This window comes from Pedobacter chinensis (genome assembly GCF_003339865.1).
GTDB classification, from domain to species: Bacteria; Bacteroidota; Bacteroidia; order Sphingobacteriales; family Sphingobacteriaceae; genus Pedobacter; species Pedobacter chinensis.
Window position 1 is genome coordinate 57,672 of the sequence record NZ_QPKV01000003.1, and the last position, 115,343, is coordinate 173,014.

Consider the following 115,343-nt stretch of genomic DNA (forward strand, 5'->3'; position numbering starts at 1 on the left):
CTCAAATTTTTCGAATTGACCGGTATAACCCCCTGCATATTCGTTTTGATAATCCGGAAGTAAAGAGGTTTTTTCAATTGACACCCCTGAATTGATCTCAATTGAAGTACCCGCTTTTCTTGTTCCTTTTTTGCTAGTGATAATTACCACACCGTTATAAGCACGTTGACCATACAATGCTGTCGCAGCTGCCCCCTTCAGAACAGTAATGCTCTCTATGTTATCCATGTTAACATTAGCCTGATCTGCAGGCGTACCATCCACAACAAACAAAGGTTGGCCAACTGTAAAACCATTAATTCCACGAACGATTATCGAAGCATTGTCGAATGTAGAACTTGGTGAACCATTTAACTGAACACCAGCAACTTTGCCTGCTAAGGCTGTGCTAATATCAGTATTTTTTGCTATTGTTAATTTTTCACCCTTAATTTCAGTCGCAGCATATCCTAAGGCTCTTGCCTCTCTTCTCTCACCTAAAGCAGTAACTACAACTTCAGATAATAATGTGGCATCAGCAGCTAAAACAACATTGATCGTTGTTGCTGAACCAATTGTTCTGGTTTGCGTAGCAAAACCAATGGAACTAAATACTAGAGAAGTGGCTGCAGCTGGAACTCTTAGAGAATATTTGCCATCTGCACCTGTTACAGCGCCTCCAGAGGCGCCTGAAATTTTTACACTTACCCCGGGAATCGGTAGTTTGTCATCCGAAGAGGTAACTGTACCAGTAATTGTTCGATCTTGTGCGAAGGCAGTTGTTGCCAAACACAATAAGATGAACAAACTTTGTAGAAGTTTTTTCATGATAGAAGAATAGGTTAGTTAATGATTAGTAATAATTTACTAAATTATAGTTACTTAATTGTAACGCCAAAATTATTTTAACAATTTTTAACAACCTATTCAAAATATGACAGAACGGATGGTAAAATATTAACAATAACGGGCATTTCCACTAAAAATTGATTCAAATAATTGGATTTTTGTGGCTTTTTAACCTTAATGCTAATAACTACAAAAAATAATATTCCCAAAAAGGGTTTTTCCGCTTTCCCAAAAATTTCTGAACAATGGATCGTTAGCCAGGTAAACCACCTGACCGCGGCCAAAATCCTGAACACCGATTAATAAACCTGATTTTAACTCTTCACGAACTTTTTTCCCAACAACTCCTGCCATCAGGCTCTTATCATTGATTTGACCAACATTCCAGCCTTTGGTAAATGGTTCATAAATCTTACGGTCGGTTTTTAAGGTATAGTAAATTTTACCAAGTCCATAAGAGAAAGGATGGGATGCATCCAGATTAACCTTATAAATGGCCCCGGGAATAGCGAATTCGTAGTCATCTTTATCTTTGTCTTTAAACAGCAATTTGCTCGGTTCAGGTTTTTCATCCTTTTTAGCCAATATTTCTTTCTTTTTAATATCGAAACCCTTTTTATCTAAAATGCTCTCAATAGCATCTTCCATCAGAATTAGTTTCCCGCCCTTGTTCAGCCATGCGGTTAAACCATCGCCTATATAAGAACTGTAAGTCCCGTCTGGAAGAATCAGGGTGTTTATTTTATTAAGGTCGAGGTTATTAATATCTTTAACATTGATAATACTTGGCGAAAGATTTAAATCGTGTTCCAAATAAAACCAGGCCTCTCCAAAAGCTAAAGATGAAACTTCGTTACCGGATACAATTGCAATTTTAGGTTGCTTAAGAATGGGGTAAACATTCGATCCAAAATCTTTTCCCTTCTCAACAAAGCCACTTGTAATGGCCTGAATAGGTTTATCCAATCTGGTCGCAATCTCAACAACTTTATTTCTAACATCCTTAATTGACTTTTCATTTTCTACCCTCAACACGATTAATGTTCCGGCAGGATAATCTTTTCCGGCAACGGTAAATGCCTGATCGGCTTGACGAACTTTGATATTTTGTTTTTGCAGGGCAATTAAAACCTGTGCATCTTCAGCAGATCCCCAGGCAAAAAGCCAGGCCAGTGGTTTATCAATATTGTTTGAGATTAATTTGTTCTCTTCTAAACCAGCATATTTACCTTTAAAACTCTCTTTGCTTGCATAAGCTTTTAAACCATACACATAAGGCAGTGCCCAGGCTGTGATATCATAAGTATTAGAATCGGTTACAAAAGTTTGCGGTTCTAAAAGAACATTAGCCAAAACAGCTCTTGGCTGTTGAATGTTCACGATCAAATCATTCCGCCCAACGGTAAAACTCTCTTCCTTTTGTGTATTGTAATCATAACCGCGGCCGGTTTTATCAGCACCATAAGCAAATTCTATTTTATTTCTGGTTAACAGTTCTGCCAATTTCTTTTGCCTTGACAAGTTACTGGCCTTAATTATGTATGTTTTATATATACCAAGAGCAGTATTTAACTCTTGCTGAAAGTATTTTTTGTACTCCTCCAACAATTTATTATGATTCAATGAGCAAACTTCAATGGTAGACATGCCCGTGGTAAAGTGATGTGCAATCCGGTCTTTTAAAGTTAAGGTATCGCCATCATTGGTAATCACTGATAAGCCTGCTCTTATCCCGCCCTGTTCATAAGTCATCCCAATTGAACCGTTATATAAAGGATAGGTATCGCCATAAGATGGGTAAAGCAAGTCGAAACGTTCTTTCGTAAAATAGGCCCAACCTTCCGCATCAAAGTATTTTGCATTGTTTTTTCCAACCACCACCTGGAAACTTTTTTGCCAGGGAGTAATGTCCTGATGAACAGGCTCTGCTGCCGGAGCGAAGTAATAAGGTTCGTTATAGCTTTGTTCATGGAAGTCAACGTGAACCTGAGGCATCCAATTGTTATATAAAGCCAACCTCTGCTTGCTTTCAATTTGTGTTTGCCAGGCCCAATCGCGATTTAAATCGAAATAATAATGATTTGATCTGCCGCCCGGCCATGGTTCTACATGCTCTCTGGAAAATGGATCTGAATTAGGCGTTTTCCCCACAACACTGTTAAAATAATTTACGTAACGATCTCTTCCATCGGGATTTAAACAAGGGTCGATAATGACAATTGTATTTTTCAGCCATTCATTTGCCTGAACATTTTCTCCTGAAGAAAGTGTATAAAGCATTTTCATGGAGGTTTCTGTAGAGTTCGCCTCATTACCATGTACATTATAGCTTAACCAAACAATACCGGGTTGGGATTTTAAATCAATACCATTGCCAGCTCCTGTTGAAAGCTTTAAGTTATTATTTCGTATCAGCTCTAATTTTTCAATATTTTCTGTCGATGAAACAACGGCGACAATTAATGGCCTGCCCTCATTGGTTTTTCCATATTCAATTAATTTTATGTTTTTTGGCAGGGCCGAGGCTGTTTGTCTGAAATAATCAACCACCTTATGATGAGCGGTAAAATGCGATCCAAGTTCGTAACCTAAAAATTCGTCAGGGGATTTTATTTGTGCATTTACAACAAAGGTGGTAACTAAAACCAAACAGAGCATTAAGCTTTTCTTCATAAAACAATTAAATTTTATCTAATGTAGTAATTTTGCTTTTTGTTGATGCTAAAGCTTAATTTTACAGCATATTTTTTACGATAAACATGATCACAACTGAGGAATTATACGAACACTTTCTTAAAAATCCCATCATATCTACTGATACCAGAAATATTTTACCGGGTTGTATATTTTTCGCGCTAAAAGGTGATCATTTCAATGCAAATGAATTCGCTGCCCAGGCAATAGAAAAAGGCGCATCTTTTGCTGTGATTGATGAGGAAACTCACGCTGTTAATGACCGCTGTTTATTGGTTAATGATGTGTTAATAACGCTGCAGGATTTAGCCCGCCATCATCGCAAACAATTAAATATTCCTGTTATAGGCTTAACGGGAAGCAACGGAAAAACAACCAGTAAAGAATTGGTTAATGCCGTTTTAAAAGAGCGATATAAAACCTTTGCTACTTTCGGCAATCTTAATAATCATATAGGGGTGCCTCTTTCCATTTTATCCATAACCAGCGATGTACAAATTGCGGTAATTGAAATGGGGGCAAATCATCAAAAGGAAATTGAATTATTGTGTACAATAGCCCAGCCTACTCACGGGATCATCACAAATGTCGGCATGGCTCATCTTGACGGATTTGGCGGGTTTGATGGTGTAAAAAAAGGTAAGGCAGAGCTTTATACTTACTTAAAAGAGACCCGTGGTTATACTTTTATCAATAGAAACAACCCATACTTATTAGAAATGAGTGCTGCAGCTGGTTTAAACAAATTGATTTATTACGGCACAGAAAATGGCAACTCTATAAAAGGAACTTTAAAAAGCAGTGACCCTTTTATTGAGGTAGAATGGACCAATCATGATATTTCATCTTTTGTGAAAACCAATTTAACCGGAAGTTATAACTTTGAAAACATTCTCGCTGCAATTTGTATCGGCGATTTTTTTGATATTGCACCGGAAGAAATCAATAATGGATTGTCAAATTATCAGCCTAAAAACAACCGCTCTCAGTTAACAAAAACTGAAAACAACACTGTTATTTGCGATTTTTACAATGCAAATCCAAGTAGCATGGCCGCCGCTTTAAATAATATTTCAACGCTAACTGCTGATCAAAAAACTGCCATTTTAGGAGATATGTTTGAGCTTGGCCCGGAATCACCGTTGCAACATAAATTAATTGTTAAACAAGCAACCGAGAGCAGTTTGAATCAAATTATTTTTATTGGAAAATATTTTTATGCCTTTAAAGACGAATTTAACGGTATATTTTTTGAAGCTCCGGCAGAAGCGGCCGCTTATCTTCAAAAAAAGCAGATCAAAAATAACCTGATTTTATTAAAAGGATCAAGAGGAATGAAACTGGAGGGCTTATTGCAGTATTTGTAATTGAATATGAATGACAGGAATTACAATGAACCATTGAAGATCAACACAGAATATCCTTTAAAATAACTAAATCATACAAAAATTGAGCGATCAAAGTGGAGGAAAAATCGTTCACTGTGACCTTTGATTTATAGCTCTGTTAGAACAATTTTAACTGTTTTTGCAGTAGCCTGACAGGTAAGATGACCCGGTCCTGCGATAAGCCTGCTTTGATTACCGATTTATGTTACAGGTTTACTATTAAGAACATGAAGCAAAACGCCTTAATGGTCCTAATGGTCATTTAGTAAAATAGCCTAATTTTGAGTCAATTCCCCAGACACGGCTTCCTGCCCTCATGTCAATTAAGAAGGCGTTGCACATTTCTGTACAACGCCCATGGTTTGTTTGGTTGTTATTAGTTAAAAAGTACAGGCAATTTTTCCGTATATGAAACGTCCGTTAAAGCCGAACTGACTTACTGCCCTTGGGTATAAAAATCTTCCGTTTGAAGTATTGTCCAAGCCTCCGGAGTAATTGCTTGTGGAAGCACTATTAAAATTTCTTTCATTGTTGCGTGGGTCGATGTATAATTTATCTGGATAAACATCGAAAATATTATTTGCTCCAACCGTAACAGACCATGCCTTGCCAGCGGCATAACTTACAGAGAAATCAGAAACCCATTTAGGAGAAAAAGTTTGATCCAATTGTGTTGGCAAGCCATTAGCAGGAATGTTTGGGTCAACCGCATTTAGAAAAGTAACCTCGCCAAATCTAACTGTTCTTGCTACAAATGATAATTTATCCACAGTATAAGTAGCAGTGATATTCAATTTGTTTTTCGGAACTGAACTTTCAAAGCGTGAACGCTCCAATCTATCGAAAAGTTTAGCCTTTAATGTTGGGTCACTTTCAATTTTATCAGATCCCTGAATACTTCTAACCACTGTTTTGTTCACGTTTCCAGCAACACTTAAAATTAAGCTGCTTTTAGTGCCTAACGCAAATTTATTAGTTAAAACGACATCGATACCTGCTGTATTTGTTTTAATTGCATTGGTAAAAAATTGTACGCTATTAATTTGTGCTGCAGGATCTACCGTATTCAAAATTTGATTAACCACGCCTGTTGGCACCAAAACACCTCCGGAGCGTTCGCGGGCATACTGGCTGGAGAAAACGATCCGGTCACTAATGTCGATATTATAGGCATCAACAGTAAATGAAAATGTTTTCGCAATTCTACCTGCCAAACCTAAGCTTCCTGATTTAGAAATCTCTGGTTTTAGTGCTCCAACGCCAAATTGAGCCACAATTGGATTAGCATTATTCACTGTTAAAACCTGGGTTGCGGCAGTTCCAACGAATTGTGTACTCTCATTGTTAAAATATTGCTGATGTAAAGATGGCGCTCTGAATCCTGTTGCGTAGGCGCCACGTAATGAAACATCGCCAAAAAGTTTAACCTTACCTGTTAATTTATAAGAGAAGTTTGATCCGAAATCGCTATAGTTCTCATAACGTCCTGCTGCGCCCAAAGTTACTCTTTGACCAAACTCAGCTTCGAAATCGGCATAAGCACCAATATTGTTTCTCGATTTGTCTAATACATTACTCGGTTTGAATCCTGGGAAAACCTGCGAGCCAGATGCTGTTGGAGAAGTACCAATCAATCTTCCTCCATTAGAATAAGATAATAATTCACCTTCTTTAATCTGGTAGTTATCCACTCTATATTCAGCTCCAAATGCGGTATTTAATGAGCTTAAGAAACCACCCTCAAAAATATGTTTTTTGCTTAAATCAAAGTTACTGGTGTTTTGTCTGAAAAGAAGTTCTCCTGCGTAAAACGAAGTTGGGCTGGTTCCTGTAGGCAATGATGCATTAACGGTATTGTCGATATCAAATTTAATGGTGTTTTCGCCGCTTGTGTTGCTTAAGTCATAATCCCAGGTGCCAATTTTACCTCTTAAGCCAACTGATAAGGAGTAATCGTTGATGGATGTATTAATAAAAGGCAAAAATCCATTTGGGTAGATTGATAAATCGATTTGTGTAGTTTGCGTTGGCAAGCGATAAAAACCTGCTGCACGACCTGTTTTGTGCGTAAAACCGGCTGCGTAGTAAAGTTGGGTAGCTTTGCCGAAGTTAAATTGTCCGTTTAAGAAACCGCCGCCGTTTTTAGAGTCTGAATTACCAACACGCATATTGTTTCTATCCAAGCCATTTGCTGCTGCTCTTGCATCATCAGCCGCTTTTAAACTCGCGAAACGAGATTGAAAATCAGCTTCTGTTTCTGTTGCGCCTCTGGTTGGATTTGCAGAATATAAAAGAGGGCGTGTATCCAATCCACCACGGTTGGTATATCCTCGCTGTAAATATTGAGCAGCAAAATTGATAAAACCTTTATCATTTTTAAATGCCCATCCTTTGCTAAAATCTATTTGGAATGTTCTTCCATCGCTAAATTCACGACCCAATGCCTTCGAATCTGATTGACCAAAAGAGGTGGAAAAACTGTATGGCGTTACTTTTTTTAGCACAATGTTGATTACACCCGCAATTGCATCCGAACCATATTGTGCTGCGGCACCATCACGTAAAACTTCAATTCGCTCTATCGCTGAAACGGGAATGGAGTTTAAATCGGTGCCGACCGAACCACGACCAAAAGTTCCATTGATATTCACTAAAGCGGTGGTATGACGGCGCTTACCGTTTACCAAAACCAACACCTGATCGGGGCCTAAGCCTCGTAATGATGCGGGATCGATGTGATCTGTACCATCAGAAACGGTTTGTCTGTTTGAACTGAATGATGGGGCGACAAAATTTAATATCTGTGTTAAATCCGTTTGAGCGAACACTTTAACGTCTTTTGCTGAAATTAAATCAACCGGAACCACACTTTCAATATTTGTTCTTGGCGTGGACCTCGAACCAATTACCACAACATCTCCTAAGTTTGATTTTGTTTCCAACAAGGTAAAATCTAATGTTTTAACAGATTTACCAATATTCACGTCCTGCTCTGCATTAACATAACCAGTAAAGGTAACCCGAACTTTATATGTTCCTGCGTCTGGAAATTTCAATGCATAAAGGCCATTTGCATCTGTTGAAGTTCCAATCTTCTGACCAACAACCTGAACACTGGCTCCTGGAATGGCAACTCCGGCTGAATCGACAACCTTGCCTTGCAAGCTTTGTGCAAATAATTGGCTTGAAATGATTAGAAAAAAAAGTGGGAGGGAGATTTTGAGTAAGTTTTTTATCATATGCTAACAGTTTGTTTACACAATGATAACAATTTTATTACAATAACAAATATTTTACAAAGTTTTTTGCAGTAAAATTCATAAAAAACGTTTTAGAAGAGTTTTTAAAAACAAAACACTTCAGTTTTTTAGTTAAAATTCTTTTTTATAGGAAAAAATGTGGTTTTTAAACTATTTATTCAGCTTCTTTTACCAAAAGACCCACATCACTTATCTCCACTAACGGATTATCCCGCATGTTTTGTTCTATTTCAACAGTAAACTTCCCGTTTTTTGAAAAATGATGGTTTGTAAGTAATGGCAAAGTATAACTAAACACATTTCCAGAGCCACTACCTAACCATTCGCCATCATTTTTTGCTAATTTATATTGATAGCGCTTGGTTACAATGCTTTTGCCGTCTTTAAAATGTGCCAGGATAAAAATATTTGCATATTTATAATCAGCTGTATGCCTTAATTTAAAATAGATATGATAAGTCTTGGTACTGTCTTTAATTTCAAATGGGGTAATAATATGATTGCGATAAGTCCATTTGCGTTCCGGGATTTCAACATTGCTGTCAATAACACTTGGAGTACATCCCCAGAAAAGAGATGTAGCCAGCAAAAAGCTCAATAGAAAAGCTATTCTTTTATTCAGCAGCAGGTTTATTCTCTGAGCCATTGTTGTTATTTCGGCGATTATTGTTTTTCCTACGGTTATTTCTGTTTTTATTTTTGCTTTGCTCTGGTTTGATCCCTTCAGCATTTAAAGCGCCTTCTGGCCTCACAACTGGCTTCTGCTTCGGATTATTTCCCTGGGGTTTCGGTCCGTTGACATGTTGCGGCCTCGGTACAGCTTGTTGCTGAGGTTTTGGTCCGGCATTTTGTGATTTTGGACCATTTTGTTGTGGTTTTCCGCCTTGCTGCGATTTTTGACCACCTTGCTGAGGCTTGCTGTTTGGCCCTGCGTTTTTCTCTCCCGCAGAAACTCTATCTCTCCGATTATCGTTTTTATTCCGATTTTTTTGATTTCTATTCTGATTGTTTTTACCTCTTGAACGTTCATCCAAACGGGTCAAACTATCCTGACCAACCACATTTTCGTAATCAAAAGATTTCTCAACGATAACCGGTGCGGCAATTTGAACAGCCTCTTCTTTTAAATTAGGTGCTTTTTTGCCGGCCTTGTTCATTGCCATGATTTCCTTAACACGAGTTGCTTTTACCGGAATCCAGTTTTCATCGCCCTGATAACTAAACCACATGATTTTTTTGAAAATATCAGTTTTCTGATGACGGGCATAACCAGCCTCAGTATCTAAATTCTCAATCCGATCAGGAATATCTTTCAAAGCATCCAGATAAGTATCTAATTCATAGTTTAAACAGCATTTTAATTTACCGCATTGTCCGGCAAGTTTTAAGGTATTTAAAGAAAGGTTTTGATAACGTGCCGCAGCAGTAGAAACTGTTTTGAAGTTGGTTAGCCACGTAGAGCAGCACAATTCGCGGCCGCATGAGCCAATCCCTCCTAAACGACCAGCCTCCTGTCGCATTCCAATTTGACGCATCTCGATGCGAATCCGGAAACTTTCGGCCATTTTTTTAATTAATTCCCGAAAATCTACCCGACCATCTGCAGTATAAAAGAATGTGGCTTTTGTTTTATCAGCCTGATAATCAACATCACTGATTTTCATTGATAAACGAAGATCCAATGCCAATTTACGGGCTTTATGCATGGTTTCCCATTCCATTCCCTTGGCGGCATTCCATTTTTCAACATCAGCCTCGGTAGCCTTACGATAAATCTTTTTAGTTACCTGATCTAAAGAAGTTTTACGGCGTTTCATTTGAATGCGCACCAGCTCACCTGTAAGCGAAACATGGCCAACATCAAATCCTCCGGTTGGCCCCTCAACAGCAACCAAATCACCAATTTCGAGATAAATATTATCGGTATTGAGGAAAAATTCCTTTCGTGAGCCTTTAAATTTTATTTCTGTAACCTGAAAAGGTTTATAATTTGAGGGCATATCCAGGTTGGATAGCCAATCGTGAACTTCCATTGTTTGGCACCCACCGGTGCCGCATGAGCCATTACTTTTGCATCCATTAGGGGTGCAACCACCACCTGTTGAACAACTTCCACATCCCATAACTAATTGTATATATATTGAGTCCCCTGAGGGAGCGTTTTAAACTTTATAATTTTTATCAACTGTAAAGATACATCTAAAAACAGAATTTTAGGGTTTGCATTCCTTTCGATGTGGTAATGAGCCTTCTCCAATTCGCCAATAATTGCTTCGGCCATTGGCAAGGTAAGCACATGTGTACTGAGCTTTTTTGCGGTATCTAATGTTAGTGGGGGCAGTTTTACCAGTTCTTCTGCTCCACTTAAAATCAAACAGCACTCGCGTAAATAATTTACGCCATATTTTAAAAAATTCTTTTGATTTTCTCTTCCCCACTTCGCCGCCTCATCTGTAAAATCAATTAAATCGGGCACTTTGTTTCCAAATCCCATTCGTAACCAGGCTGTAAAAGTTCCTGAACTATCGCTTTGCGTATCGGCAGCCAAAGCTTTTGCCTCAATCAAATTTCCATCTGCTAAAAATGAATAATCGATGGCCTGGTGTTCAGTTAAACCACTTGTACGAAGCAGGTAATCCGAAACTTCTTCTGCCGTTAATTTTGGGATTTTAACAATTTGAGTTCGGGATAAAATAGTAGTCAATATCTGATCCTGACTTTGAGCAATCAGAATAAACAAGGTATTTGCAGGTGGTTCTTCAATCAATTTCAACAAAGCATTTCCAGCTTTATCCAAATATTCAGGCAACCACATAATCAATACCTTAGTATCAGCTTCAAAAGCTTTATAGCTCAGTTTTTTAATAATATCGTGGCATTCGGCGATAGGAATATTGGCTTGTTTATTTGCTGCATCGAGCTTCGATCGCCAAATGTCCATATCAAAATAGGGATCTTGCAACAACATACTGCGCCATTCCTCCAATACATCAACAGCTGTTTTTGTGCTCGCTGAGGCAAAAAACGGATACGAAAAATGTAAGTCGGGATGGATTAGCCTTTCATATTTTCTACAGCTCGAACATTCGCCGCAACTGTCATCTTCTCTTTTATCTAAACAGTTAATATACTGCGCATAAGCTATTGCCAAGGGCACAGCTCCTGAACCAACAGGTGACAAGAAAAGCTGTGCATGGCTGATGCGGTTTTCTTTTACCGTTTGCACCAATTGTTGCTTAACCCTGTCTTGTCCGATGATTTCTTTAAATTGCATTTGGTGCAAAATAAGAAATAGATATGAGATTCAACGCCTCCTCATTCTGAACTTGTTTCAGAATCGCTCTTTTTGAGATTTTACAGACAGTTTAAAGGGTTTAGAAAAACGGGGAGCAACCTTTTTGTGTTAAATAGATTAATAGATTGCTCCGTTGTTCCGCCTCGTATGACGTTACTACTGTACAAGGCAGCACGTTCCTTTAAGGGAAGTGCAGGGAGGGGCCTAGCCTTTTAGTTATGCCTTATTTTAGTGGTTTAGTTGGCTACCTTTTTTTAAGAACAGGGAGGTGCCCTTCGGGCGGCGATGAAGCTCCAAAATCATTGCAAATAAGATTGCCCCGAAGCGGAGAAAAACCATTTCTTGTATGACATAGCGGCCATAGGCCAGTAACTTTAATCGTTATTCTAATGTAACAATATAACCCCAATCATTGGAAAAAATGATTTTCACACATTTTTAAAGAAGCCATAGAATCTATTTTCGTCCAAAATGCTTACTCAACAAAGTTTGCTTTGTTAAACAGTATCTATATATTTACAAACCATCGGGTAAAAAACTAAATGAACTTCTCAAAATTTATTCTTGTACAGCTGGTGCTGAGCAGCTTCTTTTTTTCAGGATTTAGTCAGGACAAAACGATCAAAATATTAGTGATTGATGCACAAAAGAAGGCAATAGAAAATGTAACTGTACAATTGCTTTTGGCTAACAAACTAACGCTTATTAAAGCTGGAATAACAGATAAAAACGGAATAGCAGCTTTCACGGAACCCAAAGCTAACAATTACATTTTTAAGATAAGTGCCATAGGCTTCGTAACGCAGCAAACTGCAGTTGTTAAATCGCCATTTAACACTAATTCCATGACAATTAATTTGGTAGCAGCCGATAAAAATCTTGAAGATGTAAGTGTTATTGGAAAAAAACAATTTATTCAGCGGGCTCAGGGAAAAACCATTGTTAACGTTGATGCCGCTGTAACCAATACCGGCACAACGGTTTTAGAAGTTTTGGAAAAATCGCCGGGTGTAACGGTGGATCGAAATGGAGGGATTAGTTTGCAAGGCAAATCAAATGTGCTGGTTATGATTGATGACAAGCAAACCTATTTATCAGGAACCGAGTTAAATAATTTGCTTAGCAATATGAGTTCTTCACAAGTCAATCAAATTGAACTCATAACCAACCCCTCTGCCAAGTATGATGCCAGCGGAAATGCAGGGATTATCAACATTAAAACCAGGAAAAATAAACAAGAGGGTTTTAATGGTTCGATAATTACTTCTTTTGGTCACGGAAAATACCATAAAAACAATAATAGTTTAATGTTAAACTATAGAAAAGGCAGATTCAACTCTTTTGCTAATTATAGCGTCAACCTAAACAAGAGTTTTACCAATATTGATGCCTACCGCCGATATTTTGACAATAATGAAAATATCAGTGCTGTTTTAGATCAGTCATCCAGATTTTTCGGTAAAAACCACGGTCATTTATTAAAAACCGGACTGGATTTTTATGCTTCGGAAAAAACAACCGTTGGCTTAACATTAACGGGTAATTTATCCAACCGTGATGGAGGAAGCGAAGCCATAGCCAACTGGAAAAATAGCTCAGGACAAATAGATTCGGCAATTGCGACTTATAGCACAACCGACTTTAAGCTTAAAAACGGTGCAATTAACTTAAACTTAAAACATACGATCAACAAAAACCAGGAGCTTTCTGCCGACTTGGATATTCTTAAATATATCATTGATAATAATCAGACATTTACCAATAAATTACTTGCTGCTGGTGGATATATAAGGGGTTCTCAGGCGACAATTCCGTCTGATTTAAGAATTTTTTCTGCAAAAGTTGATCATAATATTCATTTCGGAAAAAATCAAAAATTAGAATCGGGATTTAAGTCTTCTTCGATAAGTACAGATAACATTGCAGCATATCAAAGTTATGATGGCACAACCTTCTCTGAAGACTTAAATAAAAGTAATCACTTTTTATATCAGGAAAATATCAATGCATTATACAGCAGTTTTGAAACTAAGTTTGATAAATTTAATGCACAAGCAGGTCTTCGCTACGAGAATACAAATTATAAAGGTAATCAACTTGGCAATCGCATTCGGCCAGATTCTACATTCTCCAAAAACTACGGCAATCTGTTTCCTTCTGGTTATATAAGCTATGCGCTCGATTCCCTAAACACATTTAGCCTGACCGCCAGCCGGAGAATAGATCGCCCGGCCTATCAAAGGCTTAACCCTTTTGTTTTCATCATTAATAAATATACTTATCAAAGGGGTAATCCATTCTTTTTACCACAATATAGCTGGAATCTGGAATTAACACATCAGTTTAAGCAAGTGCTAACCACTACAGTATCTTATAGTGTTATTAAAGATTATTTCTCTCAACTATTTTTATCAGAAGGAACGGATATTCTGGTTTATACAGAAGGGAATGTTGGCCGGATGCATAACCTTGGCTTATCAATTGCATTACAGGTTGCTCCATTTAAATGGTGGTCTGTAAATGCCCAAAGCACCTTTAATTATAAGAAACTAAATGGTTATCAAAATATAAACTATTCATCATCTGTTAACCAGTTATTATCCAGTTTGAATAATCAATTTACCATAAATAAAGGATTAAGTGCCGAAATTTCTGGCTTTTATATCACCACAGCCAGAAACGACTTGCAGGAATTGCTTTATCCTACAGGACAGTTATCTGCTGGTTTATCGCAAAGCATATTAAAGGGGAAAGGGAGTTTAAAACTGAGTGCCAGAGATATTTTTTATACACAAGCGATGGAGGGCTTAACTGATTTTCCCGGTGCCAATGAATATTTTACATTAACAAGAGATAGTCGCGTGGTTAACCTGGCCTTTACTTACAGATTCGGAAAGCCTCTAAAGGCCGTTAAACGATCAACAGGTGGTGCAGCCGATGAGATCAATAGGGCAGGAAGGTAGACCTAAAAAACCCATTTCCTAAAAAACCTTACCTTTGGAGCTTTTAAAGTTTAATGTGATGATTAAAAATTCATCAATAACTAATGAATATGGCTCGGATACTAGCTTTTGATTATGGAACTAAACGCATCGGCATTGCCGTAACCGATCCTTTACAGATCATAGCAACAGGTTTGGACACTGTTCATCCAAAAGATGCCATTGAGTATATTAAAAAATATTTGTTGGCAGAGGAGGTTGAGGCCTTTGTTTTGGGCGACCCTAAGCAGATGGACGGATCAGATTCTGATTCCAAACAACATGTTAAAGGTTTTTCAACTTCATTAAAAAAAGCTTTTCCTAATATTCCACAACATTGGGTTGATGAACGCTTTACTTCGAAAATGGCGCAACAAGCCATCATGCAAAGCGGGCTGAAAAAAATGGACAGACAGAACAAAGATCGTGTTGATACCATCGCCGCTACCATCATTTTACAATATTTTATGGAAACAAACCGTTTATAATCGAATACATGAGCTTAATAAACGACGATTTACAACAATTACTAATCAATTATTGCGAACCTGAAAGCGAGCTGCTTCAACACATAGATCGCGAAACAAACCTGAAGGTTTTAATGCCAAGAATGCTTTCCGGGCATTATCAGGGCAGGGTTTTGAGCATGTTAAGCAAAATGGTTTCTCCAAAAAGAATTCTGGAAATTGGAACCTTTACCGGTTATGCTACACTTTGTTTGGCTGAAGGTTTATCGGCCGATGGCATCATTTACACGTTGGATATTAATGCTGAACTGGAAGATATGGTGCGAAAAAACTTTGCAAAATCTCCATACAACGATAAAATCAGCTATATACTAGGCGATGCCACAGAAACAGTAAATCAACTGGATGAAATTTTTGATATCGTTTTTATCGATGCTGATAAAAAAAACAATGGTACTTATTATGATTTGATTTTTGAGCGTGTCCGCCCCGGAGGAATTATTATTGTGGATAATGTGCTATGGAGTGGAAAAGTACTTCAGGATAAACAAGACAAAGACACCAGGAATATCACTAGCTTTAATGATAGAATAGCTACAGATGAGCGGGTTGAAAAATTAATTCTCCCGGTTAGAGACGGATTATTCGTGATTAGGAAGAAATAGCGATTGGTAATTTGGTTAATCGGTTAGTTGTTTAAATCGGTTAATCGCACAGTTAACCAATTAAACAATTTAAACATTTAACCGATATGAAAATATTTACTTTTTGCCTTTTATTTTAGGTGTTCTCCGGATAGACTATGCCTGATTAGGAAGAAATAGCGATTGGTAATCTGGTTAATCGGTTAGTTGTTTAAATCGGTTAATCGCACAGTTAACCAATTAAACAATTTAAACATTTAACCGATATGAAAATATTTACTTTTTGCCTTTTATTTTTAAGTGGAATTATTGCAAAAGCTCAAGACACTGAAGATTATATTTCTGAACATGTAGAGGTTGCCCAGGAATTGATGCGTGATCATAAAATTCCGGCAAGTATTATTCTGGCCGTTGCCATCCATGAATCAGCAGCGGGAAACAGCAGGATTGCACAACATTTAAACAATCATTTTGGTGTTAAAGGACCAAACAATAATACCGAAATTCGTTCCTCTTACCGCGATTATGAGAGTGATGAAGAATCATACAATCATTTTGTAGAAATTATGGAAACCCGTACCCCATTCAACAGTTTATTTGAAAAGTATGATCAGTATGACTATAAAGGTTGGGCACAAGGCATTCAGCGGGCAGGATATGCAAGCAGCCGTACCTGGGCCAGTCAGGTTATTGCAATGGTTAAAAAGTACGAACTTTACCAGTACGATGAACGTCCGGAAGGTTATGAAGAACCTGTTTACAAATCAACAGTTTATCATCGTAAAAAAAGAACGGCTTCCAGAACATATACTGTAAAAACAGGTGATAATTTAGGTGCAATTGCCAAAAAGAAAGGCACAACCGTTAAAGCATTGATGAAAAAGAATGGCCTGAAAAAAGCAAACTTAAAATCAGGACAGAAATTGAAGTTTTGAGCCTTCAGCCCTAAGTCGATAAATCTACAATTGACCAATTTCAACGATTAACCGATTAAACACTACACAATTAACCGATTTAAACAATTAACCTTACACAGCACCGATGCGTTCATCATACCATTTCATTCTAATCGCGGCAATCCTTGTATTTTTTAGCTCATGCGGCTCCAGAAAATTCTCGAAAAACAATAAGCAAATTGAGAAAGCAGCAAACAAAGCCAACAACAACAATTACAAAAGCTATAATACACTGAGCTATATTGATGAATTTAAAGCAGTGGCCATTGAAGAAATGAATGCTTATGGGATTCCGGCCAGTATTACTTTGGCCCAGGGAATTTTAGAATCGGGAAGTGGCAATAGCGATTTAGCTAAATATGCTAACAATCATTTTGGAATTAAATGCACATCAGAATGGAAAGGCAAAAATTATTTCCGTGATGATGATCAAAAGAATGATTGCTTCAGGGTTTATAAAGACGCCCGAGAATCTTTTAAAGATCATTCGGAATTTTTAAAACGCAAACGCTATAGTTTCCTATTTCAGTTGGATAAAAACGATTACAGAAGTTGGGCACAAGGGTTAAAAACGGCGGGTTATGCCACTAATCCAAAATATCCTGATTTGTTAATCAACATGATCGAGAAATATCAGCTTTATCAATACGATCAACCGGAAAGTGAGAAGCAAAAAATTGCCCGTGAAGATCGTGTGTTTACAGAAATCAATCAAAACATTCCGCAAGAGGCAAAGAAATTTACACCCGTAGATACTCCACCCCCGGGAGCAAAACCAATTTTAGCCGATGGTACTTATACTGTTGTTAAAGGCGACACGCTTTATAATATTTCCAGGCGTTTTAATTTGACAGTTGATGAACTAAAAATGCTAAATGAAATGACTTCAGACGACATCAAACTCGGACAGGTGCTTAAGGTTAAATAATGTTAATCACAAACATTGGCCACCGGATATTTGTAGTTTTGTAAGCTAATGAAACTTTTTGCTATTCTTATTTTATATTTTGGCTTCTCTACGATGCTGTTTGCACAAACAAAACCCGTGCAGGGAATTGTTATTGATAAAGAAACCAAACAACGCTTGGCAAAAGTTTACATTTACAATATTCGTACGGGAGATGGGCTTTACAATAATACCAAGGGCGAATTCAGCACTTATGCTATTCCAGGCGATACTCTTGTTGCAGCATTATCCGGATATGGGGTAGATACCATCGTTTTCAAAGGACAAACCGCTGCCTATTTTCAATTAAGATCATTAGGAATCAGGTTGAGAGATGTGGTTATTCAGCAAAAAAGATTAACCCCGCAGCAACAATATGAAAAATCGGTAAAAGAATATCGTTACCAAACGATGAAGGGCAGTAGTAAAGATTTGTTAAATCTTGGCAATGGCGGAGTTGGGCTAGGGATTGATGCAATTTACAATCTGCTGAGCAGGCAGGGAAGAAATGCCCGGCATTTACAAAAAATATTAGAGAAAGACTATCGGGAAGATTTGATTGATTATCGTTTCAATGCGTCCATTGTTCAGCAGGTTTTAGGAATAAAAGATACAGAGTTGGTCGATTTTATGCAGCAATATCGCCCTACATACCAATTTGTACTCGATGCCGACGATTATGCTTTTAACGTATTTATTAAAAATGCTTATAAAAGTTACCGGTTAAACCCAAAAGCACTACAATTGCCGTCTTTACCCAAATTAACAATTGAAAAATTGTGAAAGTTCCGATTTTAATCTTCAAAAAGTTACCAGCAGCCGGAATGGCAATATTTCCGTTTATTTTGCTTAAATCTGAAAAGCTTAAAGCCGATCAGGAAATAATCAACCATGAAAAAATTCATTTAAGGCAGCAACTGGAATTATTAATTCTGCCTTTCTACATTTTTTATCTGATTAACTATTTAATCAACCTATTAAGATATAAAAGCCACCATCTGGCTTACCGTAAAATTATTTTCGAACAAGAAGCCTATCAGCATGAAGCAAACATGAATTATTTAAAAAACAACAATTGGTATGGCTGGATAAAATTAATATAGCAATGTATTTGTTTTACTTAGTAATTGTCAATCAGACATTCATTTTATCAAAACCTTTTTATCTATAGATTTTTTCTTTTTCTTTGTAACCAATGAAGAATTGTTTAGCCGCCTTAATCCTTATTCTAAGTATTTGCTCTACAAAATTATATGCGCAGGTAATTGACACCATTCCTATTAATACAAAAGACCTGAACATTAAGCTTAAGCGTAGCCCTTTACCAAGCAGGCAAGGGCCATTAAATTTTGAGCCGGTAAAAATTCCGCCGTTTATTGTAAATGCCAAGGTTAACTACTGGAAAACAAAAACCGCAATAGGCATTAATGTTAACCAGGCACAGTTTAGCAATAACTGGAAAGGTGGAGGAGTAAACTCTGTTGCCGTTGGTGGTTTATTAAACTGGAAAGCAGAGTATAACAAAAACAACTATAGCTATGTAAGTGAGGTTATTTTGCAGTATGGTAAAATCAAAAATAAGGATCAGCTGCAAAAGAAAACCAACGACCGTATTTTCTGGGATAACAAGGCTTCCTTTCAACTTTCAAAAAACTGGTTTTTCTTCGGTTCTGTAAACTTTGAATCGCAATTTGATAGTGGTTACAGGTATTTCAGGGATAATAACGGAGAGGAGCAACAGGTGCTGATTTCCAGGTTCATGTCTCCCGGATATTTAACAGAATCAATCGGTTTTGAATACAAACCCAATAAATATTTCTCTACAAGGATTGGTACTGGTACAGCAAGGCAAACCTTTGTATTGGACACTGCCGTTTACGATAACAAGCAAAATGTTTTTGGGGTTGATAAAGGAAAACATTTCAGAAATGAGCTGGCTTTTCAGGTGGTTAGCGCTTTTGATAAGGATATTTTCACAAACACCAATCTTAAGGCACGCTACGCCATGTTCATTCCTTATGAGGATATTGCTGTTAAGCGAGTTGACCACAGGCTGGATGTTGCCTTAACCGCTAAAATTAATCGCTTTATGAACACGAGTTTAACGGGCGTAATTTTATACGATATGGATACAGACAAGAAAGTTCAGGCGAGCCAAACATTAGCTTTGGGTTTTGCCTTTGTTTTCCCGAGGTAATTAACCGCCAACCCTACCCACTTCCCAATAAGGCATAGTGATAATTTGATTAAAACCTACTCCTTTTTGTTTGAGGTATTTTTTAAACTTTTGTACAGATTTAGCTCTTCCGGTAAGATAAAATGTTGCATATTTCCACATTTCCCAACATTTAGGATGCATATTTTCCATCCAACGAATGGCATTTTCTGCAGGAGAATCTTTATCCGCTTCAACAGCATCTATCAATAGTTTAATATGATCTAATGCATCAAAGTTTTCTCCATTAAGCTCCAGAATGCCAAAATATTCTTCATCCATTTCTAATGCCTTTTTCCCCAGCGACTCATATAAACCAATGCTGGTTTCATCGCCAAAGAAAAAATGCTGACTCGAACTGTCATTGTACTTTACGCGGGTCTTGTCAACGATTAGTTTTAATAAATCTCCTTTTTGAATATTAATCGCAAAATTATTCCCCGGCCCCTGCCTGTTTAAATAGAAAATCACTTCGCAGGTTTCATGATTCTCATCAAACTGCGATAATGTATAGTGCCTGTATTCATTTGCATTTACTCTAAAAAGCACATCGTTTCCGGGAATGAGATTAGCCTCAGTTAAATCGCCTTTAAAAGTAACACACTTTATGTTAGCGCTTAACATTTTGGTTTCTAAAACTTCTACCTGATATATTTTATTGCTGATTAATTTTTCTACTGTATTAGCCAGCCATGTTGGTAACTTAGGCATTGTATTAAATATTTAGTAACATTGAGCAAAAGTAATGGTCTAAAAAACAGTTCCTTTTACATCAAAAGGATTAAAGTTTATACCAAAAGGATTTTATGGCCTTAAACATTTACGATAGCGCAGACCGGCATTACGTTGTCGGCAATCATTTTAATGATTTCGAATTAAATCAACCTTTAGTAAGGGAACTGAGAGAGAAATACAGTTTTCCTTTTGGCGATGCTGAAATGGTACAGATTACTTTCTCTGGCATTTCGATTGTTTATGGCGATATCCTGATGAAGGAAAATCATTTAAGGATTAAATCTTTCGAAGAGCCTGCTGTGGTAGAATTACATTTTTCACTTGCTGGTGGAGGGATCATGAACAATTACCTAACGGACAGAAAGCTTAATATTAAAGCCAATCAGCATAACATTATTTATACTCCGGATTTTGATGGAACTGCAGACTTTAATCCAAACAGCCGGCATAAATTCTTTGAAGTTCATTTTCAACGTGAACGATTTGTTGATTTAACCAACGATAGCAGCACATTGTTAAAAAATTTCGCTGAAAACATCATGAATGATTGTCCGGTTGAGATTTCAGAAGAGCATTTACCCATCAGTTTAGCCATGCATAGCTGTATTAATGATATCATGAACTGCCAATTTACCGGTGGATTGAAATTATTGTTTCTTCAATCGAAATGTGTTGAGCTATTGGCCATGCAGGCACAAGCCTTCGAAATTGCAGCTAAAGCAGTGAAGAAACCAATGGTAAAATCGGCTTATGACCAGGAACGGATTCATTATGCCAAAGCGTATTTATTGGAAAATGCTTCTCAGCCGCCGTCACTTACCGAGCTTGCCAAAATTGCAGGCATTAATGAATTTAAACTTAAACAAGGTTTTAAAGAAATTTTTGATAACACTGTTTTTGGATACCTGAGTGATTATAAGTTAACGAAAGCAAAGGAACTTTTAACGGACACCCGAATGGACATTAAAAATATTTCTGATGACTTAGGCTATTCTTCTGTTCAGCATTTTAATAAAGCATTTAGCAAGAAGTTTGGAGTAAGTCCGGGAAAAGTGAGATAATTAAGCTTGAGTTCATCTTATTATTCATTACAGGCTTCTGTTCAATAAGCCTGATTAATGAAATAGTTTTTGTTTGCAGCAACTTTGAATATCCCGTCATGCTGAGGATTAATTTATTTTGCTTCGCAGCCACTTCGCGGTCATAAAAATCAATATAAATGACGTTGAGATTCTTCAGGTGTTTCTTTAAAACTTAGGTAAGTTTTGGGCCTTAATCCCTCATTACGAGGCACGAAGCAATGACGACCGTTTATATGAAACAGGTGCTTCGTGCCTCAGCATGGCAGGAGTTATCAAAAAGTATGAAATACTGATTTAAATTTTTTTATGTTTCATCTTTAAATCCAGATAATCAATGTAGTATAACACCTTAACGGATAAACTATTGTTTTGAGGTGCATTTAAGATTCCGCCTAAATTTTTATTGTAGCGTTGGGTAAAATAAGAATCGTAAGTTTCTGCGGCATCCTTGTATGAAACCGATAATGTGCTGCCCGGAGCAAACTGCCAGGTATAAATCAAATCGATGTTAAAAACATTATAGTTTCTGTCCATTCCAGTTAGTGCAGGCCCCTGGTAATCGGCCAGGTCACCATCTGGTTTGAGCAGGTAAAATGCTTTATTTCTTCTATCACTCCAATAGTGACGCAACACAACAGTTACGCCCATTAAATTGGTAAAAGTATATTTTGCATCGAATGAGTTTTCGACTGTTCGCCTGTCATATTTAGAAAAAATGGCCTGATTACCTTGTGAAGTAACCCAATTTACATAATCATAATTCGGATTAAAATTTAAATCCAGCCCAAAGGCTACTTTATCATTTAACCTAAAGTTTTGGAACAGGTAAAAATTGTATTCTTTACCGCCAAAAAGTTGTTGCTCAAAATAACGAATATTTCCACCAAAATTATAAGCTTTGGCCCGATTGGGATTTATGTACAAAGCCACTCCAAAATTTTCAGGAGCCCGATATATTTGCCCGTTCCGGGCTTCATAAAAGTCGTTTCGCTTAGCATCATAACTCAAATCAAATTCAGCCGACCATTGATTTTTAAATTGAACCCAATAACCCGTATTAATACCAAAACTTTGATAATCGCCTGGCATCGCTCTCCTTGAATAGTTAAAATTTAACCAGCTTTGATATTGATTATACCATTTTCCTGGTTTATAAATACTGTACCCAAATCCCAGTCTCTGATCTAAAAAATTGTTGTTGGTAAAAAAGCCCATGTCTGAAGGATCGAATTTATCATCAGCATATACCTGATTGTAACTCCAGGTAAAATTGCCGCTTTGCTTTCCAAACCTAAATGAATAGCTATATCCGGTATTGCTTTCCTCACCCCGCAAATAACTCATTTTTGCTTCGCCATTTACAAAGTATTTATTCCCTTTATTGTTTAAGTTAAAGAGAATAGCCATCACATTGGCATCGTAAGCAGAACCCTGCCTTAAAACGTTTGTATTGATAAAAGTGGCCGAACTATTATTTTTTAGCGATTGATCGAAAACTAAAATGTTATAATTGGTTAACGGTTGCGTTTCAACCTCCCGAAGATTACCATTTGCGTCTTCCACTTCAGTTTGCATTCCGCTGGTTATTGCATTGAAAATACCAACCCCTAAACCTTTTGCTGTACGGCCAGATATTTTAGTTGCGTTTAAAACTTTGGCTTCTTTCTGATCTTTAATGATTTTATCACCATTATTTAAACCACCGTAATTATAATACGCTGGAATTGAACCGATGCGTTTAGAATAGAACAAATCTCCTTTGTTAAAAAGTTCTGTTCCTTCGGTAAAAAACTGGCGGTTTTCATTAAACTTAACTTCAAAAGGAGTTAGGTTGAGTATCCTGTTATCAGATTGTACCTGACCAAAATCAGGCACCAATGTCATATCTAAAGTAAAACTGTTGTTAATTCCGTATTTTACGTCCATGCCGCCATTAAAGCGGGAAGTGGTGTTTTTTACCCCTGGAATATTTACCGGATAGTGATTAACATAGGCAGAGATGTATGGAGAAAAAGAAAGGCGAAGCGGGGGTTTGATATCTCTTATCCCCATCCAGAGGCCTTCCTGATTAATAAAGCCATTAACCTTCGGGTCTACAAAATTCCAAAAGGTTTGAATATTGGTTCGTTGAATCCTCCTGCTAAAATTTAAGCCCCAATTTTGAACATCTTTGCCAGAAAAACGTAATGCAGAATAAGGGATTTTCATTTCACAGGTCCAGCCTGAATCATCGAGCTTTACAGCACTTTCCCAAACGGCGTTCCAATTTGGGTCTTCGTCCCCAACCTGCGAATATTTGGCATCAAACTGTACGCCTGCAGCAGTTACAAAAAAGCCATTTCCATTCATTTTATCATAAAACGGATCTACAATAATGGAAATAAAATCGGCATTGCCAATATTATCACGGGAAACCAATTCATGTGAAACGCTATCTTTATCATCATACATTCTGGCATAAACATAAATGGCCACATCATCATAAAGAACCTTCATTTCGGTACGCCGGTCTTTTTTTTCCACTCTTCCCGGAACCGGCCTGATTTCAAAAAAATCAGTTGCTATAGGCACATTAATCCAACATGCATCATCCAAAACACCATCAATTTTTGGCGTTTCTGTAGTTCTTACAGCCTGAAGTTGTTTCTGTTTAGCCGGATCCTGGGCATTACAGTATGTATAAACGAATATAAAAAGTAAGAATGTCCAGTGTTTCATTTGTTCAGGTTAACAAGCATAAGACTAATGTTCAGCATAAATGTTGCATGTAAAAGAAAAATATAATCGTGTTTTTAGCTAAAGTTTTGACTTTGAGTTGCAAAGATTTACAATCAAAATTTGATACATTTGCCTTTTATTAAAAACAAGTGGCTTTTCGTTAACCGCGATTAGCTTTTAGCTTATATAACGATGTTTGATAATTTACAGGACAAGCTAGACAGAGCATTTAAAGTATTAAAAGGACAAGGCAGCATTACGGAAATCAACGTGGCAGAAACCATGAAAGAGATTCGTAAAGCATTATTAGATGCCGACGTTAACTATAAAACCGCCAAGGCATTTACAGATGATGTAAGGCAAAAAGCATTAGGACAGAATGTATTAACTGCCGTTTCCCCTGGTCAGTTGCTTACCAAAATCATGAACGATGAGCTTGCGGCCTTAATGGGTGGCGAGGTTACTGAACTGGAAACAAAAGCAAATCCTACCATTATTTTAATTGCAGGTTTAAACGGTGCGGGTAAAACCACTTTCGCTGGTAAATTGGCCTTGCACTTAAAAGGTAAGGGCAAAAAACCTTTATTGGTTGCGGGAGATATGTATCGCCCTGCAGCGGTAGATCAGTTAGAGGTTTTAGGAACTTCTGTAGGTGTATCGGTTTATGCAAACCGTGAATCAAACGATCCGGTTGGTATTGCTTTAGAGGGAATTGCGCATGGTAAGCAAAATGGAAACAACGTCATCATTATCGATACAGCTGGTCGTTTAGCGATCGATGAATCGTTGATGAACGAGATTTCGGAAGTTAAAGCAAAAACACAACCGCACGAAATTTTATTCGTAGTGGATTCCATGACGGGTCAGGATGCGGTAAATACAGCCAAAGTATTTAACGATCGACTTGATTTTACAGGCGTTGTTTTAACCAAATTAGATGGTGATACACGTGGTGGAGCGGCACTTTCAATTAAATCGGTAGTGAACAAACCGATTAAATTCATTGGTACCGGCGAGAAAATGGAAGCACTTGATGTTTTCTATCCAGACCGTATGGCATCGCGTATTCTGGGCATGGGTGATGTGGTTTCTCTTGTTGAACGTGCCCAAATGCAATTCGATGAGAAGGAAGCAGCAGAATTACAAAAGAAAATCCGCAAGAATAAATTTGACTTCAACGATTTCTATAACCAGATTCAACAGATCAAGAAGATGGGTAATATGAAAGATTTGATGGGGATGATTCCTGGTGTGGGCAAGATGATGAAAAATGTGGATATTCAGGATGATGCATTCAAATCAATCGAGGCTATTATCAATTCAATGACTCCTTTTGAGAAAGAAAATCCTGATGCTATTCAACAAAGCAGACGTTTACGTATTGCCAAAGGATCTGGAAGCAAAGTAGAAGAAGTTACCAAGCTGATTAAACAATTTGAAGACATGCGTAAAATGATGAAACAGTTTTCAAATCCGGCAGCCGCAGCAGCAATGATGAAGGGGATGCCGAAAATGCCTTTTGGAAAAAGATAGGTTTTCTGTTAGAAACAAAAAGACTTGGCTAAATATATCCCGACCAGCAATGGTTGGGATTTTTTTAAACAGCTTGACAGGCTTAAATTTCTTAAGATTTTTTTAAAAAATCACATTCCATAGTTATACCTCCGGTCTTTTCTGGCAAAATTTAGTTTTATCTTCTTTATACCGCCATTTTCCCACAATAGGAATGACTTATACTATTCTGGTAAAAAATTAACCATAGATATAAACTCAAGTCGGATTTAGAACCGGGTCTGGTCGGGTAGAATTGTCATAAGTCCGAACCAACTCCGAACCAAATGCGTCTTAAATCCATATTAAAGGTTAGTATGTCTTATCTTATCCTGGTCCTCAACTTATCGACGGCTAAACCTACTGGTTAAAAATATTTGTGATCTATTCAAAACTATTTTTATATTAGTCCAGTCAATTTCATTATTCGTCCCAGAATAAATTTACATCCCGTTTAATTTTCAGAAGAGAGTTCATGCTTGTAAAAACATACGGGAGTGCCGTTTATGGAGTAAACGCTTTAACCATAACCATTGAAGTTAGCATTAGTAAAGGCAATAGATATTTTATGGTTGGCTTGCCCGACAATGCGGTAAAGGAAAGTTTACAACGTGTTGAAAGTGCAATTCATGTTGCAGGTTTTCGCATGCCTCGACAAAAAATTGTAGTCAATCTTGCTCCTGCAGACATCAGGAAAGAGGGCTCTGCCTATGATTTACCAATCGCCATCGGGATTTTAGCTGCATCCGGGCAAATTCCATCGACGGAACTGGAGAATTATTTTATTATGGGCGAGCTATCTTTAGATGGTGCTATTCAACCCATAAAAGGGGCTTTGCCCATTGCTATCCAGGCACAACAAGATGGATTTAAGGGTTTTATTTTGCCCAAACAAAATGTGCGTGAAGCAGCAATTGTTGATGAATTAATCGCCTACGGTGTAGAAACCTTAGCACAAGTTATTTCTTTTTTTAATAATAGTGGAACGCTTGAGCAGGTTAAAATAAATACAAAAGAAGAATTTCTGAAAAATATTGGCAACTACGAGCACGATTTTGCAGATGTTAAAGGGCAGGAGAACATCAAACGGGCACTGGAAATTGCTGCTGCAGGTGGCCACAATGTGATATTGATTGGACCACCGGGAGCCGGCAAAACAATGCTCGCCAAACGTTTGCCAACCATTTTGCCTCCTCTAAATTTATATGAGGCCTTGGAAACAACCAAAATTCACTCTGTAGCGGGTAAACTTTCGGCCGCCGATGCACTAATGACCATTAGACCCTACCGCTCTCCGCATCACACAATTTCTGATGTAGCGTTGGTTGGCGGTGGCATGAATCCTGCACCCGGAGAAATATCATTAGCCCATAACGGAGTTCTGTTTCTGGATGAATTACCTGAATTCAAACGAACGGTTTTAGAGGTTATGCGCCAACCTTTGGAGGATCGAAAAGTAGCTATCTCTCGCGCAAGATTTTCCGTGGAGTATCCTGCAAGTTTCATGTTGGTTGCTTCTATGAATCCCTGCCCTTGTGGGTTTTATAACCATCCGGAAAAAGAATGTGTTTGTGCACCCGGTATTGTGCAAAAATATCTGAGCAAAATTTCAGGACCACTTTTAGATCGGATTGATTTACATGTTGAAGTAACACCAGTTAATTTTTCTGAGTTAGCTTCATCCCGCGAAGCGGAGAAAAGCGAAATGATCAGGGCTCGTGTAATCAAAGCAAGAGAAATTCAAGACCATCGCTTTGCTGATAAGGACGATTTACATTACAACGCACAAATGAGCCCAAAAATGGTAAGAAAGGTTTGTCAGATTAGTGAAGCAGGAACAACCTTGTTAAAATCTGCAATGGAGAGATTAGGTTTATCGGCCCGTGCTTACGACAGGATTTTGAAAGTGGCCAGGACAATTGCCGATTTGGACGGAAGTGAAAATGTAGAATTAGAGCATTTAGCAGAATCTATTAATTATCGAAGTCTGGATAGAGATGGCTGGGCAGGATAAATGGATTGCCAAACTCAGCATGATGTAGTGGTTAGCGTAACGCTTAAAAACCTTACATGAACGGCCGTCTTCCTGAACTTGTTTCAGAACCTTAACAACACGAACGCATAGCAGAAAAGATGCTGACAAATTCAGCATGACGAGGTGATTAAGCAGTTTAACTTATTTCAAACTTTTCGCTAAACCTAACTTCAACTCTTTAATACCTTTAGCCACTAAACCTGCAACTTGTTTAGCCCCATCAACATTTAAATGGGTATCATCTTTTTTCCCGTTTGGATAATTAACATGCCCTGAATCAACATGAAGAAATAATTTTATCGAACCTGCATCGCCTAAACGATCTAAAAGATGCGTTGTTTTAGCCAGCATATCAATCAAAGGAACTTTTAATGAATCAGATACTTTTCTGGTCACTAGCGGATAGCCGCCATGAGAATCAATCAAGACTCCACTTTTAAAACTTCTCCTTGAAATTGGAGTGAGCAGCACCGGAATTGCTTTTTTATTTCTGGTTTCGTTAACATAATTGATCAGATTTGTTTTGAATTCTGCCAGTGTAACCCCCACATCTGGTTTATCAATCTTCTCATCATTATGACCAAATTCAATAAAAACATAATCGCCAGTTTGGAGTTGATCCAATATAGGCTGCCAATGCTTTTCGTTCCGGAAAGATTTTGTACTTCGGCCATTTAATGCCCGGTTATCCACTTTAACATCATTTTTAAAAAAAGATTGAAGTTTCATTCCCCAACCTGTTTCCGGGTATTTTGTTGATTCCTTATTGGCGGCAGTAGAATCCCCGATAATATAAAGCATAGTTGGTTTTTTGAAAGTGAAAGCACTTAAAACCACTAATACTGCGAATCCTGATGTTTTTAAAAAGGTTAATCTCATATCTAATCTGTCAGTGGATTCCAGCCATCTGTTCCACCTAATATATTTTTTAAAGTGTAAATTTTCACTTGCTGATCCGTTAATTGTTTTATCCAGGGCAATCTTGTGCCTGGGGAAGCACCCAAACCAACACTTTTATACTCGGCATAAAAAGCCGTTTTTTCTTTATCAGGAAACATTAAATCACCTTTCCATGGATTCCATCCAACAGGAAGTATATGTTTACCTAAATCGCAATTTATAAAAACAGTTTTCGCATACGGACGCCAGGGCCTCCCTAAATACGCTTTGGTGACCAGGCTATCAGAAATGATTTTGCAGTTCAGAAACACGAAGCCAAACTTTTGATTTTTAGATGTTGATGCGGCTGTAACATAAGAGTCGCTTAGATTTTTAATGGTACAACTTTGAAAAACCGCAGTTGATTTCCCAAAGATAAAATCTGTTGTTCCTGCTATGAAACAATTTTGATAAAACTGGCGGCTATTTTCCGTTGCAGCATACAAAGTATCCTGATTACCCAGAATATTGCAATCTCTGGCTACAAACCGGTCTCCTTCAACATGTAGTGCAACAGCTTGACCAACTCTTCCAGACGAGTTAATGATGCTTAAATTCTCTATGGTGATATCATTTGCTTGTACTAAAACGGTATATGAAGTATAGGTTGTCATTTTGCTTAAGCCAAAAGCATCTTTGCTGTTTGAATTCATTTTGCTTGAATAATCGTTACCAGTGATAATAGTATGATTTTTATTTTCGCCAATTAATTTAATATTGGTTTTCCAGGATGGAATAACGATTTTTTCCTGATAAGTACCATTTTTAATATAAATTTTAACCTGTTTTTCGCCTAAATCTCTTACAGAATTTATAGCTTCCTGAATGGTTTTATAGTTTCCGGTTCCATCTTTCGATACGGTGATTTCTGTCGGATATTTTGGATCCTGAGCAGCGACACTGTAAAAAAGGAATGTAAATAAAAAGCTTGCTAAGCACTTAAATAAGATTGGATGACTCATTATGTGAATATAAAATATACCATCTGAATTTCAATGAAAAAGGGCAGGTAAAAAACCTGCCCTCAGAAAAAATAACGGGATTTAATTTATCCACCGGGGATCACCTATTCCATTTGTTTTTAAATCTGGTTGACTTATCGTAAAGTTACCAGTAGCTGGGTCTGTAAAACCCGGGTTCAAGGCTGTACCTCCAGCATCAATCTTAGCTCCTGACACAGAAGATGAAATGAGATTGGATGTGCCAAAATAATTATTGCCGGATAACGTCGTTAAATTTGTAGCAGACTGATTAGCTAACAATACGGTAGTATTCGCTACAATATTCTTGGTGAAAGAAATTTCATGATTTGCCGCAGGTATGCGTACATAAAACAATCTCCTTACACTGGAAGCATAATTACCTACGCCATAAAATGTGTTATTGCTTACATTAATAATTATTTTAGCTGCCGGATAGGTTGCACCAGCGGCATTATCCATACGGATAAACTCTCTTTCACTTTGGCCGTAAAGCGTATTATTAGTGAAGGTAAATTTGTTTGCAAAGCCTGTACGGAAATCGATGAATTCGCCATCAGTACCGAAAGTATTAAAAATGTTGTTGTTGATCAAAATCGATGAAACAGTAGATAAGGCAGCAGTTATTCCAATAATACCTGCTTTATAATTCTTAACCACAGAACCATCGATTTCTAAATCTCCAAAATTTCCTATAGCATAAGATACCGCATAGTTTGGCACATTTCCTCCATCAATAATCAAATTTTTAAGTTTTAACGATGCTCCGCTTTGTACATTGAAATTAACATTGTTGAGCAAAGGTCTTTCAGTAGCCCTAACTGCAACAATTGAAATGGATTTTGTAACCGCAATGGTTGTTCCGGTAAAATCATAAGTTCCGCTGGCGAAGGCATAAGATTCTCCTCCAACAGCTGTTGACAACGCTGCTGTAAACTCAGCGACAGAGTTAATCAATTTTGCGTTACCAATATCAACTGCTGTTTTAAAAGTAATTGTACCCCTAACCTTAGCGCCATTGGTTAATCTTGCGGCATATGATGTTTCCGGGATTAAACCAGTTATAACCGCTTCACCGGCAGCAACTTCAGCAGCAGTAACCGTATGTGTAATATTACCAGGGGTTAGCGTAATTGTTGTAGCAGCCTCGCCAGCTGGCCAGTTTAAAGTAACTGAATTTGCAGTCAGCTTGGCAGCATCAACGGCTTGAAGGATCTGTTCGGCATCAGTTTTTGCTGTTGCGGTAATCCATTTGGAATCAGTTACGCCTTCTCCAACAGCTTTAACTCTAATTCCATATTGGGTATCGCCTGCAAGGCCGGTAACTGTATAAGGAACTTGCAAGAAAGTGATATTATTCACTGTTTTTACCGGCGATCCTGAAAAATCTGTGTTTTCAAAGATCTCAATAGTATAAGTTTTAGCATTATTTACTGCTTTCCAGGCCAATCTAACGCCTGTTTTATCAACAACTGTTGCGGTTAATCCTGTTGGTGAAAAAGCCCTGTCTACTTCCAGTTTAGTAATTTCTTCCGCTACATTATCTTTACAACCTGATAAACTTAGCGAAGAGATCAGAAAGAAAGCAGCTACATATATATTATTTCTATTCATAACCCAATTCATTATAAGTTCAAGTTCTTATTATTTAACAATCCGTTTGATGAGTCTAAGAAAACTTGCCATATTGGCCAAACTTGCTGTGCGTTAGGATCTTTTACAGCGAGTGCATCCCAGTAAGTTACCGCATCACCCGATGATACCAATGTCCATGTTTTATTTGAGGTATAACCTAAAGCTAATCCTTGTGCATCTGTATCTCCATAGTTCAAGCCATATATTTCAACAGTTTCTCCATTGGCAGCTGTTCTATAATAAATTTTTGCAGGAAGCGTAGCATATTTGCCTTGTCTGTTCTCCAATTGCTGTAATTTAGTTTTAGCTTCTGCCAGTTTTGTGTTTAATAAATTCCAGCGGATCAGATCCCCTTTTCTTAACATTTCTCCTGTAAATTCTAAAGCTCTTTCATTTACGATAGCATCAAAAAATGCTTGTTTAGACGCAGAGGCTGTTGCCATGAACGCAGTAACTTTAGCTGGGTCATTTGGAAAAGCACGATCACGAATCATTTTTAAATAGGGTGCGGCGGCGGCCGGGCCATCCAGCTCATTGATTGCTTCAGCTGCCATTAAAACGACATCAGCATACCTCATGTACATCCAGTTTAAACCGTCATCGTTGGTAGAAGTGACTCTTCTTTTCATCCATTCGTAACGGTATTTACCAAAGTACAAACGACCTAAACTTGAAGGAACCTGATAACCACCTGTATCTCCAGTGCCTCCATCCCATTCGTATGGTACTACAGTAACATCTCTTCTCACATCGCCTGCTTCATATTCATACAGCATAATCGGGTTTGGTCCGTTTGTTCCACCTTTATTTTGCCCGGTGTATTTATCAGTTTTAAGATGTTTAACCCCTAAATCAAAAATTACCCTGCCTCTTCCTTCGCTAAATGGAATTTCCCAAATAGATTCTAAGCCTGCTGCGCCCGCTTCTTCATTTAATTTTCTAAAAATCTCTTCAAAACCAAGTAGCCTTAGCTTGTTACTATTAATAATATCAAGGCATTCCTTTTTGGCTATTGCGTACATTTTTTCTTTGGATAATTCAGGATCTGAACTTAAACGAACCGTTCCATCCAGGCGCTGTGCATAGCCACCTGCTGCCAAAGCTAACCGGGCCCTTAATCCTTTCGCAAAAGCTTTGCTTACTCGTTCAACTTTAGCCGTTGTGGCATTGTCGTTTGGCCAGGGCAGGTAACCCGCGGCCTCATCTAAATCTGCCAATAACTGTTTGTAAATAACATCTCTGTCACTTCTGGCTAAATAAGTAGTCGCTGTGGTAATAGGCTCGAAACGAGCTGGTACATCTCCCCATCCCCTGATTAAATCGTTATATAAAACGGCTCTCAAGGTTAAAATTTCGCCCAATATTTGCGCCATTTGAGCATTACTTTCAATTTTGCCATAAGTCCTGATTCCTCTGATGGCTAAGTTAGCCCGCTCTATTCCTTCATAAAATTTTGCCCAGGCATTGTTATCCGTGTTCATTTGCCCGTTATTTACATTGGCATTGTAGTTTGACAGCCTTGATTTATCGTCGGTTGTGGCTTTTAATGTATTATTAACCTCGGTATCGTTATTAATACCATAAAAAACCAAAAAACGTCCGCGATAAGAATTGGTTTCTCCAAATGATTGGATCATTCCGGCTATCGCTCCTTCTGCCAGACCCGGGGTTGAAAAAATAACAGATTCATCTAATGAGGATTTTGTTGGTGCCTCTAATGCTTTTTTACAGCTGCTTATAAAAGTAATGGCTGTAATGATGAACAGTGTATATATAATCTTTTTCATTTTCTTAAAATTAAATTCCAACTAAAAATTAACATTCAAACCAAATACAAAAGATCTGCTTCTTGGATAGGCAGAATAATCTACTCCCGGAGTGAGATTTGTTCTGCGCCTTGTAGAAACCTCAGGATCGAATCCGGTGTAATTGGTTAACAACCATAAATTATAAGCGGAAGCATAAACTCTCAATTTTTTCATTTTTAATTTACCGGCAATGTCTTGTGGTAAGGTATAACCCAATGTTAGTGTTGATAACCTCAAAAATGATCCGTCTTCAACAGCCCAGTCACTCAATACAAAAGTTCTCATATAAGGTGACCATAATGTGGTATTCGCATTCATAGCGGTAAGCTCTGCCGGATCATTACTGATCGTACCATCAGCACGAAGGTTTGTCCAACGGTTGCCGCTTGCCATTGCAGAAATCATATTTCTTGAACTGTACTTACTGGTAGAGGTATATTCAATTTTATTGGCATTGTAAATATCATTTCCATAACTCCAATTAAAATATGCACCGATATCAAAACTGTATATTCTGGAATTAACAGAAAAACCACCAGTATTTAACGGGTTTGCATTACCAATAACTGTTCTGTCTGATAAGTCGATTTTACCGTCGCCGGAAATATCTTCTATTTTCATTGAACCCGGACGAAGCGCTCCAATAAAAGCAGTCGCATCTACCACACCTGGTTTTAATGTCCAGTTGCCTGTTGTTGCATTATAGCCTGAAAAATCAGAAACTTCATATCTGCCAGCGCTGCGATAACCATATATTCTACCTACTGATGCACCTTCTTCTACCAAATAATCTACCCCAATTTCTGTTGATGCCCAGCCAGATGATCCGTTAATGTTTTTGATCGCACCTAATGAAATTACTTTATTTCTGTTGAAATTTATGTTGGCGCTGAAACTCAAATCAAAATTGGTTTTTCTTACCGCATTCCAGTTCAATGAAAATTCAAGCCCTTTGTTTTGCGTTTCGCCTATATTACGATATTGGAAATCGTAACCTGTACCTGCAACCGGGAATTGCAATAATAAATCTTTTGTTCTGTTTAAATAAGCATCAACGGTACCGGTAATTTGTGAGTTCAACAATGAAAAATCCAATCCTATGTTTTTGGTCACCGTGGTTTCCCATTTCAGGTCAGGGTTTGCCATTGTTTTAGATGCTGCCCAATAGTTATTGAAACCATTTACCCATGTAGTAACTGAATTTTGAAATGTTTGGCTCATTTGCCCCGGAGGGATATTATTGTTGCCCGCAGTACCATAACTTGCCCTTAATTTCAAATCCGTTAACCATGACTTGGTTCCTTTCATAAAATCTTCCTGAGAAATTCTCCAAGCCGCAGAAACTGAAGGGAAATATCCCCATTGATTTTCCGGAGAGAATTTAGATGAACCATCTGCCCTAAAGGTGGCACTCAGTAAATATTTACCTAAATAGTCATAATTCGCTCTTCCGAAAAATGACAATAATTTATCATCGGGAGAAAAATTGTTATCAATAGAATTTGCTTGTCCCTGAGTTGACAAAACCCGTGCGTCCTGAAAAGCAAATGATTTAGGAAAGCCGTGAACAACATTGGTTAATATCCCCAGCTCTGTTTTAATGAATTCCTGTCCTAGCAGAACATTCAAATTATGGTTTTTACTTAAAACCTTACTGAAATTATAATTTAAAGTATTTGTGTTTCTAATACTGTTTCGGTTGGTATTAGTGAAAATAATGGCAGGAAGATTTTGATTTTCTGCTGAAGGAACATTCCTTACGTAGTAAGTTGTTGTGCCATAGAAACGATCCTGATCGTTCCTGAAACCATCGTATCCCACTTCAGATCGCAATCTTAAATTATCAATAATATCATAACTAATTGCACCATTGATGTTATAAGTTTTACGCTGAACATATTGATCGTTATCAGATATCGAAATCAGGGGATTATAAAGATTAAACTCATCATCCGTTTCTGTTGTGGTTGTTAAACCAGGTACAGGGAAAGATGGATAAAGCATGGCATTTTTTAAACGCGAATCAGCCGATGACACTTCATTTTGCTCGTTGGCACCACCTCCTTTTGTTTTGGTGTTTGCATATCTTAGTCCAAAATCAAGTGTGAGATTTTTATATAATTTATGATTTAACTTAAAATTGATATTTTGTCTTTCAAAATCAGAAAGCTGCATGATGGCTTTATCCTTAACAAAACTATGGCTAAGGCTATATTTGGTTTTATCACTACCTCCGCTAATATTAATGTTTTGGTTAAAAGTAGTTCCGGTACGTCCGAAAATAATATCTTGCCAATCGTTTGCCGGCACATTTCCATATAAATCGATATCCTGATAATTGCCAAAATATTGCGTATAATCATTAGGAGATCTATCTAAAAGTGATCGTTCGTATTGCCAGGTCACATAATCTAAAGGCGATAACACATCCAATTTATTAGCAAGTGTTCTTGTACCGGTAAATACATTGTAGCTTATGGAGGTTTTACCGTCCTTGCTGTTTTTAGTGGTCACTAATATTACTCCATTTGCACCCCTGGAGCCATAAATAGCGGTTGATGAAGCGTCTTTCAACACATCGATCGTTTCTATATCTTGTGGTGCTATATCAGCAATAGAGGTTACCGGGAAACCATCAACAATGTAAAGAGGAGAATTATCACCGGTAATAGATCCGCCGCCTCTAACTCTTACCACTAAATCAGCATCAGGAGAACCTTCAGTTGATGCGATACTTATACCGGCAACACGACCTTGAATTGCTTCCAGTGCCGACGAAACCGGAGCTGCTGCGATGACATCGGCGCCAACAGATGATACAGCGCCAGTCAAATCTTTTTTACGCACTGTACCATAACCGATGTTAACCGTAACTTCCTGCAGTGTATTGGCATCTTCTTCCAAAGAAACATCAAGTTTTGATTGATCGCTAACGGTAATACTTCTGGTTTTGTAACCAATGTAAGTAAAAGTTAAAATCGCTCCTTTTGTTGGGATGGAAATTTTGTAACCTCCGTTAGCATCGGTGCTCGCTCCCGATTTAGAATCTTTAACGGTTATACTTACCCCAACCAACGGCTGACCATCAGACTTATCTTTAACAATACCCGTGAGCTGTCTGTTTTGTGCCCGGGCAACAGATAATCCAAAAAAAGAGAAAAATGCTAAAAAGAGTAAAACTCTGTTCATAATTATTATTGATTTGAAAGTTATTTGGTTTTTCTATATGATTCTGCAATTGCTTGCCTGTAGAATATAATTCTATTTCGGAATGTTATTGTTTATTAATATTTGGTTACGTTGATGTAACAATTTTACAAACTTAAAATCGATTGAAATCAGATTTAACTAAAAAAGTGTGCAAACGTTCCCAAAAACGTCATTTTAACGCTTATTAAAATCGCCCTCTAAGACTGTAAGAAAGATATTTTTCGTAACTTGTACGCATTACCACAAAATGAGATTTGAAACTTCCACCATAAAAGACATTGCTAAGGCGCTCGGACTATCAACTTCTACAGTTTCCAGGGCTTTACGAGACCGTTATGAGATTAGTGAAGAAACCAAAAAACTGGTTTTAGCTTATGCAGAAAAGGTTAATTACAGGGCAAATCCTATAGCAAGAAGTTTAAAAGAAAGAAGAAGTTACTCTATCGGAATTATTGTTAGCGAAATTGCCAATAACTTCTTTTCGCAAGTGATCAACGGAATTGAATCGATTGCATATGACCGGGATTATCATGTGATTATTTCACAAAGCCATGAATCTTACAAACAAGAAAAACTCAATGTGGAGCATCTGGCTTCCAGGTCAATTGATGGCTTATTGATTGCACTTTCTTCTGAAACTCAGGATATCAGTTATCTACGTGATTTATATGCTAAAGGTTTGCCCATTGTTTTTTTTGACCGGGTTCCCGAAGATTTTGAAACGCATAAAGTGATTGCAAACAACTTTAAAGGTGCCTTTGATGCAACGGAGCATCTTATCCTGTCAGGGAAAAGGGTAATTGCTCATTTAACAAATTCTGAAAATCTATCCATCACTAAAGAACGTTTAAAAGGTTATCAGGCTGCACTTGCAAAATATCACATTGAATTTAAACCGGAACTTGTAAAATATTGTCAGCACGGCGGCATGCACAGTGCCGAACTGGAACAAGCAGTGAAAGAACTTTTGCCATTAAAACCTGATGGAATCTTTATTTCAAGTGATCGTTTAACCACAGGCTGTATCGTGGCGCTGAAGAAAACAAATCCTGAAGTGGCACACAAAATCGCTATTGCAGGTTTTACCAATTCTAATTTAGTGGAGTTGTTTTCGCCATCTTTAACATCAGTAAAACAACCTGCATTTGAAATGGGACAGGTTGCTACAGAATTACTTATTTCCATGATTGAAGCTAAAAGACCAGTAACGGAATTCGAAATCAAGATTTTAGATACGGAATTGGTTAAGATGCAAAAAAACATCGGAAATAGATTTTTATAATACAATCTCTGTTTTTTCAACCCCAAACTACAACTCCGAACTAATTATTACCTTTGCAATATGGTAGAAATCATATTAAAGAAAGGGAAAGAGAAAGCTGCATTACAAAGACATCCATGGATATTTTCTGGTGCATTAGAAAAAATTAAAGGAAAACCTGCTAATGGAGCGGTTGTTAAAGTTTTTGCTTTCGATAATGAGTTTCTGGCCTATGGTTATTACAATAGCAATTCAAGAGTTGCTGTTCGTCTTTTAGAGTGGGATGAAAGTCAGGTAATTGATAAAAACTGGTATCAAAACCGCTTAAAGCAAGCCATTGCCTCCCGTCAGTTTATTCTTAATGGAGAAACCAATACCTGTCGTTTAGTTTTCAGTGAAGCTGATTTCTTGCCTGGACTGATCGTTGATCAATATGCTGATTTTCTTTCATTACAAATTCTGAGCTCGGGAATTGAAAATGCGAAAGCAGATATCGTTGAAATTTTAAAAACAGAACTTCAGCCAAAGGGAATTTTTGATAAAAGTGATGCCACTGCCCGAACACATGAGGGTTTACCTGTTGAAAACGGACTGCTTTGGGGAGAAAATCCTCCTGAGTTTTTGCAAGTGAAAGAAAACGGAATAACTTACAATATCAATATTGCTGAAGGACAAAAATCTGGCTTCTATTGCGATCAGCGTGATAACAGAAAGATTTTGGCAAGCTATACAAAAGGCAAAAAGGTTTTGGATTGCTTTAGTTATAGTGGTGGTTTTAGTTTAAATAGCTTAGCTAATCATGCAGCAAGTATTACCAGCGTTGATAGTTCGGCGCTGGCTGTAGAAACCCTAAAACAAAATGTAGAACTGAACAATTTTGATACGGGTAAGGTTACCGCTATTCAATCGGATGTAAACAAGCAATTAAGAGCATTTAAAGAGACAGGAGAGTTATTTGATGTCATTGTACTCGATCCTCCTAAATATGCTCCTTCACGCTCCGCTTTAGATAGAGCGGCAAGGGCTTACAAAGACCTCAACAGACTTGGGATGCTGTTACTTGAGAAAGGAGGTTTATTAGCAACTTTCTCCTGTTCTGGTGCCGTTGATATTGAAACTTTTAAACAAATCATTGCGTGGGCTGCACTTGATGCAGGTAAAGAGGTTCAAATCATTAAACAATTCTGTCAACCAGAAGATCATCCTGTACGAATTTCTTTTTCAGAGGGAGAGTATTTAAAAGGTTTGTTGCTGAGGGTTTTGTAAAATTTTATTGCCTGCGGTCGTTTCCCAATCCATAATCGGCACTTGAGATATAAAATGACTGGGTGTTTCGGTTGGTGGAGATACCAACCAATAGAATAACCATAAATAAGCCACAGATTCGCAGATTTTTCATCTTGAGCGTAGTCGAAGAAAATCTGCGAATCTGTGGCGCGCTCATTTTAAGGAAATATAAAACTAAAACCGATATTCCATCACATAATCATCCATAAAGTAGCCTCGGCCAATATCGATCTTTACAGCTTCTTTAATTGTAAAACCACCTTTTAAATAAAAATCCTTCGCCTTATTCTGTTTATTTACATTTAATTGCAAAGCGGATCCGCCTGCATCTTTTACCTGATTGAAAACTTCATTGATTAGAATTTTTCCTACTCCTTTTCCATGTGCAGACGGCAAAACATAAAGCTTATGAAGTTTATAAATTCTTTCTTCATGATCTACAATCGAATAACCAGCAAATCCAAATTGATTTTCATCATCTTCGGCAATTAAAAAAATATGCCCTTCCATAAATTGCTTAAGCAACTCACCTTTATTATACATTTTATCAAGCATGTAATCAATTTGCTGCTGCCCGATAATTTCGAGATAAGTTGATGGCCATGTAGCTGAGGCAATATCTCTGATAATTTCTATATCTTGTTCTTTTGCTTTTCTAATTGTAATCATATGGGCTCGGCAATAAAAATGGGTTGTCCGGAAAAGGTAAATTCCACAAAACCATCATTCACAACTCTAAAAATTCCATCGTCTTCCTGCATCAAATTGGTAACCTCAAGATAAGAGTTCCCCATAATATTGAATTCACTGCCTGCGGGTTTCCAAACCGAGAAGCCCGATTTAATGGTATAATATTTTGCTTTCGAAGTAAACACCACCAGATTTATCTTGTCATTAAAGCCTGCAAATTTTTCTAAATCGAATTTCTCGGTAATTACATTTACTGCAGGATATTTCTCTTCGTACAAATAATTTATCGCTACCATCAATGCATCAACAGGGCCTTGAATTATTTTAGTGTCTTCCTGCGTTTCCTGATTGGCTCCGTTAACGACAACATCGACCTTTAAACCCAAAGAAGAAATTTTATCGTAATTCTCTCCATTTACCAATAGCGTTGGGCTCCACTCCAAAAGCTGGCCCAGAAGTTCTTCGTTAAAATTTCCCAGCTCATCAATATATAAAGCGGGCTCCTGTTTTTCTTTTACGATATGGTGTGATGACATAGTTGCGAAGATAAAAAAATAGAACCAAGTAGTGAGAATCAAGTAGCAAGATTAAAGTTTCACGGCATCATAAAAATCTTGATAAGCCTCGATAAAATCATCAGCAAAATTGATTGCACCAGAAACTGCAATGCCATAAATACCGGTTTGCATTAAAGCCTCTATATCATAAATTTTAACACCACCCACGGCTAAAACAGGCAGATTTATATCAAGGGATTTTAACTTTTGAATGGCTTCCTGATATTTCCCAATACCCAAAACCGGATAATTATCAAGCCTGGCTTTAGTAATGGAGAAAGGGCCAAAGCTGGCGTAATCAACACCTTCCTTTGCCAAACGAATTAAATTATCTATTGTATTTGATGATCCTCCTAAAGTAACATCATGCCCAACCATTTGACGTAAAGTGATGAAATCTGCGTTCATATCTTCAATGTGAAACCCCTGAATATCGGCTTGACCATTTAAATGAATATGATCAGTTACGATCAGTGTGGTGCCCCAATCATCACAAATTTCAGCAACCGCATTAATGTCGATCAGAAGTTCGTCATCTGTTTTACTCAGGCAACGATATTGAATCCATTTTGCACCAGCCTCACAAGCGAGTTGCACTTGTTCAATATGTGTTAAGTGCGGGGTATCCGATGTGATGTATTGAAGTTTTTCTATGTATTTCATTCCGGGATTTTTATGATGGTTGATTGGAGGATCAGATAACCGATACACAATGACAATAGATATTTTTCATCATCAAAGCCCTAAAATTTCGTTAGCCGATTTTATTTTAGCTCCCGGTCTTTATCAACATGATCGGCTAATTTATAGCTTGATGCATTTGGATTCTTATCTTCCAAGAAGATTAGAATGATCAAAGAAATAATCGGGATTAGAAAAGAGATCAGAAACCAGAACCAGAAATTTCGCCCCGTCCGTTTGGCCAGGAAACCCGCAAGCAATTGTGGCGATAATAGTAAGCCAAGAACAATAGTGCCGAGAATGATTTCAGGCATGGGTAATATTATTGTTTCTGTAATTCAAGTGGAGGTGCAGAAAGTAAGCCTTTGATATCGCTTTCCACTTCTTCTTCCTCACCTTTTTTCTTTTTCTTGTTTTTACCCTTAGCCGATTTGCCACTTAATCGCTCCTCGATAACTTTGTCGTACTCTGTTTGTTGCTCACCCTTCAACACGTTTCGAATGTTTTTCGAAGTTTCATTTTGCAACTTATAGAATTTATCTACATCCTCTTCCCGGGAGTTTCCAGCTTGCTGTCTTTTTATTAATTCTGCTTGTTCTTTAGCCTGATTGAATGTAAAACGATAGATCACACTTTTTTGGGTGTCGTTCAGTTTTAGCCTTTTATCCAAATCTTCCACATTTTTTTTCGCAATCTCATCTGGTGTTGGCATTTTATTTTGCTGTGCTTTTGCCAACCCATTAACCCCAATTGCAATTAAGAATAAAAATATAATCCTCTTCATTTTGAACAATTTATTATTTGCGAAGTTACTTATTTATCTTAAAACAAGAAAGTCCCGGTTTGCATCGGGACTTTCAAAAAAAATATTTAAAATGGGTGGTTTACAACGCTTTTTTATAAAGTTCTGCAACCGCATCCCAATTAACTGCATTCCAGATTGCCGCTAAATAATCAGGGCGTTTATTTTGATATTTTAAGTAATAAGCGTGTTCCCAAACATCGATACCAAAAATTGGTGTTCCCTTTACTTCTGCAAGATCCATTAAAGGGTTATCCTGATTTGGAGTAGAGGAAACCTGAAGTTTTTTATCTGCACCAACTGATAACCACGCCCAGCCCGAACCAAAACGAGTGGCACCGGCATCTTGTAATTTAGTTTTTAATTCAGCAAATGAACCAAAAGCATCGTCAATGGCCTTAGCTAAATCGCCAGTAGGTTCGCCACCTTTATTCGGGCCTAAAACTTTCCAGAATAAGGAGTGATTATAGTGTCCACCGCCATTGTTTCTTACAGCTGCAGGAAATTTTGATACATTCTTGATAATCTCTTCGATACTGGAAGTTGCTTCAGGCTTACCTTCCAGTGCCTTATTTAAATTGGTCACGTAAGCCTGGTGATGTTTATCATGGTGGATTTCCATGGTGGTTTTATCAATATGCGGTTCTAATGCATCGGTTGCGTACGGTAACGCAGGTAATTCAAAAGCCATAGTTTTATGTTTTTAGATTTAAAAAAGTTTCTAGTAGCAAATATAACATTCATAGGTTAAGATTTGTTCATGTAATTATCATCAAATCTTTTTTCCGGGAAAGACTGGAAAGTTGAAAAGTTTAAAGAGTGAAACATTTAGCGCATTTGGCCATAAAACACGAGCCAATTAAATTATATGCTGGTTACCTTTTTTTTGCAAAGAAATCTTTCATCAAGGCCGCACATTCGTTAACTAAAACACCACCCTTAAGAATTGTTTTTGGATGCAACAAATTCACGTTTTTTGAAATAAAGCCTCGTTTTTCCTCTCTGGCACCGTAAACAATTCTACTGATTTGTGTCCAATAACTTGCACCTGCGCACATTACGCAAGGCTCAATGGTTACGTATAAAGTACAGTCTCTTAAGTATTTTCCACCAATGGTTTGAGATGCAGAGGTAAAAGCCTGCATTTCGGCGTGAGCAGTTACATCATTAAACTTTTCTGTTAAATTATAACCTCTTCCAATTATTCTGTTTTTACTTACAATGACAGCACCAATCGGAATTTCATCTTCAGCCAAAGCTTTCTTCGCTTCTTCCAAAGCCAATTTCATGTAATGAATATCTTCTTCCTCAGGATTCGTATTGTCGAAATTATAAAAACTCATGGCGTAAATATAGCTTAATCTTTACACATCGGTTCTAATCAGGGGTAAGGTTCTGCCATAGAGAGAATGAGATATCCCGTAAAAAATCTAAAGAAAATAATTCAAAATGACCTAAACCAACTTACTTCCGTTAGGTACTTTTCTTTCAACAGCAGTTAAAACAATATCGCCATTTTCATCGGCAAAGCCGGTTACTAAAAACTCAGACATAAATTTACCAATCTGCTTTTTAGGAAAATTAACCACTCCTACAATTTGTTTGCCGGGTAATTCCTCTAAAGTATAATGTTTAGTGATCTGAGCACTACTTGTTTTAATTCCCAATTCGCCAAAATCAACCTTTAACTTATATGCAGGTCTTCTTGCCTCTGGAAATTCGAAGGCTTCCAGAATGGTGCCAACCCTAAGCTCTACTTTTTCAAAATCGTTCCAGTTAATTTGTTGCATAAATTTTATCTCTTTATCAAATAAAGTAAAATTATAAATTAATATATTAAATAGACCCCCTGTAAATCTTACATTACAAATCAATTAATTCAAACGGTTGCATATTCGTTTCAAAGCCAATTAATCGATTTAATAATCCCTACAGAAAATATTTTTAAACAGATTCTTACAAAAAATTTGCGAATTATAATTTAACAACTATCTTTATGCAACCGTTTGCATAACCAAATATTAAATTTAACCAAAACAGATGTATTTATTAGGTATTGATATAGGCACTTCGTCTATAAAAGTTGCAGTTGTAAATGTGAACACTCAGAAAAGTGTAGTAGCTGCGCAATATCCTGAACAAGAAACAGAAATTAAATCTGTTCATCCTGGCTGGGCAGAGCAATCGCCTTTAGATTGGTGGCACCATACCCAGCAGGCCATTCTTAAACTTAATGCAACAAACTTATTTGATCCAAAAAAAATTGCAGCAATTGGAATTGCCTATCAAATGCACGGATTAGTTGTGGTTGACAGAGATCAGCATGTGTTACGCGATAGCATCATTTGGTGCGACAGCAGAGCTGTAGAAATTGGAGAAAGAGCCTTTGAACAAATCGGACACGAAAATGCCCTGCACAGCCTGCTCAATTCTCCAGGAAATTTTACGGCTTCAAAGCTGGCCTGGATAAAGGAAAACGAACCTGAGATTTATCAGAAAATTGATAAAATCATGCTGCCCGGAGATTTCATTGCCATGAAACTGACCGGAGAAATAACAACAAGTATATCTGCATTATCAGAAGGGATTTTTTGGGATTTCCAGAAAGATGAAATTTCAAAAGATATAATGGAATGTTATGGTCTTAACCACAACTTCATTCCGGAGGTAAGGCAATTATTCTCCGCTCATGGAAGTTTAAAAGAAGGTATCGCAAGATTACTTGGCCTAACAGCTGGAATTCCTGTAGCTTATAAATCAGGAGATCAACCCAACAATGCATTATCATTGAACGTATTAAAGCCTGGTGAAGTGGCTGCCACAGCTGGTACATCAGGCGTGATATATGGTGTTAGTGATAGCTTAACGTATGATCATCAATCGCGTGTGAATACTTTTGCCCATGTAACTTATTCACCCGAGCGAAAAAACACGGGAGTACTGCTTTGCATCAATGGCACTGGAAGCATGTACCGCTGGGCAAAACATAATTTTGCACCTAAATCTTCATACGCAGAACTAAATGATCTTGCGGCCCAATCACCAATTGGCAGTAAAGGATTAAAAGTTTTGCCTTTTGGAAACGGAGCGGAGCGTATGCTTAACAACCAATATACCGGTGCTCAACTTTTAGGAATAGATTTAAACATTCACAATCAATCAGATATTTTCAGAGCGGTACAGGAAGGAATTGCATTTTCTTTTAGATATGGATTGGACATTATGAGGGAAAATGGAATGGAGCCAAAAGTGATCAGGGCAGGAAGGGCAAATCTTTTTCTGAGTGATGTTTTTGCGCAAACATTTGTTGATGTGACTGGTGTTCCGGTTGAGTTATACGAAAATGATGGCAGCGTTGGTGCCGCCTTAGGAGCCGGAATTGGGGCAGGAATTTTTAAAACAGCAGATGAAGCGTTTACACAACACGAAGTCATCAAGACACTCATTCCTCAAAATTCCGGTAAATATGAGCCAATATACCAGGAATGGAAAGACACTTTAATTAAAGCATTAAAATAGAACCACAAAATATATCACAATGACAAAAGTAGTAACAGGAGCAAAAGAATTTTTCAAAGGCATAGATCAGATTAAATTCGAAGGATTAGAAAGCGATAATCCATTAGCCTTTAGGTGGTACGATGCCAACCGGGTAGTAGCAGGCAAAACCATGAACGAGCATTTTAAATTTGCATGTGCTTATTGGCACTCGTTTAATGGAAATGGAGCTGATCCTTTTGGCGGTGCCACACATATTTTTCCATGGGATGAGAAAAAAGATGCAGTTGAAAGAGCAAAAGATAAAATGGACGCTGCTTTTGAGTTCATTACCAAAATGCAATTGCCATACTATTGTTTCCACGATGTGGATGTGGTGGATTATGGAGATGACGTTGCTGAAAACGAGCGCAGATTACAAACTTTGGTAGAATATGCCAAGCAGAAACAAGCTGAAAGTGGTGTTAAATTACTATGGGGAACAGCAAATCTTTTTAGTCATAAGCGCTACATGAACGGCGCTTCCACAAATCCTGATTTTCATGTTTTGGCTCATGGAGCAGCACAAGTTAAGGCTGCTTTGGATGCAACTATTGCATTGGGTGGCGAAAACTATGTTTTTTGGGGAGGTAGAGAAGGTTATATGAGCCTGCTGAACACCAACATGAAACGTGAACAGGAACACTTGGCTAAATTTTTACATACAGCTAAAGATTACGCACGCAAACAAGGTTTTAATGGAACATTCTTTATTGAGCCTAAACCTTGTGAGCCATCCAAGCACCAATATGATTATGATGCAGCTACCGTAAAAGGCTTTTTGCAGGAATATGATTTATTGCCTGACTTTAAGTTAAACCTGGAGGTAAACCATGCTACCTTGGCCGGACACACTTTCCAGCACGAACTGCAGGTTGCTGTTGACAATGGCCTGTTAGGTTCTATTGATGCAAATCGTGGCGATTACCAAAATGGCTGGGATACTGATCAGTTTCCAAATGACATCAATGAATTGACAGAATCAATGTTAATTATTTTAGAAGGTGGAGGTTTACAAGGTGGGGGGGTTAACTTCGACGCAAAAATTCGCCGTAACTCTACAGATCCTAAAGATTTGTTCTATGCACATGTTGGCGGAATGGACATCTTTGCAAGAGCTTTGATCACTGCTGACGCCATTCTTCAAAAATCTGATTACAAAAAAGTAAGGGCTGATCGCTACGCTTCATTCGATAGCGGAAAAGGGGCAGAATTTGAGCAAGGAAAGTTAAGCCTGGAAGATTTAAGAAATTATGCAGCAGAAAATGGTGAGCCAGAAGTTCGTAGCGGAAAACAGGAATATCTTGAGAATTTAATTAACAGATATATATAAAAAATGACTGCGCTAAATCCTGTAATGAAATAATAAATGTCGTTTTAACATTTTTAAATTGAAAAAATTGAAATTTTAATTTATGATTTTATTACATTTAGCCTTCTAAACCAAATAACACTTGAGATATTAATGAAACAAAACTTACTGGACACGAAAGATTACATTGTATTTGCAATCTACTTCGTAATTGTAGCTGCTTACGGCTTGTACATCTACAATAAGAAAAAATCTGCATCCACAGGTTCAAAAGACTATTTCTTAGCTGAAGGTTCGCTAACATGGTGGGCAATTGGTGCATCATTAATTGCATCGAATATTTCTGCCGAGCAGTTTATTGGCATGAGCGGATCAGGATTTAAAATGGGACTAGCCATTGCTACATATGAATGGATGGCGGCACTTACGCTGGTTATCGTTGCAGTTTTCTTTATCCCGGTTTACCTGAAGAACAAAATTGCGACCATGCCACAATTCCTTCATCAACGTTACAATGGAACTGTAGCAATGATCATGGCTGTATTCTGGTTATTACTTTATGTAGTGGTTAACTTAACTTCTATCCTGTATTTAGGCGCGTTAGCAGTAAGTAGTATCTCTGGTTTTAATTTGGATTTATGTATGTATGCCATTGCCGCATTTGCCATTATCATTACACTTGGTGGAATGAAAGTAATCGGCTATACAGATGTTATTCAGGTATTCTTTTTAATATTGGGCGGTTTAGCCACAACTTATTTAGCGTTAAACCTGGTTTCAACTCATTACGGAACATCTGGAATTTTTGAGGGGTACAGCCTGATGACAAATAAAGCATCAGAGCACTTCCACATGATTTTAAAACCCGAAAATGAGAATTACATCGACTTGCCGGGATTAAGTGTTCTGGTAGGCGGTATGTGGATTGTGAATTTAAACTACTGGGGTTGCAACCAATACATCACACAACGTGCCTTAGGAGCCGATTTAAAAACTGCTCGTGGTGGAATTCTGTTCGCGGCATTCTTAAAATTATTAATGCCTATTATAGTTGTACTTCCCGGCATTGCTGCTTATGTACTTTATAAAGACGGGGCTTTCCAATCGGAGATGTTACAGGACGGTTCAGTAAACCCTGATCGTGCTTACCCTGTTCTGCTAAACCTATTGCCTGCAGGGTTAAAAGGTTTATCATTTGCAGCATTAACAGCTGCTGTTGTGGCTTCATTGGCAGGAAAGGCAAATAGTATAGCAACAATTTTCACTTTGGATATTTACAAAAAAGTTTTAAAAACTGATGCCTCTGAAAAAGCACTGGTTTTAACAGGAAAAGTAGCTGTTGTTGTAGCGATGATTTTAGGTGTTGTTATTGCTCCTCATTTAGGTATCGACAAAAAAGGTGGATTCCAATATATTCAGGAATATACAGGCTTTGTATCTCCAGGTATTTTTGCCATGTTTATTTTAGGTTTCTTCTGGAAAAGATCAACATCAAATGCTGCACTTTTTGCAACAATAGGTGGTTTTGGATTATCACTTTTACTAAAATTCCTTCCTGGAATGACAGATCTTTCATGGTTATCAGGAATGGGATTCTCAGTAGCAAATGCTGCCGGAGTATATGAAATTCCTTTCTTGGATAGAATGGGCTTTGTATTTGTGTTCTGTATCATTGGTATGGTTATTATCAGCTTATTTGAGAACAGAAATGGTATTAATCCAAAAGGATTAGAAATTGATGCTAAAATGTTTAAAACCACAACTGGTTTTGCGGTAGGCTCGTTAATCATTATTGGATTACTGGTAGCCCTTTACGGTATTTACTGGTAGCCTATCTTCTTAAAATTTTAAAAGAGGCTGTTCATAAAGTCAATTCGTCAATTCCTGCGAAAACGGGAATCCCCTTATAGCAACATTGCTTTAAGGTCTCCAATTAATTTGGGGATGACGCCTGAACGAAGACTTTATGGGGAGCCTCTTTTTTGTTTTAGTATAAATCGATAACTTTATGAGAAAGATTACTATTGGCTTCAGTTAATAATTGAAGTGGATACCAAATAACTGGGGATTGAAAACGCTTTAAATTTTGAATAAAGATCATGAAAGCACCTGCATATTACCAACCCATTATGCCTTATCTTATTGTTAAAGATGCAGCAAAATTTATCGACTTCTTAAAAGAGGTTTTCAATGCCGATATCAAGCTGATTGTGCCAAGGGAAGATGGAACAATTATGCATGCTGAGGCTGTAATTGATCAGGGCACTGTTATGTTAAGTGATGCTAATGATGAATATCCACCTTCTCCCGCCGGGATGTTTATTTTTTCGCCAAGAGCCATTGCTTTTTATGATCAGGCAATTGCTTACGGAGCAAAATCTGTACAGGAACCTGATGAACGGGATTACGGTTTGAGCGCAGGCTTTAATGATGAGTGGGGTAATACCTGGTGGTTAACCGTACCAGGCGAAGAATAGGTTACTGACTGCATGGTCCATCAGGAATTTCCTTACTGATTTTAATAACTTTAGTAACGACTAAAGTAGAATCAAAATCTGCAGAAACACTGGCTGTATCTGATTTTGCAATATAACCCTCCAGCTCTACATAAACGGGTTCGTATGGTTTTTCAAATCCAAGTTTACTGTAAGATAGTTCCAGATTTTTAACACTATCAGCTACCCAATATTCACGGCCATCTTCACATAAGGTAAAAGATTTCATCTCCGGGCCAAAACTATACAGCCCCTTAACGATTTTAACATTACTTTTTTCTTTCTCAGCTTTTTCCGTTCTATTACAAGCGGTAGCAGCCACGCCAAGTAGCACAACAAATACAATTGCTTGTTTAAATAACCTCATTCTATATAGTTTGATTAATTTGATCTATCTTTTTGACACTTAAATTTGATGACAAAGCTGATGCCAAAAATGAAAAGACACCTACTGTAACAAATACTAAAATAAAGTCTTTCCATTTTAGGCCAATAGGGTAAGAATTTACCAATGTTCCCTCGCCCATCTCAATTACTCCAAATGTATGCTGAATATAATAGAAAATCAGTCCTATTAATAAACCCAGTACGCAGCCCGACATGGTAATCATCATTCCCTCCAATAGAAAAATACGCTTAATTAATTTTTTACTGGCCCCCAAACTGCTTAAAATGGCAATATCTTTAACCTTATCAATCACCAGCATGGTAAGCGAGCCAACTACATTAAATATAGCGATAATCAAAATAAAAGTTAGAATAATATACACCATACTTTTCTCTGAATTGAAAATGTGATGCAGAGAACTGTTTTGTTCTGCACGATTTTGAACTACAAAAGCTTTACCCAATTTTTCAGCGATCTCATCTTTATATTGATCTACATCGACATTTGGATTAAAATCAATTTCAATTGATGAAACATTTTTGCTTTCATCCAGTAATTCGCGGGCAAAATCAAGTGGCACAATAATTCCATTATCAAAATCTTGCTGAACCTCAAAAACACCGCTTACACGAATACTTTTCGCAATAAAATCATCCGTCGGATTTAAAGAATTTACTGAAATGGTTTTCTTTGGCGAATAAATTTCCAATTCGGTAAAAGGATCTAAAGTGTTTACGGCAAGGTAGCTTTGCAAAGCCGACCCAATAACCCCATTAAATCCACTTTTATTTTGAAGAACAAATCTTCCTTCTTTAATGGTACTATCCAACTTGGTGTTTTTTAAATAATCTGAGCTTACGCCTTTAACCAGGCCAACGGCCTGCTTGTCGTTGTATTTTAAAAGTGCCTTCTCTTGTAAAACCTCCGAGAAGGCATAAACATCTTTATTCTTCCTTAACGATTCGAAATAGGTTGTATTAGGATCAAAAGTTTTACCTTTTGACGGTGTAATGGCTATTTGAGGAGTGATGGTATCGAACATACCAAGTACCACTGTTTCCAACCCGTTAAAAACAGAAAGAATAATAATAAGTGCCGCACTGCCAACCATTACACCAACCATTGATATACCAGATATCAAATTAATGGCGTTGGTGGATTTTTTCGCAAACAGGTAGCGTTTAGCAATGTATAGTGGCGTATTCACTTGGCAAAGATAGTTAAAAGGTTAGGGTTTAAAGGTAAAAAGCTTACGGTTGTAAACCTCTTTCACGTTTTCGTTCCTGCGAAATCCCTTTAAAAAAAAGGATTATGTTTTTTCTCAAAACCAATAGTGGTGGCCGGGCCATGACCAGGGTAAACTTTGGTTTCATCTGGTAATACAAAAAGTTTATCTGAAATGTTTTGAATGAGTTGCTGATGATTTCCTCCAGGCAAATCACTTCTGCCAATGCTCCCATAAAACAGCACATCTCCGCCAATTAAAATATGATCTTTTTTACTGTAAAAGCACAAATGTGCGGGCGAGTGACCAGGAGCGAAAATTAATTCCAATACACTGTTCCCAAAAGTTATGGTTCCGGTTTCAGGTAAAAACTCATCAGGTAAGGGTGAAACCTCATAACGGCTAAAACCCATTGATGGCGCATAACCAGGAACGGCCTCCAATATTGGCAGTTCGCCAATGTGAAACTTTGGCTTTAAGCCATAAGTATCAAATACAAATTTATTCCCGAAAACATGATCCAGGTGACAATGGGTGTTTAATAATAAAACAGGTTTAAGATTTTGCTGCCTGATGAAAGAAGCCAATTCATTTTGCTCAAATCCTTCGTACATTCCAGGGTCGATGATCACACATTGACTGGTTTCATCATAAAGAACATAAGTGTTTTCACTGTAGGCGTTGAATGTGAATATTTTTACGGTAATCATATATTCGATTTTTATTAAGCTTAATCAATGCGGCCTTATTAATCATTCAGAAAAAGAACCTTAATTTTTCCATCTGAAGGTGGAGATTAAGGTATCTATATCTGTTTTAATAAATTTTACAACTGGTGCAATAGAATCATATTGCGGCCGTTCGTTGAAATATAAAGCTCCCCTAAAATAATGCTTTGCGCTATCGGTTAAAAAAAACTGAACTGAGGATGCTGTGTTCCCTTCGATAGCGTAATAAATGCCATAAACCTTTTGTCGGGGATAGTTGATTACCCGTTGATCGATTGCACTCGCTTTAATGGTATGCTTGAAAACCAGCCTTCTTGCATCTTCTACCATTTCATCATATTCTCTTTTATTAGAAACATCATAATAGGTTAAATGCAAATGGCCATTAAACTGTTTAAAATGGAGATTATACCAATTTTTTTGTGCATCTCGTGATCTATCCTGTTCTATATTTGCATAAACCGGATATTCAAAGCTAAAAGGAACAGGCTTTACAAAAGCTGCATATTCTTTCTTTGGAAATTCAATTCTGAAGTAAGCTTTTGGTTTTGGGCTATAATCATTATTCTGACAGGCTGAAAAACATAAAAGCAGAATAAAGGGAAGAAAGATGAGTTGTTTTAATTTCATAACATTTTCAGCATAAAGTTGCTTCGCCGTTCCTTCTTGCAATGGCGATTCAAGATCACTATTTACTCCATATTGCCCAGGCTTTTTCAGCTTGCTTATATAACATTTCCAAACCGTTTTTGATTTGAGCTCCCTGTGCAGCTGCTTTAGCTAAAAACGCAGTTTCTAAAGGATTGTAAACTAAATCGTAGGCTAAATGCTCACTACCTATTTTGCTGTAATCAATTTCCGGAAAGGTATCTACATTGGGTGACATGCCCAAAGGCGTAGTGTTGATTAGTAATTTATGAGTATTTAAAATTTCAGGTGTGATTTCAGCATATAAAATGGTCTCAGGAACAGCTTTTCTTACCACAACCTGATATTCAATGCGCAGTTTTTCCAACACATATTTTACTGCTTTTGCAGCACCACCATCGCCAAATATCAGTGCTTTATTGTGCTGAGGGGTTAACATCGGTTTTAGCGATTCTTCAAAACCGTAAGCATCGGTATTAAAACCTTTTAAGTAGGTTTCGCCCTCAAACCTTTTAATGCAAATGCAGTTTACAGCCCCGATCTTTTCTGCGGCTTCTTCTATCTCATTCAAAAATGGCAAAACGCTTACCTTATGTGGAATAGTTACATTCAATCCGCAGAGAGATGGATTTTCTGTAAGGAGATCTGGTAAAAATTTTATATCCTCAATTGGAAAAAGCTCATATTGATGGCCCGCAATGCCTTCATTTAGAAATTTCTCTGTAAAATACTTTTTAGAGAAAGAATGAGACAGCGGATATCCGATTAAGCCATAAGTTTTCATATGCATATATACATGATTGCGAAACAGGAAGCAATCTTAATGCAATATAAGTTAAACTAATGTTCTAAAACTGCTTCCTGCCTCGCAATAACGGTATTATTTATTTGGTTTTGTTCAAAAAATAATCAAAAGTATCGCCGCGTAAGCCTAAACGAATGGTTTCCAGTGGAATCACTTCGGCTGGAGCAATATTTCCAAGGTTTACATTAGAGCCGATTAACTTAATAAACCAAACTTGTTGTTCTTTTTGTGGTGCTTCCCAGATAATGGTTTCTTCAGGAATCTGAGTTAAAATCTCGTCAACCAAGCCTTCACGCACTTCGCCACTTCCCCGATAAATACCTACATTTCCTCCTTCACGGGCTTCAGCGATTACTTTCCATGAGCCAGCCTGAATTTCTGCCTGCATCAGCTTAATCCATTTATATGGAGCAAAAATCTTTGCTGCATCTTTACTGCCAACTTCAGAAATCACCGTTACCTGCTTGGCCAGCTCGCTAATGAAGTTACATTTTTTATCGTGTTCAATTTCAATAGACCCATCCGAAACTTCGGCATATTCCATCCCATATTGATCTAAAACACGTTGATAATCAGAAAATTGATCTCGAATGATAAATGCTTCAAATAATGTTCCACCAAAGTAGGTTGGAATGCCTGCACTTTTATATAAAGCTAATTTTTCTTTAAGATTTGGGGTAACGTGTGATGTTGCCCAACCTAATTTTACAATATCGGTATGTACGCCAGCAACTTCAATAAAATCTTCTACCTGACGTAGGCTCAGTCCCTTATCCATAACCATTGTTAAGCCTTTTTGGCGTGGTTTAGATGGACGTTCAGGAACGTTTAATAATGGGTAATTCATATGCGTACAAAAGTGAAAAAAATTTTGAGATTTATTTGTTAAATTTTTCTCACAAGGCTGTTACCTGACATATCTGTTTATAACGTTGATAATGGCGCTGTTATCTTGCAATTGTGGTAAATATTCAAATAAAATGTAGTGTTTTTCCGGATCAGTTGTTAAAGCCGTTTCCAAATACCCCAATGCATCAGCATAATTGCCTAAAGCGAAAAGGTAAGCCACCATCCGGTAATATAGCTCTGCAGCTTCAGGATTATTCTTGATTGCTTCGGCCATTGTTTCTGAAGCTTCGAGCAGTTTTCCTTGTTCATAAAGCACGGTGCTAAAGTCTAACCAGGCCTCAATATCAAGCGGATTATACTCCAATACTTTTTCATAAGCCGTGATAGATTCTTCTATTTGTCCGAGCTTGTAATAAGCATCGGCCATAGCAAACCAGAAATCAGCATTTTCAGCTTCTAAATCAATTGCTTTTTTATAAAAATGAAGCGATTCAAAATAGCGTTCCTCATGATTCAGGGTTACACCGATTCCAAACCAGGCATCAGCCATTTTAGGGTCCATCTTTACCGATTTTTTATAGTAAGAACGGGCTTCATCCATTTTCTCCAGCTTCTCATAACATTCGCCAATGGCACAATAAGTATCGGCATTGGGTGGTTCATATTCGAAAGTCTGTTTATAAACTTCTATCGCTTCATCATACTTATCTAATTGTACCAGTGCATTCCCTTTGTTGAAATAAGCAGAACTGAAATCTTCTTTAATCAGGATAGCATAGTCATAAGCATCGATGGCTTTTTCAAAAAGATTTAGTTTATGGAAACTGTTCCCTAAATTATACCAGGCCGCATAAGAATAAGGATCGGTATCAATATATTGCTGGTAAAACTTGATGCTCTCCTCCTGTTTATCTAAAACATCATAACAGAATGCCAGCTCGTATAAGCCATCCTGATTTTCCATGTTTTGTTCTAAACTCAACTTAATATAATTAATTGCACTTTCGTAATCGCCCATGCTTTGATAAACATAAGCCATCTGCAACAAAATTTCATCGGTGCTTTCCGCTAAAAGTAAAGCCTTTTCATAATTCTCCAAAGCTTCGCTAAAACGTTCGGTATTTTGAAAAATATTACCACGTAACAAATAAATATCGGGTTCTGATGGTTCTAACAACTCTGCTTTTTGCAGGGCAATAAATGCCTTTTCATTATTGTTGGTTAAAATGTAAAGATGAGCTTGCTTAATTAAGAAAACTGTGGCATAAGGATGCTGACTGATTGCAAAATCGACCACCTGCAAAGCTTTGACCGGATCATTTTTCTCGATGTAAAAATCTACAATATATTCGAAAGCGCCGGCATCGAAAAAATACTGATCCTGATTGCGGAGCATCTCTTCGTAACGTTCTACAGAGCGTTGTGCGTCTTCGTTGGATTCAAAAAAGAATTCTTCTTCCATATTTAATAAAATTAAAGAACCGTGCCAATTAGCAGAAAAACACATTATAAGTTTACCAATTTTAATTATTCGTTTTAGAAATAATTATTAACATCACTTATTTAAATCGACGTAAATAGCTGAAAATAAAGCTTATTCAGTGTGATTAAGATGTGTGGATAATCAGATGATTTTTGCAACATCAGCGGTTCCTTTTCCCTTCTTTCACAAAAATAGTATAATTTTATGGGAGTAACGTAATGAAGAAGTCATGAAAAAATACACCATTTTTGTCCTGTTTTTGATGTGTTTGAGTTCAAATCTATTCGCTCAAACTGAAGAGGATGCCATTAAACAAACTATAAATAACTTATTTAACGGAATGAAATCTGGTGACAGCGCCATAGCCCGATCGGCTTTTGCAGATGGCTGCATCATGCAAACCATCATCAATAAAAGTGGAAAAGTATCTGTTCGTACAGAGAAAGTAGATGATTTTTTAAAGTTAATTGGTTCGCCGCACAAAGAAAAATTTGATGAGCGAATCGTATTTAACAAGATATTAATTGATGGTCCTCTGGCGGCCGTTTGGACTGACTACAAATTTTATGTTGATGAGAAATTTAGCCATTGTGGGGTAAATTCATTTCAACTCGTTAAAGGAGAAAAGGGATGGCAGATTGTTTATCTCATTGATACCAGGAGAAAAGATAATTGTAAATCTTAGTTCATTAGTCATTGGTTCATTGATCATCAGTTCACTAGTTGCAAACCGATGCTGATTTTATATTGGCAAACCTTGCCTAAGCCATTTTACTTTTTATAAATCTTTTAGAGTTGAAAACTTTCTTACTAAAACGCCAGTAAAGTTGTCAACTCTTAGAAACTAAAAGCTCCACAGACTTTTGATCTGTGAAGCTTTTAGTTTAGCTATTATTAAAAAACAGTGATTGCCTGATTTTATTCCTTTCCTAAATCAGCAGCCGCTTTTTTGAATATTTCTGCTTGCTTATTCAAATTTGCCTTTTCTTCTCCACTTGCAGATGAAGCCTGCTGTGATTTGCCTTGTGCAGTTGAGGCATAAGCACTTGCAAGTTGCTTGTTCAGGTAGTTTTGAAGCTTCAATCGCTCAATCGCATCATTAATGTTTTTTATACCTTTCTCTGTAACGGATGGATTAGTGTTCGCCCTCAAATACTGGAAATACTGACCAATAACGGCAAAGATTTTATTTCTGTCGCCAGTGGCCATAATATTATCGTAAAAAGCCTGATGTTCATCTTTTGGATCACTCACGTACAAAGAAGCGATAGAAGAAGCAATATGATCTTTCGTATCCTGATCTAAAGAAGAAAGCGCTGCTAAACCTTCTTGTGGAACAAGTTTGGTTAAGCCCGCAACAGATGCTGCAATTACTCTATAGGATTTATCTTTTAAACCATCCTGCAGAAGCGTTTTATAAGTTTGATCGCCTGTTTCGGCCAGCTTGGAAATTGCTGCTGATCTTGCCTCAGTGTCCTTATCCGTTTTTGCGATTTGAAGCAAAACAGGTAAAGCCGCTGCTTTAATCTGAGCATCATCTAAATTTAATCCATCAATGCTCAAAGCCCGTAAATCTCCTGATTTATCTTTCAACCCATCCAACAGAACCTGCTGGCCACTTTTAGCTTTACTTTGCATAATAAATTGCAAAGCTTCAATTCTGTTGGCATAATCAGGTGCATTTTTGTATTGGAAATAATAGTTCTCTGCAACCTTATTATCATTGATTTCGCCAACTATAATTTTGTCTGCATCAAAATCGATTAAATCAGGTTTGGCATTTACCTCAAAAGAAAAAGTTTGCTCGCGGCTATTGATCAAAATTTCCTTTCTGATCTTCTGCCCGCCAGCGTAAATATCAACCTTAACAGGTAAGGTAAATGTTTGTACACCCGCATCCTGAGTTTGCTTAACTTTTATAGTAGCCTTTCCATTTTCATAACCATAATCAACCGCCAGAATAGGATGACCGCCATTGTAATACCACTGGTTAAAATATGGATTCCAATCTTTTCCGGTAACATCTTCCATCGCCAGGCGCAATTGGTGCGTTTCGCCATTTTTAAATGCATTGGCAGTTAAATATTTATTCAAACCCTTGTAAAATGCAGCATCACCCATCTGATTTTTCATTGCATACAAAATAACCGATCCCTTGGCGTAGCTAACATTATCAAACATATCTTCCTTATCGTTATAATAAAAACGAGCCAATACAGGGCTTTCCCCATTTTTAGTGGAACGGATATATGACTGTAATTTTTCGTAACGGGATTTATCCTCTGCATCTTTTCCTTCATCATATCCATGCCAAATGATTTCGCCAAAAGTTGCGAAAGATTCGTTCATTGTTAAGTTAGACCAAGATTCTGCCGTTACATAATCGCCAAACCATTGATGGAACAACTCATGAGCAATGGTTCCTTCCTCGTTACCATCCAATAGTTCACGATCTGTTTTTTGGATCTGCTCGCCATGTAAAGTTGCCGTGGTATTTTCCATCGCACCAGAAACATAATCTCTTACCACAACCTGCGAATACTTATTCCATGGATAATCTACACCAAGAATATCGCTGTAAAACTTTATCATTTTTGGCGTTTTGCCGAAAATTTGTTTTGCAAAAGGTGCATATTTCGCTTCCAAATAATAGTTTACCTCTTTTCCCTTGTAAGTATCTTTCGTGATTTTGAAATCGCCTACAGCCATCATAAATAAATAGGGAGAATGCGGCAAATCCATTTTCCAGGTATCTGTTCTGGTTCCCTTTGCATTTGCTTTCTGGCTGATCAGTTTACCGTTTGAAAGGGTAGTATATTTTGATTGAACAGTCATTGAGATTTCCTGCGTGGTCTTCTGATCTGGTTTATCAATGGTAGGAAACCATGCAGATGAAGACTCCGTTTCACCCTGAGTCCAGATCTGGATAGGTTTATTTTTGTCAGCCCCATCCGGATTGATGAAATACAAACCTTTTGCATCTGTAATGGCTGCGCTACCCTGAACTTTCAATTCATCAGGCTTTGCCGTATAAGCAATGTAAACCGTATATTTTTCTGTGTTGGTATACTTTCTATTCAGGGTAACATATAACTTGTTGTCTTTATAAACATATTTTAAGGGTGTGTTTCCTTTTTGCTCAACCAAAGAAACAGTCTTAATATCCATCCCTTGCGCATCAAGCGTTAATGTATCAGTTGCATAAAAATGCGGCTTTAAAGTAACCCATTCCTTGCCATATAAATATCGCTTTGCGTAATCAAATGATACATCCAGTTTTGTATGGACCAGGTCATTGATTTTGGTAGGAGTTACCCGGTAAACAGACAGGTTTGCTGATTTCTCAGCTGGTTTTTCCTGAGCAAAAAGCGTGCTTGCCACAAAAAAAGATAGAAGCATAGCACCATAAGCCAAAAATTTTTTATTCATATTTTATAATTTAATAAGTCAGTTGTATTTAAAGCAATATATTAAGAATTGTGATAAAGTAAACAGCCAAATGTAACTTGCTTTATGTTATTTTTTTGTTTTTTTGTGTAAATCGTTAGATATATGAATACAGATATTCAATCCATTTTAAATAAGTTAGGTGTAAAAGAAAGTAATGCGGCTTTTAGTACAGGCAGTAATTGGGGTGGTGAATCAAATCAGGAAATTCTTAAAAGTTTTTCTCCTGTTGATGGGAAATTAATTGCGATAGCCAAAGTTGCCGCCGTTGCAGATTATGAGGATATTATTGCAAAAGCTCAATCTGCTTTTAAAGAATGGAGGGTTATTCCTGCGCCAAAAAGGGGAGAAATTGTTCGGCAATTTGGCGATGCTTTAAGAGAAAACAAAGATGCTTTGGGTACTTTGGTTTCTTATGAGATGGGTAAAAGTTTGCAGGAAGGGCTTGGAGAAGTACAGGAAATGATTGATATATGCGATTTTGCAGTTGGTTTATCTCGTCAGCTTTATGGCTTAACCATGCATAGCGAGCGCCCGAGTCATCGCATGTATGAGCAATGGCATCCGCTTGGAATTGTAGGTATTATCTCTGCCTTTAATTTTCCGGTTGCGGTTTGGAGCTGGAATGCTGCGTTGGCACTTATTTGTGGCAACGTTTGCATTTGGAAACCATCAGAAAAAACGCCATTAACCGCCGTAGCTTGTCAACACATCATTTCCAAAGTTTTTAAAGCGAATGACGTGGCTGAAGGTGTTTGTAATTTAATTATTGGCGACAAAGCCGTAGGTGAATTAATGACTAATGACGGGCGTATTCCTTTAATTTCAGCCACTGGTTCAACTCGTATGGGTAAAGCTGTTGGAGCCGCAGTTGGTGCCCGTTTAGGTAAAAGTTTATTAGAATTGGGTGGCAACAATGCTATCATTATTTCTGAACACGCAGATTTGGACATGAGTTTAATTGGTGCTGTTTTTGGGGCAGTTGGCACTGCCGGACAACGTTGTACTTCTACCCGGAGATTAATCATCCACGAAAGTGTTTATGATGCTTTTAAAGAAAAATTGATTAAAGCTTATGATCAATTACGCATTGGCGATCCGTTAGATCAAAATAACCATGTTGGTCCGCTGATTGATACTGATGCCGTTGCTGCTTACCTGGACTCCATACAAAAATGTAAAGCCGAAGGCGGGAAATTTGTGGTTGAAGGAAGTGTTTTAACGGGCGAACATTATAGCAGTGGTTGCTATGTGAAACCATGTATTGCCGAGGTAAAAAATGATTTCAAAATTGTTCAGCATGAAACTTTTGCACCGATTTTATACCTGATTAAATATAAAACTTTAGATGAAGCCATTGCTTTACAGAACGGCGTTCCACAAGGGTTATCTTCAGCTATCATGACTTTGAATTTAAGAGAGGCAGAGCAATTTTTATCTGCAAAGGGTTCTGATTGTGGCATTGCCAATGTTAATATCGGTACATCAGGAGCAGAAATTGGCGGTGCTTTTGGTGGCGAAAAGGAAACCGGAGGAGGCAGAGAAAGTGGATCGGATGCATGGAGAGCGTACATGAGAAGACAAACCAACACCATTAATTATTCCAATACATTACCATTGGCACAAGGCATAAAATTTGATTTATAACATGAGGGTTACTAACGTTTAAAAAGTTAGTAATATAACATGGGAAACATATCAGAATAAAAGAGAATAAAAGAGTTACTAACTTTTTAAAAGCTAGTAACTCTAATCAATATTGCATTATTAGGAAAATTTTTCTAATCACTTATAAAAAGTTAGCAACTTCAATAATGGCAGAAAAGGAGCATTATCACCTAAAATTAGAATTTGGTTATTTTTACCACATCTATAATCGTACGATAGATCAACAACCAATGTTTAGGAATGATGAAAACTATTTTTATTTCTTAAAACAATACAATAAATATCTCACACCGGTAGCAGATACTTATGCTTACTGCTTACTGCTTACTTGGAAATCATTTTCATATTTTAATTAAAATTAAAGAAGAAAGCGATATAGAGTTTGTTAATATAGCTGATAAAAGTGCGCACGATCTTGTGGCTCATCAGTTTCAAAAATTCTTTCAATCTTATGCAATGGCTTTTAATAAGCAGCACGCAAGAATTGGTTCCTTGTTTCAAAAACCATTTAAGAGGGTATTGATTAATTCTGAAGAATATTTTACAAAGATTATCTTTTATATTCATGCCAACCCGCAGCAACATGGATTAACAACAGACTTTAGGGACTGGCAGTGGAGCTCTTACAAAAGGATATTAATCGATAAACCAAGCAGTTTAAAGAAAGGAGAAGTAATTGAATGGTTTGGCAACAAAGAAAGTTACATTCAATTCCATGATGATAATAGAAAATTAATAATACAACAGGAGGGTTACTAACTTTTAAAAGTTAGTAACCCTTGAAAATCAAAACTATGTATGATGGTTATTAGAAAAGTTTTTCCAATAAGTCGATTTTTAAATCATCGTAACGAGATTTATTGTTACTTGCTAAAACTGGTTTAGCTGAAACTTTAATATTGGTTTCCTGAGCAGTAAATTCGTTCATTTTCATTTTCGATTCAGCGCCTACCACTGCAATATGACTTTCAGTTGAACCCTCTAACTTAAGGCTTGCAGCATCATTAACAGTTGTTGATAAGCTAATGGTATTAGCTTTGATATCTGCTGTAGCTTTATCATTTAAAACAACATTCAGACTTAAAACATTAAAGTTTCCGGCCGTAGCAACAGTTGCGGTATTTGATGCTTCTATACTTGAAATATTGTTCACATGCGCAACCACCATTAATGTGGTTTTATCAAAAGAGCTGATTCTCAACTCACTACCCTGTTGTTGCACCAAAGCATTTTTTCTATAATAAGCATCATAAACTTCAACACCTTCTTTATCATCCTGAACCAGAATCAGTTTAACATTTCCACTTACAATTATTTTACTGATGTTTTTAACCTGGTTTAGCACTGTATAACCAGCATTGTTTTCTGAAGCTTTGGCTGCTAATGTTGCACCGCTTAAAGTAACCATTACTAATGCGGCTGCGAATAAGTTTTTGATAGAGTTTTTCATGACCTTAATATTTTATGTTTAATAAATCTTTTTTTAATCTCCTAATTATTAGGCGTTTTCTGTAAATAAGACGATGGAATAGAAGAAACGTTTCAGGCAAAGTACAGGCATTATACCACAACGATGTATTTATAGACGAACGCCAATTTTACCTATACGAAAATCGATTGGTTGACAGACCAGAATTACGATTTGTAATGATTTGGAGATAATTATTGTTAAAAAAAGTTAAAGCATATCGATTAACTAAAATATTAGTTTTATATTCGGAAAAACAAAACCAAATCTATTTCATGAAAAGACTACTTCTCTCGGTGTGCTTTCTATTTTCGATTTTTTCTTACGTAAAAGCGCAAACCCAGCACACAATTAAAGGTAGAACAATTGACACGGCTTCCACAACATTACTGTCAGGATCTACAATTGCTATCTTAAACGCCAAAGACTCTACTTTGGTAAAGTTTACCAGATCAGCCGAAAACGGAACATTTGAAGTTAATGGAATTACAAACGGGAAGTTTATCCTGTTGGTATCCTATCCAAAATATGCAGATTTTGTTGATCATTTTACGCTTGATTCTACCACACAGGTTAAAGACTATGGTAAAATCAACTTAACGGGAATGGCAAAACTTCTTGCCGACGTTATTATTAAAGGAAACCGTACGGCAATCAAAATTAAAGGCGATACCACTGAGTTCGATCCAAAAGCCTATAATATTGAACCTAATTCAAAGGTGGAAGATTTAATCAAGCAATTTCCAGGCATTCAGGTTGATAAGGATGGAAAAATAACAGCTCAGGGTAAAACCGTTCAGAAGGTACTGGTAGATGGGGAGGAATTTTTTGGCGATGACCCAACACTGGTAACTAAAAATCTTCGGGCAGATATGGTTGAGTCTGTTCAACTTTACGACAAAGCCAGCGACCAGGCGAGTTTCACTGGTATTGATGACGGCGAAAAAACTAAAACCCTTAACGTTAAGCTGAAAGAAGATAAAAAGAACGGTTATTTTGGAAAAGCCCAGGCCGGTTACGGAACCGATGATTATTACACCGGACAGTTCATGTTCAACAAATTTTGGGGCAAGAAAAAGTTCTCCGCCTATGGAATATTAGGCAACAACGGAACAGTAGGTTTAGGTTGGGATGATCGCGATAAATACGGAGGCTCTGGTGGAATGACCATGAGTGATGATGGTGGAATGTACTTCAGTATTAGTGGGTCAGATGACTTTGACAGTTACGATGGCCAGTATAACGGGCAAGGCATTCCGGTAGCCAGAACAGGTGGTTTGCATTTCGACAGTAAATGGAACAAGGATAAAGAATCTTTAAACACAAACTATAAAATTGGCTCGATCAGAGTAACCGGAGATCGCAATACGATCAGTCAGAACAATTTAAGCTCAGGTATAATTAATAACGTATCTGATCAATTTAATGATAATGATATGTTCAGACAAAAATTAGATGCGACATACGAAATAAAAATTGATACCACCCTTACTTTGAAAGTGAGTATTGATGGTACCTTAAAAGAAAGTAACACCCTGAACAATTTCAACACCTCAAGTAGAGATGGCAATGATGATTTGCTTAACACAACAAAACGATCTTTAAATAATAAAGTGAATGAGCAAATGTTTAACATGAATGCATTGTTTACCAAAAAATTTAATAAAAAAGGGCGCACACTATCTTTAAACCTTAACCAGGCCATTACAAAAAGTAACAGTGATGGTTATCTGAACTCAGACAATACATTTTACGAAACAACCGGGGTTAGAGATAGTTTAATCAATCAGTATAAAGTAAATGATATTACCAACAGTGCTTTTAAAACAAACCTGGCCTATACCGAACCACTTTCTAAAACCTTAACCGTAATTGTAAACTACGGCTTAAGTTTAATGAATGGCAGATCAGATCGTAAATCATTTAACCAATCGGCAAGTGGTAATTACGATATTTTGGATACCCAATTCAGCAATGACTACGAGCTTGATCAAATCATTAATCAGGCTGGAGCGATTTTCAACTATAAAAAAGGTAAAACGGTAATTAATTTCGGATCAAAATTTAGCGGTGTAAATTTTAAACAGGCCGATCTTTATAATAACAGAACTTATAACCGAAACTTTATAAACTATATGCCGCAGGCGTCTTATCAATATCGTTTCTCTCAACAAAAGTCTTTCCGGTTAAGCTATAACGGCAATACCAATCAGCCATCTTTAGAGCAAATTCAACCTGTTAGAGTAAACACCGATCCATTAAATATATCTCTGGGTAATCCTGATTTAAGGCCTTCTTTCAGAAGTAATTTCAATGCGAACTATAATTCTTATAAAGTTTTAACAAATCAATCCATTTGGATGAGTGGATCATACACTTTCACGGCCAACCCAATAGTGAGCGATGTTAAAACTGATGCCACAACAGGTAGAAGTACTTATCAATCGGTAAATATTACAGATAAAATGACCACTAATTTTTATGCTTATGCACAAACCAGCAGAAAGATAAAAGGAATTGACATAAATGTAGGTGTAAATGCCAATGCCAACGGTAGCTCATCGTATAATTACATCAACGGCGATTTAAATAATACCAAAAACTACACTTATGGAGGTGGTATAAACATATCGAAGTATGTAGAGAAAAAATATAACTTTTACAGTCGCTTCGGGCCAACTTACAATGTGGCCAGAGCAAGTGTGGGGAGGTTTGGTAATAGTGATGGTTGGGGATGGGATGGGTACGCTTCGGGAAGTGCCCAGCTACCCGCTAAGTTCGAGCTATCAACCGATGCACAGTACCAGTTCAATGGTAAAACACAAACTTTCAACGAAAATTTTGAACGTTTAATTTGGAATGCATCTTTATCCAAAAAGTTTTTCAAATCAGAAAACCTTAGGCTTTCCATGTCGGTAAACGATATTTTAAATCAAAATGTTGGTTTTAGCAGAACAGCCTATAATGGAAATATTACGCAAAGCAGCTATACCACCATCATGCGTTATTTCATGTTCTCCGTAATATGGGATTTTAATAAAATGGGTGGCGGTATTAAAACTCAAAAATAATCATCATGAAAACTACATTAAAATACATCATTCTATTTGCTGTTATTTTCATCAGCAAAATCACGTTCGCTCAAAATGTTCACTTTGTACAAAACGGCATTATCGAATTTGAGAAAAGATCAAACATGTATGCCCTGATTAAAAAGAAAATCAATAAGGATAATGAAACTTATATGAATCAGGCTTTTGACCAATACAAGAAGAATAATCCGCAATTTAAAGTAGCTAAAAGCACTTTAATTTTTAATAAGGACAAGAGTTTGTATAAATGGCCAACAGTAGATGAAACAATGAATAATAACTGGCTTAATACTGATGTACTGGCAGATTTAAAAAATACCATCGCTACTAATTTTGATACTCAAAACAGTATTACACAAAAGAGCGTTTATGAAGACACCTATTTAGTTAAAGACAGTGTTCGTAAAATTAACTGGAAGATAACCGATGAAACCCGTGAAATTGCTGGTTACGAATGTCGCAGGGCAAATGCAGTCATTATGGATTCGGTTTACGTGGTTGCCTATTACTCCAATCAAATCGCCGTTTCTGGTGGACCAGAATCTTTTACCGGTTTACCCGGGATGATTTTAGGACTGGCTTTGCCTCATGAAAATGTAACATGGTTTGCTACTAAAGTAACAGAAACCACAGTACCAGAAAAAGATTTAACGCCACCAGCCAAAGGGAAACCCACTGATAATAAAGGCTTAAAAGCCATATTACTTTCAGCAATGAAAAACTGGGGAGAATATGCACATCCTATTTTTAAAGCATTTTCACTATAGCTATCTCATTCTCATAATTATGCCTAAATTAGCTTAATTATAGAACACGAATGTATAGTGCCCTTTATAACCACATTAATAGATTTATAGATTTGAGTAATGATGAGCAGGAAATTCTTGCTTCATTGCTCAAATCTTTTTCATTTAAAAAAAAAGCTTTTTTGCACGAGGCAGGAGAAACCTGCAGGGCAAATTATTTTGTGGTAAAAGGGTGTTTAAGACTTTACTTTATCGATATCAAAGGGGCGGAACAAACCACGCAGTTTGCGATTGAAAACTGGTGGATATCAGATTTAACCAGTTTTATATTCCAAAAACCCTCCGATTTTTATATTCAGGCAGCCGAAGCAACAGAAGTCATCATTATCGAGCGCCGCAATTATGATGAATTGTTTGAGCAATTGCCCAAAATGGAAAAATATTTCAGACTGATTTTTCAAAAATTGCATCAGGCTTCACAAATGCGAATCAAATATCTTTACAGCCAAACTGCTGAAGAAAGATATACCAGCTTCAATAGTTTATTCCCTGAGTTTGTGCAACGTGTGCCACAGTATATGTTAGCTTCTTACCTGGGTTTTACACCAGAGTTTTTGAGTAAAATACGGGCGAAAAAATAGTTAATTACAAAAAACGCGGAGATAAAAGCTGAAAAATAGAACGGAAAATTGAGCCTCCGCTTCGTTTTCTTTGCACAAAATGTAGTGCCTTTTCCATTAAACCTCATTTCTTAAACTAGATTAAGTTTTTTGATGATTTAGATGAAGAACTTTACATCGTAATCAAAATAAAAAAAAATGGAAAACAGAATTGACATCCAAAAGGCGGAACCAGCTGCCTATCAAGCCATGTTTGGTTTAGAAAAATATTTATCAACCAGCAAAGTAAACCCAATTCTTTTAGAGCTAATCAAAATGCGTGCTTCGCAAATTAATGGTTGTGCTTTTTGCTTAAATATGCACGCCGCAGATGCCCGTAAAATTGGCGAAACGGAACAACGTTTGTACCTTTTAAATGCGTGGAGAGAAACCACCTTGTTTACCAAGGAAGAAAAAGCTGTTTTAGCCTTAACGGAAGAGGTAACACTCATCAGCAACCATGTTTCTGATGAAACGTATAATAGCGCTGCAAGTTTTTTTGATGAGCAAACACTATCGCAAATCATTATGGCAATTGTAACCATTAACGCCTGGAACAGAATAGCAATTACTTCAAAATTGATCGTTGGATAACCAATTAACAGCAAGAAATCGAGTTCTATTACACCCTGGTTTCTTGCTGATTTACATTTATTTATTCTTTTAACCCTTCTTAAAACCAACCGGCCACTTGTTTTGCTCTCCGGTTGGAAATAAGATAAATTTTAACAGGTAATTCGCATCAGGTACTGTTGTGTGGGTACATTTCAATTGTACTCATGCTTATTTCATGCCGCTGATTACGCAGATAAAAATAAAATTTGCGTAATCTTCTTAAACCTGCGGGATATTTTTTCTTTAAAATTTGAGTTTTGGGCCTAATCCGTTATTGCGAGGCACGAAGCAAGCTTGAATACTTTTGAAATATAAACCAGCAATGAAAAATCCTGCAACTATCGCTGGTTATATAACCCCCTCTTTAAGATTGCTTCGTGCCTCGCAATGACGAGAGTTTTATATGATTTAGCAATTAAATAATTGATCATCTATATAGAACATCCAAAACTCAGGTTAAGTTAAAATCATGATTAACAATAAACCACAAAACACATCAATGGTAGGTACGAAGAATCTTAACCCTGACAGCGATTGTCTTAATTTAATAACATTGGGTTCCCATCTGCGTGGAAATAACGAAAACAAACATTACCAGAAATATTGTGTCCATACGGTAGCATCGGACGGAAATGATGATGCTTAAATAGTTAAAATAAGTTTTCGCCTTGATTTAAGTTATTTATCCACCCTGAACCAATCATATTCAGCAATACCTGAATCATTTGTCTGTGTATCTCTTACAGCAAACAAACCAACTTTCGCTCCAATCCATTGCCCTGCTGCAGCTTGAAATTCATCACCAACGTTAGTAAAGTTCGTTCCATCTTCACTATAACTAAACTGGCATTTCGCTCCATTGGAAACCTTAACCCTTAATAGAACCATTGCCGATTTAAGTTTTGTAATCTCCTTTTCGTTCTCTGACTTTCCTTTATCTGCGTTCTGACAAATGCCATAAACCAGATACAAGCCATCTTTTTTACTCTTGATGCTGATTTGGGCGTAACTTCTTCCCATGATGACCAAACCCGTTTTTTCATTCTCCAGTTTTGGATTTGGCTTAAAATTCACTTTTGTGGTTATCCTAAATTCATCAGATGGAAATTTTTGCATTAATAGATTGGGTACATCCCAAAGATTTTTAGCCTCATCAGAAATTTTTGCAGTATAAAGTTTTAAAATGCCATTATTTGCATCTGTAAATAACCAGGTTGGTTGTGGATTTGCTTGCCATTGCCATTGTAGACCTAACTGCACCGAATCAAATTCATCGCTTTCCACTGGTGTTTCTATAGCATAAATTTTGCCAACATTGGGCTTTTTGTAAATCATAACTGGTTCGCCGGTTCCATCTCCATCTTTATCTGTTCCAATAACAGGCCAATTGTTGATCCATTTCATTGGTTGTAAATGAACAACTCTTCCATACGCATCTTTATCCTGAAAGTGAAGAAACCAATCTTCGCCAGGTTGAGTGGTTACCCAGGCGCCCTGATGAGGACCATTTACCGGAGATTTGCCTTGATCCATTGCGACTTTCCGCTCATATGGCCCATAAATATTTTTACTTCTTAATATCAATTGCCAACCTGTAGAAACGCCTCCGGCTGGCGCAAATAAATAATAATACCCATTCCGTTTATAAATTTTTGGGCCTTCAATGGTTGGATCCAAATCATGTCCATCATAAACAATTCTACCCGTTTCAGTAACTTTAGTGCCATCAGGTGTTAAAGGCATTATGGCCAAAACGCTTTTAATGCCAGCTCTGCTTCCTGCATAAGCATATGCGAGATAGGCTTTGCCGTCCTCATCCCAAAAAGGACAAGGATCAATCAAGCCCCTTCCCGGAACAACCAATATAGGAGCAGACCATTCGCCTGTAATCGTTTTTGCTTTTGTTAAGTAAATTCCAAAATCCGGATCAGGATAATAAATGTAAAACTCCCCGTTTCGGTAACGAATGGAGGGCGCCCAAACCCCATTTCCATGCTGTGTTTTTTCAAAGTGATCAAATGGTGGCTGGCGCTTTAAAGCATGGCCAATGATTTTCCAATTTACTAAATCTCTTGAATGCAAAATCGGTAAACCTGGAATAGCATCAAAACTGGAAGCTATCATATAAAAATCGTCTCCAACGCGAATCGCATCAGGATCTGAATAATCTGCATTAACTACCGGATTTTTGTATGTTCCATTGCCCTGATCGGCAACCCAGACTTTGGAAACATAATTTCCTTTTGGCGATTGAGCAAAGGCATTGATGCAAAGACTCAAAGCGAACATAAAATTAAATAAGTATTTCATTATTGATATCTGGTTGGATTTTTACTATGCAAAGTGTTTAAAAATGAGGTTTATAATCGTCCGTTGCACTGAACTTGTTTCAAAGTATTAATGGTCAAACCAGAAACTGACTATATTTACCTAACTAAGCCTGTAACAAGGTTAAGCCATTTTTTATTTTTTAACAAGTTGATACTGTGCAATCGTTCCCGACATCGTTTGCAGATTTTAATCTGTGAAAATGTTCTTCCTGATGAGTTTTAATGTTTAAAATTGTTCATCATATATTTTAAAACACGGCTGCGTGATAAAGTTTATACTTTTACGTGGCCGGTTTTAATTTAAGCCTAACCAAATTCTATATGAAAGCAATTATTTTATTTCTTATAACCATATTTTCATTAACAGTAAATGCAACCGAGGTTAAACCTGATTTTATTGTAGCTGCAGATGGAAGTGGAAATTTTAAAACCGTTCAGGAAGCCATTCATGCCGTTCCCGATTTCAGAAATAAAATCACTACGATTTTTATCAAAAAAGGAATTTATAAAGAAAAACTGATTCTGGCGGCATCAAAAAAGAATGTGAAATTAGTTGGCGAAAGTTTAAACGAAACCATTTTAACCTATGATGATTACGCCCAAAAGAAAAATACTTTTGGTGAAGAAAAAGGAACCTCGGGTTCTTCGAGCTTTTACATTTACGGAGAAGGTTTCTCTGCTGAGCATATTACTTTCGAAAATTCATCAGGTCCGGTGGGGCAGGCAGTAGCTGTTTGGGCTGGCGGAGATAAATCAATCTTTATAAACTGCAGGTTTTTAGGCTTTCAGGATACACTTTATACCTATGGAGCCAGCAATCGCCAATATTACAAAAACTGCTACATTGAGGGAACAGTGGATTTCATATTTGGCGCTTCAACTGCCTGGTTCGAGAATTGCACGATTTTCTGCAAAAAACAAGGTTACATTACCGCAGCATCAACCGCTGATACCACAAAATTCGGTTACGTTTTTAACAAGTGCAAAATTAAAGGCGATGCTCCCGATCATAGTTTTTACCTTGGTCGCCCGTGGAGACCTTATGCCAAAGTTGCTTTTCTCAATTGCGAAATGCCAGCACTTATTCGCCCGGAAGGTTGGAACAATTGGGGTAAAGAGAGTAACGAGCAAACAGCATATTATGCTGAATATAAAAGCACTGGAAAAGGTGCAAATCCAAAAAGCAGGGTAAGTTGGTCACACCAGCTCAATGATGAAGCGTATAAAAGTTATATTTTGGAAAATGTTTTCCGCGGATGGAATCCAGAGACTAAGTAATTTATATGGCTGCTCTTCATTTCAATGACGAACACTGATGTGTAAACCAATATTTTAGAGATACTTTGCTCATTTTTTATCATTAATAACATTGTCAAACCATAGCGATGATTTAGGAAAACGTTTTCCTAAACAAGCACCAAACTGCATTTTAAAAACATAAAATACTCATAAACAATAATTTAACACCAAAAAACCACTATTTTAACGCAATTTCTTTGGCAACGTTTGCATAGATTTCTCTTCGCTTTTAAAGGCAAACAACGTACACTTGTTATTACAATAACCAAGTATAATTAAACAGCGTAAATAATGAAACATATTTCTGGTCGTATATACAGCTCTAAAATAGCGTTTGCATGTATCTTTTTATTTTCAGCAGGTTCAGCATGTGCTCAGCAAAAAACAACTTTACCTGTTATTCAGCAGGTTAAATTTAAAAACGATACAACGAACATTATCACTTTTGGTGCAAAAGGCGATGGTGTTTCATTAAATACACAAAGCATTAACAAAGCAATAGCGGCAGTTAGCCAAAAAGGTGGTGGCGTGGTTTTAATCCCTGGTGGATTATGGCTAACTGGTCCTATAGAATTAAAAAGCAATGTAAATTTGCACCTGAAACGCGATGCCATTCTTCAGTTTACAGATGATTTCAATCAATATAAACTGGTAGAAGGAAACTGGGAAGGGCAGCCGGCGTGGAGAAATCAAAGCCCAATTTCAGGAAATAACTTAGAAAATATTGCCATTACAGGAACCGGAATTATTGATGGCAATGGCGGTGCCTGGAGAATGGTTAAAAAAGACAAGTTAACAGAATCGCAATGGAAAAAGTTAACTTCTTCCGGTGGTGTAGTGAGTGAAGATGGCAAAATGTGGTATCCATCTGAGAAAACAGTTAAAGGTTCTAAAACCAAAAATGCCGGTGTTATTCAGGCAGGGAAAACGGCTGCAGATTACGAGGATATTAAAGATTTTCTTCGTCCTAATTTATTGGTTTTAACCAACTGCAAGAAAATTCTTCTGGAAGGTGTAACCTTTCAAAATTCACCGGCATGGAATTTACATCCATTGCTTTGCGAAGACTTAACTTTAAGAAACCTTCAGGTTAAAAACCCGTGGTTTGCTCAAAATGGCGATGGTGTTGATGTGGAATCCTGCAAAAATGTTTTAATTGAAGGAAGCACTTTTGACGTTGGTGATGATGGTATCTGCATTAAATCTGGCAGAGATGAGGCTGGCCGTAAACGCGGAGTTCCAACAGAAAATGTAATTATCAGAAATAATGTGGTGTACCATGCCCATGGCGGTTTCGTTATTGGAAGCGAAATGAGTGGTGGCGCTAAAAACATTTGGGTTTACGACTGCTCTTTCATCGGTACCGATATTGGTTTGCGTTTTAAAACCACCCGCGGTCGTGGTGGCGTGGTTGAAAACATTTACATCAACAACATCAACATGATTGATATTCCCGGTGAGGCCATTCTATTTGATATGTATTATGCTGCCGTTGATCCGGTTCCTTTGGCAGGCGAAAAACGTGAAACCATTAAAACCGTTACAGTGCCTGTTACAGAGGCCACCCCGCAATTCAGAAACTTTTACATTAAAGATGTAGTGGCAAACGGCGCCGATAAAGCGATTTTCTTTAGAGGCTTACCGGAAATGAACATCAAAGATATTCACCTGGAAAATGTAACCATCCAGGCTAGAAAAGGCATTGAGATCATTGAAGCTACCGGCATTTTTCTGAAAAACGTAAACGTGATCACTGAAGATACAAATCCTGTTGTACAGATCCAAAATGGGGCTAATGTTAGCGTTAACGGTTTAAAATACAAGGATGGTTCTACGTTATTATTCAATTTAACAGGAGAAAAAACCAAAGGGATAAAAATTTCTGCCACTGATGTTTCGAAAGCTAAAAAATCTTCAAACATTGGGGCTGAAGTAGGTAAAAATGCAATGGAAATTTCAAAATAAGAAAAATGAAAAGATCACTTTTATATACAGTCATTACCTTATTAGGTTTTTCATCATTATCAAAAAGCACATTAGCACAAAAAAAACTTTCTGAGCAGCTTACCTTAACTGCCATGGAAAAATTATTTCAGGATACCACAGTTTTGAAAGGTGCAAAAGGTCCTAAATGGTCTTACGATATGGGCGTGGTACTGGAAGGTGCGGCTGCTGTTTGGAGAAATACCGGCGATGGCAAATATTTCAAATACATTCAAAGTTCCATGGATGCTTATTTGGATAAGGACGGAAACATTGCAACTTATAAAGCCGAAGATTTTAACATCGACAATATTAAAAATGGCCGTGCTTTATTGTTATTATATAAAGTTACCGGTCAGCAAAAATATTTACTTGCTTCCACTCAATTGTTTGAGCAAATCCAAAAACAACCTCGAACAAAAGAAGGTGGTTTCTGGCACAAGAAAATTTATCCCAATCAAATGTGGCTTGATGGATTGTACATGGGCCAGCCTTTTTATGCAGAGTATGCTAAACTGATGAAAAAGGATGATGCCTTTGATGATATCGCAAAGCAATTTATCTTAATGGAAAAGAATTCCCGTGACGCAAAAACGGGATTACTTTATCACGGTTACGATGAAAGCAGGGCAGAAAAATGGGCAGATCAAACCACTGGCCGATCGCCAAATTTTTGGGGAAGAGCCATGGGATGGTATATTATGGCTTTGGTTGATGTTTTAGATAATTTTCCGGTTAATCATCCGCAACAAAAGGAATTGGTTGCCATTTTAAATCGTACAGCAACTGCAACGGTAAAATATCAAGATCCAAAATCCGGCGTTTGGTTCGATATTATGGACATGCCCACAAGAAAAGGCAATTATCTTGAAAGTTCGGCATCAAGCATGTTCGTTTATGGATTGGCAAAAGGTGTCCGCAAAGGCTGGTTGGCGCCATCTTTTATGGCGGCTGCCAATAAGGGATATGCAGGCTTAAAAAAGGAATTTATTGAACCTGCCGGCGATGAAAGAGTAAACTTAACCAAAACAGTTTCTGTTTCTGGTTTAGGTGGAAAACCACGATATCGCGACGGCAGTTTTGAATATTATATCAGTGAGAAAGTGATTACCAACGACCCAAAAGGGATGGGCGCATTTGTTTGTGCAGCATCTGAAATGGAAATTGCAGCATTACCAAAACCCGGAAAAGGCTTAACGGTTACCGTTGATAATTTCTTCAATAACGAGTATATGGCTGGTCCAACTGGTGATAAAATTCCTTTCCACTATATCTGGGAAGAAGATGATAACAATGGCTTTTCATTACTTGGCAAAGTATTTAATGATGCTGGTGTAAAAACGGCCACACTGAAATCAGCTCCAACAACTTCAAATTTAAAAGGGAGCAATATTTACATTATTGTAGATCCGGACACAGAAAAGGAAACAGCAAATCCAAACTTCATGAATGCTGCTCATGCTAAACAAATTAGTGAATGGGTTAAAGCTGGTGGGGTTTTAGTTTTACTATTAAATGATGCCGGGAATTGTGAAATCACAAAGTTTAATGTTTTACCGGAAACATTTGGTATCCATTTTAATGAAGATAGCCGCAATAAAGTTCAAGGCTCAAACTTTGAACAAGGTGCCATAAAAATTCCGGCTGGCAACTCCATATTCAAAACGGCAAAGAAAGTTTATATCAAAGAAATATCAACCATTGTTGCAAAAAGCCCGGCGGTTTCTGCTTTAACAGATCACGGCGATGTTATTATCGCAACAGCAAAATACGGTAAAGGAACCGTATTCGCAGTGGGTGATCCATGGTTTTATAATGAATATATTGATGGCAGAAAACTACCTGCCGATTTTGAGAATTTTAAAGCTACCCATGATTTGGTCAACTGGTTGATTAAACAGGTTCCGGTTAAAAGATAAAACGAGCCACGGAAACACAGAGAGATCAAAAAAGAGCATAAATCTTCCGTGTTAATCCGTGTTTCCGTGGCAAAAACAATAACCAGGATGGAAAACGCTATATCGGTGTCCGGCTGTGGTTAGTAAAACGAACAAACATGATGAGAATTAAAACACTATTAACCATTATCTGCTGCAGTTTGCTGATGTCTTGTTACGCCCAGCTCCCTACAGATTCTACCGCAGAGAAAATGGTGGTATATCAGTTGGGAAATGGTGGCTGGCCAAAGCAGCTGGAAGATAAAAGTGTAGTAAATTATGGTGCCGCAATCACGCCAGAATTGCTTGAAAAAATTAAATCAACCAATGATAAACATGCCACTTTTGATAACCGGGCAACAAGTCGTGAAGTAGTTTATTTAGTTAAGGCCTACAAGAAAACCCAGAACAAAACTTATCTGAAAGCGGCTGAAAAAGGTTTGGATTATATTTTGGTTGCGCAATATGCCAATGGCGGATGGCCACAGTATTATCCCGATCAATCACTTTATCGTTCTGAAATCACTTATAACGATGATGCGATGATTAATGTGTTAAACATTTTGCAGGATATTGCCACACAGAGCAACGATTTCGAAGTCGTAAATGCAGATTATATTAAAAAAGCAGAGAAAGCAGTAGCTAAAGGTATTGATTGTATTTTAAAAACCCAGGTAAAACAAAATGGTTTGCTTACAATCTGGGGCGCTCAATATGATAAGGATTCATTGTTGCCTGCAAAGGCCAGAGCTTTTGAACCGCCTTCATTAAGCACAAGTGAATCTGTTGGAATTGTTCGTTTTTTAATGAGGATACCGCATCCTTCACAAGAAATAAAAACCGCTATTGCATCTGCTTTAAAATGGTTTGATACTTATAAAATTGCCGGTTACCGCTTCGAACGGGAAAGAAACAAAACAGCAGCTTTAATTGCTGATGATACCAGTATAGTTTGGGCCCGTTTTTATGATTTAAATAAAAACGTTCCCATTTTTGGCGATCGCGATAATACGATTAAATCTAAACTGGAAGAATTAAGTCCGGAAAGAAGAAATGGCTACGCCTGGTACGGCAACTGGGCACAAAAATTAATTGAAAAAGAATATCCGAAATGGTTAGCCTCAAACGGACAATAAATATGTTTAACCCGCCAATGTGGGCATGAAGTGCAATTCAACTTCGCTAAAGATGCTTCATATCGCAATAAAAGAAATAGCAAGGAAATGATTTTAAACAGAGAAAACTTAAAAAACATCGACGATAGGAAGGTTACAAAACCGACCGATGAAATTTTAGCCTTACCAGAAAAAGTAATCCAGTTTGGAACTGGTGTTTTATTACGGGGTTTACCAGATTATTTTATCGATAAAGCTAATCAAAAGGGAATTTTCAATGGCCGCATTTTAGTTGTAAAATCGACAGCAAAAGGTGGTGCAGATGCCTTTTCGAAACAGGATAATCTTTACACCCTTTGCGTAAAAGGAATTGAAGATGGCGTAAATATTAAAGAAAATTCGATCAACTCTTCAATTAGTCGTGTTTTATCAGCATCGCAAGATTGGGCTGAAATTCTAAAAGCGGCACATCAGCCGGAAATGCAGGTTGTAATTTCAAATACCACTGAAGTTGGGATTGTGAAAAGTGAAGATAAAATCACAGATAACCCACCATCATCTTACCCTGGTAAACTTTTGGCTTTTTTACACGAAAGGTATAAGGCTTTTAACGGTTCGGCAGAAAGCGGAATGGTCATCATTCCGACAGAATTGATTAGTGATAATGCCGATAAACTAAAAGAGATTTTATTAGACCTGGCCATTCAAAACAAATTGGGATGGGATTTCGAAAACTGGTTAAAAACAGCTAACCACTTCTGTAAAACGTTAGTCGATAGGATTGTTCCCGGAAAGCTTCCTGCAACAGATCAAAAGGCCATTGAAAGTGAATTGGGTTATGAAGATGAACTGATGATTATGGCAGAACCTTTCAGGCTTTGGGCCATCGAATCAGCAAACGCAAAAGTGAAAGAGGTGCTGTCTTTTGCCAACGCAGATAAAGGAATCTTCATCGTTCCATCAATTGATAAATTTAAGGAATTAAAACTTCGTTTATTAAACGGAACGCATACCATTAGCTGTGGATTAGCAATCCTGGCAGGTTTTAATACTGTTAAAGAAGCAATGGCCAACGAAGAATTTGCTAATCATGTATTAAAATTAATGAAAGAAGAAATTGCACCGGTAGTGGAGAATGAAGACATTACCCGCGAAGAGGCTGTTGCTTTTGCAGAAAGTGTGATTGATCGTTTCAGCAATCCATCACTCGAGCATCAATGGCAAGCCATAACGCTGAATTATACTTCAAAGTTACAGATGCGCAACATACCATTGATCAGAAGATATTATGCATTAAAAAATGAAGTTCCTCAACTTACCGCACTGGGTGTGGCCGCTTACATTATTTTCATGAATGTAAACAAAGACGGAGAAATTTATACTGCAAATGTGAACGGGAAATTGTTTCCGGTTGATGATGAATTTGCAGAAATTTTATACAATTACTGGAAAAAACCAGAAACCGTTATAGACAATACTTTAGGCGACAGGCGCCTTTGGGACAAAAATTTAAACAACTATCCTGGTTTTAACGAAGCCGTTAAATCTTACGTTGAATTATTACAAAATAAGGGTGCAAAAGAAACTTTGATTAACTTGCATTCTGAAAGAGCAGTTTAAAATGGTTACTAGAATTTTAAAAATCCATCCAAATGATAACGTACTTGTTGCCCTGCAAAACCTGGCAAAAGGCGAAACCATTATTCATGATGGAAACGAATACATTTTGCAGGACGATATTCAGGCTAAGCATAAGTTTTTTATGCAGGATATGAATGCCGGCGATCCGATTATGATGTATGGGGTTTTGGTTGGAAAAGCGCAACATTTCATCCCGAAAGGTGGCTTAATGGATACTGAAAATACTAAACATGCATCAGATCCATACGAGTTCAGGCCATACCATTATGAATGGCATGCACCAGATGTTTCGAAATTTGAAGGCAGAACTTTTAATGGTTACATCCGCAATGATGGTCGTGTGGGCACTGCGAATTATTGGTTGTTCATTCCAACTGTTTTTTGCGAGAACCGTAACCTTGACGTTATCCGTGAGGCTTTACACAACGAATTGGGTTATGCCGTAACCGATAAATATAAATCTTATGCGCACCATTTAGTTGAAGCTTACAAGAATGGCGAAAGTCTGACAGATGCCAATACCAGCTCACTGGGACAAGCAAATCCTGTAGCCAATCGTGTTTTCAAAAATGTAGATGGCATTAAGTTTCTAAACCATCAGGGTGGGTGTGGCGGTACACGTCAGGATGCTGCGGTATTGAGCAAGCTTTTGGCTGCCTATGCAGATCATCCAAATGTTGCAGGGGTTACTGTGCTAAGCCTGGGCTGTCAAAACCTGCAAGTACAGGATTTTATGAACGATTTAAAACACCGTTCTCCAAATTTCGACAAACCTCTTTTCATTTTCGAGCAACAACAATCGCAAAGCGAAGAGCAACTGGTAAAAGAAGCCATCAGAAAAACTTTTATCGGGTTAACTGAAATCAATAAAATTGAACGCCAGCCCGCACCTTTAAGTAAATTGGTTTTAGGTGTGAAATGTGGTGGTAGTGATGGTTTTAGCGGAATCAGTGCTAATCCAGCGGTTGGTTACACTTCTGATTTGTTGGTGGCTTTAGGCGGGACTGTTTTACTTGCCGAATTCCCTGAACTTTGTGGTGCAGAGCAACAATTAATTGATCGTACAAAAGATGAAACCGCAGCCCGTAAGTTCATCCAATTGATGACCGCTTACAATCAAGCAGCTGAGAATGTGGGGTCTGGTTTTTTCATGAATCCATCTCCGGGAAACATTAAAGATGGTTTAATCACCGATGCAATAAAAAGTACCGGTGCGGCAAAAAAAGGCGGCACATCGCCCGTAGAGGATGTTTTAGACTATACCGAACCTGCTACAAAACCTGGGTTGAACTTAGTTTGCACACCAGGAAATGATGTAGAGGCCACCACAGGAAAAGCGGCATCGGGAGCAACATTAATTCTATTTACAACAGGCTTAGGTACCCCAACCGGAAATCCCGTTTGTCCGACAATTAAAGTAGCCACAAACAATGCTTTAACTAAACGGATGGGCGATATTATCGATATTAACTGTGGGCCGGTAATTGAAGGGGAAAAAACCATCGAACAAATGGGTGAAGATATTTTAGAATATTGCATCAGGGCGGCAAGTGGCGAAGTAATTCCAAAAGCTGTTTTACTTAACCAGGATGATTTTATCCCCTGGAAACGAGGGGTAAGCCTTTAGTTTGGAGTTGTGAGTTTAAGGTCAAAAGCTAATATACCAACCGTCATTACGGGGCACGAAGCAATCTAATCTCTAATCCATGGTTTGTGAGTCACAATCATTATAAAAAAATAAATATTTAACCTGTGTAATCATAGGTCATTAAAATAAAATATTAACAGTTTGGAGTTTTTAACTCAATCTGCTAACTCAAATCTCATCACAACTATGAAACCTTTTTTAGACGAAAATTTTCTTTTGCAAAGCAAAACTGCTGAAAAGCTTTATCACGATTTTGCAAAATCGCTACCTATCATTGATTACCATAATCACTTAATTCCAGAGCAAATTGCGAATAATACGCAGTTTGAGAACATCAGTCAGGTTTGGCTTTATGGCGATCATTACAAATGGAGAGCCATGCGTGCCAATGGAATTGACGAGAAATACATCACAGGTTCAGGTTCTGATTTCGAAAAATTTGAAAAATGGGCTGAAACTGTTCCCTATACCTTGCGCAATCCATTATATCACTGGACACACCTCGAACTTCAGCGATATTTTGGCATAACTGATATTTTATCGGGTAAAACTGCACAGAAAATTTTCGATGATTGTTCTGCAAAATTACAGACACCCGAGTATGCTGTTCGTGGTTTATTAGCCAAAATGAATGTTGAAGCTGTTTGTACAACAGATGATCCTCTAGATAGCCTGAACTTTCATCAACAACTGGCAAATGAAGGTGTTGCTTTAAAAATGTTGCCGGCTTTCCGTCCGGATAAAGCAATGAACAGCGATGATGTTGCCGGATTAAACGAGTATATAGATAAATTAGAAACTGTAGTGAATAAAACCATTACAAGCTTTAAAGATTATACAGATGCATTGAAAAACCGCCATGATTACTTTGCAGCTAATGGTTGCTCGGTTTCTGATCACGGTTTGGAGCAAATTTATGCTGAAGATTATACTGAGCAGGAAATTTCAGCAATCTTTGATAAAATCCGCAGCAAACAAAATATTTCCTATGCAGAAAACCTGAAATTTAAATCAGCTATGTTGGTTTATTTTGCAGAATGGGATCATGAAAAAGGTTGGGTACAACAATATCACTTAGGCGCTTTGCGCAACAACAACGCCAGAATGCTAAGACAATTAGGACCTGATACCGGCTGGGATTCAATAGGCGATTTTAGTCAGGCGAGAATGCTTTCTAAATTCCTAAACCGTTTAGATGATCAGGACAAACTGGCTAAAACCATTATCTATAATTTAAATCCGGCCGATAATGAATTAATCGCAACAATGATCGGAAACTTTAATGATGGTTCTGTAGCAGGAAAAGTACAATTTGGTTCTGCCTGGTGGTTTTTGGATCAAAAAGACGGAATGATCAAGCAATTAAATGCGCTTTCAAACATGGGGCTCTTAAGTCGTTTGGTTGGGATGCTAACCGATTCACGAAGTTTTCTTTCCTTCCCCCGCCACGAATATTTCCGCAGAATAGTGTGTAACCTATTTGGAGAAGATATTGAAAACGGAGAATTGCCAAATGATATTGAATGGGTGGGCAAGATAGTGCAGGATATTTCTTATTTTAACGCAAAAAATTACTTTACATTTTAATTTGACACTCGGTCTGTGCTCACCACAAACCGAAATTAATTTATAAAAAATGATTCGTGAGATACGAATCATGGCCGAAGCGAAATGAACTATGGCGAAACAGATCATAGCTAAGAAACCAGCCTCAGCCAAACTGACCAAACAACAATGAGCGACCAGATAACATCCTTGTCAAAAAAAGGAGAAAAAGTTTTAAGTTTTGGAGAAATCCTTTTGCGCATTTGCCCCGATATGGATGGGCAATGGCTAAAGGAAAATAAACTGCCTTTTTATGTTGGTGGAGCAGAGCTAAATGTAGCTACAGCCCTAGCACTTTGGGAGGTACCATCAGCATACCTTTCGGCTATGCCCGATAATTCAGTAACCAGGGAAATTGTGGGCTATCTTGATGAAAAAAATATCGATACCAAACCGATGGTTTTCCACGGTGACCGTCTGGGCCTGTATTACCTACCGAAAGGAAAAGATTTAAAAAATGCCGGCGTTATTTACGATCGTGCAAACTCTGCTTATGCGGATTTAAAAATTGGCCAGATTAATTGGAATGAGGTTTTTGATAGCATAACCTGGTTTCATTTCAGTGCCATTTGTCCTGCAATTAACCAATCCGTTGCTGATGTTTGCCTTGAGGCTTTAAAAGCAGCAAGCGCCAGAAATATTACCATCTCTTTAGATCTGAACTACAGGGCTAAACTTTGGAAATATGGAAAAGACCCCATTGATGTTTTGCCTGAACTTGCTCAATATTGTACCTTGATTATGGGAAATGTTTGGGCGGCGAATAAAATGCTGGGCACTCCTCTTCACGAAGACCTTAAACCAACGGAGGGCTATGCAAAGGAAACGTTACTACAACAGGCAACAGATACTTCTAAAGAAATATTAAGTTTGTTTCCGGCATGTAAAGCCGTGGCCAATACATTTCGTTTCGATTATGGAAAAGGCATCAGATATTATACCACGATTTATACTGAAAACAAATTAACTGTATCTGAAGAATACGTTTCAGAAGAAATTTTAGATAAAGTAGGCAGTGGAGATTGTTTTATGGCAGGGTTAATTTATGGTTTTTATAATCATTTACCTGTTGATGAAACGTTGAATTTTGCCACTGCAGCTGCTTACGATAAATTATACATTCCAAGCGATGCCACAACCAGCACTGTAAAGGATATTGAAAAAAGAATTATACATCATGATTAGTAACAAGCACAAAATTTTAGATGCTATTTTAGAACAAGGCATGCTGCCTCTTTTCTATCAGGATAGTGAAGCAGGAAGTGTCGAAATATTACGCACTTTGTATAAAGCAGGTATTCGGGTTTTTGAATATACCAACCGGGGTAAATCTGCGCTGCCAAACTTTAAAAAACTAAAAGAAATTCGTGATGCCGAGATGCCGGATCTTTATCTCGGTATTGGAACCATTAAAACCGTTGCTGATGCAAATGCTTTTATCGATGCCGGAACAGATTTTATCGTGGCCCCAATTGTTAATCCTGCAGTAGCTGAAATTGCCAATAAAATTGGCATGCTCTGGATTCCTGGTTGTATGACGCCTACAGAAATCAGTGTTGCACAAGAACATAAGGCAATGCTGATTAAAATTTTTCCGGCCAATATTTTAGGGCCAGAATTTATTTCATCAATTAAGGATCTTTTCGCAGGTCAATTATTTATGCCTACCGGCGGGGTTGAAATTGATGCTGACAACTTAAAAACCTGGTTCAAATCGGGGGTTTGCGCCGTGGGCATGGGCAGTAAACTGATCAGCAAAGAAGTGATGAGCAAAGGTCTTTACGAAGAATTGTCAGACAACACAAAATTAGCGCTCGATTTAATTCAGCAAAGCAAATAAACTTAATACACCCTAACCAAAATGAGCCAAACAAAAACAAGTAAATACAGATGGACCATATGTTTACTTCTGTTTCTTGCCACTACCATAAATTATTTAGACAGACAGGTACTCTCTTTAACGTGGACAGATTTTATTAAACCAGAATTTCATTGGGACAATAACGATTACGGAAATATCACAGCCCTGTTCTCTATTTTCTATGCCGTATCAATGCTTTTTGCAGGCCGGTTGGTAGATAGACTCGATACCAAAAAAGGATTTTTGTGGGCAATTGGCGTTTGGTCTGTTGGCGCTTGTTTACATGCTTTTTGTGGTATCGCAACATCAGGAATTATTACCGGAAACTGGTTTGTAAGTTTTGAAGGCGCAAAAGAAGCCATTGCTTTAGTTAACAATACCGGGATGATTGTTTCAGTAAGTGTAACGCTATTCATTTTTGCCAGGTTTGTTTTAGCTGTTGGAGAGGCCGGAAACTTCCCTGCTGCCATCAAAGCCACCGCAGAATATTTCCCTAAAAAAGACAGGGCTTTTGCAACAAGTATTTTCAATGCCGGCGCCACAGTTGGTGCTTTGGCCGCTCCAATTACAATTCCGTTCATTGCCAAAGCCTATGGCTGGGAAATGGCTTTTATCATCATTGGCGCATTAGGTTTCGTTTGGATGGGCTTTTGGGTTTTCGTTTACAACAAACCGGAACTGCATAAAAGAGTGAGTCCTGAAGAACTTGCCTACATTCAGCAAGATCTTATCGCTGATCGAAAATTAGCAGATTACATTGAAGAAACTAAAGAAAAAGTATCATTTATTGATTGCTTTAAATTCAAACAAACCTGGGCTTTTGCCTTTGGTAAATTCATGACAGATGGTGTTTGGTGGTTCTTTTTATTCTGGACACCTGCCTATTTGAAATCTGTTTACGGAATGGATTCCACACAAAGTGCACTGCCTTTATTTGTTCTTTACGTGATTACTTTGCTTTCCATTATTGGTGGATGGCTGCCAACTTATTTTGTTGATAAAAAAGGAATGAACCCTTACGAAGGTAGAATGAAAGCGATGTTGATTTTTGCTTTCTTCCCGCTTTTGGCATTATTGGCACAGCCTTTAGGGCACATTACTTACTGGATTCCGGTCATAATCATTGGTATTGCGGGTGCAGCTCACCAGGCCTGGTCAGCCAATATTTTTTCTACCGTGGGTGATATGTTCCCTAAAAAAGCAATTGCCACCATTACTGGTATTGGTGGAATGGCTGGCGGTATTGGTTCGTTCATCATTAATAAAGGTTCTGGTTTATTATTTGATTATACTGGTAAAAAACAGATCGTATTTATGGGATTTAAAGGAGAAGAAGCGGGCTACTTTATTATATTTTCAATCTGCGCTGTATGTTATCTGATCGGGTGGACCGTAATGAAAACATTGGTGCCAAAATATAAGGTAATTGAACTGAAATAACTTATAGCTGAGGATGAGGTACAGGTATAATGTATTAAATGCTCAGCTATTTTAAAACCCTTAATCTATACTTAAACCATAGATTAACACAATATAAACCCTAACACAATCAAATTGAGCACTGATTTAAACCTCGAAAGTATTTTCGTTGAAGAAAGCCAGATTCCAGATGAATTTAGGCTCAAAGAAGAAATCAATCAGAAAGAATTTCTTTCTAACGGAGAAATGAAACCATGGAATGGACCTTTTAACGAGGTTTTCTCCCCGGTATGTATCAAAACTCCAGAAGGTTATCAGCGAAAACGTATTGGGAGCTTCCCTGTTTGCACTGAAAAAGAATCTACTGAGGCACTTGATGCAGCGGTTGCAGCCTACGATAACGGACGCGGACAATGGCCAACCATGAGCGTTGCCGATCGCATTACCTGCATAGAAAATTTTACGCATAAAATGATTGAGCAAAAGGAAATTGTAGCGAAGCTGATCATGTGGGAAATTGGTAAATCATATGCCGATTCGGTTAAAGAATTCGATCGTACCGTTGAATATATTTATGCCACTATTGATGCATTAAAAGATATCGACAGGCAATCTTCCCGATTTGAAATTGAGCAGGGTATTGTAGCGCAGGTTCGTCGTTCTCCGCTTGGGGTTGTGCTTTGCATGGGGCCATTTAATTATCCGTTAAACGAAACCTTTACTACCCTTATTCCCGCCTTAATTATGGGCAACACACTTTTATTCAAACCACCAAAACACGGTACTTTATTGCATTACCCTTTACTTGAGGCTTTCCGTTCCAGCTTTCCAAAAGGGGTTGTCAATACCATTTATGGCCGTGGAAATACAATTGTGCCAGGTTTGATGAAATCCGGAAAGATCAATGTGCTTACTTTGATCGGCTCCAGTAAAGTTGCAAATGAACTAAAAAAACTGCATCCAAAAGTAAACCGTTTAAGAGCTATTTTAGGTTTAGATGCAAAAAATGCGGCCATTATTACCAAAGATGCTGATTTGGATTTAGCCGTTTCTGAAACCGTTTTGGGATCTTTATCCTTCAACGGACAGCGTTGTACCGCATTAAAAATCGTTTATGTACATCGTAGTTTAGCACAGGAGTTTTTAAAGCGCTTATCAGCTGAAGTTGAAAAACTGAAGTTTGGCATGCCCTGGGAAAAAGAGGTTAACCTTACCCCGCTTCCAGAGCTAAACAAACCCGAATATTTAAAAGAATGTATTGATGATGCCCTTGCCCATGGTGCAAAAGTGGTCAATAAAAACGGTGGTCAAACATTTGAAACATTTGTTTACCCTGCTATTGTTTATCCGGTGAACAGCAATATGAAATTATATCGGGAAGAACAATTTGGTCCCATTGTTCCGGTTGTTCCGTTTGATGACCTGGAAGAACCAATTGAGTATTTGATCGGTTCGCCTCACGGGCAACAGGTAAGTATTTTCAGTAATAATGCTGCAGTAATTTCTTCGCTGATTGATCCGCTGGTTAATCAGGTTAGTAGAGTGAATATCAACTGTCAGTGTCAGCGTGGGCCAGATGTATTTCCATTTACTGGCCGTAAAGATAGTGCTGAAGGAACGCTTTCGGTGGTAGATGCCCTACGCTCGTTTTCTATCCGTTCATTGGTAGCAACCAAATTTACCGATGATAATAAGAAATTACTGAACGAAATTGTTAATGGAAACGATTCGAATTTCCTGAGTACAAAGTATATTTTTTAGAAAGATAATTCATTTTGATAGCGCCGCAGATTCGCAGATTATTCATCTATGAATTTGCGGTTTTTTTATTTTTAATGGTTAAGCGCTTATCATCTAAGTTCAGCACAACGCGGTGGTAAAGCGTCACGCAGAGACACCAAATACAAACCGCCACCTTAATAGCATGAACACCTGGCATAAAAGATGCTGACCACGAGGCAGATACAAGACCTTTTAAATTTCTACACTTGTAAAACAACTTAGCAGGATGTGGTAAACTCCGATCTATTTGATCTAATGACCATAGTGAACTATTTTCTCTACTTAACTCTGAAATTTTACCAATAAAATAATCCGACTTTAAAAGCCACCTTACAAAACACAATAAACAATTGTTTTACAGCTTTTTAAAACAAAACAAACTATTTTTCAACCACCTCATAAATCTTAGTTTCAGATCTGTAAATATTCTTTTGGCATAGTCATTGTCATTGGGCTGTTACATTTATTACCTATTTAAAAACTAAAAAGTGAAAGAGATGAAAAAAACAGTTCAAATTTTCAGTATGCTTTTAATAGCATTAACAGTGATGGTTTCATGTAAAAAAGACACTGATCCTGCAGATCGGGATTTCTTCGTTGGCACTTATAATGGAACGGTTTCTTACCGCGATGGCGAAACCACAATTAACAGCTCTGATGGTAAAGTAACTGTAAGTAAAGTTGGCGAAAGTTACAATTTCTATTTTGGAAGCGGCATTCCTGATATTACCGGTGTAAAATTTGAAAAATCAGGAGATAATACCTATGTAAGTATCGGTAGTGGGTTAACCGGAATTACTATTGATGCCAGTACGTTGAAAATGCTGGTTTCAAAAGATGGTAAAACCTGGACGGCAGATTGTACCAGATAATTTTAATAAAAATGCAAAAGTCCCGATTTTAGTCGGGACTTTTCATTATAATTCGTCTTCATCCTCTTCTTCAGGCACATAATTCTCAATCGCCTGCCCGATGGCATTTACTTCTTCGTCTTCCTCAAAAATTGGAAGTTCGGTTTTGTAATCCATTTTCAACCAAATAGAGGAAGTGTCTTTCTGGATTTGGATATACTCTTTTCCATCTTTAAAAATGGTATATGAATCGTTTCCTTCAGGAAAAACAGAATAATTAATCGGTCCGATTTCTATATCAAAGGGTTCTTGCATTGCTGGTGTTTTTTTTCAAAGATAAAGCTTTAAACGGTTAATATCATCTTTGTCATAATGATTTGGGAATGAATATTCAGGTGTTTTTGGTTATGCAAATTAATTTCATAGTGAGTAACTTTATCTTATCTTAACACTTAAGGTAACATTATAAAACAATTTACACCACTATGGACTTTAGTAAAGCTGAAAATAAAATTTGCAGAACGATTTTTGAATTGGCTTTGCAACGCGAATTTCAACAGGGCTTGAACCGATTTGCTGAAATTCTAGACAAATGGAAAACTGATAAGCCTGATGATATGAGAGAAAGTTACTATTCAATATTTAATGCTGTTACAGATTTTGATAAACATATTGCCCGCAGATATGATGGCTTGAGAAATTCATTTTTTTACAATACCATCATTGGTTTGCTCATTGATGAAATTATTACTGCGAATGATTTAGCCGCATTTTCTCAGGATCGGCAATCTGAATTACTTTCTTGTGCAGAAAGAATGAAAGACTTCTGCTAACCAAAAAATTACCTCACGTTGTTTAAAAACTCAGTCAATTGTACTACTTTACACCAAACAATTTACTGTAAAATCAGAAAATGAAGTTAACATTTTGGGGCGCTGCGCAGCAAGTAACAGGAAGTATGCACCTGCTTGAAGTTGGGCATTATAAAATACTCATCGATTGCGGTTTGGATTATGAAAAGGAAACTTATCAGGAAGAAAATCAACAATCCCCTTTTGATCCTTCCAGTATAAATCTGGTAATTTTGACTCATGCACACATCGATCATTCAGGTAACTTGCCCACGTTAGTGCGGTTAGGATTTGAGGGGCAGGTACTTTGTACCTCTCCAACAGCAGATTTAACTTCAATATTACTGTTCGATTCTGTAGAGCTCTTTTTACGGAAACAGAGCCGAAAACCAAGAACAAAACGCGGTAATTTCAGTGGGCCAAAACCCTTGTATTTACACAAGCATGTAATGGATACCATTGACCGCTTTGTAACTATAGCATTTAATAAACCCTTTAAGATTAATGGCGATATCAGTTTAACTTTTATCCCGGTTGGTCATTTATTGGGTGCAGCGGCTGCGGTATTAACCATTAATGATGATGGCGAGAAAAAGACAATTGCTTTTACGGGAGATATAGGCAGAGAAAATTATCCGGTTTTAGTAAATCCCGAACCGCTACCTGAAGTTGATTATTTGGTAAGTGAGGCAACTTATGGAGGTCGCTTACATACCAAAGATCAAACGCTCGAAGAAAGACTGGTTAAGGAAATTACCGAAGCCTGCATCAAAACACCTGGCCGCTTGATCATACCTGCTTTTAGTATTGGCCGTACACAATCTTTAGTTTTTGCCTTAAACCAAATCTTTACCAAAAAACTATTGCCACCTATTCAAATTTTTGTTGATAGTCCGATGGCCATTCAAGCTACCGATGTTTACCGAAAACACCACAACCTGGTTAATCAGGAAGCAAAAGATTTTTATAAAACCATGGGTGATGAGTTTGAATTTGAGCATCTGGCTTACGTTCAAACCATGAAAGAAAGCAAGGATGTTTCCAATTATTTTGATCCCTGCATCATTATTTCTTCAGCAGGTATGTTAGAAGGCGGAAGGATTCAGGACCACCTTTATTATAATATTCAGAACTACTATTGCACCATACTTTTTATTGGGTATTGTGCTAAAGGAACTTTAGGCTACAAACTTTTAAGTGGCGCACCAATAGTGAGGATTAAGGACCGCGAGATGATGGTTTATGCAACTATCCGCCAAACAGATTTATTAAGCGGTCATGGCGACCATAATGATTTAGTAAAAACGGTTAAACAAACCGGCCAGCCTAAAAAAGTTTTCTTGGTACACGGAGAAGAAAAGAGCCTGCAGTATTTAGCTAATGCTTTACAAGAAGACGGATTTAATGTTGTCGCACCAGAAAGAGGAGCGGTATTTGAGATTTAAAATTAGTTCACTGGTCATTAGTTCATTAGCTTTAGCCGAATGGTTATGCGATTTGCCGTCATTGCGGTGTATTTCTCATTTCACATTTCGTTTTTCCTCTTACCTTAAGACCTCACTTGCCCGTTACCTCTAACCACCCATTTATAACTCGTCAATTCTTCTAATCCCATGGGCCCACGGGCGTGAAGTTTTTGTGTACTAATGCCAATTTCCGCTCCTAAACCAAATTGAGCCCCATCTGTAAAGCCAGTAGAAGTATTTGCATAAACCGCAGCTGCATCTACCTGATTTAGAAATTTTTCAATGCTCTCTACATCTTCAGAAATAATTGCCTCGCTATGTTTTGAACTATAATCAGCAATATGATTTAAAGCGGCGTCCAAATCATCAACCACTTTAACCGCTAACTTTAATGATAAAAATTCTGTTCCAAAATGTTCTGGTTGAGCCAGATTTAACAGTGCGGCAGGATAAGTTTTTTGCAACACCTCATGGCTTTTTTCATCAGCAAAAAGTTCTACTTTTCCTTCAGCCAAGGGCGATAAAAGTGATGGCAAATCATGCAGTCGGTTTTTGTTTATCAACACACAATCTAAAGAATTACAAACACTCACTCTTCGGGTTTTCGCATTAAAAATAATGGCTTTACCTTTTTCCAGATCCCCTGATTCATCAAAATAAGTATGAACAATCCCGGCACCTGTTTCTATAACCGGAATTTTACTGTTTTCCCGAACATAGTTAATCAATGATTGACTGCCGCGTGGAATGAGCACATCAACAAAACCCCGTGCATTTAACAATGCCTCGGTTGCAGTTCGTTCGGCTGGCAATAAAATTAGTACATCAGGGTTAACTTTATGTTTTTCCAGAACATCATGAATTACCTTTGTAAGCACGAGATTTGAAAACTCTGCATCACTTCCGCCCTTTAAAACTGCAACATTTCCTGTTTTAAAACAGAGCGAAAATACATCAACCGTTACGTTTGGGCGGGCCTCATAAATCACACCAACCACACCAAGTGGCACTCTGGTTTTTTGAATTTGCAGTTTATTGTCTAAGATCTTATCTGAAAGTATTTCGCCCAGCGGGCTAACCAGATCGACAACGTTTCTAACATCATTAGCTATATCACCGATACGTTCTTTTGTTAGTTTTAGCCGGTCATACTTAGGATCATCAATAGCCATTCTGGCTAAATCCTTTATGTTTTCAGCCAAAATTTCATCCGCACGCAGAACCAAAGCAATTGCGAGATCTGCTAAAACCGCGTTGGTTATTTCTTTGCTCAGGCCAATCATGGTACGACTTGCCTGTTGTGCTTTTTCGAAGTGTTGTTTGTAATCCATTTTCTATCTCTTTTACCACAGAGAACACTGAGTTTTCACAGAGTCTTGGAAGAAATTACAAACCTAGCTCTGTGGTTCTCTGTGATTTTCTTTATGTGCTCTGTGGTTAAATATTATCATTCAGCTTAAATCGCTGAATAAAAATAATCATAATGCACCAGTGCTTTTTGTTTTTTCTGTCCTATTCTTTCTTTTGCTTTGTCAGAACCGTATTCGGCAATCCCCAACCCAATCAGATCGTTTTTCTCGTCAATAATTTTGATGATGTCGCCCTTTAAGAAATCAGATTGTATTTCGATTATTCCAACGGGCAGTAAACTTGTCGCCTTGCCTGAGGTTAAAACCGCTTTGGCACCATCATTTAATTTTACAACTCCTGTTGCAGCGGTTTCAGAATGAGCAATCCATTTTTTCTTTCCTGATTTACTTTTCTCCGGAATGAAACGAGTATGTACAATTTTATTGTCGAGCAACGAAGTAAGCACATCATCCGTTGTTCCATTTGCAATGTGAACAGTAATTCCAAGTTTTGCCACTTTTTGTGCCATAGTTGATTTGGTAACCATTCCACCCCGGCCAAATTGAGATTTTCCTGTTTGTATAAAGGAAGCCAAATGAGAAACCGAACCTTTAATTTCCTCTATCACTTCCGAGCCTGCAATTTTTGGATCGCCATTATAGATACCATTTACATTTGATAAAATAATCAGCGCATCGGCATTTAACATAGAAGCAATTAAACCTGCCAGCTCATCATTATCGGTAAACATTAACTCTGTAACCGAAACTACATCATTTTCATTTACAACCGGAATAACCTCATTTTGCAACAAAATCTGCATACAGTTTTTCATGTTGAGGTAATGTGCCCGATCGCGGAAATCTTCTTTGGTGACCAACACTTGCGCACATTTTATTTGGTGCTCAGCAAAGAAATTAGAGTAGGTATTAATCAGTTTTACCTGACCTATAGCCGCTAATAATTGCCGTGTAGTTACTGCATCTTGTTTTTCATAAACCTTGATTAAACTTCTTCCTGAGGCAACAGCCCCCGAAGAAACCAAAATGACTTCTATGCCTCGTTTTTTAATTTCAGCCAATTGATTGACGAGATGTTGAATTCGCGGTTCATCGGGCAATCGGTTAGCTTGTGTAATTACATTCGACCCAACCTTAACTACTATTTTTTTATATCCCAGTTTCATTATTATTCTAAAACAGATTTAATGCGCCAATTTAACACCTATTTTTTTCAATTTGAATGATAATCAGTAAGATGACGAATTTTTACGAAAATGATAATGGTTGAGGCAGAAAGTCAGGAAGGAAGATTTAGAATGATACAACAAAAATTGCCGGAAATACCCGGCCTATTTCAACCAAAAATCTTCATCATATATTTATTTCTTTAAATTGCATTAACTTGAACCAATAATCATCCAAAAAACCTTTTCAATGAACACTAAACTAAAAACGCTTCAAACCATTCATCTTGCTTTATGCGCTGGTGTTTTTCTATTTGCGTTGGTAACCATTTTCCTTAACCGTGAAATCATGTTTTTTGATCCAAATCCTCAAACCACGGCCCCTTTCAACCCTATATTTCCAATTATGGGATTAACAACCATATCGGCAAGCATCTTTTTCTTCAAAAATTTAATATCAAAAATTGATAAAACTGAACCCGTGGATTCCAAGATCAATCTTTATCAAAGTGCATTTATTATTAGTTCTGCACTTTTGGAAGGAGGAGCACTTTTTAATATTGTCGGCTTTTTTATTACCCACAATTCTTTCTTTTTAATATTTGCCGCGGCCAACTTTATTTTTTTAATCCTTAACAGGCCAACTAAAGATAAATTGATTTCCACTTTACAATTGCAATATCCGGATACAGAGGCATTGTAATCAATTAGCCGTATCTTTGCCGCTCAATGGAATACAATGTTCATACTTTACCGAATGGCATACGCTTGCTGCATGTGCCTTCGGCCTCAACCATATCTCACGCGTGCATTATCATCAATACAGGTTCTCGCGATGAACCTGAAGGCAAAGCAGGTTTAGCACATTTTATTGAGCACCTGATTTTTAAACGCACGGAAAAGCGCAGTACCAATCAAATTTTAAACCGGCTGGAAAGTGTTGGTGCAGATTTGAATGCTTACACCACCAAAGAATACACCTGCGTTCATGCATCTTTTTTAAACCCTTACCTGGATCGTGCTTTAGATCTTTTTAACGATATCATTTTCCATTCTACCTTTCCCGAAGAAGAAATGGATAAAGAAAAAAGCGTTATCCTGGATGAAATTGCCTCTTATTTAGATCAGCCTGAAGAGGCAATCAATGATGATTTTGAGGACATGCTTTTCGCCGGAAATGCCTTGGGAAATAATATTTTAGGTACAACAGAAAGCGTAAGCAATTTTACAAGAGAAGATGTGATCAATTTCAGGAAAGCAAATTATCGAACCAATGAAATTGTGATTGCTGTTTTAGGGAATTACACACTAAAAGGTGTGGTCACTAAAGGTACCAAACATTTTGCTGATGTGGAAGAGAACACCCCTGCACAAAACAGAATAAAACCAGCCATTTTAAATCCTACATCAACGAATATTTATAAGCCAATTATGCAATCGCATTGTATTTTAGGCACTCAAACTTATTCTACGCATCACAAAAACAAGGCAGGTTTAATGTTGCTGAATAACTATTTCGGAGGCAATGGAATGAGTTCTGTACTAAATCTTCAAATCAGGGAAAAATATGGAATCGCTTATACCATTGAATCTAATTTTTCTCCCTTGAGTGATACAGGCATTTTTTCCATTTATTTCGGAACGGATAAAGAAAAGCATCAAAAGGCATTGTCTTTAATCTTCAAAGAGATGAAGAAATTGAAAGATCATCCGCTGAATGAATTACAATTACAAAAAGCTAAAAACAAATTTATCGGGCAGATTGCTTTAGGAGAAGAAAACCGAATCGGATTGATCATTTCAATGGCAAAAAGCCTTATAGATCATCATAAAATTGACTCATTGGAAAGAGTTTTCGAGAAAATAAACAAGGTAACCACTCAGGAAATTGCTCAAATTGCAGACGAAGTTTTAGCACCCGAACAATTGAATATTTTTACTTTCAGTCCAATACTGGAATAATTGTTATTTTTGTAAAAATTGATACATCGCTTCAGGCGATTTGCATGACTAGATGCTTCCGTTCCTCGCAATGACGGGCAGACTTTAAAAATAGATTACACAATGAAATTACCAATAGTAGCTTACGGCGATCCTGTTTTAAAAAAGGTTGGTGCCGATATAGACAAAGATTATCCTGCATTAAAAGAACTAATTGCAAACATGTTCGATACCATGTATTATGCAAATGGCGTTGGCTTGGCAGCACCACAAATTGGCTTGCCAATTCGTTTATTTATTGTGGATACAGGGGAGGATGAAGATGGAAAACCAGGCTACAAGAAAGTGTTCATTAATGCACAGATTTTAGAAGAAACCGGTGAACCCTGGAGCTTTAACGAAGGTTGCTTAAGCATTCCCGATATCCGCGAAAATATTATGCGTAAACCAAACATCAAGGTTAATTATTTTGATGAGAATTGGGTGGAACATACTGATGATGTGGATGGAATGCCAGCTCGCGTAATCCAACATGAATACGATCACATAGAAGGCAAGTTATTTACTGATAAGGTAAGTATTTTACGTAAAACGATGCTGAAAAGCAAATTAGACGCAATTTCAAAGGGGAACATCAAAACTGATTACAAAATGAAGTTTCCGAATAAGAACAAGAAAAGATAGCTTTTGATGGATGATGTAAGAGGGGAAATGGAAACGTTCTCCTTTTTTTACGCGTTCGTTTTTAGTTTTCATTCCGTTTCTTATCTCCATCAAAGATTTGCTGCATCAGCTTACCCCAGGCAAAAGGATTTAATAAAGGGTTGGTTTGAACCATGTTTTTGTTAATCATCCGGTCAAAATTATAGCGATAATTCTGGCTACCAATTTCCTGTCCATCCCGGGGTAAGGTTTGTATTAAACCGTTTATAGATGATCGGGATAAATTTTTCTTTGCGATCGCCATATCATCATCAGCCAGTTTCATTGATAAAAACTCGCGTGTAAACTCTTCGGTTGTGGCCCATGGAAAAACCCTGACTGAAGGCAAATCGATTACATTAGCTTTCAGCTTAACCATAATTGTATACTTACTGTCGGGAGTACTTTCAGGAATAATAGTAGAGAATTTTTTATAACCGATTGCGGTAAATAATATCGTATCGCCCGGATTTACGATAAACGTAAAGTAACCTCTATAATCGGCAGCAATACGTTTATTCTTTGCAGATAAGTTGGTTATGGTAACATAAGGAATTACGTTTGTACTATCGATATCTGTTATGATCCCGGAAAATTGAATAAGTTTCTCTTGAGCTGGCTTTTGTTGTGAAAAAGCAGCTATTGAAAAAAGAAGGCAAATTAGGGCAACACAATATCTCATTAAGACAAAAGTAATTTTAAAAATAAAACTTCCTTGTTAAATATTGTTAAAGCTAATCTTGCTCTGCCATATTTACGGCCACTACCGAAGTAATTTCCGGCACTGCCTTCATAATGGCCTGCTCAATTCCCGATTTCATTGTCATGAAACTCATCGGACAGGAACCACAATTGCCTAAAAGTTTAAGCTTTACAGTACCATCAGATGTAATTTCTTCAACAGAAACATCCCCTCCATCGGCCTTTAAATATGGTCTGATGGTTTCTAATGCCTGTTCTACTTGCTCTGTTAAATTCATTATACGTATTTTAAAATATAAAAGTAGTAATTTTTTAGCAATTAGCCATTTGTGCATTATTGATGGAGATTTGCTGAGCAATTTTACTTGCAATATCTCCAAATATAACATCCAAAAGTGGGTTTTGGTTTAATGCTACCGGTTTCCCATTATCTCCAGCTTCAGAAATGCTTTGAATAATTGGAATCTCTCCCAAGAAAGGAACATCAAATCTTTCTGCCAATTTAGTTCCGCCGCCTTTACCAAAAATATAATATTTGTTATCAGGCAACTCTGCAGGTGTAAAATACGACATATTTTCGATTACACCTAAAACCGGGATATTAATTCCAGGCATACGGAACATCGCCAAACCTTTATGTGTATCGGCCAGCGCCACCTGTTGAGGTGTTGTTACCACAACAGCACCAGAAATTGGAAAGCTTTGCGTAATGGTAATATGAATATCGCCCGTTCCCGGTGGAAGATCAACAATCAGATAATCCAGTTCTCCCCAATTTGTATCATTAAATAATTGCTTAACCGCATTTGATGCCATCGGTCCACGCCATGGCACGGGTTGTCCTGGATCAGCAAAAAAACCTAGCGACAATAGTTTAATGCCATATTTTTCAATCGGCAATATTTTAGTTTTGCCATCGGCGGTTTCTTCAGCACCAGGTTTTGCATCAACCAAATCGAACATTGTCGGTACCGAAGGGCCATAAATATCAGCATCAATTAAACCAACCTTTGCACCATCTTTTGCCAGCGTTACAGCCAGATTACTCGCCACAGTAGATTTTCCAACCCCACCTTTTCCAGATGAAACCAAAATGATGTTTTTAATGTTATCTAGTGATGATGAATGGGTTGGCTGAGTAACTCTCGAAGTTACATTTATGATTACATCTGCCTCTGCCGAAACAAAATGTTTTATTGCATTTGTACAGGCGTTTTTAAGCATGTCCTTCATCGGACAAGCTGGCGTGGTAAGCTCTAATGTAAAACTTACCTGGTTATCTCGTATCTGTAAATCCTTAATCATGTTTAAGGTTACCAGATCTTTTTTTAGATCGGGATCTTCAACATTTTTTAAAGCATCTAAAACTTGTTGCGGGCTAATCTGCATCGTATTAATTTAAATTCAAAATTAACAAAACATAGCCATAAATACTTTTATTTAGGGTTTTAAACTGTAATTTTAACACGAAATAAACATTTAATTGTTACGTTTAAGCAATTAACCATTTTAACGACTATATGCGAATACCAAAAATTAAAATCTCTAAAAAATATTTAAAAATCGGAGCGTGGATTTTAGGTGTTTTTTTAATCGTATGCTTGGCTTTGGGGGCTATTGCATATGGTAAAAGAGAAGCGCTTTTAAAAAAAATGGTTGCTAAAGCTATTGTTAAAGCTGATCGTGATTACGATCTTGAAGTAAAAATCGGTTCAGCTGGCTTTACAGGAATGAGCACGGTAAAAATGACCAATATTTCGGTAGTTCCTAAAGATCGGGATACACTTTCAAACATTGGCGAATTAAGTATCAGCGTAAGGTTATTTCCCCTCATTTTTGGAAATGTAAAGCTATCAGAAGTGAAGCTAAATGATGGCTTTGTAAATGTGGTTTTAAAAGATTCAACAACTAATATTGATTTCATTCTTAAGCGTAAGAAAAAAGACAGCACCGAAAATACCGGAAAAGCAAATTTACCCGAAATTGCAAACAATCTTTTGAATCAGGTTTTATACAAAATTCCTGATGATATGGATGTAAAAAACATGGTGTTCAGATTTAATGATCACGATACCGCTAAACTTAGTTTCGCAACAGTTGCCACTATTGATGACGGAGATTTAAAATCAACAATCAATGTAAATGATGGAGAATCTACCTGGCATGTTGATGGCTTGGTAAAACCTGGCAGAAAGCAACTGAGTTTTACAGCTTATGCCGATGGCAAAAAACTGGAATTACCTTATATAAACAATAAACTTCATGCAAAACTGAGTTTTGATACCTTAAAAACAGAACTTAAAAATGCAGGGTATAGCGGCGATGATTATAAAATTTCGGGCTCCTGGTCGGTTAAAAACATGTTGGTTAACCAACCCCGCATTGCCAGTAATGATATCATTGTTCAAAGCGCAAAGTTAGATGCCGATGTTTTGGTTGGCCCTAATTATGTGGCCCTTGATAGTTCCTCTACAGCTTACCTTAAAAACGCTGAGATTCATCCCTATATCAAATATACCATGGGGAAAAACAAAATTTATGAACTTAAGCTAAATGCTGCTGAACAAGATGCCCAGGCTGTATTAGATGCATTTCCACAAGGTTTATTCGAATCGTTAGATGGCTTGAAAGTTGAGGGAAAAGTGAAATACAACCTAAATTTTCATTTAAACACCGCCATTCCTGATAGTGTTCGTTTCAGTTCTTCTCTAACTCCGGTCAATTTCAAAATATTACAATGGGGCAAAACGAATCTTCAAAAAATTAACGGCCCATTCGTTTATACACCTTACGAATATGGGAAACCAATGCGTAATATCACAATAGGGCCTTCGAACCCGAATTTTACGCCTTTAAATGCGATATCTAAAAACCTCATCAATGCCGTTTTAACTGCTGAAGATCCATCTTTTTTTACACACAATGGCTTTGTTGAAGAATCCATTCGCAAATCCATAGCTGTAAATTTTAAAGAGAAAAAATTTAAGCGCGGTGGCAGTACAATCAGCATGCAGCTGGTTAAAAATGTTTATTTAAGCCGGCAAAAAACCTTAGCCCGTAAGGCCGAAGAAATTTTAATTGTTTGGTTAATTGAGCATAATCACCTGATTAGCAAGCAACGCATGCTTGAAGTTTATTTCAATGTTATAGAATTAGGTCAAAATATTTACGGAATTGGCGAAGCATCGAGATATTACTTTGGTAAACAGCCGGCAGATTTAACCATTGGTGATGGATTATTTTTGGCCAGCATTGTTCCTATGCCAAAAGCCTCAATGTATAAATTTATGGCCGATGGAAGTTTGAAGCCCTTTATGTTCAATTACTTCAGGTTTATGGGAAACATTATGGCAAGAAGAGGCTTAACACCTCCTGATACATCAGGCTATGGCTTTTATAATGTTCGTTTAAGAGAAGGACTACGCCGATATTTAGCGCCTGACACCGCAGTTATAGATACTACAGTTTTTGATGATGACGAAGAGGGAATGCCTCCGGTAATTATGCAGGATAAAAACAAAACCCTATTCGATCGTCTTTTTGGAGGTACAGCCAGAAAAGATACGGTTATTGCCAAACCTGCAGATACAACAAAATCTAAGAAGCAACTAAGGCAAGAGCGAAGAGAGCAGCGACGAAGAGAACGGGAACAGGAAAACGGAAATTAAAACAATTTCAATTTACAGTAAGCGATTATCATTTGTTTTCGCAACATTTCAACCATAAAACATTACAACTTTCAGGATGCACAAAATAAAGGTAGAAGATAAGGAATTTGAGATTTTTTTAGAGAATGACACTTTAAACAAAAGAATTCGTTTGCTCGGCATTCAAATTAATGTAGATTATGAAGGAAAATGCCCATTGTTTATTGGTGTATTAAATGGCAGTTTCTTGTTTATGGCCGATTTGATCAAGGAAATTGATGTACCCTGCGAAGTGGCTTTTATGCGTGTAGCCTCTTATGAAGGAACCTCAAGCAGCGGAAAGGTTAAGGAATTAATCGGTTTGCCAGAAAATATTGAGGGCAGAGATATCATCATTATTGAAGACATTGTAGATACAGGATTAACCCTCAGTCACATTATTAAAACATTAAAAGAGCAGAAACCCGCATCAATAAAAGCAAGCGCTCTTTTGCTTAAACCCAGCGCATTAAAACACGAAATTGAAGAGTTGGAATACGTTGGTTTTGAAATCCCCAATGAATTTGTGGTGGGATACGGATTGGATTATAATGGCCTTGGCAGAAACCTAACCGACATTTACAGGGCAACAGAGGGATAATTTTTAGATTGGATTAATTTATTTTTTGCACCTTTGTCCAATAATTTTTAACACAATGACCATACATAAGGAAGGCTACACCACAATAGCGATAACTATCTTACTCATCTTCGTGATCAATGCAGTAGTTGATTATAAATATTACGATATAACCTGGTTGCGCTGGTCCATTTATATCTTTTCTGCCGTTTTATTTATTATCGTATTGCAATTTTTTCGTAATCCGGGCCGTAGATTTTCATCAGGGGAAGATCTTGTTATTTGCCCTGCGGATGGGAAAGTGGTTGTAATTGAAGAAACTGAAGAAGGCGAATATTTCAAAGATAAACGCTTACAGGTTTCTATTTTTATGTCGCCTGTTAATGTTCACATCAATCGCAATCCAATTTCTGGTGTGGTTAAATTCTTCAAATATCATCCAGGGAAATACCTGGCAGCGTGGAATCCAAAATCTTCAACAGAAAATGAGCGTACCACCACCGTTGTAGAACATAAAAACGGAACGCCGGTTTTGTTTCGCCAAATTGCCGGAGCTTTAGCCCGCAGAATTGTATGGTATGTAAAAGAAGGCGATCAGGTGGTACAGGCCGAACAATTCGGATTCATTAAATTCGGATCGAGAGTAGATGTTTTTCTTCCCGTAGGGACAGAAGTTAACGTAGAACTTAATCAGGTTGTAAAGGGCGGAATAACAACGCTGGCTACTTTAAGTTAACAAGATCTATTATTAAAGATTTTAAGAAGTCGGGTTTTTGAAAACCTGACTTCTTTTTACAAACAGGTAATTTTAGTCTGTTGCATCATTCCCAATTTCCTTTTCATGATCATTGTTAAGCGGTTTATCACTAATTAATCTTTGCGTAGGGTAAGCAAAATCAGATTTATTACGCATCACAATATCCATAATCTCCAGGTTGATCTCTTGCCTGATTTTTAGGAATGCTGCGTTATTCAAAATGGTAACAAAATAAGAAATCTCAATATTCAATCCCGAATCACCAAAACTTTTAAAAGATGCATTTCCATCTATTGTTCCATCACGCTGATTGATATAGGTTTCAATTTCAGTGACAATCTTTTTAACTGAATCGGCATTGGTTTCATAGGTCAAGCCTATTGTAAAAGCAACTTTTCGTAAATTTCTCAAAGAAAGATTCTCCAGCACGCCATCAATCATCCCGCGGTTTGGGATCGTTGCTATTGTTTTTTCAGAGGTCCTGATCCTGGTGCTACGGAAACCTACTTTTTCTACTGTTCCTTCAACGCCGTCAACCTTTACCAAATCGCCCACTATAAATGGTTTATCAAGGAATATGGTAAACGATCCGATCAAGTTCTCCAGGCTTTCTTTTGCCGCCAAAGCAATCGCTATACCACCTATCCCTAAACCCGTAATCAGTGTTAAAACATTAACCTCGAACACAAAACCCAATAAAGTAAAAAAGCCGATAAAAATAATAAGCGTTTTAAAAAGCTCTTTCAAAAATGGCACCAATTGGTCATCAGCTTTATTGCGGGTAACTGATGCTTTATGCAATAAAACGTAGCTGATAAAATCTACTATTCTTAATATGATCCAGAAGAAAGAAAGGATAATTAAGAACAGAAATATCCGATCAATACAATCGCCCAGGCTTACCGGAATTAGTTCCTTAGTGTTCCCGATCAGTTTGCTATGATGAAATACCGCAACTTCCAACGGATGTTTAAGCTGGTTTATTGACAGGTAAAGCGTGGTAAAAAGAATAAAAACCTCAATCGGCTTCAGCAAAAGCGCTACAAAAGTATCGTTATGAGATTGGTTAGAGAAGTTACTAAAAAGCTTAAATAATAGTTTGCTTAATAATTTAGATACAATTTTTTTAAAAATTAGACCTAAAAAAAGTATCCCACCGAAAAGAAAATAAGCTTTTACGGTATTGCCCCAAAAAACCTGATCGAAAAATGCAGAATCTAACATATAGACAAAGGTATAAACAAAAAAACCTCCACGAAATTAATCGTGAAGGCTATATCTTATAATAAAGAATATTATTTTCTCAAAGATTTGATACGAGCAGCTTTACCAGTTAAAGCACGTAAATAGAACAATTTTGCTCTACGAACTTTACCATAGCTATTCACTTCTACTTTCTCAATGTTTGGAGAACTAAAAGGGAAAATACGCTCAACACCAACACCATTGCTAATTTTACGAACTGTGAAAGTTTCGTTTGCACCAGCACTGTTACGTTGGATTACAACACCTTGGTAAATTTGAATACGCTCTTTATTACCTTCGCGAATTTTATAGTGTACGCTCACTGTATCGCCAGACTTGAACGCAGGAAAATCTTTTTTCGCGATGGCCTGCTCTTCAACAAATTTTACTAAATCCATGATTTTAAGCTATTAAATCGATATTTCAACCCGTGAAATTCGGATTGCAATATTAGGGATTTTTTTTTAATTAAAAAAACCTTTTTTAATTTTTCCACAATCTTTTAGAAATCCACATTAAGATGCTGTAAATGCTTCTATTTCAAAAGGTATGATGCATGCAAATTGACGCTATTTTTAATAAGCCCAAGCTCAAAATATACCAACAAATTTACTCCTTTTCTATTCAGAATTTTATTCGGATAATAAAAAAGTGTAGTAGCAACTGAATCCGAAACCTGGGTGCAGCAGTTTTCAATTATGTATTCGAAATGCAAATGGTATATCATTATTCCCACAAAAACGCAAAATAAACCAGACTAGTTAATACCCGGAATATCGATCTGAATAACCGTTCCCTGATTTTTTATACTGCTGATCTCAAAATTACCGCCATAATAATTTATCCGCTTTTCAATATTTTCGAGTCCAAAGCCCTTATGAGTAGCCATCACATCAAAGCCAACTCCATCATCAGTAAATTGAAAATGATATTGCTTTTCGTACTTATAAAATTCGATGATTATCAACTTTGACTTACCGTGTTTTATGGAGTTGTTTATAATTTCCAATGCAATGAGGTATAAATCATAAATCCAATCTACATCAATTTTTTCAGGGAAATCATAACTAAAAAGCTCAATCTTTGTCCCCTCCAAACCAGCGTTCAAACTTAAAATCTGACTGTGCAAACTTGAAACGAGGGCACCATCATCAAGTGCTTTAGGAAGTATTTTATGAGATATATCTCTTATATCTTCTGCCAGTTCTTTTATTGTTTGCTGGGCAAGCCTGGTGTTTTTTAAGTCAAAAAGGTGAATAACATGTGCAATCTTACTCCCAACATTATCATGAATAATATTGGCAATATTTCTTCGCTCTCTAAGTTGTACCTCACTAATCGCTTTTATCGAGCTTTCTTTTTCAAATATGACCTGTTGCATCAGTTCGTTGTTTTTCAAAAAGATTTCAATGTAGTTTCTTGATAAAACGTATCCAAACAAAAACACTTCGTAAAGGCCAATGAATACCATCCAATTGTCACTCAGTGATTTTGGAATGATCTCGAAAGTTTTTAAAATGAGGCAAGCTCCCCAGATAAACTGCGGTAAAAAAGCAAGTAGTGCATAGATGGCCTGTGTTTTCTCTATTTTTAAATGCGTTACCGAAGCCCAGAAAAGCGTTACAATAGACATCAGGAATACAATGTAGCCCAGTATAAAAAAGTACCTGAAATCAAAATCCTTATAGAAAATCAAGAAAAGGATTGAGGTAAGAACGAACGAAAAATTTAATGCATTGAGCAGGTTAATAAATTTATATTTTTTTGGTTGATTTTCACTTAGTTTTAAAAAATAATTAAGAAAGTAACTAAGCGCAATATACCAAAGAGCTCCTGTATAAACTCTACACTCACTAAAAAATTTAAACTGCGGAAACAAAATGTGCTTGGCAAAATTGGTGGTAATTGCAGCATAAAAAACCGTCAGAACAGAATAAATAATGTAATAAATATATAACCTGTTTCTGGTCATAAGGAACAGTATGCTGTTAATCATTAACAGCAAAAAGACAATACCAATAAAAAAGGCCACTAATGCTGTTCTTTGAGATGATTTCGAGGCTAAGAAAGCCGTGTTTTCGATACTATATGAAAAATCTAAAAAGGAGGTTTGTTTTTTAACCCTAACCAAAAATTGTTTTTCTTCACCAGGCTTAAGATCCAGTTCAAATGCCAGGGTTTCAATAAAAGGACTTTGACCGTCGGTTCTATCTCCAATTGTTTTAACTATTTGATTATCGTAAAGTGTAAGGCTGTCGATATGATTGTTATTAAAACATAGCCATGCCTTTACGCTGTGAGATCTGTCGGTATTTTTAATTTTAAAGGCGCACCATACTGCCGCATATTTATTGTAGCCAATATTAACCTTGTCATTTTGTTTAAAGGAATGAAAATTTTTCTGCTTAAGATCAACCACGCTCCACGTTGAATTACTGTCAATTGCATAGGCCGACGTAACGGATAACTGCTTGTTAATTACTTGTGCATGTAAAAGATGTGATAATAGCAGAAAGCTAATGAAGTAAATTATTTTCATGAGCAAATTTGATGAGCGAGCTGCTATTACTGATTTCTAATTTTTTGTGGATGTTTTTCCGGTGGGTATCCACGGTGGTTTTGCTAATAAACAACACATCAGCAATTTCTTTACTTGTTAATCCTTTGATAATTAACTTTATGATTTCTTTCTCTTGCCTGGATATTCTGAATTTGTTGATGATTGGATTATCCATTGTACTGTAAACGCTGAGGTTTTTTTTGTAATTCTCATTCGTATAAAATTCTTTACTCTTGTTTTCTATCACATTGATCAGCTCTTCGGCGGTTGTTTCTTTTTTCAGGAAAGCGTTTATGCCCATTTTTTTTGCTTTTTGAATCAGAAATTCTTCATAATAAGCTGTAAGGATGATTGTTTTGGTATTCTTTAATTGATACTTAAGTTCCTCTAGCATAACAAACCCGTCTGAGTTGTTAATATTCAGGTCACAAATCAAAACATCGGGAGCATGATCTTTTAAGTGCAACATACAGGCATGTACATCACTAAATTTAGAGATAGAATAGTTTTTATTGGTATTCTTTAGAAGTTCTGAAATGCCATTCAAAAAAAGCAAGTGGTCGTCACAAATAACGATCTGTTTTGACATAATTTAGGGACTAAGGAAGCAGTTTCTCCTAAAATAAGGTTTAGTTTATAATTTACAAAGATTTATTCCAAAAGGTCGGGTCTGCGTGTTTTAGTTCGTTCCAATGCCTGCTCATGTCGCCATTCATTCACTTTGGCCTCGTGTCCGCTCAACAAAACATCGGGCACTTTGTGGCCACGCCAATCCGCCGGTCGGGTATAAACGGGTGCATCCAGCAGCTCTCCCTGAAAACTATCTGAAAGGGCAGAGGTTTCATCATTTAAAACACCCGGGATTAAACGAACCACCGCATCAACAACAATTGCAGCGGGTAATTCTCCACCACTTAAAACATAATCACCAACGGAGATTTCACGGGTAACGAAAATATCTCTTATACGCTGGTCGACTCCTTTATAATGCCCGCAAAGAATAATGATGTTTTTTTTAATTGATAGTTCGTTAGCCGTACTTTGGTTTAGCGTAACACCATCGGGGCTCATGAAAATGATTTCATCATATTCTCTTTCTGCCTGCAGTTTTTCGATACAGGCAGCAAAGGGCTCAATGCTCATTACCATTCCGCTGCCTCCGCCATACTGGTAATCATCTACACTTTTCTGTTTATTGGTGGCATAATCTCTCAGGTTATGAACAACAATTTCAGCAATACCTTTTTTTTGGGCACGCTGTAAAATGGAGTGAGCAAATGGACTTTCCAGTAAGGCGGGTAAAACAGTTATAATATCGAAACGCATAATGCAAAGGTAAAGCAACTTTAATGGATTACTAAATTATTTAAAGCTGATTTTAGCGCTATTTAAATTGTCCATTGATCATGGATTACCGCAACCAGGTAGTATGTACTTTCATGCTTTTTAAATACGAACCTTAAACTGGTCCAATCGAGCCCTTTATATTTATCATCAAAACCACTAAAGTAATATTCTGTAAAGTGGAGTTGAGGATAAGTTTCTTTCAAATTATTAATGGTGTTACCCTGACCGATAAAAGAATCATAACTCTTCTTTTCGGCATTTAAATAATCCGCATTGTAAACAAATCGTTCAATATAGGGCTTAACCCTGATTTTAATTGCTTCTCCACTTCCATCAAAATGTCCCCAGGTTAATATCCAATTGCGGTCAATGGCCTCTAAAAAATCTTTTGCTAAAACTTGTTTGTGCGTTGGATCAATAAATCCGTATGGAGAAAACCTTACGCCATCAATAGGGTGAAAGCACAAGGCAAAAGTATTATAATCTTTAGTTTTTAAAGCTGTTAAGGCTTTCAATGCTACTGCTTCAATAGAATCTTTTGTGGTTTTCTTTTGAATTAAAGTTTTAGAAGGTGCTTTGCTTTCTGATTGCTCATCCTGTTTGGTTTGGTTACAACCGATAAAGAGTAATACAGCTGCCAGCGCAATAAGTAAACATCTCATAAAGGCTTAACGGAAAATCAGAAAAAAGGTTTCTGGAGAACCTTATTTTTCTAAATAAATATCCAATAAGCCTTCGGGTAAATCGAGGGTTAAAATCTTTTCCTCATCATCAATTTCTATAATAAAATCTTCATTTAAAGGGAAAAGGATTTCGGTTTCCTGATGTAAAACCGTTGCTACAAATTGTTGAGGATATTCGTTCACGGCTATGATTTCGCCTAATTCACCAAGTGTTTCATCAACTGCCATAAAACCTTTCAAATCGGTGTAGAAAAACTCATCTTCATCGCGTTCCGGCATTTGGGCAACTGGCAAATAGAGTTTCTTTTTTAACAAAGATTGTGCTTTGTCGATATGATCAACATCATCGAAATTGAAATAACCGGTTTTGTTGGCCTGCAATTTCGCCGATGCCACGAAGTAGGGAACAAGCTTACCGTTCATGTCTGCAAAAACAACATCAAAATCCAACTGTTCGTACTCATCAAATTCGAAAAACACCTGGACCTCGCCTTTCAAACCTCTTGTTTTTGTAACGTAACCTATATAAAATGCTTCTTCGTGTTTCATAACGCTCCAATTCATTGTATTGTTGTCATTGCAAATCTGATTTTTCATCAGATGAAGCAACTTCTATTGTTGCACGAATGAGATTGCTTCGTGCCCCGCAATGACAGTACAGATAAAATTTCTCTTTTAAATAAAAATAGCGTTCCGGATTTCAGAACGCTATTTTTGCAACAAAATAATTAAAATTATTCTGCTCCTTCTTCTTTAGTTGCTTCTGCTGCAGGAGCCTCTTCAGTTGCTTCAGCTTCAACAGCTGGAGCTTCTTCAGTAACTTCTTCTTCAACAACCTCTTCTGCAACTGGTGCATTTTTAGCTGCGATAGCTGCTGCTCTTTCTTCTTTTTTCTTAGCTTCTGCTGCTAATGCTGCTTTACGCGCATCTGCTTTCGAAGTAGCTAAACCTTCTGTTTTACCAGAGATTTTGCCTGCTTTAGCATCTAACCAAGCCGTGAATTTCTCATCAGCCTGCTCTTGAGTTAAAGCACCTTTTTTAACACCACCTTCTAAGTGTTTTTTGTATAAAACACCTTTGTAAGAAAGGATAGCACGAGCCGTATCAGTTGGTTGTGCACCACTGTTAACCCAAGCTAAAGTTTTTTCGAAGTTAATTTCGATGGTTGCAGGATTGGTGTTTGGGTTATAAGAACCTAAACGCTCAATAAATTTACCATCACGTGGAGAGCGGGAATCCGCTACCACAACGTGGAAAAAAGGTTTACCTTTTTTACCGAATCTTTGCAATCTGATTTTAGTTGCCATTTCTTTTCGTATTTATGTATTCAACATAGTTCCCGGAGCTACATGCTGCGGGGCTGCAAAGATAACTAAAATACTGTAAATTAAAAACATAGTTTAATTTCTTTGTTTTCAGGATATTTGGCGCAAATATTTGCAGATACAATATGGAAAGAATTGCCATTGATATGGATGAGGTTATTGCCGATGCCGTTGGAAAATTTATTAAGCTTTATAACCGGGATTACAACGTTCCTTTAGATTTAAAAATAGATGCAGGGAATGAAATTTACCACCACGTTCCCAAAAACGTTAACCAAAAATGGTTCGAATACATTAATGAACCCGGCTTTTTCCGCGATTTAGAAGTAATTCCTGATAGCCAGCGCATCATTAAAGCATTGCAAGAGAAATACGATGTTTATATTGTATCCGCAGCCATGGAATTCAGAAATTCATTAATTGATAAATACGATTGGCTGGCCGAACATTTCCCTTTTATCGATTGGCAGCACATCATATTTTGCGGAAATAAAATCGTTAACGTTGATATTATTATTGATGATCGCACTAAAAATTTCGTGAATTTCCCTGGTCGCCCGCTGTTATTCACCTCTCCTCATAATTTGCTCGTAACCGAATATGAACGCGTAAACACCTGGGAAGAAGTGGCTGGCATATTGCTTTAATTTTTGAAAGTGATCGTTTAGCATTTTATCGTTTCCCGTAGCGTGGATTCGGCTAAATCTCCATACCATATTAGAGTTGACAACTTTCTTTCTAAGCGTCATTAAAGTTGTCAACGCTCAAAAAACTTGCTTCCTTTCCTTCATTAAAAAAAACTTATCGTTGCCCCGATGAGAACGCAGCGAAATGAACACTAAAAATTAAACTCTCCTACCAGGTTTCCGCCGCTGTTTCCAGCAGCCATTGGCAATACAATTATCTTTCTTTGTTGCTGGCCTGTTGCATAACGGGTATAAATTTCAGCCGTTACTGTAGTTGGCCCGCTAATGTTTATTTGCCGGTCGCCGTAATAATTTACCTCAATTTTATATTTTCCCTTTACTGCTTTTTTAATCATAAACTGTTCAGGACCATAACCAGATGTAAAATCGTTACTAATTCTGCCACCAATCTTGGTTCGGGCGTTTCCGTAATAACCTTTTTCGCCTGTAGGGTCGGTTAACCATAAATCAATATCTGTATCGTTTTTGTTCCAGTTCAACACTACCCTTACATCAACAGGCAAAGGCAGAATCAATCTTTTATCAATGTCTTTTGTACTTAATTTATTGCCGTGTTTGGTAATCAAATGATTAATCTCCGAAATAATAATTTCTTCAATACCTTGGTCGCGGTCTGCAATTTGTGAATTGTAGCTTTGTGTAAGCACTTTATACAAATTATCCAATGCTTTTTGGTACTGACCAGCATCAGCTAGTGCAAGAGCATAATCACGGTAGCTTTGTGCATCCATTGGGCGCCATTGCAAAATCTTTTGAGTGATAAAAATTTCGTCATTATAATTTCCGGTTTGTTTTAATTTATAAGCCAGGGTTTTATATAAATCGGCATTTTCCAAATCCAAATCGGCAATGTTGCTTAAAATGGTTAAAGCCCTTACACTATCTTTTTGCTGATAAAACCAGTTGGCCACATCAAAATAAAACATGGGCGTGGTCATATAATTTGGCCGTATTTTTAAGTAAGCCCGATAAGCACTATCTGGTATGCCAACTAAACTTTTCATGTACGCTTTATCACTTTTAAACTCGGGAATAATAATCGCTGGCTGTGTTTGCAAAACTCCCGCTTCACTTTTATTAACGGTCACTCCTGCAACTTTTCCCTGTAAAAAGCCGGTCGCATTACCAAGGGTTCGGGCGATATTCTGAGCACTAATTGTAGTAACCGATCCTGTTGCCATGGTTTTACGTTGAGTACCATAACCTACTATTACCACCTCGTTAAGTGCATTTTTATCTTTAGCCTTTGATTCCCGAGCTGCTACAGCAACGGGTGGAGGCATCCTTACCGCATCAACTCTTGGTGGCGTTGCATTATTAGATGTTGCGGTTTCCCTCCTTAAACCTTGGCCAGCCTGATCGGAAATCACTACATTAGCAACAGGATCTCCCTGAATTCGCTCGGGCGTAGGGTATTGCTCCTTTGTCTTTTTGGGTTCTTTAAGGTAAAAATCAGTGTTCCACCAGGTTTTTAGTTCTTTAGCCATGGCTACTGCAGCATTTATTAAATCTGTTTTACGCTCCAAAATATGATCTCTGCGTTGCTTTAAAATAGCATCGTAAGCTTGTCGCAATTCGGCAGGAGGAACAATATCATAGCGCAAATAATCATCTAAGTTTTCTAAAACAATTAAACTCGTATTTCTGGTAACGATACCGAACTGTTTGCTTAAAATACTGATGTCATCTTTATTAACCTCGTACTGAATATCCATTTCAGCAATTTTCTTTTGTGCCCAAACCCGGCTTACATCAATACTGCTCAAAGTATGTTCCGTTGCATTTAGCCGAACTGATTGTTCAGAAACCACGGTTGTCCCATAACCAAACTGTAATGTGATCTCTGTATTTAAACCATTCAAAATACCTGCAACAGATAAATGTCCATTCACATTTACAGGCATGGATGGATAAGTTTGGCGCACATCAACACCATTTTTAATACCCAGAAATTGTAAGTTTTCCTGTCCTAGTTGTTTGAAAGCATCGTTTACAGAAATAGCATTTAGGTTTATAAACTGCCCGCCTGTTTTTAAACTGATATATTTTAAAGTGCTGTAATCGGCTTTTAATGCAGTATTAATGCAATGAACAGGTTTGTTAAGTGCTATTGTGCTTTTACCGAAGGTTGATAATCCATCGCTAAAAAACATATATTCATCTGCTTTAAAAGCATGATTGTTTATGGCGCTAAAGTTTGTTCCGCCGTCATATTCCAGCCTTTCTAATTTATCTTTAAGGTTTTTCCAGTTGCCATTTGAAATGGTAAATGTTCCGGCACTTTTGAAGTTATTGTTTAACAAGCCCAGCTGAATGGTTAAATTTTGCTTTTGTTCGATGATCAGACCTAAAAGTTCAATTTCTTTTTTAATATCGCGCTGTAAGCCACTTAAAGAAACATCCCAGATCAAGCCAATTTGATTTGACCATTGCTTAGGTCTGTTTTGCATTTTAGGAAAAACATTAACCAGGAAATAATATCCGTTGGATGCTTTTTGCATCTGTATTTCTGGTAAATCGTTTCGCTTTGGCAGATTTATAATTAAACCATTTTTAGGTTGATAATTGGTTTTATTGATTTCGCCAACATAGGTATTTCCATTGGCTTTTAAAGCAAAACTACCATCAGGCTGTTCGCCTAATTCAGGTTTTAAAATACTTTCAAAAACAGTTGCTTTTAAGGAAAACCTTTCAATCGACTGGTCATAATCTAAAGGAAGATGATAGCGCAATGTGTTACCATTGTTAAAATTTAGTTCCTCTTCGTAGCCTACAATGATCGTTCTGCTTCCATTTGCTGGTAATGGATAGATTCTTGTCCGGAAGTTGTTCCCTTCAACTTTCTCCAGCAAACCCGGGTCTACGCGACGGCGTTCAATTTGCTCAAAAACTTCAGTAGCCTTTGCTTTTTCAACAGGAACCGCCTCACGCATTTTTCCATTTATATCTAAAGCATACCGGCTAATGCTCACGCCTTCGGGCATAGGAAAGGTGAGTTCACCCTCCAAAATTCGATTGCTGCTGTTATGAAAAGTCATTGTCATCAGGGTGGTGGCAATATTCCCCGTAATTTGCACATCAACACTGAGTTTCTTTAGCTTTACGGCCTGTTTTTCTATGTCGTTAGGCTGTTGAACCTTTAAAACGGGCATTTGAGCCTGGGCAAAAAATACAATTAAGAATAGAGGGATGATGAGTAAAGTTTTAGATTGTTGCATAACCTTGATTTTAAAATAGGGATGCAAAACTCATCACGATTACATAAATTTATTTTCCGACGATTTGCTGTGGAAAGAAAATAGAAGTAAAAACCCGCATAAAATAAACCCGATTGAAGTGAAAATACTTTTTACCAGGCTTGCGAAAAAGATTGCCACGGTGTTACTATTTGCAATGACGGTTTTTAGAACACAATAGAAGTTTAAAAAGATTGTAACGAAAAGCGGGGCTGAAGCAACCGATAAAAACAGAACCTTGCTTTTCAAAAAAATGTAACATTTATTTAAAAATCCGTTCTAATTATAAAAAAACTAAAACTATGTTATTAACCACAACGCCTTCCGTTGAGGGCAAAAAAATTGTAAAATATGTTGGTCTGGTTACCGGAGAGACCATTATCGGTGCAAATATTTTTAAAGATTTATTTGCCGGAATAACTGACATCGTGGGTGGGCGATCGAGCGCTTACGAGCGTGTATTAAGAGAGGGAAAAGATACTGCACTGAATGAAATGCAACAATATGCGGCCGCATTGGGCGCTAACGCCATTGTGGGTATAGATTTAGATTATGAAACGGTTGGCAGTGGAGGGAGCATGTTAATGGTTAGTGCAAATGGTACTGCCGTTATCATTGAAGATTTATAACACTTATAACAAAACGGAGGTTGAAAAACCTGTTCAGCCTCCGTTTTGTCTTCTCTTAAAACGAAAGGATATCGATTAACTTCAGCCATCTGGAGCTTACTTTTTCTGCATCAATATGCTTAATTGCCTGATCGAAAGGCGTAAATGTCATTTCGCGATTTACCTGGCCTGCCATTACGCAGCTTTCACCGTTGATTAAACCTTCAACAGCGGCAACACCTAACCTGCTTGCTAAAACCCTATCCATACAGGTGGGTTTTCCGCCGCGTTGTATATGCCCCAACACCGAAACTTTAGTGTCATAATGCGGGTATTTTTCCTGAAGTATTTCTCCGACTTTGAAAGCTCCCCCCGCATCATCTCCTTCGGCAACAATAATAATTTTTGATGCTTTATCTTTTCGGCTATGCTCCAGCTTATGTAAAATATCATCTACATTCATGTTAGCCTCAGGAATCATAATTGCCTCAGCACCTACGCCAATACCACTTCTCAAGGCTATTAACCCTGAATCACGCCCCATTACCTCTACAATAAAAAGCCTGTCGTGAGATTCGGCTGTGTCTCTAATCCGATCAACGGCATCAACAACAGTGTTTATCGCTGAATCGTAACCAATGGTAAAATCTGTGCCAGCCAGATCGTTATCTATAGTTCCTGGCAAACCAACAATTGGAAGGTCAAATTCTTTAGAAAATACATTTGCGCCCGTGAAAGTTCCATCTCCACCAATCACAATTAATGCGTCAATATCTTTATCTTTCAGGTTTTTATACGCTTTTTGCCTTCCTTCAACGGTTTTAAAAGCTTCGCTTCGGGCGGTTTTTAAAATGGTTCCGCCACGTTGGATAATGTTCGCAACAGATTTGCGATCCATGGCCATACAATCATTATTAATTAAGCCTTCATACCCGCGAATAAATCCTGTAACTTCAATATCATAATAAATTGAGGCTCTTACTACGGCCCTAATCGCGGCATTCATGCCCGGCGAATCACCGCCAGAAGTTAAAACACCAATATTTTTAATTTTATTCATTTGATTTTTTTTGAAAAGCTGCCTTTCCGCTGTCTAAAAATTTAATGTAATTTTCAGGATTATAATCCGCTCCCTGTGGTGGAACTAAAACATTTCCATCGCCATCCACAATTACATATTGAGGTTGGGAGTTACTGTTAAAGGTTGCTGCCTGAAAATCGCTCCATTTTTTTCCAATGGTATTTATATTTTTATTGCTAAAGGTAGAAACATACTGTTCCTCTAAAGGCAATTCCGTTTTATCATCTACAACAAGTTCTGCCATTACAAAATCGTTCTTTAATCTTTTGGCCACTTCCGGATCAGACCATACGTTATTTTCCATTTTGCGGCAATTTACGCAATTCCATCCTGTAAAATCGATTAAAACTGGTTTTCCTAGTTCTTTAGAAGCTTGTTTTGCCTCCTCATAATCATAATATGGATTAAAACCTTTTGGGGTCAACCGGTGAAATAGCGCAGCGTATTTTTTTTCTTTTGTTGCTGAGGAAGTTTGTGGCGTTGCTGTTATATTGTTCAAATCAAAGTCTTGCGTTGCTGTAGGTGGCAAAAACGCACTAATAGATTTCAGTGGCGCACCCCACATTCCGGGAATTAAATAAATTACCCATGCAAAAACCAGAATAGCCAGGAAAGTTCTTGGTACTGATAAATAAGGCAAATCACTGTCGTGTGAGAATTTGATTTTCCCTAAGAGATAAATTCCCATCAGCGCAAATATGGCAATCCAGATCGCCAAGAAGATTTCTCTGTCAAGTAAATTCCAGTGGTAAGCTAAATCTACGTTTGACAGGAATTTAAAAGCAAAAGCCAGTTCAATAAAACCTAAAACTACTTTTACACTATTTAACCAACCGCCAGATTTTGGAAGTGATTTTAAAAGAGATGGGAATAATGCAAACAGTGCGAAAGGAATTGCTAACGCAAAAGAAAATCCAAACATTCCAACTGCTGGCCCTAATCTATCTCCTTTTGATGCTGCATCTACCAGTAAAGTTCCAATAAGCGGACCTGTGCAGGAAAAAGAAACCAAAGCCAAACTAAAAGCCATAAAGAAAATGCCCATTAAGCCCCCTTTATCCGATTTAGCATCAATTTTATTTACAAATGCGCTTGGTAAAGTAATTTCAAAAGCACCTAAAAATGATGCTCCAAAAACCACTAGCAATAAAAAGAAAAATGAATTAAAAATGCCATTTGTTGAAAGCGCATTTAACGCATCTGAACCAAATGCTATGGTAACCAGCATGCCCAATGCAACATATATGATAATGATTGATATTCCGTAAATTATAGCCTGACCAACTGCTTTACTTTTACTCCCGGCTTTTTTGGTAAAAAAACTAACTGTGAGCGGGAGCATTGGAAATATACAAGGCATTAGAATTGCCGCAAATCCAAATAGTAAACCCTTTATAAATGTTTCCCAAAGTGTTAACTTTTCCTGATCTGCCGTTTTCGATACAGGAGGAGCTACATTCTTTTTTACTGAATCTTTTACAATGTTATTTGCAGCACTATCCTGCGCCGATCCAACTTCAGTGAAAACAATGTCATCAGGCGGGGCCGTCGTTGTAGAATCTTGCGTTACTGTAGCGTAACTTTTAACAGCAGGCAATGCTAAAAACATTGTTGCCATTAATAACAATAATAGAATCTTTTTCATTTGTGAGTTTGTGTTTAAGGCCGTGAAATTAAGAATAATTTTATAAACGCTTCGTTTATAACGCCCTGCACAGATTAGATTTTACTTTAAAAAGAAACAGTCCCAAAAATATCGGGACTGCCTGCAATCATTTTGTTATCAATTATTTAACCGGTATGCTAAACTCCACTTCTTCTGGCGGAAGACATTGTCTATCGTTACAAACCATAAACTCAACTTTACCTTTAACAGTGGCAGTGGCTTTATTCAGTTTTATTTTTTGCTGAAAAATCACTGATTTTTCAAAATAGCTGACATTCATTTTAAAAGTATCTTCATACTTAGTAATCGCTTTGGGTTCATCTGTTTTTCCCACTAAAGAAAAATCTTTTGATGGAGAAAAAGCAAAAGTGGTTTTTACCGGTCCGCCATCCTTAACATTTTGAGAATAGATATGCCATTTATCATCAATGGATGCTTTCAAATATAAAACAGCTTCGGTTTTGCTGATTTTTTTTGCAGCATAAGACCATGTTACTGGTTTCTCAATTTGAGCGAACGCAACAGCAACGGTAAATAATACCATTGATAGCGCCAGGGTAATTTTTTTCATTGTGTGTTTATTTAGTGTGTGTAAATTCTATTTCTTTAAAATTAAATGATCGCTGGCTGCCATTAATGTTCATTAATAATTTACCAGTATCATCAACTCCTGTTATTATACCTTCAAAAACCTCTCCATTTTGTTTGTAAGTTGCCGTTACACCAAAATCATATAGCTTTTCCAGGTAAATATTTTGTAAAATACTAAAATTTCCTGATTTCAAAATTAGGTAGTATTTTTCCATAAAAACGAATAATTTCTGGATAATGACGTCTAATTGAACTTCCTTTTGTAAAATTTGAATGACGGAAGTGGCCCGATGACTGATATTATCTGCGAAATCTTTCTGATTGATATTTAAACCAATGCCAATAACTGATGATTTTATAAATGCACCTGTCAGTATGTTTTCAATTAATATCCCGCCCAGTTTCCTGTCTAAATGGTATATATCATTTGGCCATTTAATTTTAATCCCTTCGGGAATGAAATGTGATAAAGTATCGCTAACAGCTAAACTAACGGCGATATTCAGATAAAACTGCTTATTTAACGGCAAAAAAGACGGCTTTAAATATACGCTCGTGCTAATGTTTTTCCCTGCCTGAGTTTGCCACACACTTCCTTGTTGTCCTCTACCAGCTATTTGATTATCTGCCATAATTACAGTTCCTTCCGGTAATGGCTCGGATTTTGACACTAATTCCTTTAAAAAGTTATTAGTAGAATCAACTTCTTTTAATTTGATTAAATTTTGACCAACAAATAGTGTCGAAAAAGTGTTATTTTGCAAGTGTTGAATTTATAATATTGTAATTCCA

At 37.3% G+C, this 115,343-nt stretch carries 97 protein-coding genes (1 of these 97 only partly in view); 47 read left to right on the top strand and 50 right to left on the bottom strand.

The window, feature by feature from the left end; all coding sequences use genetic code 11:
• Both DU508_RS05600 and DU508_RS05605 read right to left on the bottom strand, forming a co-directional pair.
• Positions 1 to 807: the start of a SusC/RagA family TonB-linked outer membrane protein gene (locus DU508_RS05600; RefSeq protein ID WP_115401872.1), read on the bottom strand. 2,364 nt of this gene lie to the left of the window's left edge; only the first 807 of its 3,171 coding nucleotides appear in the window; it begins with the start codon at positions 805 to 807; its stop codon lies off the left edge, out of view.
• Between the two features lie 201 nt (positions 808 to 1,008).
• Positions 1,009 to 3,501: a M14 metallopeptidase family protein gene (locus DU508_RS05605; RefSeq protein ID WP_115401873.1), complete on the bottom strand. Its 2,493-nt coding sequence runs from the start codon at positions 3,499 to 3,501 to the stop codon at positions 1,009 to 1,011.
• Between the two features lie 86 nt (positions 3,502 to 3,587).
• Between DU508_RS05605 and DU508_RS05610 the strand changes: the two genes are divergently transcribed.
• Positions 3,588 to 4,889 carry a UDP-N-acetylmuramoyl-tripeptide--D-alanyl-D-alanine ligase gene (locus DU508_RS05610; protein ID WP_199562656.1) on the top strand — a complete coding sequence of 434 codons (1,302 nt, stop codon included), beginning with the start codon at positions 3,588 to 3,590 and terminating at the stop codon, positions 4,887 to 4,889.
• A 401-nt stretch (positions 4,890 to 5,290) separates the two neighbouring features.
• Here DU508_RS05610 and DU508_RS05615 read toward each other — a convergent pair whose 3' ends face one another.
• The 4 genes from DU508_RS05615 to DU508_RS05630 all read right to left on the bottom strand — a co-directional run bounded on the left by DU508_RS05615 (position 5,291) and on the right by DU508_RS05630 (position 11,444).
• A complete protein-coding gene (locus DU508_RS05615) occupies positions 5,291 to 8,149 on the bottom strand; it encodes a TonB-dependent receptor (protein WP_115401874.1) in 2,859 nt (952 codons plus the stop codon).
• Between the two features lie 175 nt (positions 8,150 to 8,324).
• Positions 8,325 to 8,816: a gliding motility lipoprotein GldH gene (locus tag DU508_RS05620; RefSeq protein WP_115401875.1), complete on the bottom strand. Its 492-nt coding sequence runs from the start codon at positions 8,814 to 8,816 to the stop codon at positions 8,325 to 8,327.
• Positions 8,785 to 10,293, bottom strand: coding sequence for a regulatory iron-sulfur-containing complex subunit RicT (gene ricT, locus DU508_RS05625; RefSeq protein ID WP_115401876.1), 1,509 nt, complete (start codon positions 10,291 to 10,293; stop codon positions 8,785 to 8,787). The genes DU508_RS05620 and ricT overlap by 32 nt, the downstream gene beginning before the upstream one ends.
• A gap of 2 nt (positions 10,294 to 10,295) precedes the next feature.
• A complete protein-coding gene (locus tag DU508_RS05630) occupies positions 10,296 to 11,444 on the bottom strand; it encodes a DNA polymerase III subunit (RefSeq protein ID WP_115401877.1) in 1,149 nt (382 codons plus the stop codon).
• A gap of 563 nt (positions 11,445 to 12,007) precedes the next feature.
• Here DU508_RS05630 and DU508_RS05635 point away from each other — a divergent pair.
• The 8 genes from DU508_RS05635 to DU508_RS05670 all read left to right on the top strand — a co-directional run bounded on the left by DU508_RS05635 (position 12,008) and on the right by DU508_RS05670 (position 19,656).
• Entirely contained in the window at positions 12,008 to 14,428 is a 2,421-nt protein-coding gene (locus tag DU508_RS05635; RefSeq protein WP_115401878.1) for an outer membrane beta-barrel family protein, read from the top strand.
• An 89-nt stretch (positions 14,429 to 14,517) separates the two neighbouring features.
• Positions 14,518 to 14,934, top strand: a complete 417-nt coding sequence (gene ruvX, locus DU508_RS05640; protein ID WP_115402691.1) for a Holliday junction resolvase RuvX — start codon at positions 14,518 to 14,520, stop codon at positions 14,932 to 14,934.
• An 8-nt stretch (positions 14,935 to 14,942) separates the two neighbouring features.
• Positions 14,943 to 15,578, top strand: a complete 636-nt coding sequence (locus DU508_RS05645; RefSeq protein ID WP_115401879.1) for an O-methyltransferase — start codon at positions 14,943 to 14,945, stop codon at positions 15,576 to 15,578.
• A 245-nt stretch (positions 15,579 to 15,823) separates the two neighbouring features.
• Positions 15,824 to 16,492, top strand: coding sequence for a glucosaminidase domain and LysM peptidoglycan-binding domain-containing protein (locus tag DU508_RS05650; RefSeq protein WP_115401880.1), 669 nt, complete (start codon positions 15,824 to 15,826; stop codon positions 16,490 to 16,492).
• A 106-nt stretch (positions 16,493 to 16,598) separates the two neighbouring features.
• Positions 16,599 to 17,441 (top strand): glucosaminidase domain-containing protein, encoded by an 843-nt coding sequence (locus tag DU508_RS05655; protein ID WP_115401881.1) that lies wholly within the window; start codon positions 16,599 to 16,601, stop codon positions 17,439 to 17,441.
• Between the two features lie 48 nt (positions 17,442 to 17,489).
• On the top strand, positions 17,490 to 18,242 hold the full coding sequence (locus tag DU508_RS05660) for a hypothetical protein (RefSeq protein ID WP_115401882.1): 753 nt from the start codon (positions 17,490 to 17,492) through the stop codon (positions 18,240 to 18,242).
• Entirely contained in the window at positions 18,239 to 18,562 is a 324-nt protein-coding gene (locus tag DU508_RS05665; RefSeq protein ID WP_199562657.1) for a hypothetical protein, read from the top strand. The genes DU508_RS05660 and DU508_RS05665 overlap by 4 nt, the downstream gene beginning before the upstream one ends.
• Positions 18,563 to 18,654: 92 nt before the next feature.
• Positions 18,655 to 19,656: a DUF3078 domain-containing protein gene (locus tag DU508_RS05670; protein ID WP_115401883.1), complete on the top strand. Its 1,002-nt coding sequence runs from the start codon at positions 18,655 to 18,657 to the stop codon at positions 19,654 to 19,656.
• On the opposite strand, the gene DU508_RS05675 is transcribed toward DU508_RS05670, so the two are convergent.
• Complete coding sequence (locus DU508_RS05675) at positions 19,657 to 20,385, bottom strand: SIP domain-containing protein (RefSeq protein ID WP_115401884.1); 729 nt, start codon at positions 20,383 to 20,385, stop codon at positions 19,657 to 19,659.
• Positions 20,386 to 20,480: 95 nt separating this feature from the next.
• Here DU508_RS05675 and DU508_RS05680 point away from each other — a divergent pair, with 95 nt between their 5' ends.
• On the top strand, positions 20,481 to 21,470 hold the full coding sequence (locus DU508_RS05680; RefSeq protein ID WP_115401885.1) for a helix-turn-helix transcriptional regulator: 990 nt from the start codon (positions 20,481 to 20,483) through the stop codon (positions 21,468 to 21,470).
• A 315-nt stretch (positions 21,471 to 21,785) separates the two neighbouring features.
• Here DU508_RS05680 and DU508_RS05685 read toward each other — a convergent pair whose 3' ends face one another.
• On the bottom strand, positions 21,786 to 24,209 hold the full coding sequence (locus DU508_RS05685) for a DUF5916 domain-containing protein (RefSeq protein ID WP_115401886.1): 2,424 nt from the start codon (positions 24,207 to 24,209) through the stop codon (positions 21,786 to 21,788).
• A 192-nt stretch (positions 24,210 to 24,401) separates the two neighbouring features.
• On the opposite strand from DU508_RS05685, the gene ffh reads away from it, so the two are divergent.
• Entirely contained in the window at positions 24,402 to 25,742 is a 1,341-nt protein-coding gene (ffh, locus tag DU508_RS05690) for a signal recognition particle protein (protein WP_115401887.1), read from the top strand.
• 493 nt (positions 25,743 to 26,235) lie between these two features.
• On the top strand, positions 26,236 to 27,774 hold the full coding sequence (locus DU508_RS05695; protein ID WP_115401888.1) for a YifB family Mg chelatase-like AAA ATPase: 1,539 nt from the start codon (positions 26,236 to 26,238) through the stop codon (positions 27,772 to 27,774).
• A gap of 162 nt (positions 27,775 to 27,936) precedes the next feature.
• Here DU508_RS05695 and DU508_RS05700 read toward each other — a convergent pair whose 3' ends face one another.
• The 5 genes from DU508_RS05700 to DU508_RS05720 form a co-directional block, all read right to left on the bottom strand.
• The gene (locus DU508_RS05700) at positions 27,937 to 28,674 is read right to left on the bottom strand and encodes a rhamnogalacturonan acetylesterase (RefSeq protein WP_115401889.1); all 738 of its coding nucleotides are present in this window, start codon (positions 28,672 to 28,674) and stop codon (positions 27,937 to 27,939) included.
• A gap of 2 nt (positions 28,675 to 28,676) precedes the next feature.
• On the bottom strand, positions 28,677 to 29,696 hold the full coding sequence (locus DU508_RS05705) for a pectinesterase family protein (RefSeq protein ID WP_115401890.1): 1,020 nt from the start codon (positions 29,694 to 29,696) through the stop codon (positions 28,677 to 28,679).
• Between the two features lie 81 nt (positions 29,697 to 29,777).
• Entirely contained in the window at positions 29,778 to 31,328 is a 1,551-nt protein-coding gene (locus DU508_RS05710; protein ID WP_233509400.1) for a DUF4957 domain-containing protein, read from the bottom strand.
• 11 nt (positions 31,329 to 31,339) lie between these two features.
• Positions 31,340 to 33,136 (bottom strand): RagB/SusD family nutrient uptake outer membrane protein, encoded by a 1,797-nt coding sequence (locus tag DU508_RS05715; protein WP_115402693.1) that lies wholly within the window; start codon positions 33,134 to 33,136, stop codon positions 31,340 to 31,342.
• Positions 33,137 to 33,157: 21 nt separating this feature from the next.
• On the bottom strand, positions 33,158 to 36,346 hold the full coding sequence (locus DU508_RS05720; RefSeq protein ID WP_115401892.1) for a SusC/RagA family TonB-linked outer membrane protein: 3,189 nt from the start codon (positions 36,344 to 36,346) through the stop codon (positions 33,158 to 33,160).
• 268 nt (positions 36,347 to 36,614) lie between these two features.
• On the opposite strand from DU508_RS05720, the gene DU508_RS05725 reads away from it, so the two are divergent.
• Complete coding sequence (locus DU508_RS05725) at positions 36,615 to 37,649, top strand: LacI family DNA-binding transcriptional regulator (protein ID WP_115401893.1); 1,035 nt, start codon at positions 36,615 to 36,617, stop codon at positions 37,647 to 37,649.
• Between the two features lie 60 nt (positions 37,650 to 37,709).
• Complete coding sequence (locus DU508_RS05730; protein WP_115401894.1) at positions 37,710 to 38,894, top strand: class I SAM-dependent rRNA methyltransferase; 1,185 nt, start codon at positions 37,710 to 37,712, stop codon at positions 38,892 to 38,894.
• Between the two features lie 195 nt (positions 38,895 to 39,089).
• On the opposite strand, the gene DU508_RS05735 is transcribed toward DU508_RS05730, so the two are convergent.
• The 8 genes from DU508_RS05735 to DU508_RS05770 all read right to left on the bottom strand — a co-directional run bounded on the left by DU508_RS05735 (position 39,090) and on the right by DU508_RS05770 (position 43,435).
• A complete protein-coding gene (locus DU508_RS05735) occupies positions 39,090 to 39,584 on the bottom strand; it encodes a GNAT family N-acetyltransferase (RefSeq protein WP_115401895.1) in 495 nt (164 codons plus the stop codon).
• A complete protein-coding gene (locus DU508_RS05740) occupies positions 39,581 to 40,141 on the bottom strand; it encodes a thiamine pyrophosphokinase (RefSeq protein ID WP_115401896.1) in 561 nt (186 codons plus the stop codon). Before DU508_RS05740 ends, DU508_RS05735 begins: the two co-directional genes overlap by 4 nt.
• A 51-nt stretch (positions 40,142 to 40,192) precedes the next feature.
• Complete coding sequence (locus tag DU508_RS05745; RefSeq protein ID WP_115402694.1) at positions 40,193 to 40,825, bottom strand: thiamine phosphate synthase; 633 nt, start codon at positions 40,823 to 40,825, stop codon at positions 40,193 to 40,195.
• A gap of 101 nt (positions 40,826 to 40,926) precedes the next feature.
• On the bottom strand, positions 40,927 to 41,157 hold the full coding sequence (locus tag DU508_RS05750; RefSeq protein ID WP_115401897.1) for a hypothetical protein: 231 nt from the start codon (positions 41,155 to 41,157) through the stop codon (positions 40,927 to 40,929).
• Between the two features lie 8 nt (positions 41,158 to 41,165).
• A complete protein-coding gene (locus DU508_RS05755; protein WP_115401898.1) occupies positions 41,166 to 41,627 on the bottom strand; it encodes a hypothetical protein in 462 nt (153 codons plus the stop codon).
• A 100-nt stretch (positions 41,628 to 41,727) separates the two neighbouring features.
• Entirely contained in the window at positions 41,728 to 42,336 is a 609-nt protein-coding gene (locus DU508_RS05760; protein ID WP_115401899.1) for a superoxide dismutase, read from the bottom strand.
• Between the two features lie 184 nt (positions 42,337 to 42,520).
• Complete coding sequence (locus DU508_RS05765; protein ID WP_115401900.1) at positions 42,521 to 42,988, bottom strand: nucleoside deaminase; 468 nt, start codon at positions 42,986 to 42,988, stop codon at positions 42,521 to 42,523.
• A 111-nt stretch (positions 42,989 to 43,099) separates the two neighbouring features.
• Complete coding sequence (locus tag DU508_RS05770) at positions 43,100 to 43,435, bottom strand: tRNA-binding protein (protein WP_115401901.1); 336 nt, start codon at positions 43,433 to 43,435, stop codon at positions 43,100 to 43,102.
• A gap of 250 nt (positions 43,436 to 43,685) precedes the next feature.
• Between DU508_RS05770 and DU508_RS05775 the strand changes: the two genes are divergently transcribed.
• The 4 genes from DU508_RS05775 to DU508_RS05790 all read left to right on the top strand — a co-directional run bounded on the left by DU508_RS05775 (position 43,686) and on the right by DU508_RS05790 (position 48,971).
• Positions 43,686 to 45,164 carry a xylulokinase gene (locus tag DU508_RS05775; protein ID WP_115401902.1) on the top strand — a complete coding sequence of 493 codons (1,479 nt, stop codon included), beginning with the start codon at positions 43,686 to 43,688 and terminating at the stop codon, positions 45,162 to 45,164.
• A 19-nt stretch (positions 45,165 to 45,183) separates the two neighbouring features.
• Positions 45,184 to 46,515: a xylose isomerase gene (gene xylA / locus DU508_RS05780; RefSeq protein WP_115401903.1), complete on the top strand. Its 1,332-nt coding sequence runs from the start codon at positions 45,184 to 45,186 to the stop codon at positions 46,513 to 46,515.
• Between the two features lie 132 nt (positions 46,516 to 46,647).
• Positions 46,648 to 48,324 (top strand): sodium/sugar symporter, encoded by a 1,677-nt coding sequence (locus DU508_RS05785; protein WP_115401904.1) that lies wholly within the window; start codon positions 46,648 to 46,650, stop codon positions 48,322 to 48,324.
• A gap of 269 nt (positions 48,325 to 48,593) precedes the next feature.
• Complete coding sequence (locus DU508_RS05790; RefSeq protein WP_115401905.1) at positions 48,594 to 48,971, top strand: VOC family protein; 378 nt, start codon at positions 48,594 to 48,596, stop codon at positions 48,969 to 48,971.
• Position 48,972: 1 nt separating this feature from the next.
• Here DU508_RS05790 and DU508_RS05795 read toward each other — a convergent pair whose 3' ends face one another.
• The 7 genes from DU508_RS05795 to DU508_RS05825 all read right to left on the bottom strand — a co-directional run bounded on the left by DU508_RS05795 (position 48,973) and on the right by DU508_RS05825 (position 55,094).
• Positions 48,973 to 49,356, bottom strand: coding sequence for a hypothetical protein (locus DU508_RS05795; protein WP_115401906.1), 384 nt, complete (start codon positions 49,354 to 49,356; stop codon positions 48,973 to 48,975).
• 1 nt (position 49,357) lies between these two features.
• Positions 49,358 to 50,584: an ABC transporter permease gene (locus DU508_RS05800; RefSeq protein ID WP_233509401.1), complete on the bottom strand. Its 1,227-nt coding sequence runs from the start codon at positions 50,582 to 50,584 to the stop codon at positions 49,358 to 49,360.
• 89 nt (positions 50,585 to 50,673) lie between these two features.
• Positions 50,674 to 51,312, bottom strand: coding sequence for an MBL fold metallo-hydrolase (locus tag DU508_RS05805; protein WP_115401907.1), 639 nt, complete (start codon positions 51,310 to 51,312; stop codon positions 50,674 to 50,676).
• Between the two features lie 60 nt (positions 51,313 to 51,372).
• Complete coding sequence (gene gldD, locus DU508_RS05810; RefSeq protein ID WP_115402696.1) at positions 51,373 to 51,960, bottom strand: gliding motility lipoprotein GldD; 588 nt, start codon at positions 51,958 to 51,960, stop codon at positions 51,373 to 51,375.
• Between the two features lie 58 nt (positions 51,961 to 52,018).
• A complete protein-coding gene (locus DU508_RS05815) occupies positions 52,019 to 52,762 on the bottom strand; it encodes a shikimate dehydrogenase family protein (RefSeq protein WP_115401908.1) in 744 nt (247 codons plus the stop codon).
• A 100-nt stretch (positions 52,763 to 52,862) separates the two neighbouring features.
• Positions 52,863 to 53,630 carry a phosphosulfolactate synthase gene (locus DU508_RS05820; RefSeq protein WP_115401909.1) on the bottom strand — a complete coding sequence of 256 codons (768 nt, stop codon included), beginning with the start codon at positions 53,628 to 53,630 and terminating at the stop codon, positions 52,863 to 52,865.
• Positions 53,631 to 53,690: 60 nt separating this feature from the next.
• The gene (locus DU508_RS05825) at positions 53,691 to 55,094 is read right to left on the bottom strand and encodes a tetratricopeptide repeat protein (RefSeq protein WP_115402697.1); all 1,404 of its coding nucleotides are present in this window, start codon (positions 55,092 to 55,094) and stop codon (positions 53,691 to 53,693) included.
• A gap of 250 nt (positions 55,095 to 55,344) precedes the next feature.
• Between DU508_RS05825 and DU508_RS05830 the strand changes: the two genes are divergently transcribed.
• The gene (locus DU508_RS05830) at positions 55,345 to 55,800 is read left to right on the top strand and encodes a nuclear transport factor 2 family protein (protein ID WP_115401910.1); all 456 of its coding nucleotides are present in this window, start codon (positions 55,345 to 55,347) and stop codon (positions 55,798 to 55,800) included.
• Between the two features lie 233 nt (positions 55,801 to 56,033).
• Here the strand turns inward: DU508_RS05830 and DU508_RS05835 are convergent, their stop codons facing one another.
• A complete protein-coding gene (locus tag DU508_RS05835) occupies positions 56,034 to 58,544 on the bottom strand; it encodes a M1 family metallopeptidase (RefSeq protein WP_115401911.1) in 2,511 nt (836 codons plus the stop codon).
• Between the two features lie 123 nt (positions 58,545 to 58,667).
• Here DU508_RS05835 and amaB point away from each other — a divergent pair, with 123 nt between their 5' ends.
• Together amaB and DU508_RS05845 are read left to right on the top strand one after the other, a co-directional pair.
• A complete protein-coding gene (amaB, locus tag DU508_RS05840) occupies positions 58,668 to 60,209 on the top strand; it encodes an L-piperidine-6-carboxylate dehydrogenase (protein WP_115401912.1) in 1,542 nt (513 codons plus the stop codon).
• A 327-nt stretch (positions 60,210 to 60,536) separates the two neighbouring features.
• Positions 60,537 to 60,989, top strand: a complete 453-nt coding sequence (locus tag DU508_RS05845) for a hypothetical protein (protein WP_115401913.1) — start codon at positions 60,537 to 60,539, stop codon at positions 60,987 to 60,989.
• A gap of 49 nt (positions 60,990 to 61,038) precedes the next feature.
• On the opposite strand, the gene DU508_RS05850 is transcribed toward DU508_RS05845, so the two are convergent.
• Positions 61,039 to 61,680 (bottom strand): GIN domain-containing protein, encoded by a 642-nt coding sequence (locus DU508_RS05850; RefSeq protein ID WP_115401914.1) that lies wholly within the window; start codon positions 61,678 to 61,680, stop codon positions 61,039 to 61,041.
• Between the two features lie 293 nt (positions 61,681 to 61,973).
• Between DU508_RS05850 and DU508_RS05855 the strand changes: the two genes are divergently transcribed.
• The 4 genes from DU508_RS05855 to DU508_RS05870 all read left to right on the top strand — a co-directional run bounded on the left by DU508_RS05855 (position 61,974) and on the right by DU508_RS05870 (position 66,789).
• On the top strand, positions 61,974 to 64,769 hold the full coding sequence (locus DU508_RS05855) for an outer membrane beta-barrel family protein (protein ID WP_199562658.1): 2,796 nt from the start codon (positions 61,974 to 61,976) through the stop codon (positions 64,767 to 64,769).
• Between the two features lie 5 nt (positions 64,770 to 64,774).
• On the top strand, positions 64,775 to 65,557 hold the full coding sequence (locus tag DU508_RS05860) for a GLPGLI family protein (protein ID WP_115401915.1): 783 nt from the start codon (positions 64,775 to 64,777) through the stop codon (positions 65,555 to 65,557).
• 50 nt (positions 65,558 to 65,607) lie between these two features.
• Complete coding sequence (locus DU508_RS05865; protein ID WP_115401916.1) at positions 65,608 to 66,177, top strand: Crp/Fnr family transcriptional regulator; 570 nt, start codon at positions 65,608 to 65,610, stop codon at positions 66,175 to 66,177.
• A gap of 177 nt (positions 66,178 to 66,354) precedes the next feature.
• Positions 66,355 to 66,789 (top strand): carboxymuconolactone decarboxylase family protein, encoded by a 435-nt coding sequence (locus tag DU508_RS05870; RefSeq protein ID WP_115401917.1) that lies wholly within the window; start codon positions 66,355 to 66,357, stop codon positions 66,787 to 66,789.
• Positions 66,790 to 67,488: 699 nt separating this feature from the next.
• On the opposite strand, the gene DU508_RS05875 is transcribed toward DU508_RS05870, so the two are convergent.
• Positions 67,489 to 69,120: a glycoside hydrolase family 43 protein gene (locus DU508_RS05875; protein WP_115401918.1), complete on the bottom strand. Its 1,632-nt coding sequence runs from the start codon at positions 69,118 to 69,120 to the stop codon at positions 67,489 to 67,491.
• A 341-nt stretch (positions 69,121 to 69,461) separates the two neighbouring features.
• On the opposite strand from DU508_RS05875, the gene DU508_RS05880 reads away from it, so the two are divergent.
• The 12 genes from DU508_RS05880 to DU508_RS05935 all read left to right on the top strand — a co-directional run bounded on the left by DU508_RS05880 (position 69,462) and on the right by DU508_RS05935 (position 86,302).
• Complete coding sequence (locus DU508_RS05880) at positions 69,462 to 70,418, top strand: pectinesterase family protein (RefSeq protein ID WP_115402699.1); 957 nt, start codon at positions 69,462 to 69,464, stop codon at positions 70,416 to 70,418.
• Positions 70,419 to 70,730: 312 nt separating this feature from the next.
• The gene (locus DU508_RS05885; RefSeq protein ID WP_115401919.1) at positions 70,731 to 72,404 is read left to right on the top strand and encodes a glycoside hydrolase family 28 protein; all 1,674 of its coding nucleotides are present in this window, start codon (positions 70,731 to 70,733) and stop codon (positions 72,402 to 72,404) included.
• A gap of 5 nt (positions 72,405 to 72,409) precedes the next feature.
• On the top strand, positions 72,410 to 74,341 hold the full coding sequence (locus DU508_RS05890; protein ID WP_115401920.1) for a glycoside hydrolase family 88 protein: 1,932 nt from the start codon (positions 72,410 to 72,412) through the stop codon (positions 74,339 to 74,341).
• Between the two features lie 137 nt (positions 74,342 to 74,478).
• On the top strand, positions 74,479 to 75,495 hold the full coding sequence (gene pelA, locus DU508_RS05895) for a pectate lyase (RefSeq protein ID WP_115401921.1): 1,017 nt from the start codon (positions 74,479 to 74,481) through the stop codon (positions 75,493 to 75,495).
• A gap of 87 nt (positions 75,496 to 75,582) precedes the next feature.
• On the top strand, positions 75,583 to 77,094 hold the full coding sequence (locus DU508_RS05900) for a tagaturonate reductase (protein WP_115402700.1): 1,512 nt from the start codon (positions 75,583 to 75,585) through the stop codon (positions 77,092 to 77,094).
• Between the two features lies 1 nt (position 77,095).
• Positions 77,096 to 78,742 carry a UxaA family hydrolase gene (locus DU508_RS05905; RefSeq protein ID WP_115401922.1) on the top strand — a complete coding sequence of 549 codons (1,647 nt, stop codon included), beginning with the start codon at positions 77,096 to 77,098 and terminating at the stop codon, positions 78,740 to 78,742.
• A gap of 207 nt (positions 78,743 to 78,949) precedes the next feature.
• The gene (gene uxaC, locus DU508_RS05910) at positions 78,950 to 80,350 is read left to right on the top strand and encodes a glucuronate isomerase (RefSeq protein ID WP_115401923.1); all 1,401 of its coding nucleotides are present in this window, start codon (positions 78,950 to 78,952) and stop codon (positions 80,348 to 80,350) included.
• A 147-nt stretch (positions 80,351 to 80,497) separates the two neighbouring features.
• Positions 80,498 to 81,553: a sugar kinase gene (locus DU508_RS05915; RefSeq protein WP_115401924.1), complete on the top strand. Its 1,056-nt coding sequence runs from the start codon at positions 80,498 to 80,500 to the stop codon at positions 81,551 to 81,553.
• Positions 81,546 to 82,208 (top strand): bifunctional 4-hydroxy-2-oxoglutarate aldolase/2-dehydro-3-deoxy-phosphogluconate aldolase, encoded by a 663-nt coding sequence (locus DU508_RS05920; protein ID WP_199562659.1) that lies wholly within the window; start codon positions 81,546 to 81,548, stop codon positions 82,206 to 82,208. Before DU508_RS05915 ends, DU508_RS05920 begins: the two co-directional genes overlap by 8 nt.
• 21 nt (positions 82,209 to 82,229) lie before the next feature.
• Positions 82,230 to 83,669, top strand: coding sequence for an MFS transporter (locus DU508_RS05925; RefSeq protein WP_115401925.1), 1,440 nt, complete (start codon positions 82,230 to 82,232; stop codon positions 83,667 to 83,669).
• A gap of 114 nt (positions 83,670 to 83,783) precedes the next feature.
• Entirely contained in the window at positions 83,784 to 85,409 is a 1,626-nt protein-coding gene (locus tag DU508_RS05930) for an NADP-dependent glyceraldehyde-3-phosphate dehydrogenase (RefSeq protein ID WP_115401926.1), read from the top strand.
• Between the two features lie 518 nt (positions 85,410 to 85,927).
• A complete protein-coding gene (locus DU508_RS05935) occupies positions 85,928 to 86,302 on the top strand; it encodes a hypothetical protein (RefSeq protein ID WP_115401927.1) in 375 nt (124 codons plus the stop codon).
• 45 nt (positions 86,303 to 86,347) lie between these two features.
• On the opposite strand, the gene DU508_RS05940 is transcribed toward DU508_RS05935, so the two are convergent.
• Positions 86,348 to 86,596: a hypothetical protein gene (locus DU508_RS05940; protein ID WP_115401928.1), complete on the bottom strand. Its 249-nt coding sequence runs from the start codon at positions 86,594 to 86,596 to the stop codon at positions 86,348 to 86,350.
• A gap of 170 nt (positions 86,597 to 86,766) precedes the next feature.
• Between DU508_RS05940 and DU508_RS05945 the strand changes: the two genes are divergently transcribed.
• Positions 86,767 to 87,114: a hypothetical protein gene (locus tag DU508_RS05945; protein ID WP_115401929.1), complete on the top strand. Its 348-nt coding sequence runs from the start codon at positions 86,767 to 86,769 to the stop codon at positions 87,112 to 87,114.
• 80 nt (positions 87,115 to 87,194) lie between these two features.
• Positions 87,195 to 88,577 (top strand): MBL fold metallo-hydrolase RNA specificity domain-containing protein, encoded by a 1,383-nt coding sequence (locus tag DU508_RS05950; RefSeq protein ID WP_115401930.1) that lies wholly within the window; start codon positions 87,195 to 87,197, stop codon positions 88,575 to 88,577.
• Positions 88,578 to 88,681: 104 nt separating this feature from the next.
• Here DU508_RS05950 and DU508_RS05955 read toward each other — a convergent pair whose 3' ends face one another.
• Entirely contained in the window at positions 88,682 to 89,929 is a 1,248-nt protein-coding gene (locus DU508_RS05955) for a glutamate-5-semialdehyde dehydrogenase (protein ID WP_115401931.1), read from the bottom strand.
• Between the two features lie 125 nt (positions 89,930 to 90,054).
• On the bottom strand, positions 90,055 to 91,134 hold the full coding sequence (gene proB, locus DU508_RS05960; RefSeq protein ID WP_115401932.1) for a glutamate 5-kinase: 1,080 nt from the start codon (positions 91,132 to 91,134) through the stop codon (positions 90,055 to 90,057).
• Between the two features lie 250 nt (positions 91,135 to 91,384).
• On the opposite strand from proB, the gene DU508_RS05965 reads away from it, so the two are divergent.
• The 3 genes from DU508_RS05965 (at position 91,385) to def (ending at position 93,759) form a co-directional block, all read left to right on the top strand.
• A complete protein-coding gene (locus DU508_RS05965; RefSeq protein ID WP_115401933.1) occupies positions 91,385 to 91,837 on the top strand; it encodes a hypothetical protein in 453 nt (150 codons plus the stop codon).
• Between the two features lie 26 nt (positions 91,838 to 91,863).
• On the top strand, positions 91,864 to 93,096 hold the full coding sequence (locus DU508_RS05970) for a M16 family metallopeptidase (protein WP_115401934.1): 1,233 nt from the start codon (positions 91,864 to 91,866) through the stop codon (positions 93,094 to 93,096).
• 102 nt (positions 93,097 to 93,198) lie between these two features.
• Positions 93,199 to 93,759, top strand: coding sequence for a peptide deformylase (def, locus tag DU508_RS05975; RefSeq protein WP_115401935.1), 561 nt, complete (start codon positions 93,199 to 93,201; stop codon positions 93,757 to 93,759).
• Positions 93,760 to 93,820: 61 nt separating this feature from the next.
• On the opposite strand, the gene DU508_RS05980 is transcribed toward def, so the two are convergent.
• Genes DU508_RS05980 through DU508_RS05990 form a run of 3 tightly spaced genes read right to left on the bottom strand, consistent with a single transcriptional unit; the run spans position 93,821 to position 95,868 of the window.
• Positions 93,821 to 94,459, bottom strand: a complete 639-nt coding sequence (locus DU508_RS05980; protein WP_115401936.1) for a peptidase associated/transthyretin-like domain-containing protein — start codon at positions 94,457 to 94,459, stop codon at positions 93,821 to 93,823.
• A 52-nt stretch (positions 94,460 to 94,511) separates the two neighbouring features.
• Positions 94,512 to 94,757, bottom strand: a complete 246-nt coding sequence (locus tag DU508_RS05985; protein ID WP_115401937.1) for a NifU family protein — start codon at positions 94,755 to 94,757, stop codon at positions 94,512 to 94,514.
• Positions 94,758 to 94,791: 34 nt separating this feature from the next.
• Positions 94,792 to 95,868 (bottom strand): Mrp/NBP35 family ATP-binding protein, encoded by a 1,077-nt coding sequence (locus DU508_RS05990; RefSeq protein WP_115401938.1) that lies wholly within the window; start codon positions 95,866 to 95,868, stop codon positions 94,792 to 94,794.
• Positions 95,869 to 95,999: 131 nt separating this feature from the next.
• On the opposite strand from DU508_RS05990, the gene DU508_RS05995 reads away from it, so the two are divergent.
• The 3 genes from DU508_RS05995 (at position 96,000) to DU508_RS06005 (ending at position 99,481) form a co-directional block, all read left to right on the top strand.
• Positions 96,000 to 98,147: a transglycosylase domain-containing protein gene (locus tag DU508_RS05995; RefSeq protein WP_115401939.1), complete on the top strand. Its 2,148-nt coding sequence runs from the start codon at positions 96,000 to 96,002 to the stop codon at positions 98,145 to 98,147.
• Between the two features lie 76 nt (positions 98,148 to 98,223).
• Positions 98,224 to 98,766 (top strand): hypoxanthine phosphoribosyltransferase, encoded by a 543-nt coding sequence (gene hpt, locus DU508_RS06000; protein WP_115401940.1) that lies wholly within the window; start codon positions 98,224 to 98,226, stop codon positions 98,764 to 98,766.
• 55 nt (positions 98,767 to 98,821) lie between these two features.
• Positions 98,822 to 99,481, top strand: coding sequence for a phosphatidylserine decarboxylase family protein (locus tag DU508_RS06005; protein ID WP_115401941.1), 660 nt, complete (start codon positions 98,822 to 98,824; stop codon positions 99,479 to 99,481).
• 72 nt (positions 99,482 to 99,553) lie between these two features.
• Here DU508_RS06005 and DU508_RS06010 read toward each other — a convergent pair whose 3' ends face one another.
• The 8 genes from DU508_RS06010 to DU508_RS06050 all read right to left on the bottom strand — a co-directional run bounded on the left by DU508_RS06010 (position 99,554) and on the right by DU508_RS06050 (position 106,644).
• Positions 99,554 to 100,726: a mechanosensitive ion channel family protein gene (locus tag DU508_RS06010; protein WP_115401942.1), complete on the bottom strand. Its 1,173-nt coding sequence runs from the start codon at positions 100,724 to 100,726 to the stop codon at positions 99,554 to 99,556.
• A 71-nt stretch (positions 100,727 to 100,797) separates the two neighbouring features.
• Positions 100,798 to 101,145 (bottom strand): 50S ribosomal protein L19, encoded by a 348-nt coding sequence (rplS, locus tag DU508_RS06015; RefSeq protein ID WP_047799728.1) that lies wholly within the window; start codon positions 101,143 to 101,145, stop codon positions 100,798 to 100,800.
• Positions 101,146 to 101,504: 359 nt separating this feature from the next.
• Positions 101,505 to 103,286 carry a sensor histidine kinase gene (locus DU508_RS06025; RefSeq protein WP_115401944.1) on the bottom strand — a complete coding sequence of 594 codons (1,782 nt, stop codon included), beginning with the start codon at positions 103,284 to 103,286 and terminating at the stop codon, positions 101,505 to 101,507.
• Positions 103,264 to 103,896, bottom strand: coding sequence for a response regulator transcription factor (locus tag DU508_RS06030; protein WP_115401945.1), 633 nt, complete (start codon positions 103,894 to 103,896; stop codon positions 103,264 to 103,266). Before DU508_RS06030 ends, DU508_RS06025 begins: the two co-directional genes overlap by 23 nt.
• 62 nt (positions 103,897 to 103,958) lie before the next feature.
• Positions 103,959 to 104,633 carry a tRNA (guanosine(37)-N1)-methyltransferase TrmD gene (gene trmD, locus DU508_RS06035; RefSeq protein WP_115401946.1) on the bottom strand — a complete coding sequence of 225 codons (675 nt, stop codon included), beginning with the start codon at positions 104,631 to 104,633 and terminating at the stop codon, positions 103,959 to 103,961.
• 62 nt (positions 104,634 to 104,695) lie between these two features.
• Positions 104,696 to 105,316, bottom strand: a complete 621-nt coding sequence (locus DU508_RS06040) for a hypothetical protein (protein ID WP_115401947.1) — start codon at positions 105,314 to 105,316, stop codon at positions 104,696 to 104,698.
• 42 nt (positions 105,317 to 105,358) lie between these two features.
• On the bottom strand, positions 105,359 to 105,886 hold the full coding sequence (rimM, locus tag DU508_RS06045; protein ID WP_115401948.1) for a ribosome maturation factor RimM: 528 nt from the start codon (positions 105,884 to 105,886) through the stop codon (positions 105,359 to 105,361).
• Positions 105,887 to 106,071: 185 nt separating this feature from the next.
• The gene (locus tag DU508_RS06050; protein ID WP_115401949.1) at positions 106,072 to 106,644 is read right to left on the bottom strand and encodes a 30S ribosomal protein S16; all 573 of its coding nucleotides are present in this window, start codon (positions 106,642 to 106,644) and stop codon (positions 106,072 to 106,074) included.
• A gap of 143 nt (positions 106,645 to 106,787) precedes the next feature.
• Between DU508_RS06050 and DU508_RS06055 the strand changes: the two genes are divergently transcribed.
• Positions 106,788 to 107,309, top strand: coding sequence for a 5' nucleotidase, NT5C type (locus tag DU508_RS06055; RefSeq protein ID WP_233509402.1), 522 nt, complete (start codon positions 106,788 to 106,790; stop codon positions 107,307 to 107,309).
• Positions 107,310 to 107,500: 191 nt separating this feature from the next.
• Here the strand turns inward: DU508_RS06055 and DU508_RS06060 are convergent, their stop codons facing one another.
• Positions 107,501 to 110,587 (bottom strand): VIT domain-containing protein, encoded by a 3,087-nt coding sequence (locus DU508_RS06060; protein ID WP_115401950.1) that lies wholly within the window; start codon positions 110,585 to 110,587, stop codon positions 107,501 to 107,503.
• Between the two features lie 320 nt (positions 110,588 to 110,907).
• Between DU508_RS06060 and DU508_RS06065 the strand changes: the two genes are divergently transcribed.
• Entirely contained in the window at positions 110,908 to 111,234 is a 327-nt protein-coding gene (locus tag DU508_RS06065; protein WP_115401951.1) for a heavy metal-binding domain-containing protein, read from the top strand.
• Positions 111,235 to 111,289: 55 nt separating this feature from the next.
• On the opposite strand, the gene pfkA is transcribed toward DU508_RS06065, so the two are convergent.
• The 4 genes from pfkA to DU508_RS06085 form a co-directional block, all read right to left on the bottom strand.
• Positions 111,290 to 112,273, bottom strand: a complete 984-nt coding sequence (pfkA, locus tag DU508_RS06070) for a 6-phosphofructokinase (protein WP_115401952.1) — start codon at positions 112,271 to 112,273, stop codon at positions 111,290 to 111,292.
• The gene (locus tag DU508_RS06075) at positions 112,266 to 113,939 is read right to left on the bottom strand and encodes a protein-disulfide reductase DsbD family protein (protein ID WP_115401953.1); all 1,674 of its coding nucleotides are present in this window, start codon (positions 113,937 to 113,939) and stop codon (positions 112,266 to 112,268) included. The genes pfkA and DU508_RS06075 overlap by 8 nt, the downstream gene beginning before the upstream one ends.
• Positions 113,940 to 114,081: 142 nt before the next feature.
• Positions 114,082 to 114,531: a protein-disulfide reductase DsbD domain-containing protein gene (locus tag DU508_RS06080; protein ID WP_115401954.1), complete on the bottom strand. Its 450-nt coding sequence runs from the start codon at positions 114,529 to 114,531 to the stop codon at positions 114,082 to 114,084.
• A 7-nt stretch (positions 114,532 to 114,538) separates the two neighbouring features.
• Positions 114,539 to 115,315: a biotin--[acetyl-CoA-carboxylase] ligase gene (locus DU508_RS06085; protein ID WP_115401955.1), complete on the bottom strand. Its 777-nt coding sequence runs from the start codon at positions 115,313 to 115,315 to the stop codon at positions 114,539 to 114,541.
• Positions 115,316 to 115,343 lie beyond the last annotated feature (28 nt).

Excerpts from the sequence above, each read along its gene's own strand:
- DU508_RS05605 (WP_115401873.1), bottom strand. The coding sequence starts at position 3,501 with ATGAAGAAAAGCTTAATGCTCTGTTTGGTTTTAGTTACCACCTTTGTT.
- DU508_RS05610 (WP_199562656.1), top strand. The coding sequence starts at position 3,588 with ATGATCACAACTGAGGAATTATACGAACACTTTCTTAAAAATCCCATC.
- DU508_RS05615 (WP_115401874.1), bottom strand. The coding sequence starts at position 8,149 with ATGATAAAAAACTTACTCAAAATCTCCCTCCCACTTTTTTTTCTAATC.
- DU508_RS05620 (WP_115401875.1), bottom strand. The coding sequence starts at position 8,816 with ATGGCTCAGAGAATAAACCTGCTGCTGAATAAAAGAATAGCTTTTCTA.
- ricT (WP_115401876.1), bottom strand. The coding sequence starts at position 10,293 with ATGGGATGTGGAAGTTGTTCAACAGGTGGTGGTTGCACCCCTAATGGA.
- DU508_RS05630 (WP_115401877.1), bottom strand. The coding sequence starts at position 11,444 with ATGCAATTTAAAGAAATCATCGGACAAGACAGGGTTAAGCAACAATTG.
- DU508_RS05635 (WP_115401878.1), top strand. The coding sequence starts at position 12,008 with ATGAACTTCTCAAAATTTATTCTTGTACAGCTGGTGCTGAGCAGCTTC.
- ruvX (WP_115402691.1), top strand. The coding sequence starts at position 14,518 with ATGGCTCGGATACTAGCTTTTGATTATGGAACTAAACGCATCGGCATT.
- DU508_RS05645 (WP_115401879.1), top strand. The coding sequence starts at position 14,943 with ATGAGCTTAATAAACGACGATTTACAACAATTACTAATCAATTATTGC.
- DU508_RS05650 (WP_115401880.1), top strand. The coding sequence starts at position 15,824 with ATGAAAATATTTACTTTTTGCCTTTTATTTTTAAGTGGAATTATTGCA.
- DU508_RS05655 (WP_115401881.1), top strand. The coding sequence starts at position 16,599 with ATGCGTTCATCATACCATTTCATTCTAATCGCGGCAATCCTTGTATTT.
- DU508_RS05660 (WP_115401882.1), top strand. The coding sequence starts at position 17,490 with ATGAAACTTTTTGCTATTCTTATTTTATATTTTGGCTTCTCTACGATG.
- DU508_RS05670 (WP_115401883.1), top strand. The coding sequence starts at position 18,655 with ATGAAGAATTGTTTAGCCGCCTTAATCCTTATTCTAAGTATTTGCTCT.
- DU508_RS05675 (WP_115401884.1), bottom strand. The coding sequence starts at position 20,385 with ATGCCTAAGTTACCAACATGGCTGGCTAATACAGTAGAAAAATTAATC.
- DU508_RS05680 (WP_115401885.1), top strand. The coding sequence starts at position 20,481 with ATGGCCTTAAACATTTACGATAGCGCAGACCGGCATTACGTTGTCGGC.
- DU508_RS05685 (WP_115401886.1), bottom strand. The coding sequence starts at position 24,209 with ATGAAACACTGGACATTCTTACTTTTTATATTCGTTTATACATACTGT.
- ffh (WP_115401887.1), top strand. The coding sequence starts at position 24,402 with ATGTTTGATAATTTACAGGACAAGCTAGACAGAGCATTTAAAGTATTA.
- DU508_RS05695 (WP_115401888.1), top strand. The coding sequence starts at position 26,236 with ATGCTTGTAAAAACATACGGGAGTGCCGTTTATGGAGTAAACGCTTTA.
- DU508_RS05700 (WP_115401889.1), bottom strand. The coding sequence starts at position 28,674 with ATGAGATTAACCTTTTTAAAAACATCAGGATTCGCAGTATTAGTGGTT.
- DU508_RS05705 (WP_115401890.1), bottom strand. The coding sequence starts at position 29,696 with ATGAGTCATCCAATCTTATTTAAGTGCTTAGCAAGCTTTTTATTTACA.
- DU508_RS05710 (WP_233509400.1), bottom strand. The coding sequence starts at position 31,328 with ATGAATAGAAATAATATATATGTAGCTGCTTTCTTTCTGATCTCTTCG.
- DU508_RS05715 (WP_115402693.1), bottom strand. The coding sequence starts at position 33,136 with ATGAAAAAGATTATATATACACTGTTCATCATTACAGCCATTACTTTT.
- DU508_RS05720 (WP_115401892.1), bottom strand. The coding sequence starts at position 36,346 with ATGAACAGAGTTTTACTCTTTTTAGCATTTTTCTCTTTTTTTGGATTA.
- DU508_RS05725 (WP_115401893.1), top strand. The coding sequence starts at position 36,615 with ATGAGATTTGAAACTTCCACCATAAAAGACATTGCTAAGGCGCTCGGA.
- DU508_RS05730 (WP_115401894.1), top strand. The coding sequence starts at position 37,710 with ATGGTAGAAATCATATTAAAGAAAGGGAAAGAGAAAGCTGCATTACAA.
- DU508_RS05735 (WP_115401895.1), bottom strand. The coding sequence starts at position 39,584 with ATGATTACAATTAGAAAAGCAAAAGAACAAGATATAGAAATTATCAGA.
- DU508_RS05740 (WP_115401896.1), bottom strand. The coding sequence starts at position 40,141 with ATGTCATCACACCATATCGTAAAAGAAAAACAGGAGCCCGCTTTATAT.
- DU508_RS05745 (WP_115402694.1), bottom strand. The coding sequence starts at position 40,825 with ATGAAATACATAGAAAAACTTCAATACATCACATCGGATACCCCGCAC.
- DU508_RS05750 (WP_115401897.1), bottom strand. The coding sequence starts at position 41,157 with ATGCCTGAAATCATTCTCGGCACTATTGTTCTTGGCTTACTATTATCG.
- DU508_RS05755 (WP_115401898.1), bottom strand. The coding sequence starts at position 41,627 with ATGAAGAGGATTATATTTTTATTCTTAATTGCAATTGGGGTTAATGGG.
- DU508_RS05760 (WP_115401899.1), bottom strand. The coding sequence starts at position 42,336 with ATGGCTTTTGAATTACCTGCGTTACCGTACGCAACCGATGCATTAGAA.
- DU508_RS05765 (WP_115401900.1), bottom strand. The coding sequence starts at position 42,988 with ATGAGTTTTTATAATTTCGACAATACGAATCCTGAGGAAGAAGATATT.
- DU508_RS05770 (WP_115401901.1), bottom strand. The coding sequence starts at position 43,435 with ATGCAACAAATTAACTGGAACGATTTTGAAAAAGTAGAGCTTAGGGTT.
- DU508_RS05775 (WP_115401902.1), top strand. The coding sequence starts at position 43,686 with ATGTATTTATTAGGTATTGATATAGGCACTTCGTCTATAAAAGTTGCA.
- xylA (WP_115401903.1), top strand. The coding sequence starts at position 45,184 with ATGACAAAAGTAGTAACAGGAGCAAAAGAATTTTTCAAAGGCATAGAT.
- DU508_RS05785 (WP_115401904.1), top strand. The coding sequence starts at position 46,648 with ATGAAACAAAACTTACTGGACACGAAAGATTACATTGTATTTGCAATC.
- DU508_RS05790 (WP_115401905.1), top strand. The coding sequence starts at position 48,594 with ATGAAAGCACCTGCATATTACCAACCCATTATGCCTTATCTTATTGTT.
- DU508_RS05795 (WP_115401906.1), bottom strand. The coding sequence starts at position 49,356 with ATGAGGTTATTTAAACAAGCAATTGTATTTGTTGTGCTACTTGGCGTG.
- DU508_RS05805 (WP_115401907.1), bottom strand. The coding sequence starts at position 51,312 with ATGATTACCGTAAAAATATTCACATTCAACGCCTACAGTGAAAACACT.
- gldD (WP_115402696.1), bottom strand. The coding sequence starts at position 51,960 with ATGAAATTAAAACAACTCATCTTTCTTCCCTTTATTCTGCTTTTATGT.
- DU508_RS05815 (WP_115401908.1), bottom strand. The coding sequence starts at position 52,762 with ATGAAAACTTATGGCTTAATCGGATATCCGCTGTCTCATTCTTTCTCT.
- DU508_RS05820 (WP_115401909.1), bottom strand. The coding sequence starts at position 53,630 with ATGAATTACCCATTATTAAACGTTCCTGAACGTCCATCTAAACCACGC.
- DU508_RS05825 (WP_115402697.1), bottom strand. The coding sequence starts at position 55,094 with ATGGAAGAAGAATTCTTTTTTGAATCCAACGAAGACGCACAACGCTCT.
- DU508_RS05830 (WP_115401910.1), top strand. The coding sequence starts at position 55,345 with ATGAAAAAATACACCATTTTTGTCCTGTTTTTGATGTGTTTGAGTTCA.
- DU508_RS05835 (WP_115401911.1), bottom strand. The coding sequence starts at position 58,544 with ATGAATAAAAAATTTTTGGCTTATGGTGCTATGCTTCTATCTTTTTTT.
- amaB (WP_115401912.1), top strand. The coding sequence starts at position 58,668 with ATGAATACAGATATTCAATCCATTTTAAATAAGTTAGGTGTAAAAGAA.
- DU508_RS05845 (WP_115401913.1), top strand. The coding sequence starts at position 60,537 with ATGCTTACTGCTTACTGCTTACTTGGAAATCATTTTCATATTTTAATT.
- DU508_RS05850 (WP_115401914.1), bottom strand. The coding sequence starts at position 61,680 with ATGAAAAACTCTATCAAAAACTTATTCGCAGCCGCATTAGTAATGGTT.
- DU508_RS05855 (WP_199562658.1), top strand. The coding sequence starts at position 61,974 with ATGAAAAGACTACTTCTCTCGGTGTGCTTTCTATTTTCGATTTTTTCT.
- DU508_RS05860 (WP_115401915.1), top strand. The coding sequence starts at position 64,775 with ATGAAAACTACATTAAAATACATCATTCTATTTGCTGTTATTTTCATC.
- DU508_RS05865 (WP_115401916.1), top strand. The coding sequence starts at position 65,608 with ATGTATAGTGCCCTTTATAACCACATTAATAGATTTATAGATTTGAGT.
- DU508_RS05870 (WP_115401917.1), top strand. The coding sequence starts at position 66,355 with ATGGAAAACAGAATTGACATCCAAAAGGCGGAACCAGCTGCCTATCAA.
- DU508_RS05875 (WP_115401918.1), bottom strand. The coding sequence starts at position 69,120 with ATGAAATACTTATTTAATTTTATGTTCGCTTTGAGTCTTTGCATCAAT.
- DU508_RS05880 (WP_115402699.1), top strand. The coding sequence starts at position 69,462 with ATGAAAGCAATTATTTTATTTCTTATAACCATATTTTCATTAACAGTA.
- DU508_RS05885 (WP_115401919.1), top strand. The coding sequence starts at position 70,731 with ATGAAACATATTTCTGGTCGTATATACAGCTCTAAAATAGCGTTTGCA.
- DU508_RS05890 (WP_115401920.1), top strand. The coding sequence starts at position 72,410 with ATGAAAAGATCACTTTTATATACAGTCATTACCTTATTAGGTTTTTCA.
- pelA (WP_115401921.1), top strand. The coding sequence starts at position 74,479 with ATGATGAGAATTAAAACACTATTAACCATTATCTGCTGCAGTTTGCTG.
- DU508_RS05900 (WP_115402700.1), top strand. The coding sequence starts at position 75,583 with ATGATTTTAAACAGAGAAAACTTAAAAAACATCGACGATAGGAAGGTT.
- DU508_RS05905 (WP_115401922.1), top strand. The coding sequence starts at position 77,096 with ATGGTTACTAGAATTTTAAAAATCCATCCAAATGATAACGTACTTGTT.
- uxaC (WP_115401923.1), top strand. The coding sequence starts at position 78,950 with ATGAAACCTTTTTTAGACGAAAATTTTCTTTTGCAAAGCAAAACTGCT.
- DU508_RS05915 (WP_115401924.1), top strand. The coding sequence starts at position 80,498 with ATGAGCGACCAGATAACATCCTTGTCAAAAAAAGGAGAAAAAGTTTTA.
- DU508_RS05920 (WP_199562659.1), top strand. The coding sequence starts at position 81,546 with ATGATTAGTAACAAGCACAAAATTTTAGATGCTATTTTAGAACAAGGC.
- DU508_RS05925 (WP_115401925.1), top strand. The coding sequence starts at position 82,230 with ATGAGCCAAACAAAAACAAGTAAATACAGATGGACCATATGTTTACTT.
- DU508_RS05935 (WP_115401927.1), top strand. The coding sequence starts at position 85,928 with ATGAAAAAAACAGTTCAAATTTTCAGTATGCTTTTAATAGCATTAACA.
- DU508_RS05940 (WP_115401928.1), bottom strand. The coding sequence starts at position 86,596 with ATGCAAGAACCCTTTGATATAGAAATCGGACCGATTAATTATTCTGTT.
- DU508_RS05945 (WP_115401929.1), top strand. The coding sequence starts at position 86,767 with ATGGACTTTAGTAAAGCTGAAAATAAAATTTGCAGAACGATTTTTGAA.
- DU508_RS05950 (WP_115401930.1), top strand. The coding sequence starts at position 87,195 with ATGAAGTTAACATTTTGGGGCGCTGCGCAGCAAGTAACAGGAAGTATG.
- DU508_RS05955 (WP_115401931.1), bottom strand. The coding sequence starts at position 89,929 with ATGGATTACAAACAACACTTCGAAAAAGCACAACAGGCAAGTCGTACC.
- proB (WP_115401932.1), bottom strand. The coding sequence starts at position 91,134 with ATGAAACTGGGATATAAAAAAATAGTAGTTAAGGTTGGGTCGAATGTA.
- DU508_RS05965 (WP_115401933.1), top strand. The coding sequence starts at position 91,385 with ATGAACACTAAACTAAAAACGCTTCAAACCATTCATCTTGCTTTATGC.
- DU508_RS05970 (WP_115401934.1), top strand. The coding sequence starts at position 91,864 with ATGGAATACAATGTTCATACTTTACCGAATGGCATACGCTTGCTGCAT.
- def (WP_115401935.1), top strand. The coding sequence starts at position 93,199 with ATGAAATTACCAATAGTAGCTTACGGCGATCCTGTTTTAAAAAAGGTT.
- DU508_RS05980 (WP_115401936.1), bottom strand. The coding sequence starts at position 94,459 with ATGAGATATTGTGTTGCCCTAATTTGCCTTCTTTTTTCAATAGCTGCT.
- DU508_RS05985 (WP_115401937.1), bottom strand. The coding sequence starts at position 94,757 with ATGAATTTAACAGAGCAAGTAGAACAGGCATTAGAAACCATCAGACCA.
- DU508_RS05990 (WP_115401938.1), bottom strand. The coding sequence starts at position 95,868 with ATGCAGATTAGCCCGCAACAAGTTTTAGATGCTTTAAAAAATGTTGAA.
- DU508_RS05995 (WP_115401939.1), top strand. The coding sequence starts at position 96,000 with ATGCGAATACCAAAAATTAAAATCTCTAAAAAATATTTAAAAATCGGA.
- hpt (WP_115401940.1), top strand. The coding sequence starts at position 98,224 with ATGCACAAAATAAAGGTAGAAGATAAGGAATTTGAGATTTTTTTAGAG.
- DU508_RS06005 (WP_115401941.1), top strand. The coding sequence starts at position 98,822 with ATGACCATACATAAGGAAGGCTACACCACAATAGCGATAACTATCTTA.
- DU508_RS06010 (WP_115401942.1), bottom strand. The coding sequence starts at position 100,726 with ATGTTAGATTCTGCATTTTTCGATCAGGTTTTTTGGGGCAATACCGTA.
- rplS (WP_047799728.1), bottom strand. The coding sequence starts at position 101,145 with ATGGATTTAGTAAAATTTGTTGAAGAGCAGGCCATCGCGAAAAAAGAT.
- DU508_RS06025 (WP_115401944.1), bottom strand. The coding sequence starts at position 103,286 with ATGAAAATAATTTACTTCATTAGCTTTCTGCTATTATCACATCTTTTA.
- DU508_RS06030 (WP_115401945.1), bottom strand. The coding sequence starts at position 103,896 with ATGTCAAAACAGATCGTTATTTGTGACGACCACTTGCTTTTTTTGAAT.
- trmD (WP_115401946.1), bottom strand. The coding sequence starts at position 104,633 with ATGCGTTTCGATATTATAACTGTTTTACCCGCCTTACTGGAAAGTCCA.
- DU508_RS06040 (WP_115401947.1), bottom strand. The coding sequence starts at position 105,316 with ATGAGATGTTTACTTATTGCGCTGGCAGCTGTATTACTCTTTATCGGT.
- rimM (WP_115401948.1), bottom strand. The coding sequence starts at position 105,886 with ATGAAACACGAAGAAGCATTTTATATAGGTTACGTTACAAAAACAAGA.
- DU508_RS06050 (WP_115401949.1), bottom strand. The coding sequence starts at position 106,644 with ATGGCAACTAAAATCAGATTGCAAAGATTCGGTAAAAAAGGTAAACCT.
- DU508_RS06055 (WP_233509402.1), top strand. The coding sequence starts at position 106,788 with ATGGAAAGAATTGCCATTGATATGGATGAGGTTATTGCCGATGCCGTT.
- DU508_RS06060 (WP_115401950.1), bottom strand. The coding sequence starts at position 110,587 with ATGCAACAATCTAAAACTTTACTCATCATCCCTCTATTCTTAATTGTA.
- DU508_RS06065 (WP_115401951.1), top strand. The coding sequence starts at position 110,908 with ATGTTATTAACCACAACGCCTTCCGTTGAGGGCAAAAAAATTGTAAAA.
- pfkA (WP_115401952.1), bottom strand. The coding sequence starts at position 112,273 with ATGAATAAAATTAAAAATATTGGTGTTTTAACTTCTGGCGGTGATTCG.
- DU508_RS06075 (WP_115401953.1), bottom strand. The coding sequence starts at position 113,939 with ATGAAAAAGATTCTATTATTGTTATTAATGGCAACAATGTTTTTAGCA.
- DU508_RS06080 (WP_115401954.1), bottom strand. The coding sequence starts at position 114,531 with ATGAAAAAAATTACCCTGGCGCTATCAATGGTATTATTTACCGTTGCT.